Below are 115,343 nucleotides of genomic sequence, written 5' to 3' on the forward strand. Positions count from 1 at the left end.
GCCAATGTTTGGGACTTTTCCGATTATCAAGGTAATCACGTTCTCCATATCGATCATGCCGATCCCCATGGCAGTGATATGGATGATGTCAAGCATAATATCTCAATTCTCCCCGCAATAACATTAGGTCCCTTTCAACTTCCTCTGCCATCACCTGTATGCGGTTTTCTCGTCCCCTCTGCCGTTAAACTCATTCATCCCCAGTTACTTATTGTCCAGTCATTCCCTTCACGCGCTTCACCCGTCTAAAATCCCCCACAGATCAACCCACTGAAATCAAACAAAACACACTGATGCGGCATATATTGCTGTTCGTCATGTATTTGTTTATCTAGAGATTTCTGCTGAGTACTACTGAAGGAGATTTATGACAGTCTATAACAATTTCAAAGATCAGCCAGTATATGAGGAATTGTCTCTATTAAAGATGCTTGAGGCTTTAAGCGACGAAGTGCGGCTAGAGATTGTTCTCAAGCTAGCGGTACATGGAGAAGTATCCCGTAAGTCTTTTGGGTTCACCATGCATAAATCATCACTATCTCACCACGTTAAAGTGTTGAAAGAAGCCAGGATGATTACTTCACGTCGGGTAGGTAAAGATTGGGTTTATAGCCTCCGCACTGAAGACGTGGAGGCACAATTCCCAGGGGTGCTGAAGGCAGTGGTTGTATCATCTCTACGCGATAAGACTTATGTCGTATGACAGTCGCTATTTCACTTGGCTACGGCCATACCGCTATTAGAAAAGCAGGCTATTAAGGTTTATTTTCCTAAATCTCGATTAACAATATTTACATGAGGAATTACATATGAAGATATGTCAGAGCGCAGGATACCTTCAAAAAGGTGCAGTAATTTTGTTGTTATGTTTAGTTTCCTCGCTAGTCGTTTCAACCTCCGTACATGCACTTACAGGTAACCACATTGATCAGTGCTATGACTGTCACGGCAATTCCGGCGATATACGTCCGATTGATGACGCCTACCGGAATATATCCACCGGCGGCTTTGTCGGTAACCATCGCACCCATATCCAGGCTGCGACAACTGATGCAAATACCTGTTCAAAGTGCCATGGCGCCTCACCAACAGTCACGGGGCACCGTGACGGGAAAATCAGCTTTCCCGCCAATATTAACACATCCCGTGTCAACGGTCAGTACAACGGAGGTGTGACGTTTGTCAACCAGACCTCACTTCCTGTTCGCTACTCCTGTTCAAATATAAACTGCCACTTTGAAACCGTTACACCTCAATGGGGCCAGCCGTCTGCCTCCATCTGGTCGACCAGCAAAACAGCCAATGACAATAATGTCAACTGTGCCAACTGCCATCTGGCTACGGGCCTGGCAACCGGCAATCATACCCGACACATTACTGCAGACGGCGGTACCCAGACCGCTTGTGCCAAATGCCATCCGGACTACAATACACTCGCCTCAAGCGCTGCATTTTCACATGCCACCACCGGCAAAGGCCCCATAACCGTGACGTTTGCAGCCGCACCCAACCTGAGCGGCCTTTATACCGGCGGACGCACCGGCAATAATTTTCTGCCAGGCGCCGGAGTGGCCGCAGCAGGCACGTGCAGCGGTATCTATTGCCACAGCTCCGGTAACACCAACAACGCCGGATCCGCTGTAGCCCCCAGTACCTACAAATCGCCTGCCTGGAATGGAACTCCGGTCGGCTGCTCAGCCTGTCATGGTGATGGACTGGCCGGTGGAAAGGCGCATCCGGTGTATGCATCAGGTCCAGCGGCTTCTGCTACGGCCAACAGTCATGTCAAGCACGTTGAGAGCAGCCTCTTCAGCTGCGACTACTGCCATAACACTACCACTACCAACACGACCATTCCGCCGACGACCGTGGTAAACGGCGGTGCTCATCTCAACAAAAGTGACGATGTGGCCTTCAAAACCAACGGCGGTAAAACCGGAACCTACGCAGCAGCTGCCAAGACCTGTTCCAATACCTACTGTCACGGCGCCGCAGCCAGCCCAGCCTGGGGAGCCGCCACCACCTGCACAAGCTGTCACGATGCCACCAACGCAGGCCTTGCGTTGGCTCATGCCAAACACTACAACAGCGCCACGGCCCCGACCGTACTAGTCGGCGGTGTCGACACGCATACAGCAACAACCTACGTCTACTCCTGCCTGGCCTGTCACCCCAGCAACCAGCACTCGACCGGCCCGGCATCAGCAGTAGCCCCGCTGCAGGATGCCGCTGTGACCGGTACAAAGATAACCGCCTATGTCAAGGGCACAGCAGCTGCCGTTGATGGCAAAGGCTTTAACTACACCACCAACGGAACCTGTACGACCGTCTGCCACACCAGAGATGGTGTGACTCCCGGTTCGGCCGTCGCAGCACAGAATTGGGGCACGACCGCTACCGGCACCTGCGGCGTATGCCACAGCAAGGCCGGTGATGCCGCTCCGACCTGGTCGACACCGCATACCAAACATATCAATACCTATGCCGCCAATACGAACATCACCTGCAGCAGCTGCCACAACGGCACGGCCGCCAGCAACACCGCTTTGCAGGTAACAATACAGGCCAGGACCCAGCACCCCAACGCCAATAAAGACCTGGCCATGGATATCTTTGCCGGTGGAACGATATCCGGCGCCCAAGGTGCTCAGCAATGTACCAATACCTACTGCCACAGTCAGGGAACCTCCGTCACGGCCCCGACCCACGCAGCACTTTCATGGAGTGGTGTTACGGTCTGCAATTCCTGTCACACCGGCGGGGCAGCCGGTTCAACCCAGGGGCCAACCTACGCATCCGGCACCCCTAAGGCAAACAGCCACCCCAAACATGCCTATACCTGCGACTTCTGCCATAGTGCGGTTGTCAATGCGGCCGGTACAATCACCACTCCCGCCTTGCATGTCAGCAAGGTCTACAATATTGCCCAAGGGGGCACCGCCACATTCACCGTTGCAGTTAACGGCACCCCCACAGCACCGACCCAGTGCAGCACCATCAGCTGCCATGGCGGCAACAGCGCCACCTGGGGAACCACCCTCAATTGCCAGGACTGCCACGGTAACGGCGCCACCGCATCGGTTGCCGATTTCGGCGCCACCTTCTGGAACAATGGAACGGTCTCCAAGTTCCAGATGACCGGCACCGGTTCCTGGGCCGGCAATGGCCATGGACTTGCGACCGGCACCTACGGCGGTTCCGGCAACCCGGCCGCAAACTTTGCTGTTCAGGCTAAACAGTGCGAGTACTGCCACGATTCAGCCGTCGGACACAACATTTCTACGAATGCCTTCCGGCTTCTGAACTACTCGACCGCATCCTACGGCCGCAATGCACCGTGTCTCGTGTGCCACTCGGCAACCGGTGCCGGTGTTACGGTGAATGCAACCCTGAAGAAACGGACAACCTCCAAGGCGATTGAAGCCGACCACTATGGTACGAAACATACCGGTGCGCTCAATGGCGGCCAGTTCTGCTGGGACTGCCATGATCCCCACGGCACAGGCAACACCAACCAGTACATGGTCCGTTCCAAGCCGGCACAGGTCTCAAACCGGTCAACTGGTGAACCGACCACCCAGACTGCGACCGCAGTCGTCTTCACGCTCTCGGCAACCCCGACCGGTACCGACTACGCCAAGAGCGCAGCACCGTTCAACGGCATCTGCAATGTCTGTCATACCACCACCAGCCACTACACGCAGACAACCGGTGATGCACACAACTCCACGACCCGCTGCACCAGCTGTCACGGTCATGCCGGCTCGACCCACGGTTCGGACGCCTTCAAGCCGTCCGGCGGCCATACCATTCCCTATGACACCCATAAGGCCGATGTCGTAGCAGCTGGCGGGAACAGCTCCTGCCTCGGCTGTCACGCCATGGGAACCGCAACCAGCCCCTATCCGGCGGCAACGGTCGGCAATCCTCCCGACTGCATGAGCTGTCATGTAAAAGCTGCACCGGTACATACCGGAACGGGAGTTGGAGCCAACTGCAGTTCCTGCCATGGTCTGAGTACGGCCACAACAACAAAAATCGGACGCCCGGTCGGCACTGCCTATCCAGACAGACTCGGGTATCATGGTGGAGCACAAGATGCTAATCACGGCACCGCTGCCTGTACCGTGTGTCACAACGGCGCCGGTACGACCAGCGGCAACAATTCCGGTATAAATCATGGTAAAGGCTCAACAGCCGGCCCGGTCAGAAACGGCAAACCGAATGTCGTCGGCCCCATGGTAACCGGCATCACTCCCACCAACAGTGCCAAAGGTGTGGGTACACCTGCCAATGGCACCACCTGTAACCATGGCACCATCAGCAGTGGCTGCTCGGGTGGTGGTACTCAATCCAATGCATGGTAGCGCTGAAACAAATGTGACCATGCTGGTACAGGCCGGGCATTGCCCGGCCTGTACCAGAGCTGTTAGGTCAAAGGTCCCTACCGAGCAGAGATTGACGCCGGGTTCCTGCTGATTATGATACAGTAATGACAGCAGAGAGATCTTTGATTCGGAATTATCACACGGATAACAGTAATGGTGCCTGACTCGTGAATAAATTTAATAGGTTTATCACAGCCCGCCGCATGTCTCTTGGGCTGATCCTGCTTGTTGTCGCCTGCATGTATATCTCGACACTTATCCCGCAGGAGATCGATTCAACACCAGAGCGGGTAGAAATATGGCGGCAAGGACATGCAAGCCTGCTCTGGCTTATTGATGTAATGCAGCTGCACCGGATATATGCCCAACCATGGTTCGCAGCAGCCATCCTGTTTGCCTCCCTGTCAATGGGGGTCTCGTGTTATGACCAGTTGACAGTTGCCGGAAACAAGCTTTATTCAGCCGGCATTGCGGCGGGAGATGAAGTGGCGGCAGCGGCAACAGGCGAGATGTTGCGTTCTGTTGCCGCTGCATTCCGTTATCGTTATCTACAGCCAAAAGCTCCTGATTTTCTGAAATATGTCAGAAATCCGTGGGGGTATTTTGGCAATCTGCTACTGCACACCGGCATGTTTGTGGTGATTACGGTGTCATTATATGTGGCTCTGACCGGTCGGCAGGGGGCTCTCATCCTGGTCGAGGGTGGGCAGCACAATAGCCGGCAGCCATTAACCATCTCCGAGCATGGTTTGATGTCTTCTCCTCTCACCCTTCCGGCAACCATCCGGCTGGACAAGGTCAGGGAGCGGTTTGCAGCGGACGGTCAGCCGACCGCGGTGTTTTCAGATCTCTCTATAACCGATGAATCCGGAAGGGTTGAGTCCCTTACGGCGTCAATCAACAAGCTCCAGCACTACCGCGGCCTGCGCATCTACCATGCGGCGCAATATGGCGATGCATTCACGGTCGAATTTACAGATGAGGCAGGTAACTCCCATACAGAACTCATTATGGTGCAGCATCCGATAGATCTCAATGCTGCCGGTTACAGCGAGGAGTTCGCTGTGGCATGGTCTCCGTACCGGTTTGCGGCAAAATACTTTGCCGACATGGAGCGGAAATCGATGCTCAGTTCCCGTCCCGAGTTTGTTGTCAGAGTACTCAACGGGCAAAAAGAGATTGCCCGGACCAGTTTGACTCCGGGAAGTTGGGGAAACCTGGGTAAATACCGGGTCCGGCTGAATGGTGTTCAAAAATGGTCGAAACTGATCATTGTGGATATTGACGGCATGCCGATCATATTCGCGGGGTTTGCAATTATCATGCTGGGTGGTCTTATACATTACATGGCGCCGCCCCGCGAACTGGTCGCTATCAGACAACCGGACCATTCCTACCGGGTGTATTGGAAGGCACCGAACTTCAAGGAATTTTTCAAAGACGAACGGGACGCCGTCAGGCGTGCGCTGGATAAGGAGTTTTCAGAATGAAGCTGTCACTTGCGATGTACGTGTCACTGACGTGGGCAGTAGTCATTATGTATGTTATGGCAACCGTGGCTAATGCCACCGGAGTGATTTTCAAAAATGAACGGATGGAGTTTCGCAGCTACTGGATAGCTGCGTTGGGACTGCTGCTGCATAGTATTCTCATTGCACTCTGGTGGGTTGAGGTCGGGCATGGTCCCTACATGGCTCCCAATGAGGTCCTTTCATCTGATGCCTGGATGATCGTCGGGTGTTACTTTTTTTTCGCCCGGATATACCCGCGCGTCAGACCGACCAGCATTGCAGCCTTTCCGGCAGCTTTTCTGCTGCTGGCACTGTCCCTGTTTTACAATCCCGGGATTCGCACTCTGCCGGCCACGTTTCGCAGCGTCTGGCTCATCATCCATATCGGTCTCTACAAAATATCCCTGGCCACACTGGTGATCGGCTGCGCCTTTGCGGTCTTCTATCTGCTCAAGAAGCGGTCGGATCAAGGCTGGCTGAGCCGTCTGCCGCCCCTTGAAACACTGGATGTCTACAGTTACCGTTTTGCCGGTTTCGGTTTTATTTTCTGGACCATCGGTATGCTTGCCGGTTCGATCTGGGCATATCAATCTTGGGGGCGTTTCTGGGGCTGGGATCCGACCGAAACCTGGTCACTGATCTCCTGCCTGATGTTTGGTGCCTACCTTCATCTGCGTCGTTTTTTTGGCTGGAAGGAAACCAGGGCTGCGTGGTTTTTTATTGCTTGCTTTTGTATTTCATTGATGACGCTGTTTGTTATGGCTACGTTGAGCGGTTCGATCCATTCGGAGTACTTCAAGTAAATGTATGCAACAGGTGCTGCCACATTTAATGTGCTATCAAATACGTTGAATGAAATTAATTAGTTGAAGATGTTACAGCAATGCACGAAGGCTCTCATTAACTCATCCTGCTTGTATTGAACGAAAGAATCTGGTAAGTTGAAAAAATGTGTGTGTTTGAAAAACATAGTTGCTGCCTGCGTTTTATTACCCTCATGGTCCCTCTGTTTTTGGTATGTGTGGGTACGAGGGTGCCTGATGTATCCCGTCCGCACAAGCCCAAGCCTATTCGGCGGGCGGTTCTGGAAAAGTCTTCTGCCCGCACGTTAGTGCAGTCTGTCGTAAAATTCTCTGCAGACCCTGTTATAGCAAGTCAGCCTCTCCACGTTATTTTTCCTGCTGAAGTGTTCTCCCTTGAAGTACTTCCCGTGTATCTGTCTGTCCCTCAATTGTCGCTGAGCCCATTACCTCCTCGAGCTCCCCCGGTAGCACATTCCGCCGCATAAGTCTTCACCATAAATCCGGATGGTCACGTGTCTCTGAATACGATGCCGTAGTGCGTCTGTGTTCTCTAATCTAAAATTAAAGGAGTATTACCCATGCAAAAACGTGAATCGTTTTATGTTGCTACCGTGTTTCTTGTCGCCGTTTTCATGGCTGCCGGCTGTGCAACACAGGATGTTGTAAAAAAGGATGAAGGTCTTGTACCCCGTGCAGCTGCAAATCAGGTTGATCGCTCAAAATCCAACAGTATTCCGCCGGCTACCCAGACCGCAGCAACACCGGTTTCGCAAACTACTCCGCTGCCAGTTGCCTCCCAGCAGGATCCGGCACTGAAATCCGCATTCCGTGCTCAACTGCAGTCTGTTCTGGAACGAATTTACTTCGACTTTGATTCCGCTAACCTGTCTGAATCCGCCCGTAGTTCTTTGACAAAAAATGCTGCCCTGTTGATGAAAGACCCCACCGCTAAACTCCGGATCGAAGGCAACTGCGATGAACGCGGCTCGGCTGAATACAATCTGGCGCTTGGTGATCGTCGTGCCAAATCTGCCCAGCAGTATCTGGCCACTCTTGGTGTCCAGCCTGAACGTCTTTCAATCGTCAGCTATGGTAAAGAGAAACCTGTCGTTCAAGGCAACGATGAATCAACCCTGGCAAAAAACCGCCGGGACGAGTTCGTTGTCGTATCGCAATGATGTCAGTGTGTCTGGTGTAACTGGTTTAAATATTTGATCTTCCGGTTCCGTTCTTTTCAATCCCCCTAGTGGAATGGGCGCGGAACCGGGAATCAATGCTGAATTTCATGATCTGATCCGGTATCTTTCCAAGGAAGCCGCACTATGAAACGAATTTCAATACCTGTAAGCGCTATGATATTCACCGTGATGTGTTCAACCAGTAACGCTGCCTGTAACTGTGATGATTGGGTGGATCGGGGCGGTTACTGTGTCGACTATGTCAAAGCCAAAGTCCCGACATTTCCGGTACCAAAATCCGTTGCTGAAATTTCGCTTCTCAAGAATAGGGTGCCATCAAAGGTCGAGGAAGGCGATGTAGCCATTTTCGATCTCGGCAGATACTGGCATGTTGCCTATGTTGAGAAGGTACATGCGGATCAGCTGGGTAATGCAACTGCTATTGATGTCAGTGAGATGAATTTTGGCGGTCAATTATCGTTTCAAGATTTCAAGAGCAAATGGAACCCGAAGAAAGCGAGCGAATGGAAACGGGCGCTCTGTTGCGGTGTTACAAAGAAATATGACCTGCTGAGCCAGCGAAAAAACATTGCGATTGATACGGTTGAACAGATCTGGTCTCCCGATTTCGCAGAATTTCAAAAAAGCGACACCATCCTGGATAAAGTCAGGGAGGCCTTCAATCAGTTCATCCAGATCACCGGGAAAGAACTGTGATTACTCAGATTCATGAACGAAATAATGGCTTACGCTCTGTGCAGCGCAAGCCATTACGGTAACTGCAGATGCATTAATACTCTCGCTCAATTACAGGGAAGAAAGTTTCCTGGCCTCATTTGGTGCCATGAATGTTGATACTCTGCGTGTTTGTCTGACCGGATCCATTCCTATCGTTACCCAGCCACCGCTGCGCTTGAATTTTGAGATTTTCTTTGATTCAATCAGTGTATCCAGGATGTTGGGTTTCACAAAATCATGATGATTATCAGTAAAAATAACTTGAATGAGCATAATTAAATCCTTCTTCTTGATTTTTATCTGATAAAAAATCCATGTTGATCTTATTTGCTTAATTATTATTTATTATAATATTGTAATGCAATGAATATGGCAAGACAAAATCACGGGGAGTTATCTAGGCGCTTTGCTCACTATATGTAACGGATAATCGGGGGGGCTCCGTTGACAGCCAGCGCAGCGCAGTAACCACTCAATACCGTGATGTCTTGTATGATCCAGCTGGAGAGCAGGTTGTGTACGATTAGTGCGGAGGATATGTGAGGCTGTAAAGTCACATCAAAACTGTTTGAAGACAGAGAAAAACCGAGCCCGCAGGCTTTAAGATAGGCTTCCTTACGGGTCCAGCAACGGTAAAATGCGCTTCGTTGCAACTGGTCAGGAAGTCCGAACAGTTCGAGCTGTTCGCGTGGAGAGAATGCCAGTCGAGCCATTTCAGGGTAGGGGGTGTCGTCTCGCAGCTGTTCGACATCAATGCCGACTTCACGATCCGCTGCAATTGCCAGAAGAAACAGGCTGCCTGAATGTGACAGGTTGAAGTGCAGGCGGGCGTCGCTGGCAGAGTCAGTGTCCAGATACGGCTTGCCGTGTGCACCCACAGCAACATGCAGTTCTTCCGGCTGAATGCCCACATACCCCCCCAAGATTTCCCGCAACAGGCCGCGACTGGCCAGGAAACGTACTCTTGTATGAGGATCGAGCAGGCGGTCGGCTCTCAATAACTCGTCGGGAGAGACAGACCGTACGATCTCGGCAGCAAGGTCTGCACAGTGGATATGGACTTCGTGTGCCTGCGGCCAAGAGAACAGTCTCACACCCTGTTACCCCGTAACCATTTCCGCAAACGCTCCAACCCCTCATCGATGGAGATCTCCGGCTGGTAGCCGAAATCACGGCGGGCAGCCTCAATGCTAAACCAATGGGCGCTGGCCAGCTCGTGGGCCACGAAACGGGTCATGGGCGGTTCTCCTGACAGACGCAGCAGACCCCACAGGCCTTCGCAGATGCAGCCAATGGTGTAGGCCAGCCCCGGCGGGATGCTGCCTGTGACCGGAGCTATGTCGGCTGCTGCCAGGATGCGGTTGACCATTTCCCACAGGGGCAACGGCTGGCCGTTGCTGATAAAATAGGCCTTGCCGGAGAGGCTGCTGTCCGGGGTTAGGTGGTCGGCTGCCTGCATGTGTGCGTGGGCGGCGTTGTCCACATAGACCGTATCCACCAGACAGGGGCGTGCACCGATCCGGCGCAGTTTTCCGGAGCGGCCTTTGGCCACGATGCGCGGCACCAGGTGGTTATCACCCGGCCCCCAGATCAGGTGCGGGCGCAGCGCTACGGTTGCCAGGGCAGGGGAGGCGGCGGCCAGTACGATCTGTTCGGCCCGGGCCTTGGTTTTGGGGTAGTGGGCCTCATAGCGGAGCGGGTAGGGAATGGATTCATCGCCACCCTCCACATCGCTTCCGTCAAAGACCACGCTGGGGGAACTGGTATAAACCAGTTTTCCGATCCCGTTAACCCGGCAGGCCTCCAGAACATTTTCAGTGCCGGTCACGTTGGCGCTGTAAAAATCGTTGTAACTCCCCCAGATGCCGGCCTTGGCTGCCACATGAAAGATGATGTCACAGCCTTGTGCAGCAGCAACAACAGCCGCTACATCTGCCAGATCGCCCTGAAACTGTTCCACACCCATATCCGCCAGTGCGGGATGCGCCCCGCGGGAGAAACTGCTCACCTGCTCGCCCCGTTCACGCAGCATGCGTACGATTACGCCGCCCAGAAAGCCGCCGCCGCCGGTAACCAGAGCCTTCATGAAAGTTCCCCCTGGGCCCAGACAGCCAGTTTTTCCCGGAAGATCTTGGCGTTATGGCGGATGTCCACCGGAAAGGCAGGGTGGAACAGGATTTCACGAATCTGCTGCGTGTGGGGATAGCGGCTGCCCAGTTCCAGGAGCTCCCTGCGGATCAGTTCCTGTTCGGGTTTTGTGGCCTTTGTTTCCAGCTCCACGCAGAGCACCGGCTGCTGGCTGCCCTTCAGGCCCAGGCCGACCAGCGCCGTGCGGAAGACATTGGGGTGGGTATTGAAAACGCCCTCCACCGGAATGGTATAGATGGTGCCTTTCGATGTCTGTACGCGGTGGGTCTTGCGTCCGCAGAACCAGATCCGGCCGCTGTCATCCAGATAACCGACATCACCCATGCGATGCCAGACTCCTCCCGATGTATCGGGTATCTTGGCCATCCGTGTGGCCTCGGGTCGGTTGAGATACTCTTTACTGACCTGTGGTCCGCGCACGGTGATCTCACCCACTTCCCAGGTGGGCAGTGCCAGCTCATCGCTCCAGATATCGACCGGACCATCGCTGATCGGGATGATGGCCAGGGTGATGCTTTTGACCGGTCGGCCGACACAGACACCATGCCCCTCACCGGTCATGGCACCGGTTTCCCCCAGTACCTCGCGGCTGCCGATGGAGCTGACCGGCAGGGCCTCGGTGGCGCCATAGGGGGTGAAGATCTCACCATCCGTTGGCAACAGGGCGGCAAAACGTTCCAGGACTGCAGCCGGAACCGGAGCCCCGGCGGAGATCACCCGTTTGACCGTTGACAGTTTGATCCGGTGTTTTTCCGCGTAGCGGCCGACCCGATTCAGCAGGGCCGGGGAGCCGAACATGGTGGTGGCGGAATATTCGGCGGCCGGACCCAGGATCTGCCGGGGATCAACGGTCCCGGGTCGGGTGAAATCCATCTGCGGGATCAGGGCGGTCATGCCGAGGGCCGGGGCAAACAGGGCGAACAGGGGAAAGGTGGGAAGATCGATCTCGCCCGGGCGGATATCGTACAGTTCCCGCAGGGCATCGACCTGGGCCGCAAAGGTGCCGTGGCTGTAGACGGCACCCTTGGGCGGTCCGGTGCTGCCGCTGGTGAAGAGGATGGCGGCCGGATCATTGTTCAGCGTATCCGCAGGGACAAAGGGGAGATCACCGATCTCCTGGCTGCGCACTACCGCCAGAGGTATACCGCCCCACATGGAGCCGCCGCCGACGACCACCATGATGCGGATGGTGCTGCGTCCCCAGCCCAGCAGTCGCCGGGCCAGGTGCGCCTTGGGTATGCCGATGAAGGCCACCGGTTCAGCTTCAGCCAGGCAGCCCTTCATGTTGCGGGCCCCGATCCCAGGATCGATAAACACCGGCACGGCTCCGATTTTGAAGAGGGCGAAGGTCAGGGTGAACAGTTCCGGGGAGGGGGGCACCAGCAGGGCGGTCCGCATCCCCCGAACAATGCCAGTGCGCCCCAGGCCACGTGCAATCCGGTCGCTTTCCTGGTCCAGCTCACGGAAGGTCAGGGTGGTTTTTCTTTGCGGGAAGATGATGGCAGGCGTATCCGGCTGTTGCCGGGCCATCTCGGTCAGCGGGCGGGAGATGTTGACGATGTCGGATGGTTTCATGAATCCCGTTCCGGACGGTCAAGAAATGAACTGATCAACGGTACAACCTCCTCACGGGCATCTTCCAGGATATAATGACCGCAGTCCGGGTAGCTGTGGACCTCGGCCCCGGGGAAACGCTGTTGCCACTCGGCCAGGAAATGCCTGTCGAAGACGAAATCCAACTCGCCCCAGCAAACCAGGATCGGCAGCTGGCTGAACTGCCCGATCCCGTCGGCCACGGAGCTGACCAGGTCATAGCCGCGGTCGCCGGGCGCCAGCGGGATATCCTGCACGAAACGGAGGGTGGCGATGCGGTTTCGCCAGGAGTCGTAGGGCAGTTGATACAGTGCACGCAGTTCCGGGTTCATCGGGTTGCGTTTGCAGCCCACAGAGGCAGCTCCACGGCTGAAGGCGTTGAAGCCCCGCACCAGCAGTGTGCCGATAAAACTGTCCCGGCAGATGCGCAGGCCAAGGGGGAATGGTTTGCCTTTCGGCAGGTGGAAGGCGCCGGTATTGAGGATCACCAATCGCTTGATGCGCCCGGGGTGGCGCACGGCATAGGCCATGCCGATCATGCCGCCCCAGTCGTGGACCACCAGGGTGATGTCCTCCCTGATCCCCAACTGCTCCAGCAGCATTTCCAGGTCATCCACCCGGCGGGACAGGGTGTAGTCATAATGGTCGTCACCCGGTTTGTCCGACAGGCCGCAGCCGATGTGGTCCGGGACGATGCAGCGGTAGCGGTCGCGCAGGGCCAGCACCAGGTTGCGGTAATAGAACGACCAGGAGGGGTTGCCGTGCACCATCACCACTGGCGGGCCGCTGCCTTCGTCCAGGTAGTGATACTTCAATCCGCCATCAATGGTGATGTGTTTCCCGGTAAAGGGGTATTCTGTTTTCAGGTTTTCGGTAATGCTCAGAGCTAATCTCCCTAGTACTTTTCTTAACTGATCAGAAACGCAAGATTTGGGCGCTAACGGCGTTGGCACGCAAATCTTGTGTTTCCTTTACCATTCCATCCCCAGCATGAGGCAGTTCAACCCGCTGCCGATACCCAGAAAGGCCACCTTGTCGCCCGCTTCCAGGATGTCGCGCTCATCGGCAATAGCGGCCGTCAGCGGCAGGGATACGGTCCCCATGTTGCCCAGGTATTCATAGGTGGTGAAGTCCTTTTCCGCCGGGATATCGAGGGTCTTGAGGATTGCGCTCTGGTGGGCGGAGCCGACCTGGTGACAGATCACCTGGTCCACATCGGCGGTGCGCCAACCAACCTGCGGCAGGAAGGCTTCCCATGTATTTCGTCCCAGTTCGACACCGTAGTTCATGACATTGACCCCATCGGTGGACATTGACTGAACGTAGCCCCCCTTGCCATCCGGGGTAATACCCCACAGGCAGAGCCGGTGGTGTTCGGGGGCGGTCTGGGTGATGCCGCCCAGCAACTGCCTGCGGGTGGAGCCGGAGAAGGAACCGTCGGTCAGCAGGACAGCCACGGCCCCGGAGCCGCCGGTCAGGGTGGCCAGTGAAGCGGCAAAATGCTGCATGGTCCGCTCTTCCAGCATGCGGGCAATCATGATCTCATTAATCTCGCGGGCACTCTCGCAGGAGACCACCAGGCCGGCCCGGATCTGCCCCAGTTCGATGCGGTTGGCCACATCCAGGATGCCGTTCAGCACCCCGAGGCAGGCGTTGGAGAGGTCGAAGACAGCGGTTTTGCCGCCGATGCCCAACCCATTGGCCACGCGACAGGCGGTCGCAGGTTCAAACTGTTCCCGGCAGACGCCGGCGTAGATCAGGGCTCCAATATCTTCGGAAGTAACACCTGAAGATAGCATCACCTTTCTGGCGGCAGCAATGGCGCCATGGGAGAGCGGATAACCCGGCTCCCACCAGCGCCGCTCCCGAATCCCGGTCAGGGCCTGCAGCTGTCCCGGTGCTATGCGCAGGTATTTGTACAGCGGTTCCAGCCGTGCCTCAAGTTCGGTCGAGGTGACGACAACCGGTGCCAGTTCATAGCCCATGGCCTCTATGGTAACTTTTCGGTACTTCATCGTTGTGACCCCATCCTTACGGTAAAATCATTCATCTGGTAGATCAGTTTGCCGTCCACGGCCAGAAAGCCATCGGCGGTCAGAATACGCTGCTGTTCATCCACGGCAGTGATCCAGGCGCTGACCGTCACCTGTCTGTTTGCCGGCACGACCTGCCCGCGATACAGCCAGCGATGGGTGCGTTCCAGTGCCACGGCAGAGAAAACATCGCCAGTCTGCCAGCCCCAGCGCTCTACGGCGGCGAATTTCACCAGCTGGACAAACGACTCCAGCCCCAGCGATCCAGGTGTAACCGGATCCTCAAAGAAGTGCGCCTTGAAGAACCATTCCCCGGGATCCACATCCTTGACCCCGCGTATATAGCCCAGGCCCTGCGGTCCGCCGTCGTGTACGAACAGCTGTATCCGGTCGATCATGCGCAGCTGCTTCGCCGGGAAGGGTGCTGCCTCGGGATAGGGCAGGCTTCGACTCCGCGCAGCCTCCTCCGTGGTCGGCTGGTACGGTTGTGCATCGCGTATGCCGACCTGGTTGGCCAGGGCGTCTTTGGAGAAGAAACCGAACATGGTATCCCCCGCGTAGAGGATCCCCTGTTGGTCGGCCACGCTGAAGTCGTACTCCTGGATAATCATGCCGCCGCTGGTGGCGACCTTCTTCATGGTCGCGCAGCAGGTCAGGGTCCCGCTGTCGGGAGTTACCGGGCGGTGCTGGACCGCTGTGCCCCCCAGGTTGCGGAAGGATATGTCGCTCGGGCTGGTCAGGGCCGAGCCCACATAGGCGGCCAGCCAGCCGCAGGGCTGCAGGGCCGCTTCCAGCAGCACGCAGAAGGGCATCCTGCCCTGGCGTTCGGCATCAAAGAACCAGGCATCGGGCGGCAGATCGTACTGGGCCTCGACCATGGCCCCGGCAGTCATTTGCCACGGCTCGCCGCGCAGGGAGGTCACCCGGTCCATGAACTGGAAAGGCGGGCCGGGCAGACGGGCGATCTTGCGTTCGCTGTCGAAGACCCGGTAGCGATCGCCGAACCCTTCAGAGGGTTTGCCGTTGCTGTAGGCCAGGATCTGCTGTTTGGTATAGAGGGCCGGCTTGGGACCCTGTATTCCCTCGCCCTCTGGGAGAGGGTTAGGATGAGGGGAGGTTTGATTTTGACGATTCCACATACTTGTCAGCTTTTCTTTTGTCGTCCCGGTCAGGCGGGCCGACATACTCGTGATCTCCACAATCGCTTTGCCGTCGGCGTACATCAGGGCATCGCAGATCACGTACGGTTCCGGACGATAACCGATCTCACGGATCGTTACCTCGTAGGTGACGACCCTGGTCGACTCCAGCACCTGTCCCCGGCAGCAGAGTTTGCTGGCCACACCCGGCAGCGGCTCCCAGACCGAACCGGCAGATTCTGCCACCCACCCCAGGCGCAGCAGGTAAACCCGCAGGGTATGCATGCAGCACTCATACATCAGGGTGCCGGGCATAACCCGGTCATCCACGAAGTGGCAGGTGATGAACCAGTCGTCAGGGTGGATATCGGCCTCGGCCCGAATGATGCCGATGCCGCAGCGCCCGCCGTTGGGATCGATCTCGTTGACGCGGTGCACCAGGCGCATCCGTCCCCCGGGAATGGTCAGGGGGCGGACCAGCGGCAGACCGGCGAACAGGGGACCGAAGCAGCCGGCCAGGTCACCGGCCCGCAGTCGGTCAAGCTGGGCAGTATCGAAACCCTCACACGCCATTGGTACCAGATCCTGCCAATCGGCCGGGCGGATGCCGGCCGTGGGGCGCAGGTCAATTGCCGGCCGCACGATGCCCTTGCCGGCGTCCAGTTCCTGCTGGCTGAAGAAACCGGCACAACCGTCGCGCATGGACAAGAGCGGCTGGCCGCCGACCGTGGCTTCGAAGAAGAAGCGGAACAGCCAGGTGTCCCCCTGGCGGAAGAAGCGTTCGATACGGATGTCGTAATGGATGGTCTCACCCGGACCGGGCAGGCCGCGGTGGAAGGTGACCACGGCGTCCAGCAGGCGGTAGACCGCCAGGCCGCGGGTGATGAAGTCGATCCCCAGGTAGCCGGACAGGAACAGGTCGGCCTGGCCCGCCTCCACGGCGATGCAGGTCGGGATGCAGCCGTTGTCCAGGTACCAGGCATTGGGGTGGATGTCGTGTTCGGTGACAACCCGGCCATGGGTCATGGAACGGGGCTCACCCTCGACAGACATGATTCGGTCAACCAGCATGAGCGGTTCGTCCGGCAGGCGTACACGGGTCGGAAAACCGTCCACCTCGGCAAAGCCGGGACCGAGCATGCGGGCTACGGAGCCGCGTGCAAATTCCAGGCAGAGTGCGCGGTCGAAGGCAACCTGTTTTTGTGGAACAACAGGGGCTGAATCTTTTACCGCTTGGCGAGGTATCGGAAGCGGATCCATTTCAGGAGCGTTCTCACCCAGGGCCTGGCGCAGGGTCATTTCCAGTTCCATGGCCTGGGCCATGGATTGGGTGACCACCTCGCTGAAGTCAAGGAAGGCCTTGTGCGCCCAGATCTGCTCCTGCTGCGCCCGGGCAAATTCACCCAGAAGCGTATCTGAAACGCTTTTCGCACCCTCTCCATCAGCGAGAGGCCTGCCCTGAGCAGAGTCGAAGGTGCCTGGGTGAGGGGCGGGTTCAGGTTTAACAGGTATTTTCGTGGTTGAAACCGCCGGAAGCGGTGGATGAAACGGCATCCCGCCAACAGCAATGCGAAGCAGTGGCGCAGTACTGACTGCGATGGACGGCGCAGGCGGGGCATCGAACAGCGGTGCCAGATCCAGCGGAATCCGCTCGGTAATCAGCTGGCCAAGCATGCGCAGCAGGGTGGAATACGTGTCCTGGCCGGGATAGCAGGCCGAACGGGCCAGGTGGGGTTTCCCCTCCAGGATGCGACCGATCATGCGGCTGCAGGAAGCGCCCGGTCCCATCTCAAGGAACAGCCGAACGCCGTCGTTGTAGGCGGACTCGATGACCTTCGGATAGTCTATGCCGTGCAGTGCCTGGCCGAGGATGGAGTCGGCGGCGCTTTCACGGGTGACCACATACGAACTGCCCTTGACGCCGCTGTAATAGGTGACTCCGCTCGGCGGTGTGGTCGGGAAAAGATGCAGGTCGTGGTACGGAACCGACACGGGCTGTGCAACCGCGCAGTGCACTGTGGTGACCCCCTGCAAGGGGTAAAAGCGGCAGCCGAGGCGGGCAACAAGGGTCTGAACAGCGGCGGCATCACCACCAACCACACATTGGTCGGGGGTGTTGATGATCAGGAGGTAGGCCCGCGGGATGTCGGTCAGCAGCTGGCGCACCTCGCACGCCGGGGCCTCCGCGACCCCGATGCTCCAGTTGACGGTCTCGTCCGCGCCCAGTCCCCAGGTTTGCCGGGCAGCGCGGCACTCGCCGGCCATGTCGTGTGTGAAGAGCGTTGACGCCTGCATGCGGCTGTACATGCCGTCCCGGTCATGCCAGGTGTGCAGGGCGAACAGCCCGGCCGACTCGCCCAGGCTGTAGCCGATGACAGCTGATGGTTGAACGCCGAAGCTGCGCACCAGATCGCTGACCGCGCAGCCGACCGCTACCTGACCGAAAATCACGGCCCGGTGATTGTCGTTGATCTCAGTGGCCGGGGTGCCATTCCAGAACAGTTCCGGTTGAAACTGCTTGCGCAGAAGCAGGTTTTCAGAGTCCTGGGAGCGCAGGATGTTCGGCCAGCGGCTGAAGAGATCCATTCCCATGCCGGGATAATGGTTGCCGGAACCGGGGAAGACGAACGCAACCCGGGCGGCGCTGCCGAGCGGTGTCGGCGCATAGAACAGCCGGTCACGCAGGGCCGGTACGGTATCCGGGAGCAGCCCGTTGGCAGCCAGGGCACGTGCGCCCTGTTCAATCAAGGCCTCAAGCTCGAAACGATTTCGGGCAACCAGGGCCATGGCAAGGGCTTTATCGGCTGATGACTGATACCGGACGCACCACTCCTTTGCCAGCTCGTATAAATCAATTGTCTTATATTCAGAAAGGTTATGGCTTAGCTTGTCAAGTGAAGCTTTAATGTCAGCCGATGTGTCGCCTGCCAGGGCAAACAGAAATTCAGTGTCGCTGCCGAGCGGGGCGGCACGATCCGATGCGATTTCAGATTGCTGAGCTTCCCGCCCTTCGAGCACGACATGACTGCAGGAACCATCGATCCCGCAACTGCTGACTCCGGCACGCCGCGGGCCGTCGGCCCGGTTGCGCAGCCAGTAGCGGGAACCTTGCGGCAGAAACAGCGGTCCGCTTGCGGTTAATTCGGGGCAGGGCTGTTCTATGCCACGGCAGCCGGGGATGATTTCCTGATACAGTGCCAGGCAGGTCCGCACCACAGAGGCCAGGCCGGAGGCCGCGCCGCAGTTGCCGATGTCGCCCTTGACGGAGGATACGGCGCATGAGCGCTCTCCCCTGTCAGCAGCACCAAAGAACGCTGCCAGGGCGATAGCCTCTCTGCGGTCTTCATCAACAGTGCCGCCGGCGCTGGCTTCCAGGTAATCGATCGCTGCCGGAGTGATGCCGGCATCAACATAGGCCCGTTCCAGGGCATGTCCGTAGGCGCTTTCCCCGCCAGGAAGCTGGTCGCCGCCGCTGGAACCTATCCCGCGGATAACGGCATAGATGTGGTCTCCATCGCGCTCTGCGTCAGCCAGGCGTTTGAGAACAACGGCCGTCGCACCTTCGCCGATGATGGTGCCGTCCGCATGCTGGTCAAAGGGGCGGGCCTGTCCGGAGGAGGAAAGGGGGCGCAGGGCATGCTGCCCCAGTACCGCCCGCATGTCACCTGCCAGGTCAACGCTGCCGACCAGCGCCTGCTCCAGCTCTCCTGCCTGCAGCAGGCGGACGGCCGTTTCCAGGGAGCGGACCCCGGAACTCTCCTCGCTGGAAAGGGTAAAGCTCGGCCCTCCGACGCGGAACTCCCGTGCGATCCGGCTGGCAACGACGCTACCCAGAGCACCCATGGTCCGGTTGGCGCTCAGGGCCGGGCCGGTGGCGTCACGCAGCTGCCCGGTCCAGGCGCTCAGTTCTTCTGGTGTCAACTCACGCCCCAACTCTTTGGCCCAGAGCGCGGCCTGTTCTTCCAGAGTCCAGCGCAGGCTGAAGTTGGTGCTGTTCAGATCAAGGGCGATGCCGATGAATACCCCGGTCGCCAGGTTGTCCCGTCGTTCCAGGCCTGCATCCGCCATGGCCGCGGCAGCGCTCTGCAGCATCAGCAGCTGCTGTGGGAGCATATCCTCCAGTTCACGGGGCGGGATGCGAAACTGGTCAGTTGCAATCGCCAGCTCGCTCTGAAAAAAACCTGTGAACGGTGTACGATCGAGTCCCTGATTGTGGAACCAGGCACTATCCTGCGCTCCCCGCCAGCTGACAGGTTTCGTGGGTTGAGCCCCACTGTCTCCGCCCAGCACCCGCTCCTGAAAAGCGCGCAGTCCCTGCCAGGAACCGAAACGGGCATCCATGCCGACGATTGCGATGGGAGCACTATTCCCTCCCCCTTGACGGGGGAGGGTTAGGGTGGGGGTGAAGCCGGCGCTGGCAGAAATTGAAATGTTTGCAACCTCACCCACCCCCCGGCCCCCTCCCGTCAAGGGCGGGGGAGAAGGCGGCAGCCACTCCTCAACCAGCAGATGGGCATTGATGCCGCCGAAGCCGAAGGCGCTGACCGCTGCCCGGCGGGGCGTACTGTCACTGCGGCGCTGCCACGGTTCAGCGGCGCTCAGAACCCGGAACGGGCTTTGAGCCAGAGCCATACCGGGTTGAGCTGTGTTGAAATTGGCTGTGGGGGGCAGGGTTTCCGCCTGCAGGGCCAGCAGAACCTTGGTCAGGGCTGCCCCGCCGGCAGCGGTCAGCAGGTGACCGATGTTGGACTTGACCGATCCGATAACGCAGCGATCTGTGCCGGTTACTGACGAATCGCGCCACAGTTCTTTCAGGCTGGCTACCTCCACGGCATCGCCGACCGGGGTGCCGGTGGCGTGGCACTCGATTAGGTCCACATCCCCCGGATTCCAGCCGGCCCGCTGGTAAGCGCTCCGCATGGCGCGCAACTGCCCTTCGGACATGGGGGCCAGCAGACTGCCGCCGACGTCATTGGCCAGACCGACGCCCTTGATGATGCCGTAGATCCGGTCACCGTGGGCCACTGCGTCTGCGGTTCGCTTGAGCAGGAATAGACCTGCCCCTTCTCCCACCACCAGACCATCGCCGGCTGCATCGAAGGGGGAACAGATGCCGCGTTTCGAGAGGGCCCGTAGCTGTGAAAACCCCATTTGGGTGTAGAGCGGGTCGGGCCGCGAAAGACCGCCGCTCAGCATGGCGTCGGCACGTCCGGACAGGAGTTCGTCGACAGCCAGCTTGATGGCGTACAGCGAGGAGGCGCAGGCGGCGTCAAGGGTGAAGTTACCGCCGCCCAATCCGAGTGCCTGGGCCAGGATCCCGGCCGGCAGTCCGGCTACATATCTGTTGAGCGGGTTGATTGAGGAGCCTTCGCTACTGTGACCGAGGAGCTTTTCCTCGAAGGTTCTGCCCAGCCAGGCGCGGGCCAGCCGGGTGGAGGTTTCACTGGGCAGCGCCAGGTTGCCGATGATGACACCGATGCGCGAACGGTCGAGCTGTGCGGTAATGCCGTCATCAAAGGCGCGCTTTCCGGCGTGGATCAGCAGATGGAATAGCGGGTCCAGACCGGTCAAACGGTCCGGATCAATGGACAGTCCTGAAAGGGTGGAGACAGCAGGGATTTCATCAATAAAGCAGCCGCGTCGCGAATATACCCGGTCCGCTACGCCAATGGCAGGATGAAAGGCCGCATCGGCAGGAATCTGCCAGCGTCCCGCCGGTACATCACGGGTTGCGCTCCGGCCACCCCGGATATTTGACCAGTATCGGTCAAGATCGGGTGCATCCGGGAAGATGCCGCCGATCCCGACAATGGCGACAGTTGGAGGTGATTCTGTCATCAGGCGGCTTCCAGTACAACGCACCCCGGCTGGCTCAGCTGATTACGTCGAAAGGCCCGTTCCAGGGATGGGTCGATAACGCATTCGTAGCCCTCCAGACGGGCAATCAGTTTGCCGCTGGTCCGGTCGAGGAATTCCATATCGGCCGAGGCACTGTGCTCACGTTCGGCTGTCACACGGATGACGATCTGGGCACCGTTTCGGGGAAAACTGTCCTGGAACTGGCGGTAACGTCCCGCAAACGAAGGGAGCGAGCCGGAACCGAAGCGTTCAAAACTCCACAGGATCATGAGCTGGAAGGCACAGTCCAGCACCAGGGGATCGGTGAGCCAGATGTTTCGCAGCGGCTGTTTGACCCACTCTGACGGTGTCGGAGCTGCTTTTACCAGGGCGGAAATCCCTTTTGCGGAACAACCGCTTATCTGTTCGATACCATGCAGGTCAGGACCGTGAAAGAGTCGTTCCTGATCGTATATGGCACCGTTGTTCTGGGCGTACGGGGTGACCGGCAGATCGACGATCGACCGGATCCCTTCCGGCAGCTTCGTGGTCAGGATGATTTCTGCACGAGCGTGCAGGATGAGGCGACCGTCACTGCCGGTGCCGGTCAGTTCCACGGGTACATAGTGCAGCGAGTCCCGTTTTTCAGCCCTGCCTGCCAGCACCTGCAGGGTGCAGGGTGAGGTCTGCACAAAGGTTACACCTTTGCAGATCCGCAGATCGTTGAAACCATGGAAACGGAAGCCCGGATTGCCGTGCAGGGCGCCATGAGCCAGCCATTCCACGATCATGGCCATGGGCAGCACGGCTTTGCCGTCGATGACATGTGAACGGATGAAGGGGAAGTCGTCCACCGTCAGTGTAAGCCTGAAGGCTTCGACCATCGGTTTGGCCACTGCCGGAGCACTTGCCGAGAGTGGTGTCCCTGTTGAATCGGCCAGCACGATTACTTCTATCGGTGCATCCGTTGCAGCTATTTCCCGGGCCAGCAGTTTGCCGCCGGCCGCAAGGCTGATCAGGCCGATGCCTTCACCGCTGAACACCTTTTTAAGTGCGGATGTGACCATGCCGCCGTCCCAGGGTCCCCAGTTAAAGCTGACGATCCGGCACCCGGGGCGTCGCCGCGACTCGGCCTGGGCCAGTTTGTTGAGGACCTCGTTGGCAACCGCGTAATCCACCTGTCCGCTGCGGCCGAAGCGGCCGGTTGTGGAAGCAAACAGGGCGATAAAACGCAGGTCATCGCCCCCCGTGGCAGCCAGCAGGGTGCGCAGTCCCGCAACCTTGGTGCTGTAGACTTGGGCAAACTGCTCGCGGGATTTGTCGTTGATCAGGCGGTCTGCCAGAACCCCCGCCCCGTGGACGATGCCGCGAACGGGGCCATACTCCAGGCGGATCGCTTGCAGCAGCTCATTGACAGCGTCGTTGCTGCGGATGTCAACACTGCGGTACACGGCTTTTCCGCCGACGGCAGCAATATCCGCCAGGGTCGCCAGCAGTTCACGTCCGGCGACAACAGAACGGTAACGCTTTTCAATCTCCTTTGGATGCAATTTTTCCGGGGAGTGATCAAGGATGGCCCGTTTGATTTCACTTTCACTCGTCAGAGTGGTCAGCCACTCCGGTTCGGGCAGCGGCTCCGGACTTCGCCCGAGCAGGACCAGCAGCGGCTGGTAGGTTTCGGCCAGTGCGATGGCCGTGGCAGCGGTAACACCGCGGCCACCACCGGTTACCACCACCACATCCCCCGCTTGCAATGGTGATGCTGTGGAGGTTGTCACAGCAGGGAGATCAGAAAGCTCCAGAGAGATGCGTCCCTCCGCTTTCAAGCCGACTTCAACCGGTCCGGTGCAAAAAAGTTCAACGGCTACGGCACGGGCCGCTGTTGAAGTATCGGGGAAAGTCCCCAGATCGATGGCCTTGCAGCTCACCAGCGGCCATTCACGGGCGGCAGTTTTGGCCAGTCCGGCCAGACCGCCTGAGAGCGGGTCGACAAGAAGCGAGCCGCGTTCAAAGGCAAAGACGCCGTCCAGACGGGAAACCGTGCTGAAAAACGCTCCCTGTTCCTCGGCACTGCTGCGCAGGGCAGGCGCCGCTTTTTTCAGGAGCATGAAGGCGTTCTCCAGGAAGCTGTCATCCGTTCCGGCAGCCGGAGCGACAATCACCAGTCCGGATACGCTGTCCAGCGGCAGGCTGTCCAGGTCTTCATCGACCCTGACCAGGCGCACAGCGCGACCTTCAGTGCTCAGGATTGAACAGAGTTCTCCGGAAAAGGATGATCCGTCATCAGACACCCAGATGATGCCGCTCTCAGCAATCTTTAGCGGTTTCACAGCAGCAGTGAGTACCACCGGAATAACAGTGCTGCGATTGAGACCGGCATCACGCGTTTCAGTTCTAGAGATGGAACGTGCCGGAGAGGTGTCGGGTTGCTGGCGTTTTGCAGCCGGGCTGCCGGATTCAAGAAAGCCGGCGATCTCACCCAGGGTATGCAGGGTGCCCAGGTGCTCCGGTCCGATGACCGGCGATCCAGGCAGCCGTTCCTGCAGTGCTGAGAGGATTTCGACCCGCTTGATGGAGTCGATTCCCAGGTCCGAATCCATGCCCATTTCCAGTTCCAGCATCTCCACCGGGTAGCCGGTCTTCTCGCTGACGACCTGCAGCAGGACCTCTGCCACGTTTGCTGAGGTTCCAGCCGGAGTGATTGTCGCTGCGGCGGGAGCAGACCCGGCGCCAAGAAAGCCGGCGATCTCACCCAAAGTATGCAGGGTGCCCAGGTGCTCCGGACCGATGACCGGCGAACCGGGCAGCCGTTCCTGCAGTGCGGAGAGGATCTCGACCCGCTTGATGGAGTCGATCCCCAGGTCCGAATCCAGGCCCATCTCCAGTTCCAACATATCCACCGGATAACCGGTCTTCTCGCTGACGACCTGCAGCAGGACCTCTGACACATTGTTAACTATACTGGCAGAGGCAGTATTGGCAGTCACGATTGTTGTTGAACCTGCGCCGAGAAAAGCGGCGATCTCCCCCAGGGTATGCAGGGTGCCCAGGTGCTCCGGGCCGATGACCGGCGAACCGGGCAGCCGTTCCTGCAGTGCGGAGAGGATCTCGACCCGCTTGATGGAATCGATCCCCAGGTCAGAGTCCAGGCCCATCTCCAGTTCCAGCATCTCCACCGGGTAGCCGGTCTTCTCGCTGACCACCGCCAGCAGGACCTCTGATACGTTGTCAACTACAGCAACTGCTGCGGTATTGGCAGTTACGGTTGTTGCCGTGCCCGCACCCAGAAATCCGGCGATTTCCCCCAGGGTATGCAGGGTGCCCAGGTGCTCCGGGCCGATGACCGGCGATCCGGGCAGCCGTTCCTGCAGTGCGGAGAGGATCTCGACCCGCTTGATGGAGTCGATCCCCAGGTCAGAATCCAGGCCCATCTCCAGCTCCAGCATCTCCACCGGATAGCCGGTCTTCTCGCTGACGACCGCCAGCAGGACCTCTGTGATCCGGTTTGAATGTGATGCCGGGACTGTCGCTGCAGCAGTCGCACTGGCGGGCGCAGTCGCTGCAGGCCGTGAAACCGGTGCCGACATGGTTGCGGCCGCAGCTGCCGGAACAAAAGGGGCTGCCGGTATCGTCGTCAGCGGTGCAGCACCGCCTTGCAGGATGCGTTGCTGCTGCTCCAGCAGGGTCTGGATGGTCCGGCTGGCGGTCTCCTGCCCTTCAAGGAAGCGGCGGTGGAGACTGGCGGTTTCCTCCTGCATCTTCTGCAGTACGGACATGCCCTCCCGGGTGATCCGAAGTGAATCCGCCAGAAGGTCCCGTGAAGCCGGGGTGGTTGCGGACAAGGTTCCTCTTGATTCGATTGCGGAAGGTGCCGCCGGTGAGGCAGCCCGCTGCGCAGCGGGGGGATTCGGGGCGCGCTTGGACCGCGGTTTGACATAGTTGGCGCCGCAGATCGGAATGGTCATGACCGGTTTTTTGGAAGCGGTCTTTTGCGGTGCCGTAAAGCCCTCGTCCCAGCGGACAAGCTTCACGCCGTGACCGAGAACGGCCAGCTGGGCCAGGCAGCGGGCCAGATCAACCATGCCGGAGCGTTTGCCGCTGGAGGCATCGATCGCCACAACCGTATGCGGAAGGTCTCCCAGGATCGCCTTGACCAGGCCGCTAAGACGCGAACCGGGACCGACTTCAACAAATGTTTTGACACCGGCCGCATGCATAGCCTGAATTTCAGCGACAAATTCCACCGGTTTGGCCAGTTGCCCCGCCAGGATTTCCCTGGCTTTGAGTTCGCTGTCCGGGTATTCGGCAGCTGTGGTGTTGGAAAAGACCGGGATCGTGCTGGAGGGGAGCGCTACATCAGCCAAAGCGGCCAGAAGCGGTGCGGCAGCATCCGCCACCAGGGTACTATGGAATGCGGCGGCTACCGGCAGCTGTGTGCAGGTGAGTTTGCGGGCGCTGCAGGCCGTAACGGCCCGGGCGATTTCGTCGCTCCTGCCGGAAAGGACCGACTGGCTGGGGGCGTTGCAATTGGCAATCACCAGGTCGAGGTTCTCGTCAGCCAGCATACCCTTCACATCTGCCAAGGGTGCTGAAACCGCCAGCATGCTCCCTTTGTCGCCCGCACCGGACGCCATCAGCTGACCTCTCAGACGGGAGAGGGCGTGGAACGAGCTTTCGTCCAAACGGCCGGCGGCACACAGGGCGGTCAGCTCACCGTAGCTGTGACCGGCGGTCGCCTGAGCTGCTATGCCAAACGATTCCAATACCCGCAAGGCACCCAGGCTGACTGCACCAATGGCCGGCTGGGCAACGTTCGTGGCGCGCAGGGCCTCTTCCTGCTGCTGCCTGCTGTCAGGGATGTAGGCTGAGAGCGGATAGATCAGGTCGGTCAGACGGGCGTTGTTCGTTGCGCTGAAACCGCTCTCGGCAGTGCTGATCGTGGCGAGCATTTCAGGGAACGTGCAGGCCAGGTCGCGCAGCATGCCGCTGTACTGGGCCCCTTGACCGGGAAAAATCAGACCGAGTTTGCCCGGGGTCGGGCCGGTGGCATAAAAGGCACCGTCCGGACTGCTCCAGGAGTTTTCGGGTGTTTTGCGCAGCATGGCAATGGCATTGCTGCAGAGCGCCTTCAGGTTGGTCCGGTCCCGTTCCACCACCAGGGCCAGTCGGCAGGGAGCGGCTGCATCAAATGAGGCCCGCAGGGCAGCGGCCTGCGCACGCAACTGCGGCCAGGACTGGTCACAGTCAAGGGAGGCGAGGGCTGTTTCCAGCGTCCCAGCATCCGCACCGCACAAGGTCAGTATCTGGGTGTTGCCATCCCAGTCTGCGCTGCCCGTCGGCCGGTACTCTTCCAGTACGGTATGAAAATTGGAACCGCCGAAACCGAAGGCGCTGACCGCCGCACGACGGGGGGTACCGTTCGGAGAGATCCAGGGGCGCTTCTCAGAGGCCAGGTAGAAGGGGGTACTGCCTTCAGAAACCTCCTTGAGCGGCTTCTGGACCTTGATCGTAGGAGGAATGACCTTGTGGTGCAGGGCCAGAGCCGCCTTGATCAGTCCGGCAGCGCCGGAGGCGGCCTTGGTGTGGCCGATCTGTGATTTGACGGAACCGAGGGCACACCAGGGGGAGTCGGCTGCGCCGTAGATGTCACGCAGGGCCGAAACCTCTACGGCGTCGCCTACTTTCGTGCCGGTGCCGTGGGCCTCAACCAGGCCGATGCTTTGCGGGGTGACGCCGGCGCGCCCGTAGGCATCCAGAATCGCCTTTTTCTGGCCGGAAGCGCTGGGTGTGTAGATCGCTTCTCCCTTGCCGTCACTGGATGACCCCACGCCGCGGATCACGGCGTAGATCCTGTCGTTGTCACGCTCGGCATCGGCCAGGCGCTTGATGACCACCAGGCCGAGACCCTCACCGAGGATGGTGCCGTCACCGGATGCATCGAACGGTTTGGCGTTGCCGGTCGGTGACAGCGCCGGGGTCTTGCTGAAGCACATGTACATGAAGATGTCGTTGAAGGTGTCGATCCCTCCAGTAACGACCATGTCGGATTTGCCGGTAGCCAGCTCCATACTGGCCAGATGGAGCGCACTGAAGGAGCTGGCGCAGGCCGCATCGACAACGCAGTTGGTGCCGCCCAGGTCGTACTGTTTGCTGATCCGGCCGGCCACGACGTTGCCAAGCAGTCCCGGAAAGGAATTTTCCTGCCAGGGTACATAGGAGTCGGAAATGCGCTGTACCACATCTGCAGCGGTCATATCGTCCACACCGGCATCTTTCAGGGCTTCACGCCAATGGGGGTGCCCCAGGCGGGCGCCCAGCGGGATAACCAGTTCCAGGGTGCCGGTGACTCCCAGGATGACACTCACCCGGTTGCGGTCGTAGGCCCGGTCCGGGCCGTATCCGGCATCCCTGAGCGCCTGACCGGCTGTAACCAGTCCGAGGAGCTGGGAGGTATCGATCGCCTCCAGCGTGGCGGGAGGGATATTGAATTCCATAGGGTTGAACGGGATCGAGGAAAGAAATCCGCCCCGCTGGCCGTAGGTCATGTCAGGAGAGGCGGGATCCTGGTGGTGGTAGTCGGCCACGCGCCAATGGGTTGCCGGGATGTCGGTGATTGCGTCAATCCCTTCGCGGATGTTTGCCCAGTAGTCGCTGCTGTTTTCAGCCTGGGGAAAATGGCAGCCGATGCCGATAATTGCCAGCGCTACCCCGTTGGTGGGGATATTCCGATCCGATTCTACCTGTTTCACGAAAGGCACTCCTTGATCTGTATGTACTCAAGCGGTTGTGGAGGGATATCTTCAGGGGAAATATTGATGCCCTGATAGCGGAGCATGTTGCTGCGGGTCAATACGGCCGCGCCAAACAGGATATTCAGGGCAACTGTTGCAACGGTCCGGTGCTCCGGGGTTTCCAGAAAACTGCCGGCCACCCATTCATTGAAGGCGCCCATGGCCGGGCCGCACCAGACCTGGTAGTCGATCCTGCGCGCGGTCTCGCCATCCTTGGCCCAGTGGGCCGCCTGTCCCAGGTACCAGCGGAAGACGAGCGCCATGAGGTGTTTCGGATCGCGCTCAGCACGTTCAACCTGGCGCGGGTCACGGGTCAGGAAATAACTGCGGGTCTGTTGCCAGATCGCTTCCAGGCTGGCCTGGAACAGGGTCTTTTCCAGCTTTTCCCGTTCTGCAGCCGGGATGTCGTCGAGTCCTGCATGGGCACGGTAGATCTCGTAGAGCTTGGCAGCACGCATGGGGAACATGGTGCCGCGCTTCAGGACCTGTACGGTTACCCCCATCTCAAACATGTCGGCAGCCGGGGCCATGCTCACATCTGCCTGGCGGGTTTCGGCCAGCATGCGCCGCACATCGTCCGAGGTCCCGGATTCCACGCAGGCCTGGTTGACCGATCCGGTCATGATATAGGCGGCACCCATGGCAAAAGCGGCCGCCGCCGCAGCCGGAGTGGCAATGCCGCCAGCCAGTCCTGCCCGCAGCTTCAATCCGTAGCCATGTCGGGTCTGCATGCGCAGCGCCAGCGACTGGATGGTCGGAAACAGGGCCAGGGCGGGACGGTTGTCGGTATGTCCGCCGGAATCGGCTTCAGCTGTTATGTCCTGGGCCATCGGGATCCGGGCGGCCAGCTCGGCCTGCTCCTCTGTTATGGCGCCTTCGGCGACCAGTTCCCGCAGGTGTTTTTCCGGGGGAGGGGAGAAAAACCTTTCGGCCAGTTCCTCCCGCGAAACCTTGGCGATAATCCTGTTGGGGGTGCAAATCGTGCCGTCCGGGAGACGGTGGATGCCATGGGTGCGGTAGCGCACCAGGGGCAGGGTCAGAGCCAGAAAGGCCGACGCTTCGATCAGCCTGACACCCTTATTGATGTATAACTGGGCCAAGGCCTTTTCCAGGTCCGGTTCGTGGGGTGAGTGGATCAGATTGAATCCGCAGGGGAAGTCCGATCCGGCCAGCCGATCAACGGCAGCCTCGACTTCGTTGAAAGGCAGGCCGGCGGCACCAAAGAAACCGAGCATCCCGGCACGACCCAGCTCTTCCACCATGGCCACGGAACTGATCCCTTTGGCCATGGAGCCTCCCAGATACGGGTAGCGAATCGCGAGGTCTGTACAGAAGCCGCGGTCACCCAGCTGTTCGCAGATAGCTTTCAGTCCCTCTGCTGATTTGAATGCGTCAGAATGTACTGCCAAAGTTTTCAATGACATCTCTCCAAGAGCTGCACCCAGAAGTTTTGTATACAGTAATTTTCAATAGCCTCAACCGGTTGGTCATGGTCCGACCAAAGAAACGTCTAAAAATATATGAAATGGAATAATAATACAAGAAAATGACATGCTCATGCTTGAATATGCTTAAAAAAATCAGGTTGTATACATTATATACGGACTGAAGTCAATTCTGACATACTGTAAATATCCACTGTGCTTGACGGCAGATAATTATATCTGCTATGTAACAGATCTCACTTAGATCAAAAGGATACAGACCATGCCGTATATCACCATCAATGAAGAGCGTTGCAAGGGCTGTGGACTCTGCACCATCGCCTGTCCGAAGAAACTGGTTGGCATGAGTGAAACCCCCAACAGTCTCGGATTTACCGTGGCAGTATTTTCCGGTCCTGATTCATGCACCGGCTGCGCCCTGTGTGCCGAGATGTGCCCGGACGTGGCAATCGCTGTCTTCAAGGAGCAGAAGCCATGAGCGAAAAACTCTTTGTAAAGGGTAACGAGGCTGTGGCCATGGCCGCCATTGAAGCGGGCGTTCGCTGTTATTTCGGCTATCCCATCACTCCGCAGAGCGATATCCCGGAGTACCTGTCCCGCGAGCTGCCAAAGCATGGCGGCACATTCATTCAGGTGGAGAGCGAGATCGGTGCCATCAATATGGTGCTCGGCGCTTCGGCTGCCGGGGTGCGCGCCATGACCTCATCTTCCGGCCCGGGGATATCGCTTAAGCAGGAGGGCATCTCCTACATGGCGGGTTCCGAGCTGCCGGGTGTGATTGTGGACATCATGCGCCAGGGTCCGGGCCTGGGCGGCATCGACGCCTCCCAGGCCGATTACTGGCAGGCCACCCGCGGAGGCGGCCATGGCGGATACCGCATCATCGTGCTGGCCCCTGCGTCAGTGCAGGAAATGTACGACCTGACCATGCTGGCTTTTGACCTCTCGGACATCTACCGCATACCTGCCATGGTCCTGGCGGATTCGGTCATCGGCCAGATGAAGGAATCAATCTTCGCCAATCCGCGGCCTGTGGTGGAGCTGCCGGCCAAGGGATGGGCGGTGCGCGGCCGCAAAGAAGGGGAACAGCAGAATGTTGTCAAGTCACTGAAACTGGGTGATGGCGAGATGGAGGCCTTTCACTGGGCTATGCACGCCCGCTACAAGGAGCTGGCCGAAAAGGAAAGCCGCTGGGAGGAGCTGCAGACAAACGATGCCGAACTGATTGTGACCGCCTTCGGCTCGACCGCCCGGATCGCACGCACTGCCGTGGCAATGGCCCGCGAGGCGGGTATGAAGGTAGGACTGATGCGTCCCATAACCCTTTTTCCATTTCCCGCCCACGTCTATCTGGCACTCTCGCAGCGCTGCAAGCGCTTCCTGGATATCGAACTGTCCACCGGGCAGATGATCGATGATGTGCGCCTGTCGGTTGCCAGGGATGCGGATGTCGCCTTCTACGGACGCCCGCCGGGAGCCGGGTCACTGCCGACACCGGAAGAGATTTACCAGCAGATCAGAAAGGTGTACCCATGAATCAGGTATTTTCCCGTCCGGACAGTCTCAAGGATGTTCAAACCCATTTCTGCCCCGGCTGTCAGCATGGCGCCATTCACCGCCTGGTGGCAGGTGCGATGGACACGTTCGGCATCCGCGACCGGACCATCGGCATCGCCTCGGTCGGCTGCTCCGTTTTTCTGTACAGCTATTTTGACATAGATGTGATCGAATCACCCCACGGCCGCGCACCGGCCGTGGCCACCGGCGCCAAACGGGCCAGGCCGGACAGCATCGTGTTCACCTACCAGGGGGACGGCGATCTGGCCGCAATCGGCACATCGGAGATTATCCATGCCGCCAACCGCGGTGAGGATATCACGGTCATCTTTGTCAACAACACCACCTACGGTATGACCGGGGGCCAGATGGCCCCGACCACCCTGCCGGGCCAAAAGACCTCCACCTCACCGAACGGTCGCGATATCAGAAATGACGGGTCCCCCTTCAAAATGGCGGAGCTGCTCTCCAATCTGGACGGCGTGGCGTTCTCTGCCAGGGTGGCGGTCAACAGCCCCAAAAACGTGCTCCAGGCAAAAAAGATGATCAACACCGCCTTCCGTTATCAGGTGGAAGGGCGGGGTTTCTCGTTCATTGAGGCCCTTTCGGTCTGTCCGACAAACTGGGGGATGAATCCTCTGCAAGCCAACCAGCGCCTGTCAGACGAGATGATCCCTTATTTCCCGCTCGGGATATATAAAAACAAAGATAATCTGTAGCAACGGAGTGTATCTAATGCGTCATGATGTGTTTATTGCCGGATATGGCGGCCAGGGTGTACTGCTGGCCGGAAACCTGCTGTCGTATGCTGCCATACATGAAGGCATGAATGTTTCTTTTTTCCCGGCCTATGGAGTCGAAAAACGGGGAGGCTCAGCCATGTGCACGATTGTATTTGCGGATGGCGATACCGGTTCACCAGTTGTCGGACATCCCTCCGTATCGGTGCTCCTCAATCAACTCTCATTCGACAAATACGCTGCCAAGGTCAAGCAGGGCGGAATCTGTATTGTCAACTCTTCGCTTATCGATTGTGACGGGCTCGAACTTCCGGGTGTGGAACTGCTCAAAGTGCCGATGAATCAGATCGCCCTCGAACTGGGGGACATGCGCATGCTCAATATGGTGGCGTGCGGGGCCTATGCGGCCAAAACCGGAGCCCTGTCACTGCAATCTTTGGAGCAAGCATTGAAAAAGGCTTTGCCTGAACGGAACCACCGCCTGATCCCAACCAATATCAAGGCCATCAATGCAGGAGTTTCAGCCGCATTGGGCTAAAAAGCCTTGACGACCTCACCTGTATTTTGTTATATACACATTCCGCTTATTGGGGTATCGCCAAACGGTAAGGCAACGGCCTCTGACGCCGTCATCTCTTGGTTCGAATCCAGGTACCCCAGCCAATCATAACCAGCCGTTAATGGCTAGAAAATATTGAGGCCTCATGCTTTTGTACAGTTTCAGTACAGTCAAAGGCATGAGGCTTTTCTTTGTCGTCATTGTGTAAACATTTCTTTGAATTTTTTCCAAGCTTATGGTATGTAATCTAAAATTAATATCAATGATCCTGCATGCGGATAAATAAACAAGGTAAAGGTGACGAATGAAAACATCAGTGAAAAAAATGGGTTTTGCTATCACACTGGCTTTCCTTTTTGGCTCGATTTACCATTCACAAGTATTGGCTGCTGAAACCGGAACCGTCGATGAGGTGAGCGGCAAACCCTGTTATAAGTGTCACGCGAGTAAGGTGACAGCTCCATTCGTTCACAGTGGTCTGTCCGGCAAGGAATGTACCCCCTGTCATACCGCAACCGGCGGCAATCACCAGAGCAATGTCGCTCTTTACGGCGTCAAGGATAAGAGCTCAAAGGTTTGTTATGAGTGCCACGAAAACCAAAGCAACAAAAAAAGCGTTCATCCTCCGATCATGGAAAATGACTGCCTGGGATGTCATGCACCACATGCCTCTAACTTTAAATACCAGTTGGGACTCCCGGTGAATAAACTCTGCTTCAACTGCCATGATCAGTCGCTGGTAACGGACAAGGAAACTCAGAAAAACGGTTTCCGTGATGGCAGTAACAATCTGCATTATCTGCATGCTGGAGAAAAGACTGGCATCCCATGTCTTTCCTGTCATGATATTCATGCAAGTACGCAACTCCATATGATCCGTCCAAAAGGAACCAATGGCAAGGATGCGGTAACGATCACCTACACGGCAACTGATAAAGGCGGCAATTGTACGGTCAGTTGTCATGATGCGTTGAGTTACGAGAGAAAATAACCGTTCAGGATTACTTCATGTCAGGTATAAATACGTACATGTGAGGTATAGTTTAACGTTGCTCTGACCGGCTACTCCATCACGGAGTAGCCGGTTTTTTGATACAAGAGCTTGATGTTCTCCCGATTCAACCTGATGCCAAAGATAGTGTTCAAACGATAAAGCTTGACAATTCATCATGAATTAGGATTATTGATAGATCAATGTGTAATAAAACGTTCAACATATCAGTTCTGCTGATTCTGCAGATATGTCTGCTGACGCTTATCGCTACTCCCGCCTGCGCTGATATCTACCGCTATGAGGATGATGAGGGCATTATTCATTTCACGGACGCCCCAACAGACAGGCGCTTCAAGGTTTTCATGCGTGATCTGAAAAAAGACAAACAGCTTCGCACAAAGCTGCAGTTATCAAAATCCGTAAATCCAGCAGAGTACGATCAGATTATTGCGTCGTGTGCCACAAAATACGGTGTTAATCCCTCGCTGATCAAGGCAGTGATTCACGCAGAATCAGGCTACAATCCCAATGCAGTATCCCGTAAAGGTGCCAGTGGACTAATGCAGCTCATGCCGAGTACCGCCCGATCTTTAAAGGTCAGCAACAGCTTTGATCCAAAAGACAATGTGGAAGGCGGGGTCAAGTATCTGCGATTTCTTCTGGATACCTTTAGAGGTGATGTCTCTCTGGCTGTTGCTGCCTATAATGCCGGCCTGAACAACGTAGCCAAGTATGGCGGCATTCCGCCGTACAATGAAACCCGGACCTATGTGAATCGGGTACTCTCCTATATGCAATCCTATCAGGCCAACTGAATAATGTCCTCCAAAACGGCCTCACCGATCCTCAATTTGCCCAACATCCTCACAATGACGAGGATTGCCGCGATTCCCTTGCTGGCAGTTATTCTGTTGTCTCCATCGAAATCATCAGGTTTCTGGGCGGCAGTGGTTTTTTCACTGGCATCCATAACTGACTGGCTTGACGGATATCTTGCCCGCCGAATGGGCATTGTTACCGTTTTCGGAAAATTCCTCGATCCGATAGCAGACAAGCTGATCGTCATGGCAGCCTTGATCATGATCCTGCCTTACGGTCACGTGCCGGCCTGGATGGTGTTGGTCATTCTGGGGCGTGAGATTATTATTACAGGTTTGCGAGGTATTGCTTCAAGTGAAGGGATCGTTATCCAGGCCAGTGATCTGGGGAAATTCAAGACAATTTTTCAGTTGGTAGCTATTATCGGACTTCTCCTGCATTACGACTATAACTGGTTCTTCGGGATTGAACACCAGTTGCTGCAGGTGAACATGCACAATACGGGCATGTTTTTTCTTTGGATAGCCACTCTGTTGACCGTCTGGTCCGGGGTAGATTATCTGGCAAGATTTATCAGGATTATTGCACGCTGACCGGATTACCTGTTTGTCTTGTTCAGGATAATTTCAAACTTCTCGCCACCCTGGCTGAACCGCACCCGATCCTTCTGTATATCCTCAACCGTTACCCCCTCAATCAGAGCACCGCTTGATACCGTGATGCCATTGATCACTGCAAGATTTTCGCTGCCGCCATCCTGAAATGCAATCCCGTTAATTGTAAGGACCGGTCTGGAGACAACACCCTTCGGAGTTGGAGACGGTGCTGTTACAGGTTTTGCATCAATTTCAGGCGCTAGTTTCGCTGGTTTTGCTGGCTGTTTTGCGTTTGATGCTTTTGCTGGATCCATGGGTAAATGGTCCTGTAAACCAGAGAGGGCTGTGGCCTTTGGAGACAAGCGTGGCGATGCGCTTGTAGGGGATAGTACTGGCGGGGTAATCACTCTGTTTTGTGGCTGACTGTCTGACGTTGTTCGAGAAAGGGTTGACTGCCGTGCAGCCTCGTCGCTTACCGAGCGTTTCATATAGACATATGTTGCTGCGCTGCCGCATACAAACAACGCTATCGCAATAAGAGCTACCGTAGTGCGTGATAACCTGGCTGACGAACCGTCCTGCAGGATCTTATCATCTATCCTTTGATGGTTCGGCTTGCTCAGCGATCTGTCATTTTCCAGTTTTTTCAAAGCCTTCAGTATTGAACTCATAGGTTTCCCTCGTCAGCAAGGGATGGGATTTTGTGGGATGTATCGTATCGGGTGAGGGCCGCCACGGTCAGTTCACCCAAGGCTTCATCAATTGCTATTCCCATCGATTGCTGAAAACGCCGTACTGCTGTGACGGTAGCATTGGAGTAGATACCGTTTACGGCCCCCTGATAGTAGCCGGCCTGCTTCAATAGCAGCTGCAATGCTCTCACTTCGAAGCGTTTTTCACCATATACAAGCGTATCAGGTATCTGTCCATGGTTTAGCCAGACAAGATAAAACGTTCCACTGGCAACAGACGCAAAATCATCCTTTGAAATTGTGCTGCTGTCAAAAAGGGTAGGGGATACGGACAGAAGATTGTTATGTGCAGAAGTTACGGCATAACAGTATGCTCCCAGATCACCGGTCACATCTGTCACAACAATAAAAGGCAGGTCGAAGCGGATCACATTGTCAAGTGATCCGGTAACCAGTGTTACCCGCAGGTTACGTTTAAACGCTAACCGTCGAAACAGATCAGGGATATCCAGGCGTTTGGACATTTCGTTAATCGGCCGCACATTCCAGCGGTCGGCCAATGTGTTAAAAACCTGTAAATGGGTATCATGCTGATCGTAGGACAGGATTTCCTGTTCCAGCTTTGTATTCCGGGACAAAGCGGCTTTGGGAACAGTATTGGCTGAGACAGTCGAAACGACGGGCGCAGGGGTACTCCTTGTCAGGGATTGCGGCAGCCATCTCAGATCAGTTCCCGCCAGGTTTACGGCGGCAATAACACATGCAATAATTCCGGCAATCGCAATGGCTAACTTTTTTGCCTGCGAATGATGAATCACTTCCCACATTCCACGGATAACAGTTGCTGATGTTATGTAGCGCCGTTCGTTGCCGTATGCGATCAGCAGAGCCCGGTCGCAGAGGATGTTGATCATGCGGGGAACCCCGCGGGTAGCGATATAGATCCATTTGATGGCAAAATTACTGAATGATACACCACCGGTTTCACCGGCTACTTCCATACGTTGCCTGATGTACGAACGGGTCTCGTGCATGCTCATTGCACGCAGTTTGTAACGAACGGCTATCCGCTGGTTCAGTTGTCGCAAATCCGGACGGCCCAGCAGTAATTCCAATTCCGGCTGTCCTGCCAGTATTATCTGGATAAGCTTGTCATTTTCTGTTTCAAGGTTGGAAATCAGCCGGATCTGTTCCAGCACCTCCGGCTGCAGGTTTTGAGCCTCATCAATCACCAGAACAACTGTCCTGCCTTCATTCGTTTCAAACAGCAGGAAGCGGTTGAGATCGGCCAGCAATTCGTTGGCATATTGGCTATGAGAGACTATTCCGAACTCGGAATTGATACTGCGCAAAAGCTCGACACCGCTCAGGCATGGACTGAAAATCAGGGCTGTACGATAGCTCTCATCCTGGAGCTGCCCCAATAGTGTGCGCAATACGGTTGTCTTGCCGGTTCCTACCTCACCGGTCAGCTCGATAAAGCCATAATGATTATTTATACCGTAGAGAAGGTGGGCAAAGGCCTCTTTATGATTCTTGCTGAGAAAAATGAAGCGGGGATTGGGGGTAAGGGTAAACGGTTTTTCATTGAATCCGAAATATTTCGTGTACATAAAATGATACCATGAGCGATTCAATTAAAAAGTATTTTGCAGTTGTATTATTCATACATTCAGATTATTTTCAAGTAAAATCAAATATATCCGGCTTGCAGGGACTGCTGGCACCTGCAACATGGCAGACGAGATAATACTTAATGCAACAGATAAACTATATTGACGCAACTTGCTGTAAAACAGGAAATGTATTTACCTTATCCGGAGAGCAGAAAACCGTCGCATCGCTATACCCCTTCAAGGTATCCGGACATTATGCCGGCTTGATCAGAACACCGGGCGATGCAATCTGGCAGCAGTGTATTCCGGATGCACGAGAGTTGGCAGATGATGCTCAGGATGCAGACCCGCTGGCGGAGGTCCTCCTTAGCCCTGTGCCGGGTTTGATCCATCGCTATCCGGACAGGGTGGTATTACTCGTTTCGAACCGCTGCCCGGTATATTGCCGTTTCTGTATGCGCAAACGTATTGTGGGCGGCGGGACGGATCTTCCTCCCGATCCGGTTGCAATCGAAAAAGCGCTGGATTACATCCGGTCACATCCGGCGATTCAGGACGTAGTCCTTTCCGGGGGCGATCCGCTCATGCTTGATGATGCGTCGCTGCATATGATTTTGAGCCAATTGCGCTCCATACAGCATGTAAAAATCATCAGGATTGGGACCCGTATTCCGGTAACCTTCCCGGAACGTATAACGACAGAACTCTGCAGCATGCTGCAACGTTTTCATCCCCTTTACATCAATACCCACTTTAACCACCCAGCCGAAATAACTGCTGCATCCGCCGCAGCCTGTGGATTATTGGCGGATGCCGGTATTCCATTGGGAAACCAGACGGTTTTGCTTCGTGGCATAAACGACGATATTTCAGTTATGCGCGACTTGATGCTTGGATTGCTTCAGCTGCGGGTCAGGCCCTACTATATCCATCAGATGGATCTGATAAAGGGTACGGCACATTTCCGGACACCGGTCTCGCAAGGGCTGGAAATCATGCGTGGGCTGCGTGGTCATATCTCGGGCATGGCTGTACCACACTATGTGATCGATCTGCCGAATGGAAAAGGAAAGGTGGCTTTGATACCTGACACTGTTGAGAGGGAAGGGGACCTGCTTATCCTGACAACCTACCAGGGGGAAAGGATCGCTTATCGCGACCTCACAGTTGTTCTGGGGTAAACGCGATAACATCATCGATTCTGTTCGTATCAGCAAGCAGCATCACAAGACGGTCCACGCCGAGAGCAATCCCCGCAGACGGGGACATCATTGCCAATTCATGCAGGAATGGTTCGGGGAGCGGCAGCGGCGCAGAGCCTGATTGTGCCCGCTTCAGATTTGCATGTATGAAACGGCTTCTCTGTTCAACCGGATCATTCAGCTCACTAAAACCATTGGCCAATTCCATGCCACCGGCGTACAGCTCAAAACGCTCTGCAACGGATGGGTCACCGGTTTTGGGGCGTGCCAGAGCCGCCATTTCTATCGGGTAATCCATCAGTATGATAGGCTTGTTCTGAAAAAGAGCAGGCTCAATGTGTGTGACCATCTGTTCGTCAAAACTCCCATTCAAAACCGCATCCTCCATGCTGATATCACAAAACATCTCGAATGCCTTGCGGACAGCAATCGTTGAAACTCCCTCATTCAGTACTATAGGCTTTGTGTTGTAACTAATTGATTGTGAATGACAACAAGCATTTGCCACATGGAGTAGCAATTCTTCACAATCCTTCATAAGGTCAACATAGCTGCTGTTTGCGCGGTACCACTCCAGCATCGTGAATTCCGGCAGATGCTTGCTGCCGCGCTCACCACTGCGCCAGCAGCGACATACCTGATATATTTTGTCATGACCACGGCAGAGCAGGCGCTTCATGCAAATTTCCGGTGAGGTGTGCAGATACAATTCACCGGTCGGAAAGGGATCGATGTACTCTTCAGGGGCATTGGCGGGTATGCGAAGCGGGGTTTCAACCTCGATAAATCCACGGATATCAAAAAATGCCCGAATTGATTTGATTACATTAGCCCGAAACTGCAGGCTGTTATGACGATTATTCATACGTGTATCACCAGACCCCATAAACAAAAAAAGAAAGGCGAGTCATCAGACTCGCCTTGAGATGCCGCACATTACTTTGAAATTAACCTTTAACGCGAGTTGAGTACTCTCCGTTACGCGTGTCTATGGTAATCAATTCGCCTTCCTCTATAAACGGAGGAACCCGGAGGACGTAACCGGTTTCCAGGGTAGCGGGTTTGGAATCATTGCCACTGGTATCACCCTTGGCCCAAGGATCAGTCTGTTTCACGCGCAGATTGACGAAATTGGGGAGCGTTACGCCGATAGCCTTTTCACCATAGAGAAGCACATCGACCTTGCAGTTTTCCAGCAGGTAGTTTTTGGCATCACCCATTGCATCTTCCTCCATGACCACCTGCTCGTAAGTCTGCTGGTCCATGAAGGTGTAGTGAGTGCCTTCCTTGTACAGGTATTCCATCTGGCGGTCTTCGAGGCTGGCTGGCTCGAAAGACTCGCCGGAACGATAGGTTCTGTCGAGAATGGTGCCGTTGATCATATTGCGCATTTTGGTACGATAAAGCGCCTGACCCTTGCCCGGTTTCACAAAGTCAAAGGCAATCACCAGGTAGGGATCACCGTCAAGAGTGAGTTTCAGCCCTTTTTTCAAATCAGCAACACTGTACATTGGTTCCTCGCAAAATGTGATTTATTAAACAAGACAAGCCCATCAATGGAGACGGGCCTGGATCGTTCTCTATGGTTATAAAAGGTTATTTGGCGCGATAGGTAATGCGGCCACGACTTAAATCATACGGTGAAAGCTCAACGGTAACCTTATCGCCGGGCAGAATCTTGATGAAATATTTGCGCATCTTGCCTGATATATGTGCCAGCACCACGTGGTCATTTTCCAGCCTGACACGAAACATGGCATTAGGAAGTGGCTCAACAACTGTTCCCTCAACTTCAATCGCTTCTTCTTTGCTCATGCAGAAAGGCGCTCCTCATTACGTTGTTTGTTTGAACTGAAATACATTACTGATAGTTGTTAGAAATTGCAAGTTTAATTCAATGCACCCGATTCCATAAAATCAAAAACGCCCATAAGCTATATTATGTAAAGTACACCTTTGATTCACAGAATGTGGTGCGTGATCCCATTTCAAAACGTTCTCCTGTCGATCACCCGATCCGCTTTGCCGTCATGACGCGGAATGCTGTTTGGTTCAACCAGCTTTACGGTGACGCCGACTCCCAAAACAGAATCTATTCTTTTCTCAACGCTCTCTAGAAAAGCCCGCTGTTTTTTCATCTCATCGAAGAAAATATTTTCAGTGACCTCGATACAGACCTCCAGGACATCCAGAGAACCCTTGCGATCAACTATCAGCTGGTAATGAGGCTGGCACCCTTCTATGGCAACCAGAACCTCTTCGATCTGCGATGGAAAGACATTGACGCCCTTGATGATCAGCATGTCATCGCTGCGACCCATGGTTTTCTTCATTCTGACCAGGGTGCGTCCGCAGTCACAGGTGCTGTATTCAAGGCTGGTAATATCCCGCGTCCGGTAGCGGATCATTGGAAAAGCTTCCTTGCTGATTGTTGTCAGCACCAGTTCACCGACGCTTCCCGGCGGTAAGACCTGGCAGGTTTCAGGGTCGATGATTTCAGGGATAAATGCATCTTCCGAAATATGCATGCCGCACTTGAACGGGCATTCACCGGCAACACCCGGTCCAATGATCTCCGACAAGCCGTAATTATCCGTGGCACTTATTGATAAACGCGACTCGATCTCCCTGCGCATGGCCTCTGACCAGGGCTCACCGCCAAACAACCCGACTTTAAGCGAGAGTGTTTTGGGATCGATGCCCAGTTTTTCGATGCGATCGGCAATCGTGATGGCATAACTGGGCGTACTGACCAGAACCGTCGATTTGTAGTCCTGCATGATCAGAATCTGCTTTTCCGTATTGCCGCCGCTCATGGGAATGACAGCCGCACCGATAGTCTCCGAGCCGTAATGCAGCCCAAAGGCGCCGGTAAACATGCCATAACCGAAGGCAATCTGCACCACATCGTCATGGGTTACACCCGCAGACGTCATGAATCTGGCTACCAGGTTGGACCAGGTCTTCAGGTCGTTCTTGGTATATCCCACAACCGTCGGCTTGCCGGTGGTGCCGGATGATGAGTGAATGCGAACGATTTCACGCAGAGGTACGGCAAACATTCCATAAGGATAGTTGACGCGCAGGTCCTCCTTGGTGGTAAACGGCAGTTTTGAAAGATCGGCCAGTGATGTTATATCTTCAGGAACGATCCCCTGCTGATTAAATTTGGTGCGGTAGCAGGTAACGTTTTTATAGGCACGGTTGAGGGTTGCCTGCAGGCGCTCAAGCTGAAGCTGTTCAAGTTCTTCACGGGGCATGCATTCATGCTGTTGGTCCCATATTGCAGTCTGCATCTCAACCTCATCAAATGGATTATTCAAATGTCAGTGCCGTTTCTACGAGCTGCTGGACTTTGTCAATCGCTTCTTCAATCGGCAGCAACAGGACTTCGCCGGTAGCACGTATTTTGACTTCCACCTTTCCTTCCGCCAGCCCCTTGCTTCCCACCACAACCCGCAGAGGAATGCCGATCAGGTCATTATCCTTGAATTTGATGCCCGGTCGTTCGTCGCGGTCATCAAAAAGGACATCAATGCCCGATTTTTCAAGTTTGAAATAGATTTCCTCCGCCTCGGCCATCACGCCTTTATCCTTGGTGTTGAGGGCTACAACCGAACAATGGAACGGCGCAATCGGCAGCGGGAATATTATGCCGTTTTCGTCATGGTTCTGTTCGATGGCCGCTGCTATGGTGCGGCCGATGCCGATGCCGTAGCAGCCCATGAAAATCACCTGTTCCTTGCCGTCGGCATCCAGGTAGGTTGCATTAAGAGACTTGGAATACTTGGTCCCGAGCTTAAAGACATGGCCAACCTCGATGCCGCGCCACATCTCCAGCTTGCCCTGCTCGCAGCGCGGACAAGGGTCTCCGGCAACCACATTGCGCAGATCGACAAAACGTTCAATAACAAAGTCACGTCCGGGGTTGGCATTCTGGAAATGCATATCGCGTTCATTGGCACCCACCACGACGTTGGACATACCCTGCACCGTTATATCTGCAATAACAGTCAGCGGCTGTTTCAGTCCCATCGGGCCGAGAAATCCGACCGGAGAACCGGTCAGCTGCATGACCTGCTCTTCAGAGGCCATAGTGACTTCATCCCAGCCCATGTGGTTCTTCAGCTTGATCTCGTTAAGTTCATGATCACCCCGCAGGAGCACCATCACCGGCTGTTCCTTTTCGGAGCAGTACACAAGGGTCTTGATAGTACGGGTCGAGTCCAGGTTGAGGAAACCGGCCACTTCGCTAATGGTCTTCATGCCCGGCGTGCTGGTCTTTTGCAACTGCAGCAGATCACTACCAGCAACAGTCTGGACAGGACGTGACTCGGCTTTTTCAACGTTAGCCGCATACCGGCAGGCATCACAGGATACGATGGCATCTTCTCCCGAATCGGCCAGCACCATGAATTCGTGGGAAGACGAACCGCCGATGCTGCCGGTATCCGCCTCTACCGCGCGAAAGTTCAAGCCGCAGCGTTCGAAGATACGCATGTAGGCCTGATACATCTTGTCATAGGAAAGATCCGCCGCACTGCTGTCCACATCAAAGGAGTAGGCATCCTTCATGATAAACTCGCGGCCGCGCATCAGGCCGAAACGGGGACGGATCTCGTCACGGAACTTGGTCTGGATCTGGTAGAAATTGATCGGCATCTGGCGATAGCTCTTGATCTCGCGTCGCACCATGTCGGTGATGACCTCTTCATGGGTGGGTCCCATGCAGAACTCATTTTCCTTACGGTCCTTGAAGCGCAGCAGTTCCTTGCCGTAAAACTGCCAGCGACCGGATTCCTGCCACAGTTCAGCCGGCTGTACACTCGGCATGAGCATCTCAATAGCATCGGCCTTGTTCATCTCTTCGCGGACGATGTTCTCGAATTTGCGGATCGAGCGCAGGCCAAGCGGCAGATAGTTGTAGATGCCGGCAGCCAGTTTGCGGATCATGCCGGCGCGGAGCATCAGTTGGTGCGAGATGACTTCGGCGTCGGAGGGGGTTTCTTTGAGCGTTGGTATGAAATAGCGTGAATAAAGCATTATCACCTCAAGGGATTGTAAATAATATGGCTATCGTCGGACTGAATGGAGCAATCTCACTATGAAAATTACAGTTTCATTATTTCTTCCAGCAGGGCATCGGCCAACTGATCCTCAGGTACCTTGCGGACTATCTCGCCATGACGGAAGAGCAGCCCCTCCCCTTTTCCGCCGGCAATACCCACATCCGCTTCCCTGGCTTCACCTGGTCCATTGACCGCACAGCCCATGACAGCCACGGTTATCCGTTTGTCAACTCCCTGCAGCCGCCGCTCCACTTCTTCGGCAACCTTGATCAGATTGATCTGGCAACGCCCACAGGTGGGACATGACACAAAATTGACACCCCGCTGGCGCAACCCCAGGCTTTTGAGGATCTCGTACCCTACCCTGACTTCATCCAGCGGGTCACCAGTCAGCGACACGCGCAGGGTATCACCAATGCCGTCGGCCAGCAGGATACCCAGTCCCACGGAGGATTTGATGGTGCCTGAAAAGATGGTCCCGGCCTCAGTAATACCGATATGTAGAGGGTAATCGACCTTCTGTGATAAGAGCCGATAGGCGGAGACGGTCTTCATGACATCTGATGCCTTGAGGGAGATCTTTATTTCCTCGTATCCCAGATCCTCAAGAATCCGGACATGCCCCAGTGCGGATTCCACCATGGCCTCGGCCGTAGGATGGCCGTATTTTTCAAGCAGCTCTTTTTCCAGTGAGCCGGCATTGACGCCGATCCGGATCGGGACCTTGCGTTCGGCGGCACTCTTGACCACCTCGGCGACCTTCCAGGTATCTCCAATGTTGCCGGGATTGAGCCGCAGTCCATCGATGCTCCCCTCCAGAACCTGAAGCGCCAGTTTATAGTCAAAGTGGATATCAGCGATGACCGGAATCGGGCTTTCATGCTTGATCTGTCCAAGGGCTACGGCAGCATCCATGTCGGGCACCGCACAACGGATGATTTCACAGCCCCCCTCCGCCAGCCCGCGAATCTGAGCCAGGGTGGCGGACACATCTCTCGAATCCGTGGAGCACATCGACTGCACTGCGCAGGGAGCATCTCCGCCAACGAGTACGGAGCCTATCTTTAATTGTCGGGTCAGTTTTTTCATAGCGAAACATACTAGACAAGTGCAGAGAAAAAATCAAGGATTGTGGGCAGTCAACGCCATTGAAATGATTTGTACGATACAGAAGCAATGCTCAGAGCTGAGAGCTTATGCACGACAAACAAACAGAGGCGGAAGATTTCTCTCCCGCCTCTGTTCACAGATCTACTGATGAAATTTAGATATCGTAGTAGAGTTCGAATTCGAGTGGTACCGGACGCATGCGGACCGGATTGACTTCGGCTTCGGTTTTGTACTCGATCCATTTCTCGATAACGTCTGGTGTGAATACGTCACCTTTGAGCAGGAATTCGTGATCGTCCTTGAGGCACTGGAGTGCCTCTTCCAGGCTGCCCGGTGCGGACGGAATATCCTTGAGTTCTTCCGGAGAAAGTCCGTAGATATCCTTGTCCAGCGGCTGGCCGGGATCGATTTTGTTCTCGACGCCGTCAAGGCCTGCCATCAGCATGGCGGCGAAAGCCAGGTAACCGTTGCAGGATGGATCGGGCGTACGGTATTCAACCCGCTTGGCTTTCGGATTGGTGGACATCATCGGAATACGCAGCGCAGCGGAGCGGTTACGGCTGGAGTAAGCCATATTAACCGGTGCCTCAAAACCGGGCACCAGACGCTTGTAAGAGTTGGTGGTCGGGTTGGTGATGGCACAGAGTGCTTTGGCGTGTTTGATGATACCGCCGATGTACCAGAGAGCCATCTGGGAGAGACCGCCGTATTTGTCACCGGCAAACAGGTTCTGGCCGTCTTTCCAGATGGACTGGTGGCAGTGCATGCCGGAGCCGTTGTCGCCGTAGAGTGGTTTTGGCATGAAGGTTACGGTCTTGCCATTGCGATAGGCAACATTCTTGATGACATATTTGAACCATTGCAGCTGGTCAGCCATATCAACAAGCGAAGAAAAGCGCATGTCGATTTCAGCCTGGCCGCCGGTAGCAACTTCGTGGTGCTGGCACTCAACGCGGATGCCGACCTTCTGAAGTTCGAGAACCATTTCGTTACGCAGGTCATTCTGTGAGTCAACCGGTGAACAGGGGAAGTAACCTTCCTTGTGGCGCGGCTTGTAACCCAGGTTAGGAAACTCTTCGCGGCCGGTATTCCAGGCGCCTTCGGAAGAATCCACTGCATAAAAGGACTGGTTGGCGCTGGAGTCATAACGCACATCGTCAAAGATGAAAAACTCGGCCTCAGGGCCGAAAAATGCTGTATCGCCGATACCGGTTGATTTCAGGTACATTTCTGCTTTTTTGGCAATGTTGCGTGGGTCGCGGGTATAATCTTCCTTGGTGATCGGATCGAAGATATCGCAGATCAGTGACAGGGTCGGTACCGCCACAAAAGGATCCATCTTGGCGGAAGTCGGATCAGGAAGAAGAATCATGTCAGAGGCATGAATCGGCTGCCAGCCACGAATAGACGAACCGTCAAAACCCTGTCCCTCTTCAAAGGTGTCCTCACTAAACTCGCTCATGGGGACAGAGACATGCTGCCAGGTACCAACAAAGTCCATGAATTTGTAATCGACCATCAGTGCGCCGTTTTCTTTGGCGAATTCTACTACTTGTTTCGGGTTCATCAAAAGTCTCCTTTCAGGTGGTATTAAAATGGGCTTCTAACCCTGATAAACTGAATATATTGTTGACAACGCTATACTCTGTAAAAGCTGCAAAACCATCTGATTTACATACTAAAGAGCGTCTTCTCCGGTTTCACCGGTTCTGATTCTTATTACTGCTTCTACTTGTGTAACAAATATCTTGCCATCACCAATTCGTCCGGTCTTGGCTGATTTTTCAATCGCCTCTACAACCTGCGGGAGAATCGCATCCGACACTATTATTTCGAGTTTGATCTTTGGGATAAAATCGACAACATATTCCGCACCGCGGTACAGTTCGGTATGACCTTTCTGCCGGCCAAACCCTTTAACCTCACTGACGGTGATACCCTGGACTCCAATTTCATTGAGGGCTTCTTTCACCTCATCCAGCTTGAATGGCTTGATAATTGCTTCGACTTTTTTCACACCGGTATCCTCCCTTTCTGAAAATGAGCGGTAATTATAAGGGTTATCAATTAAATTGCAAGAGGTAAGCGGCGCAGAGATGCCGACTTATTTTGCAAACGGGCTTCACTCGCAGAATCCGTGGGAAGCCTTTTGCTCAGGCAGGTTCCCAACCATTTGGTATAACGCCACTTTAATGGTCTAATCCAATTCATACACAGTTTTTCGATGACAAAAAAGGAGCCCTAATCAGGAGGCTCCTTTTTAGGTAAAATAGTAAAGATTCAGGGATTACAAAATGAAAAGCATTTCCCCATAGGTTGGCAGTGGCCAGTATTTGGCAGCAATAATTTTTTCAAGAGCATCAGCATCGGCACGCAGTTCAAGCATTTTAGTAAATACCTTTCCCCTGAACGCAACGGCCTGTTTTTCAATGTCGAAAATATTCAGTGCGCTTTCAAGGGCTTTCTCCAGCGCTTTAACATTACTGTTCGCTGAGGCAAGCCTGGCGGAGAGCTCTTCCAGCAATTCTTTCTGAGTCGAGACGTTCAGCTTTCCGGATACGGCTGCAACAGCAGAGATAGATGTTGCTACCGTTGTTGCGTATTCGATGGCTGCAGGGATGATGCTGTGGTTGGCCATATCGATCATGGTCAGGGCTTCAATATTCAGGGTCTTGACATATTGCTCGACCATGATTTCATAACGCGCATGAAGTTCTTTATCGGAAAAAACTTTGTGAGCACCAAACAGCTCTACGGCATCTTTGCTTACCAGCTCTTTAAGAGCCTCGGGAGTGTTAGGAATATTCGGCAGGCCGCGTTTTTTTGCTTCCTTGACCCACTCGTCTGAGTAGTTGTTGCCATTAAACACAACGCGCTTATGTTTCTTGGCGGTTTCCTGCAGCAGTTTCTCAAGGTCGGCGTCAAAGTTTTTAGATTTTTCAAGCTTATCGGCAAAACCCTTCAGGGCCTCGGCAATGATGGTATTGATGATAATGTTGGGGCCCGAGATGGAGAAGGAGGAACCGAGCATCCTGAATTCAAACTTGTTACCGGTAAAAGCGAACGGTGAGGTTCTGTTTCTGTCGGTGGCGTCCTTGGGCAGTGCGGGAAGTGTAGTGACACCGATCTTCATATCAGCGCTCTTGGAGGATGATTTTACCCCGCCAGCCACGATCTGGTCGAGGATATCGGCAAGTTGTTCGCCAAGGAAAACCGAGATAATGGCAGGTGGTGCCTCGTTGGCGCCCAGACGGTGGTCATTGCCGGCATTGGCGCAGGAGCAGCGCAGGAGTCCGGCATAGGTATCCACGGCCTTGATGGTTGCCATCAGGAAGGTCAGGAACTGGGCGTTTTCATGGGGGGTATGACCCGGCTCAAGCAGATTCTGGCCGTCATTTGAGCTCATGGACCAGTTGTTGTGCTTGCCGGAGCCGTTTACACCCGCAAAGGGTTTTTCGTGCAGCAGGCATACCAGATCATGTCTGATGGCAACCCGCTTCAGAACATCCATAACCATCTGATTATGGTCAGTGGCAATGTTTGTGTTCTCAAAAATCGGGGCCAGCTCAAACTGTCCGGGTGCTACTTCATTGTGCTGGGTTTTTGCGGTAACGCCCAGTTTCCAGAGCTCTTCATTTACTTCCTTCATGTACGCCAGCACTCTTTCTTTGATAGTGCCGAAATAGTGATCTTCCAGTTCCTGACCTTTTGAGGACATGGCGCCGAAAAGCGTTCTGCCGGCCATCATCAGGTCAGGTCTTTTCAGGAAAAAAGACTTGTCCACCAGGAAGTATTCCTGCTCAGCGCCGACAGTCGAGGTAACCCTGCTGACCTCTGTATTTCCGAACAACCTAAGAACACGCACGGCCTGTGTAGAAAGCGCTTCCATGGAGCGAAGCAGCGGGGTCTTTTTATCCAGGGCCTCACCGGTGTATGAGCAGAAGGCGGTCGGGATGCAGAGCGTTATGACATCAGCTTCTTCTCTCAGAAATGCTGGAGAGGTGCAATCCCACGCTGTATAGCCCCTGGCTTCAAAGGTAGCTCGCAGGCCACCGCTGGGAAAGGAGGAAGCATCCGGTTCGCCCTTGACCAGCTCTTTTCCGGAGAACTCCATCAAAGCGCCATGCTCATTTGGCGAAAGGAAGGAGTCATGCTTTTCAGCAGTAATGCCGGTCATAGGTTGGAACCAGTGGGTAAAATGAGTAGCGCCTCTTTCAACAGCCCACTCTTTCATTGCCGTAGCGACAACATCTGCGATTGTAGGATCCAGTGGCAGACCTTCGTCTATGGTTTTCTTCAGGTTTTTAAAAACAGCTTTCGGCAGCCTTTCTCTCATAACTGTTTGGTTAAACACATTTTTACCAAAAATCTCCATCGGTACAGCCTCCTTTTTAGGCAGTGTTGATCAAAATATAAGCAAAGAATTTATCCGTAAGACGCGTGGGTTTAATTAGTTACGGAACTATTGCGTTGTATTTCTGAATAATGAGCAAGATGAGTGCCAAATCTTTTGGGGGGTGGGAGACAGCGGATTGTTGCCGGGTATGGTAAATTCGTCTTGGACTTACGCGACGAAAAAAAACGCAAAGGGCTTACCAATTATATACTTGTAAAACGAGACCGGAATTCCGGCTTGTTGCCTCATCAGCAAAACTTTTGTGTAGATGGGTAGCACTTACTGCCTATACCGCGGGCACATGGCCAGTTTTTTTGCACAATATTGAAACGGCTGCATGGTTACATGTTCAGTTCTTTCAACTCTTTTATGATTTCAACCTGGCGCTGGTTTATGTAATAGGAAATCTGTTGCTGGGAATGTTTTTCCGGATGAAATTCAAGAATACAGTCGAACGGTGCGCTGTCACCGGAGACCTTGACAACCGTAGCAGACATGCCCACTTCGACAATGTCTCCGCTTGAGATATCGGGCAGCTTGAGGAACAGGTTGAGCTCTAGACCGGGAACGATGCGTTCCCGTGACATAATGTGCATGGCTGCACCACTAAGAGAAATATCCTTGATGTTACCCTTGGTAATATCGGCGTCAAAGATCATATCTGCTTCAATCGGTTTGTCGAGCAAAACGCGAACAAACCTGCGCATATCGGAACGGATCTTTGCATATTCAAAATTGCAGAGGATGACCTTTTTTTTGAGTGCATTAATATAAAATGCTTCGCCAAGGATGTCCTCTTTAAACGGGCTTTCTGGGTGCGAATAGATGAGGGCCTTGCGGTTCATGTGAATAACTTTTGCCTGGTATTCGTGCAATTCGAATTCGGCCATTTCGTTCTCAACATTTAATAATGTAGCATCGTACGAAACGGGGATTTCCTTGTAATAATTGAGAAACGAAAAACGCTTTCCCACCATCCCCTTAAAAAACTGGACAATGACCAGCGAATCTTCATGCGGGGTGCCGCGAACGACTTTATCAGAATATTGAGGCATTACAGATTCCTCGAAGGATGATTGAATTGCAAAAATGGGACAGATACGGTAAAGTAAACGATCGAATTAGGTTTTTTAACAGAAATACATTCGAACGACAAGCACTAAAGAGACTATTCATGCATAAAATATCACCATACAAACAGACAGTAAAGCAATCCACGTCAGGCGTATTTTGTATGTTTCTGTTGCTGGCACTGCCTGTTTCAGGTCATGCGGATATTTACCGGTTTGTTACCGTGGATGGAGTTGAAAGCTTCACTGATGCCCCCATGCAGAAGGATGCCAAGATCGTCATCAGAGAGTCCTCTAAAAAGGCACCCAAACACCAGAAAAAGGTAAAAGCAGAGAAACACCACGACATTTCTCTGAACGAAATTGTTGAAAAGACCGTCAGTGCATCATTCACCCCTTCCGATCTTTCCCCCCCCGGCTCCTTTGAGCCGAAACTGCCCGCTGTGGGAGGGGTCATCACCTCCGCAGTCGGTATGCGGATCGACCCCATCGACGGGAAACTGCGCCATCACAACGGGATTGACATCGCAATACCGGAAGGTACTCCTGTCATGCCGGCTGCTCCCGGAGTTGTAGTTTATAGTGGGCTGCGCCCAGGTTATGGATATACGGTTCTCGTCGAACACGCTAACGGCATGATCAGCCTGTATGGTCACAATAGCCGCCTGGAGGCGGTGCCGGGTCTGGCTGTTGACCGGGATACCATTATCGCTTATTCCGGCAATACCGGACGTTCGACCGGCCCTCATCTGCATTTTGAGGTCTGGCAGGCAGGTACGAATGTTACTCCCGCCTTTATGCCCGGCAGCACCATGCAACTGCCTAAAACCCGCTTGGCCGCAGCCAGGGCCAAAGTCAGTTTCCGCAAGGAACTCCTTGACGACGGCTCCGTTCTTTTTACCAATATCCCTTCCTCTGTCCCCTGATGCATGATCAAATCAACAAATACATCACCAAGCTGATTGCGGACCGCTCTGCAAACCCTGACCTGACAGCATTTGCCGCTCAGGATGACGTCATGATCAGCGGTGGCGACCCATCTCTGGCGAACATTGCATCAGATACCTTAACCAGGCTCAACTGCCTGGCACTCTGCGCAGCACAGCCTGCCCTGCCCTTTGCAGACTTCCTGCTTCGTCGGGCTGCTGCCGACGAGCACGAAGTCATACCGCGCGACACCGAAACCCGCACCTTTCTGCACGACATCCCCTTTGTCCGCAGATCCGAATTGGGGGATGATCCCGCTGCTGTCATTGCGGGATTTCTGGGCAGCCGCAAAGGCATTGTGGTAGAGGGAGTCGGCATTATTGCCAGCGGGAGCCTGACCGTTGAACAGGCCTACATCAACTGGTCATCGGTCTTCCACTCCACGTTCATAAAATATCTTGAGGATGTTCTTCAGGATGGTTTCAGGCTGCCGGGAGAGGCCGATGCCTTTGCCCGTTTCCGTACCGGGTGGCTGCAGCCGCTGAGCGCCGATAACCTGGAATTCAGGCAGGGGCCGATAGCGGTCAGGACCGACATTCTGGATGAAATAACCCGGGTCGGTTCCTATACCGTACAACGCGGCCTGGTGGATTCTTTTTTCGGCAATATCTCTTATTCGAATGGCGACCTGATTTACATATCCCAGACAGCATCCAGTCTCGATGAACTGGCCGGGTGCATCGATCCGGTGCCGTTTGAAAACAGCTCCACCGTCGGCATCACCGCTTCCAGCGAACTGGTAGCCCATCGCCGTGTTTTTGAAGTCACCGGCTGTCGCGCCATACTGCACGGACATCCCCGTTTTGCCGTTGTCATGAGCATGATGTGCGAGGAAAAGGCGAACTGCCCGATCACGGACTGCTGGAAGGATTGTTCGAAGGTACGGATGCTGGGGGGGACACCGGTGGTGGCCGGCGAGATCGGTGCCGGCGGCATCGCCCGGAACCTCCCCCCGGTCATCGGAGAGACGGGGTGCGCAATCGTGTATGGTCACGGGGTGTTTACCATCGGCAGGACCGATTTCCGACAAGCCTTTCAGTCATTGGTGGATGTGGAAAACTGGTGCCGGGCGGAGTACTTCAGAAGGTTTGACGAGCGCTGGCCCCTCCAGTCCCCCACACTTTAGTACACGTCAGTTTGTCACGACCGATCTTCCCGGATGAAACTTCCCTCCAGGTTCACCAGATATAATCCCGTGCAATATCCCGTTTATCCTTGCCTGAGAGGATGTGCAGTATCCGCAGCTGCTTGAGCTTGTGGGGAGAAAGCGATCCGAGCGGGATGTAGACGATCTTGCGGTCACGGCGGGCGGCCATCTGTTTGAAGATGCTGCGGGGCGGCCGGGCGGCCGCATACACCACATGTTTCTCGATGGAGTAGTCCAGGGCTGCCATCAGCAGCACCTCACCCCGGTTTGCCGCCATCCTGTAATCAGGGTCATGCCAGACATCCATCATGCGCCGCGGCGGGTAGGCCAGCATGAATCCGCCGTACTCGCAGCGGCAGATCCCCGGCCCGACGATGTTTTCAGCCGGATCGGTGGCATAAAAGGCCATATCCGACTCCTGCTCGTGTTCTCCCAGCCAGGTCATGCAATAGGGATAGCGCTCACGTTTGCGATCCTCATCAAAGATCACCACCAGACATCCCACCCCACCCTTGGCACGCTGCTGTTCCCGGACGTAAATCGACCCTTCATGGATATTGCGCAGTGTTTCGCGCATGTCAATTCCGTCCAGGAGCGAACTGCTGAACCTCTCCGTACGGGTCAGCTCCTCGGAGAGCTGCAGGCACCCTTTGCGCTTGAGGAATCGGCCGTACTCCTCCACGGCAATATCCTCTGCCGGATAGGAGCAGATCGAGGGATCGTCAAAGCCCTCCAGCCACTCGCCAGGCCGGGCCTCACGCTTGCGCCCCAGCAGCCCCAGCTTTGAGAGCCCCTTGCTGCGCTTCTGGCGCGGTCGGAAGCGGATGCGGCGGCTGTTGCCCCAGATCTCTTCCGGAGAGATGCTGATCGTGGCCAGATCGCTGGTCTCCGTCTGCCAGGGGTAGCAGGTGGCCAGACGACAAAAGGCATAGGCGAAGTTGTCGTCGATACAGCCGCGTGCCGCTGCCAGAAGCTGGAAGAGGTCCGGCAGCAGCATGTCCCCCTGCAGGGCGTAGTTGCGGGCGAAGCGGAAAAAGGCCCGCTTCTGCCAGAGATGCAGGCTCTCGCCGGTTTCCTGGCGGTAATGGCGGGCCGCCTCGCTGAAGAGCCGGTAGATCAGGCGCTGGCGGTCCGGAAAGGTACCTTCGCGACCGAGGTGACGCGCAGAGCGGCGGATGGCGTTCTCCATGAGCTGTTCTTCGGACAGCTGCTGTTTGCCGCCGTTGATCAGCTCCAGGGCGTGAAAACGCTTGCGCAGCCCGTTGCCGCTCTCTTCCGGCTCCTCGGGCAGCGGGCCGCGCCGCACCTCGTAGACTGCAGACAAAAATGGAAACTCGGCCAGAATCTCGCGGCAGGAATCAGGATGCAGATTGAATACATTGACGCCCTCACGCCGGACCCGCTCAAGGGGTGCAGCCTGCGGCAAGGCATACAGTCCCTTGATCGAATCCAGATGAGCCATGCCGCAGACGAACAGGATCTTCTTGAATTGGCGGGATAATCCTTGCAGGCGGTATGCCATGCCCTGCTCGCGCCGCTGGTCCTCTTGGCAGGCGGCCTGTCTGGAGCCGGCTGCTCTGTATGCGCGGAAATACGCCTCCAGGCCGATGCGACAGATACTGTAGGAATCGGGGAACTGCTCACGGTGACTAGGGTAGCCGTCCGTATCCACATCGATAAAATGCAGGGGAATTCCCTGCTCCAGAGCCTGACGGGCCGCCTCCACCAGGGGATCGGCCGGCTCCACCAGCAGATAGACCGTTCCTGCCGCTTCCAGTCCGGCCTTTTTCCCACTGACAGCCTGGTAGCTGATCACCGAGATCTGCGGCAAACGGCGCAGCGCCCTCAGAAAAGGCGCCTCCAGAGTGGGGGGCAGCTCGATGGCTACGGCATCGGGGTGGACGTGAGAAAAGGCCATGCGCACCAGCTGGGCGAACTCCATACGGTAATGGAGCACCGGCAGGGCATGCACCGCACCGAATCGTTCAAGATACAGGCGTTTGGGCATGGTCAGTCCAGGTACGACAGGGCTTCATTCCCCAGGATCCGCGTCACGGCCAGGCGCAACAGATCCCGGGGCTGTGAACTGCCGGCTGCGGCCATCTTGAGGGCGTACCGGGCGATGTTGATGCCGTCCCGGACGGAATAGAGCTCATCCGCAGCATGGGCGCGCTGGAGAAACGTTACCACGTACGTAAGGATGTCGCTTTCGGCAAAGGGAAGGTTTTCCCGGAGAATGACCAGCTCCTCGTCGGCCTCTGGGAAATCGATGTAGATCTGGGGCTGCAGGCGGGAATGGATGTATTCCGGGATCTCGAAGGTGGAGGAGTCCTCGTTCATGGTGACGACGATGCGGAACTCCCGCTGGGCCGGGATGCGCAGGCCGGTAATGATCGACTCCACATAGCGGCGGTCATCCAGAAGCGGCGCCAGAGAGGCCCAGGCCTTCTCGCTCATGCGGCTGCCTTCATCCAAGATCAGCACCCCGCCGACCAGCATGGCCGAGACCAGCGACGAGGCGGCGTACTGGATCCGGCCATCCGGCCCGATGGTCGGTGTGATGATCAGATCCTCGGGGCGGGTGTCCATGGTGGCCTGATACAGGTAGACCGGCCGCTCCAGGCGTTTGGCTGCGGCATAGGCCAGGGTCGTTTTCCCGACCCCCGGTTTGCCGATCAGTCGCGGGTTGAAGGGAATGTCCCGCTCATCGATGACCATCCAGGCCGCCAGCAGCTGCGTCAGCAGCTCTTCCTGGCCGACCCACTGCAGATTGAGCTCCACCGGCCTGGCCAGGGAAAGAGTGATACCGTCAAGGGTAATCTGATTCATCATCAATAGCTCCATATGCTGTACTGCAAGGTGAGTTCGTTTGATATATTACAAGATGAATTGCTGAACGTCTTCGGTGCAGACAAGATTTTCGAGGGTATCCAGCAGATGCGGGGCAAACAGGGCTTTCATCTGATTGCGCATCAGCTGCAGGGCAATATGGGCAGGCATGGTATTGTTGCCGTGATTGTCAGTCGTAAGGGTGCAATAGACATCGGCAACCCCGGTAATCTGGGCACTGCGCGGAATGTCCCTGCTCTCCAGTCCCAGGGGATAGCCGCTGCCGTTGCAGCGCTCATGGTGGAGCCGCACGATCGAAAGCGAAACCGGAGAAAGCGCCCCCTTGTCCCGCAGAAACTCATAGCCCTGTTCAGGGTGGCGTTTCAGAATCTCAATTTCAGCCTCGTTCAGTTTTCCGTTCTTATTGAGGATCTCCTGCGGGACAAAGGTCTTGCCGAAGTCATGAAGAATCGCTCCGGTTCCGACATCCAGCATCTCGTCACGGGACAAGGAATAGGCCTCGGAGTGCATCAGCAGCGTCAGGGAGGTCACCTGCAACGAATGTACAAAGGTGTGATAGTTGTGCGACATAACCGTTTCCAGGGAGCTGATCGCGTCCGGATTGATTGAGAGATACAGCATCAGGTTTTCTATGAGACGCTTGGTGCGCTTCAGGTCAGTGGTTTTATCCGGATTGTTGAAAATATCATCCACATAGTTAATAGATGTCTGGTAGATCATCTTCCCCTTGGCCCTAGCATTCAGGATATCGCTGTTGAGCAGCCGCTCGGCGCTTGCCTCCATATAGCTGGTGATGACATCCATGTCATCCTTGGACACAAAAACAAACTCGACCCCATGTTTGGAAAGACGCTCATGGTCATGATCGCTGAAATCCCGGCCATGGTTCTTGTAGAGCACATAGTTGCCGCCGGTTCTGATATACAGGGCAACATCGGGAAAGATAACCGGCTCGATACTTTCCAGACTGATCGGGACAAAGGTTTCTTTGGCTTCCATTTAGCTAAACTCCGTAGTAACTGGTTGTTTTTAGTTCACCACTATCTTCAGTCTACACCATACCACTGCATAATCAACGTTGTTGATCCTCTGGTTCCAATAAAGAATAAGAGATTTCACATGTTATACAGAAAGAACACTTGTTATTTGATCGCCATATGATTAGCCTGCATTCTATGTCAGCTAATATGAAAACCTTGTCTCCATTAAAGCGTTACCATCTCGTCACCCTCGGCATCCTGCTGATCGGTTTTGGCAGTGCCGCAGCCATCTATCTGACGGCTGACGACATTCCTGACAACCCTTTTGCTGAATTTGAGCAGTCAAAGCGTTTTTCGTACGAGGTACAGAGAATGGGCGGAAAAATGGCATTAGTTGCCAATGATGCCAGTGCCTGGCTGTCTTCTTTGTGGCATGGTCAACAACTCGCCTACACGGTTGCTGTCATAACAATTTTACTTGCCGCGGTATACTATATTGTTGCCGGCGGTGTTAATACAACAGATCAATCAGACAGGGCGCATGACGACGATATTTTACGATAACAATCGGCAACATTCCATCCTAGAGACATACCAATCAGAATTACACGCAATCTGATCTCTTTGGAGCCTTGCAAAGACTCATCTTGCTGCTATAAAGTTACGATAAAGAGGGCTCGTTGCAGACCACTGGGTATCTATTCACGAGGAGTGATCATGTCGGTTCTTATTGAGGCTCATTCGATTATTGTTCGATGCGAAACAATTCAGCGCAAGTATCCGGGTGGTTGGGAGCAATTCGTCACCGATGTACCGAACCGGACCTTGTGTTCGGATGGCGAGATTGCCAGGGTTGCTTTTATGTCGCCGTCAGATGCAGACGCGTACATCAGCCATCTGGTGAGTTGCGGCCTGCAGTTCTGTGGCAATGGTCCGGCAGCAGACATAGCCACGGCGTTTCAACTGAGCGGCCTGAAAACACCCTGCGACTGGCTGGAGTCCGGTCGGATTCACCTGGATTTCAATGGCGCGTCCGTAGCCAGTTGCAGATTGCTGGATGGGCATTGCCTGCAACTTGCGACCCCGGCCTGTTGGAAGTACGAAGGCTCCCTCAGTCAAACCTACGGGTTTTTTTCAGCCGGGACGGACAATATGGGAATTACATTCCTGCGACATGCGGATGGGGTGGACGTGTACTACGATAGTCTTGCAGAAAAGGAGGTTTTTGTCGGCCGGACGGGTGAATAAAATTGATGCACACCACAACAGCCCGATACGGATTGACTCAAATTGATACATGCTGTATATACGGCGTGAGGGAATCACTTCAGTCACCATCGGGGTCTTGCCGATGACGGCAGCGCAGCATGCCTTCGAAGCACCGACACCCTAAGACACCTGATGTCTCAGCATGACGCAGCATGATACAAATAAACAGCACCTGGAGTATTCGTATGCCACCCAAGAACACCCCTGACCGCACGCAGAAAAAAAACAATCAGAAAATCAGTGACAGCAATATTATGGACAATGCTCCACTGTTTGCCGGGCTCGATGATTTTGTATTGATTCAGGCAGAGAAAAAGGAAACGAAAACAGCGCCGGCGGGTAAGAAAAAAGAAAAGAAAAGCCCGCTAAAAAAGGCAGCAAAGACAAAAAAATCAAAATCAACGGAATCCAAGTCGCAACCTGTCACGAAGGCCCCCAAAAAGGCTGTGGCGCTTGACCCGGACGCCGTACTGTTGTCCGTTGCCGAGACGTGCGTACTGCTTAAAATCTCCCGGGCGACCCTGATCAGGATGGACAAATCCGGTCTGCTCCCCGGCCGGATCAAGATGGGTGGATCGGTACGGTTTCACCGTGAAACCGTCGTAAACTGGCTGCAAAGCCTGATTTCGACACACCCTGCTGCTTCTGCTCCCTGACCCCCCTTACAAAAACCTGCCTTCAGTCCAATCTAGCCGGGTGTGTGTTCTCGGTTTCACCCAGCATGGATTTCAATTTCTGACGATATGCCGACACACTGATCTGGGCAGTTGTGTACTGTGCCAGTGCATCAAGATAATGAAGAGAAGGAGATGAAGCGAGTTTCGATCCGAAATCAGCGTAGATGAATGCTACGACACTGTTTGCGCGGATAAAGGGGAACAGCAGCACTTCCGGGCTGTCCGGCCTGCCGATCAGCCGGTACAGCTGATGCGGCCACGTCGAATCGCTATGGAAGCCGTAATACAGCTCACCGGTTTTAACAATATCTTCAAAAATCTCCTGATCATCAAGCGGCACACTCAGGTTGGAAAGCGCTACCACTCCCTCACCTTTCGCCCCCTTGACCCCGAAAGACTGCTCCGCTACAAGTTCGGTTTCTGTCACCAAAAAAACAACGGCACGTTCAAACACTTCGATCAGGTAGGTAAGCGTGGCAACCGTGATCTCCGTGCGGGTCCTGCAGCTGCGCAGCGTGGTGATGCAGGTGAAAAAACGCTGGTCATCGCTGTTGCGGTACTCCGCAGACAGGGTGCGAAGAAAAGCCCCGAAACCGGAGCAGAACTCAAGGGCCTGCTGGGCGGCTGATTCTTTTGAACATTCCTTGCAGGGGCGCGGAATAATCGAGCGGATTCCCAGGCTGAGTGCCTGCAGGGCCTGCGTGTGCCAGAACCGGGAACAGGCTGCCAGTACGACCGAGGCCTGCGGGTACTGCTGCAGTTCCCGGCAGATCCTGATGGTATCCTGCTCGCCATCCGCATGGGGGACATCAAGAATTATAACCAGATGGAGCGTCTGACACATCAGCAGCCTGATGTTGATATCCAGCGAGACGATGTTATCGGTCGAAACCACATACACAGCCTCCTGGTAACAGATCGACCGGACCATTGTCGACAGCAGCTGTGACTGTGTAATCACAATCACCGCAATGTTCGGGGGCGCCGTCAAAACCGCCTCTTGCGGTGCGGAACCCGCCAGCAGCGATAACAGCTGTCGTTTCTGCTCTTTGGCTGCCGTCGGGAACTCTTCAATTATCAGCTTCTTGACCGCATCCACCTCGCGGTAGCTTTGATCACTGCTGCGCTGGATCATGTTCCGCTGTTCTTCCAGCAGATGCTGAAGTACTGAAGGACCATCGTCCTGAGCGCGTCCATCCGATGAAATAACCGGCGCCTTGCTGCCGGGCTGTTCCGCATCCAGGTCCAGGTTGTTGACGCCGGCAATGCTCAGGATCTCATCCATGGAACCATCCCGCACCTTTTCATCAAAGATGCGCAACGATTCCATCAGGATCCCCTGGGCGTTCAGCAGGATTCTCTGGGGGAATTTTGTGCGGGAAAAATGGTAGCCGCCGGCATGGCCGTTACTGGCAATATCCAGGGTAAAGTGCCCCTCTTTCCAGGTCAGCACCTCAACCACCGTCATCTCGATCAATGCTTCGATGCCGTTATAGGCCGCGGTTTCGTCAACCATGTTCTGTTCGAGCAGGGTGATGACAAGCGGCTTGCGGTCATCACCGGCACTCTCCTGGATAGCCAGTGCCTGGGCCAGCTGATCCTCTGTGATGGCGCCGGCACTGACCAGGACCTGCCCGACCCGCACCCGGCTATTGAGGAAATTGGCGCTGACCAGGTCCCCGTCATGAAACACCAGCTGGCTCTCCCCTTTTTCGCTGGAGAGCCGCAGTACGCCCGATTTCCGGGAGCCGTGCAGCAGCTGGATGACATCGATTATGGGAAAATGCTCCAGATCGCCTTTAAGTGACATGGATCCCTTTCTTCACCAGATACTTCATCAAGGTTTTGGTGCTCCCCGCAAACCGCGGGCCACTTCGAACAGCGCAATGCCGCCGGCCACCGAGGCATTCAGCGAACCGACGCCGCCATACTGGGGGATGGACATGACCACGTCACTCTGTTTGCGCACCAGCGGGCGGATCCCCTCCCCTTCGCTGCCGATCACCAGCACAACGTTGCCGGAAAAGTCCAGGCCATAAACCGATTGTTTGGCTTCGCCGGCCAGGGCATAGATCCAGTAGCCGGATTTCTTGAGGGTTTCGAGGGTTTGGGCAATATTGGTAACCATGGCAACCGGGATCGTCTCCGCGGCGCCGGCCGAGGCCTTTTCAGCTGCAGCGGTGATGGCGCAGGCACGGTCCTTGGGGATGATGACGCCATTGGCCCCGGCACAGGCCGCCGAGCGGATCAGGGCCCCCAGGTTGTGCGGATCCAGGATGCCGTCCAGCACCAGCAGGAAGCCTGGCGCACCGGATTGGGCAACCGCTGCCAGCAGGTCATCGAGCTCGGCATAGCGGAACGGTTCGACCTCCAGGGCAATCCCCTGGTGATGGGACGAGGCACACATCTTGGTCAGATCGTTTTTATCGCGGCGATGTACCGCCACACCGCGATCTTCAGCCAGCTTGATGATCTTTTCCACGCGGTGGTCGGTAGCGCTGATCTGCACATACAGATTGAAGGCCCCCCGGGTACCCTGCAGGGATTCCTTGACCGGATTAACGCCGAATATCAGTTCACCCTTCATAGGCACCCTCCCACGATCTCATCGGCAATCATATCGGCTGCAGCGGCGGGATCAGAGGCCTTGGCAATCGGTCTTCCGATCACCAGGTAATCGGCCCCGGCACGTACCGCTTCGGCCGGGGTCATGATGCGCTTCTGGTCGTCGGCCGATGCAAAGGTCGGACGCACACCGGGGGTGACGATCAGGAAGTCCGGTCCGCAGGCCGCGCGGATCATCTCTATTTCCAGGGGCGAGGCCACGACGCCATCCATGCCGGCATCCTGGGCCAGTTTGGCCAGACGTACGACCATATCCTGCACCGGATGTTCGATACCGACACCCCGCAGGGTTTCAGCGGTGGATGAGGTCAGGATCGTCACCGCCAGCAGGCGCGGACGGGCATCACCGAACTCCTTGCGAACGGCCGTGGCGGCGGTTTCCATCATTTCGCCGCCACCCAGGGCGTGCAGGTTGGTCAGCTGCACACCGAGCCGGGCCGCTTCCAGCATGGCCTTGGCCACGGTGTTGGGGATGTCGTGGTATTTCAGGTCGAGGAAGACCTGTCCGCCATGGCGCTGCACGGTCTTGACCGCCTCGGGACCGCAGGAGGTAAACAGCTCCTTGCCGACCTTGAACATGCCGACCTTTCCGGCCAGCATTCCGGCATAGCGGTCTATCTCGGCCAGCCCGTTCACATCCAGGGCGAAAATGATTTTGTTTCTGGCTTCATCGCGTGTCATTTGATTCCTTTCTATTCAAACCATCCTGGTATCGTGGTGAGGTCTTTGACATCCGTAGAGGCATAACGCCCTCTCTCGCTCTCTTGTTTAGCATGCTGGTAAAGATACAGTCAAACCCAAATAGGGTAAACAGAACCACACCGCTCCACGGCGATCACTGTGATACAGCATGACACCTCGTGACACCGAATTTCCTGGCTGCCACAGGGGATTCGGAATCCGCTTCATCAGTTTTTCGTCCACCCAGGCATTCAACCTAAAAACGGCACGTAACCATAGATACATAGAATGAACACGGGATAAAACCTAAAGATTCTAACAAATAGTCCTTCACCTTTTTGGTTTACAATCTGTTGCTTTTAATTATCTGATTTATCTGTGTTTATCCAATTCATCCCAGTTTCAAATGCTTGTTATAGGTTCATATCTTGATACATCAATGTACCAGAATCATTCTGATAAGTCGCTTGAATTGCTATAAGTTCCTCCCCCTTCAAGGGGGAGGTTAGGAGGGGGATGAGGATTGTCTATTATCTGAAAGAGCTCGAATCAAGCAGGGTCTGAGGGGGGATATGCCAGGGAATGGGCGTAAGGGTCGGGAATCAATTCGACTTAGGGTTTTCCTCCACCTGTTATTTCTGGAGGATTCATTCCGGTTTTGTGCCGATTTTAACGCATTCCCCGATGGAACCTTTTGCACAGATACTTTTGTCAATCCAGATGGCGCCATCAAGAACAGCCTTATCAAGTTTCGCGGCGGTCAGGGCCGACTGGTAGAAGCTTGCCATTTTCAGGTTTGCTCCGGTCATGTCAACCCGTTCAAGGTTAGATCCCATCATGTTGGCGCGCTCGAGATTGGCGCCTCTCATATCTGCGCCTTGCAGGCTACAATCACTCAGGTCCAATCCGACAAGGTTGAGTCCGCTCAGATTTCTGCCGGCAAGGTTGCGTGTGGTCCTCAAAATTTCAGCGATCTGTTTGAAGGACAGCTTTTCGCCTGGTTTCGGTTCATACAAGGTTGCTTTTTTTGTGTCAGGCAGGGGTGTTGCCAAAGCATCGGGAGTTGTAACTACAGTCCCCAGATCAGGGTTGGCGTAGCCCTCCTGGGCCAGGGTTGGCGATGGTGTTGGAAATGCACCAAAACTCGCCAGAAACAGACATGTTTTAAAGAATACTCCCCATTTTATTGTCATGTAATGCCTCCTTTTGGGTAACCAACGGGGCTGAGGCACCAGCGGCTTGACCGCTGTTGCCGATGGTTAGATGACATCACAAGGGCTCGTGGGTAAGTTGCCGCCATAACGTACCATCGGAGATGACATCAGTTTGCCAAGTTTTCGAGCAATTACGCCAAGTCCAGCATCATCAATTACTTTCAGTGAAGATAGATCAATCTCCTCTACCACTGTCGGCCATAATTTTATAAGCTCACTTGACGAAAATATTTCATCGATAAATTTAAAGCCTGTTACCCGCACTGCTATCACATGCAACAGTAAGGGGCCAACAAGGAAGCTTATTGTCTGCGTATTTCTTTGAATGTCAGGCGGCAAAGTTGGGTCTGGGCCAAGTATTGATAATGATAATGTGCCTGAATGGCGGAGGTAGGCAGCCTTAGTTTCTGAAGAGTGAACACCCAGGAAGACACTAAAATATTCAGGAATCTCATGATCCGTGTAGACCCGGTACCTATCAACGCTTGGCGTAAGTGCAGTGTGTCCTTCTGCATGCTCGCCAACTATTGACTTCACTGTTGCCCAAAGTGATAGGTCATTTATTTCTTCTTTGTTTAATACGTAGCTTTTACCAGTGATCACCGCTGCAATTATCGGTTTTACCTTCGTTTCAAGGTAGCTCATCCATCCATTGTTGCAACCCTTACAGACGACTCTTATCTTTTTAGTTATGACTTTCCCTTGCCTTTCGGTTCTTTTTTGTAGCTGTAACGGAGTCTTTGCTTCGCTTTCATGAAGTTCCGATATGTAACGATCTGCAGGACCATTTGGGAAATGCTTACTCAGCCACTCTGGCCAAAAATGTTCCTTAGACATCTCTCCTTTCTTGCCGCAAAATATGCATGTCCGTGGTTTTTTCATTTTTGGCATCACTTGATACTGTTGTTATGAATATAACGTCGTGGTGGCGCACCAGCGCGTCAGAGTCTGTGTGCCGCCGCCTGGTTGATCTACAGGACTTTGTTGCCAATTCTGTCCCAGCGAATAGCACTCTTTTCTCGGTCCCATGACCAATAAATATTTTTCACTGTACCTTTCACTTTGTCTTTTGGCACAAAGCCCCAGAAGCGGCTATCGTAGCTTCTATCACGGTTATCTCCCATTGTGAAATATGATCCAGGAGGAACTACTTTAGGCTCAAGGTTATCTCTAGGATTGACTGTTGCCGGTATTGTGTTGGATTCTTTGTGAGCAATATAAGGCTCTTGCAATTGTTTGCCGTTTACAAAAAGGTTCTTGTCCTTAATTTCAATAGTATCCCCTTCTATTGCTACAACTCGTTTAACAAAATCCTTTGTAGGATCTTCAGGGTATTCAAATACAATTATTTCGCCTTGTTTTGGATTTTTGGCTGATTTGCTTTTATCTACTAGGATGTGATCACCTATCAGCAGTGTAGGTTCCATACTACCAGCAGGGATTTTGAATGCCTGAAATATGTAGGTCCTTACAATCAATGAAGAGGAAACATTCAATGTGCGTATTCCGGATGAATCCGACCGCGATTCCGGCGGGATGCCGACCGCCGTTCCGATTTGATGCCGACCGGTATTCCGTTAGGAATCCGACCGCTGTTCCGGAGCAATCCGACCGGTTGTTTGTGATGTAGTCGCGAGGTAACTCAACAGGTATCCTTTCCTCATTCTATTTGAGGGGGAAACGATGCCACAAGAGAGAGTTACCATGCGAAAAATCCGAGAGATACTCCGTTTAGCCTGGTCATGTAACCAGAGTAGGCAATCAATTGCCACCGCTTGCTGTATCGGCAAGACGACCGTCACCGATACCCTCTGTAGAGCTTCAGCCGCCAATCTTTCCTGGCCCTTACCATTTGCCCTGGATGATGAGGGACTGGAGACACTTCTTTACCCAATCAATCCCGGTTCATCTCACCGTAAATGCATCCCGCCAGACTGGCATGCCCTGAACGCTGAATTTGTTACTCATAAAAACCTCACGCTCATGCTTCTATGGCAAGAGTACAAAGAGCAAAACCCTTCTGGCTATCAGTATTCCCAGTTCTGCGAACTGTTCCGCAAATGGAAGAAGAAACTCGACCTTTCCATGCGCCAGGAACACCGGGCAGGCGAAAAGATGTTCGTTGACTACTGCGGGCAAACTATACCGATTGTCGATGCATCAACCGGAGAGATTCGGGATGCCCAGGTATTTGTGGCGGTGATGGGTGCCAGCAACTACACCTACGCCGAGGCAACATGGTCACAGTCACTTCCTGACTGGACCGGGTCACACGCCAGAACATTTACCTTCCTTGGCTGTCTGCCAAAAACCATTGTTCCCGACAACTTGCTTTCTGCTGTTAGCAAAACCTGCCGTTACGAGCCTGACATAAATCCAACCTACGCTGCCATGGCCGCCCACTATGGTGTCGCTGTCATTCCAGCCCGTGTCAGAAAACCAAAAGACAAATCAAAAGCCGAAGTCGGGGTTCAGATCGTCCAGCGCTTCATCCTTGCCGGATTACGCAAACGAACCTTCTTCAGTCTGGCTGAGGCAAATGCCGCAATCAAAGAGCGCCTTGCTCTCCTAAACAATCGTCCCTTCAGGAAATTGCCGGGCACCCGCACGAGTAGTTTCCAAGAATTGGATCGGCCGGCAATGCTGCCGTTACCTGACAGCCATTATCAATATTCCCAGTTCAAGAAGGTTCGACTGAACATAAACTATCACTTTGAGCTGGACGATCACTTTTACAGCGCCCCTCACCGCCTTGTACGGGAACAACTGGAGATCCGCTATACCGAGACAACAGTCGAATGCTTCCATAAGGGAAACCGCGTGACATCCCATCCCAAGTCATCAGTAAAGGGAGGATATACGACCATCCCGGAGCATATGCCGAGGTCTCACCGGGTGTACGCTGAATGGACACCGGAGCGTTTGATCTCCTGGGCTGCCGGCACCGGCAAGGCTACAGCCCAGGTTGTGTCAGCCATTCTCTCAAGAAAACTGATTCCGGAGCATGGCTTCAATTCCTGTCTGGGCATAATTTCTCTGGGAAAACGCTTTAGCAAAGAGCGGTTGGAAGCTGCCTGCGAGCGGGCGCTGTACATCAAAGGCGTCAACTACAAAAGCATAAAGTCGATACTCGATAACAACCTGGACAAAAAACCATTACCCGCACAGCTACAATTACTTTCCGTTGCCCACGAGAATATCAGAGGCACGGACTACTACAATGATGAGAGGAAACCGCATGCTGACACAACCGACTATCGAGAAGTTGTACTCCATGAAGCTAGCCGCAATGGCTAAAGCCTTTGCAGACCAGATGCACTGCCCGGACATGGCACAGCTCACCTTCGAGGAGCGTTTCGGCCTGATCGTGGATTACCAGATGACTGATTTGGAGAACCGGCGAATGCAAAACCGGCTCAAAAATGCAAAACTCCGCCTTGCTGCCTCTATTGAGGACTTGGACTTCAGACAGGGGCGAGGCATGGATCGTTCAACCGTTATGTCACTTGCCGGAAACCAGTGGGTGAAGAGTCGTCACAACATACTTGTCACCGGCCCGACCGGAGCTGGCAAGAGCTATCTGGCCTGTGCACTGGCACAAAAGGCCTGCCGTGATGGCCACTCTGTTCTCTACCAGAGGATCCCGCGACTTCTTCAGGACATTGCGGTATCCAGGCATGACGGACGATACAGCAAACTCATTGCGCCAATAGTCAAGTGCGAGGTGCTGATCCTGGATGATTTCCTCATCTCTCCCATGACTCGGGAAGAACAACGGGAGCTTCTGGAGATCGTTGAGGACCGCTATGACCGGAAGGCGTGTGTCATTACCAGCCAGTTACCGGTAAAGGCTTGGCATGATGGTATGCAAGATCCTACTTTGGCTGATGCCATTCTGGATAGGCTGGTACACAACGCCTACAAGCTTGAACTGAAGGGTGAATCTATGAGAAGGAAAAAGCAATAATATGCCTGGAAAAAGTTGACGAAACCTTTTTTTGTGATAGTATCTTTATAAGAATTATTCTTAAATAGACTGGTAACAAACCCATTATGTCAGACACTGAAGAAAACCTCCTTATAAAGTTCAAGCGCACCTGCCGGGACGCAGGGATACGGTTCACGAATCAGCGCTTTGTAATATATCGTGAGTTAGCTTTGTCAACGGACCATCCAACTGCGGAAGCACTTTACCAGAGGCTACACGAAGCCTTTCCGTCAATGTCACTGGACACCGTCTACCGGACGCTTGCAACTTTTGAGCAGCATGGATTCGCAAAAAAAGTTGATACCGTTCACAGCCTTGCCCGGTTTGAGGTAGCCCGCTATCAACACCATCACCTGATTTGCAGAACATGCAGCAAGATAATTGATTTCATCTGGCAAGAGGTCGATACCGCTCCTCTACCCGAGAACATTGACGACTGGGGTCGGATTGATACCAGAAACGTCGTAATCTACGGTGTCTGTAAGGATTGTTTGAATGAGTAACTGTAACATTATGTTTCAACAACAGTGAAAGGAGAACGGAGATGAGTACAGACAGCAAATGCCCGGTCACGGGCAGAAGCAGCAAACAGGTTGCCGGAGGTGGCACCTCGAACCGGGACTGGTGGCCGAACCAGTTGAACCTCAGGATTCTTCATCAGAACTCCACAATGATTAACCCGATGGGCGAGGAGTTTAACTACACTGCAGAATTTAAAAAACTTGATCTGGAGGCGCTTAAAAAGGACCTCTATGCACTGATGACCGACTCGCAGGAGTGGTGGCCTGCTGATTACGGTCACTACGGGGGGCTTTTCATCCGTATGGCGTGGCACAGCGCAGGCACCTACCGCACCGGCGATGGCCGCGGCGGCGCATCCTCCGGTTCGCAGCGTTTTGCACCGCTCAACAGTTGGCCGGACAACGTCAACCTCGACAAGGCACGCCGTTTGCTTTGGCCGATCAAGCAGAAATATGGCAAAAAAATCTCTTGGGCTGACCTGATGATTCTGACCGGCAACTGTGCTCTGGAGTCGATGGGCTTTAAAACATTTGGCTTCGGTGGCGGACGTGAAGATGTCTGGGAGCCCGAAGAAGACATTTATTGGGGGTCAGAGGATACGTGGCTTGGAGACAAGCGCTACGCCAGTGACCGGAAACTCGAGACTCCTCTTGCCGCTGTACAAATGGGGCTGATCTATGTGAACCCGGAAGGGCCGAACGGCAACCCGGATCCGGTGGCATCGGGGCGTGACGTTCGAGAAACCTTTGCACGCATGGCCATGAACGACGAAGAGACAGTTGCACTTATCGCCGGAGGTCACACCTTTGGCAAGTGTCACGGTGCCGGACCTGCAACGCATGTGGGTCCTGAACCAGAAGGAGCCCCCATCGAAGAGCAGGGGCTCGGCTGGATCAGTAACTTTGGAAGCGGCAAAGGCGGCGATACTATCAGCAGCGGTATCGAGGGTGCCTGGAAGCCGAACCCTATCAAGTGGGACATGGGCTATCTGAATGTGCTGTTCAAATACGAGTGGGAACTGGTCAAGAGTCCAGCCGGCGCGAACCAGTGGCTGGCCAAGGACGTGGCCGATGAGGATATGGTAGATGACGCACACGACCCCTCAAAGAAGCACCGGCCGATGATGACCACAGCAGATCTCTCGCTTCGCTTTGACCCGATCTATGAACCGATTGCGCGGAACTACCAGCAGAACCCTGATCAATTCGCGGATGCCTTCGCCAGGGCGTGGTTCAAACTGACCCACCGCGACATGGGCCCCCGCTCGCGCTACCTCGGCCCGGAGGTTCCGGCGGAGGAACTGATCTGGCAAGACCCTGTTCCCGCTGCCACTCACAATTTGATTGATGAGCGGGATATTGCCAACCTCAAGGGCAAAGTTCTCGCTTCGGGACTGTCCATTTATCAACTGGTATCGACGGCCTGGGCATCAGCATCCACGTTCCGCGGCTCCGACAAGCGTGGCGGGGCGAACGGAGCGCGTTTGCGCCTCGCTCCGCAGAAGGACTGGGAAGTCAATCAACCCGCCCAACTGGGAACAGTGCTGCAGATCCTCGAAGGAATCCAGAATGTGTTCAACAATGAGCAGTCAGGCGGGAAGATGGTTTCACTCGCCGACCTGATTGTTCTTGGGGGATGCGCAGGCGTCGAGCAAGCGGCGAAGAATGCCGGCTACGCTGTGACCGTTCCTTTTGCGCCGGGGCGCACGGATGCACTTCAGGAGCAAACCGACATAGAGTCGTTTGCCGTACTCGAGCCGACTGCAGATGGATTCCGTAACTACCTCAAAACCAAATATGCCGTATCGGCAGAGGAACTGTTGATTGATCGGGCACAATTGCTGACGCTGACTGCTCCAGAGATGACGGTACTCATTGGCGGTTTGCGCGTATTAAATACCAATTTCGGACAGTCCCGACACGGACTTTTCACCAAGCAACCAGAAACGCTCAATAATGACTTCTTCGTGAATCTGCTTGATATGGGCACCACGTGGAAGGCGGCTTCGGATGCCGACGACCTGTTCGAGGGACGTGATCGCGCAACTGGTGAACTCAAATGGACCGGCACCCGTGTTGACCTCATCTTTGGTTCAAACTCCCAACTCAGGGCTTTGGCAGAAGTTTATGGATGTCAGGACTCTCAGGAAAAGTTCCTGAACGATTTTGTGGCAGCTTGGGACAAAGTAATGAACCTTGACCGTTTCGACCTTGTCTGATCGCACATAAGCGTCTCAAGGGGTTTGTTGGCACTCAAGAATACTTCAACCTGATCATGCGCGCCATGAAGGAATAAAATTACCGGAGGAATACCACATGCCAGAAATCAAAGGAACCAAAACAGAGAAAAATCTTATGGAGGCTTTTGCCGGGGAATCACAGGCTCGAAACAAGTATACGTACTTTGCTTCAGTAGCCAAAAAGGAAGGGTATGAAAAAATTGCGGAATATTTTTTAGAAACTGCTGATAATGAGAAAGAGCACGCCAAACTGCACTTTAAATACCTTAACGGTATTGGCTCAACAATAGACAACTTGAAAGCAGCGGCAGCGGGAGAATTTGAGGAACATACAGAAATGTATCCGCGCATGGCCAAGGAAGCCAAGGAAGAGGGCTTTAACGACATTTCCTATGTTTTTGAGGCTATCGGCAAGATCGAAAAAGCGCACAAGGAGCGCTACCTCAAACTGCTGGAAGAGGTTGAAACCGGAGAATTCTTCGTGAAGGGTGAAACTGCCAGATGGAAATGCCGCAACTGCGGTCACATTCATGAAAGCAAGGAAGCGTTAAAAATGTGCCCAGTCTGCAAGCATCCGCAGGCATATTTTGAGCTGATTGAAGATCACTATTAATGCTCATGAAGCGATATGGTTTGACATGGTTGAATCAAATATGATTTGGTGCAAAGAGATGTGGTTATTTTGAGAAAGAGCTCCCCTCTGGATAGTGGGGAGCTCACATAAATTGTGACAAAACAATAAACGCCTCGCGATATTACTACCAACTTGTCGGCATCAGTGGTTCGCTGGTCGGCATCAGACCGGAACACCGGTCGGCATCACGTCAGTTTCTTTGGTCGGATTCACCGGAATACGCACAATGTAACCACCAGCAAGTAGATTCCAATATAAGAGTATATTTTATTATATTTCTTGGGTAGATATTGATGATGTGATTTTGCTATTTTAAAAGCATCGATGAATACATATACGTAATAGACCGTCCCTAGCAACGCATAAGCAATAAAAAATGGCCGAATAAACCTACCATGAAGACACAGGATCATGCTTGGTAGTAGCAATACCGGGAGGAAGTAAATTATTAGTGCCTTCCTGATTTCACCATTGTAAATATGACCGAGTCCCGGTTGGATTATACTTAACAATCCAGCGATCCAAGGTTTTCTTGGTTTGTTATCCATTTTTGCTCCTTTAGTTCAACATCGTGGGCGGTGAGCGGGTCTCACCGCTCCACCGACCTGGTTGTACGTCTGCAGTGTTTACTAACTGGCGGCGACCTTTTCATACTTCACGCCTAACTCATTGCAGAACGCCTTCACTTGGTCTTCTGTTACCTCTGGAGATACAGAGATTGGATCAAATGGCGCGTCAAACCATTCCAATAGCTGCCTTCCCCTCTGCGATACGGCAATATGTGTTGCAATTTCTGGCTCGGCATGGCAAGCAGCCAAGTCCTGAAGTATTTTCAGACTATTCTTAGTTATTGGAAGATATTGTCCGTACGCAAACTCTATGCGTGGTATCCGGTCTGGATTTGGCAGCGCGTATTCATGGAAAAAGCTCTGCAGTGCTTCGTCTGAATGCCCATCTCCGAGACAAAGGATAGATCCCTCAGGCACGACCTGTAGCAGTGCGCCGAAAAAGGCAACAAAATCCTTCGGTCGATAAACCTTCCAATGAGGGCCGTCTAGCAGAAGTTTTACGTTCATTTTTTCCTTCCGTACAACGGTTTGGCAGAACAGCAGCGGTTTTTGGCCGCTGCATCTGTCTGGTTGAACACTGATTTCTAGTGCACTATCTCAACTGTAGTCCCATCAGGAACTACTCGCCAAATCTCCTCAATTTCTGGATTCGTCACAGCAATGCAGCCGAGTGTCCAGTCTCGTTTTGTCTGAAGTTTCCCGATAAATCCAATGCTATTCGGTAGTCCGTGAATCATGATGTCACCGCCAGGAGATACGCTTCTTGCTTTTGCTTGAGCTGTGTCCTCCGCGTTTGGATAGGAAACATGCAACGCTCGATGATAACTGCTTTTGAGTTTTCTTCTGTCGATTGAATAAACTCCTTCAGGAGTTCGTCCATCTCCCTCTTCGGTCTTCTTCCCTAAGGGCTCTTTACCAAGTGAGATTTCGTAGGTTTTCAGTGGTGTGTTTTTGTTTAGCAGCGTCAACCGGCGCTTACTTTTCTCAATGAGCACTTTGTCAGCAGTTACATTTGCAAGTAAAGGGTTGTCGATTCGTTTGGCCTTTATGGAAAGGATAGCGATCAATCCGATGACAATGGCTATGGCGATGAAAATCAGTTTTTTCATTTATCTTCTTTTCTGTTCAACTCATTATTGAGCAGTTAGCATGTACAATCTATCCGTATATGGTCATCGGCTATCTACATGTATACAGATACCGCATCATCTCTTGTTATCAAATCCATCTATATCTATATACTTTTCCAGTTCAAAAATTCCGCGAGATCAAGTCTTGAAATGTCAGTTTATCGCAATTACCAACAAAAAAGCCGCTAAACCGGCATTTATCGCGGTTTAGCGGCTATAAAATATAGTCTGATTGTCCCATCCATTTTCATCTCCAGCACATAACATATTCCCGTATACAGGATAATGCGCTCACCTTACTCCTCCCCCACCCGCCTGTCAAAGAAAACCCCTACAAATACCGTACAATAAAACCGACACACATTTCACCGCAGAGGACGCAGAGTAACGCAGAGGAAAACCAACAACAAGGTAAAACAATAACTAATAAATGGGAAGAAACCAGAAACAAGAGAGATGCTGGAAAGCATATAATTTATTAATAAAATATACTTTATTTCAAGACTCTGGTCTTACCCTCAAGTTTTTGACTTCCTCTGCGAACCTCAGCGTCCTCTGCGGTGAGAAAGATTTACAGACTTGTCATACCGCAGAAGTCGTAGGGTAACGCAGAGGAAAAACAAAAACAGGGGAAAGACAAAAACAGGAACTATGAGAGGACAGAACAATGGTAAACTTTTTACGTTTTAAACTATTCAAATTTTGGTTTAACCCTCATGATTTTGACTTCCTCTGCGTTACCCTGCGTACTCTGCGGTGAGAAAAGATTCACAGGTTATTGGCGATCCGCTTAATACCGTCTCTCATGTGCAGTTCATTGAAATTTAAAAGTAATCCAAGCTTCTTCCCGCTCAATTTCAGGTACGTTATCAACTGAGCCTCATGGATGGGCACAACCTTTTCAACCGCCTTAAGTTCTATTACAACGACATCTTCCACAAGCAGGTCAATCCGGTAACCAGCATCGATTGCGACACCGTCATATTGTACTGGCAACAGAACCTGGCTCGCTATTTTCAGACCTTTTTTCATCAATTCGTATTTCAGGCAGGCTTCGTAAGCGCTTTCCAGCAGCCCCGGTCCGAGTGCAGAATGAACTTTCAAGGCTGCATCAACAATCTCTCCGCTGATCTCATTTATCGTCAAATCTGTGTACCTCCTTGACAGGTATCGACTAATGAAACAGGACACAAAAAAGGGAGCTTAACGCTCCCAGATTTCTTTCTTATCCTTGCCTAGATACGCCCGTTTGACCTCGGCGTTTTCCATCAACTCATCGGCCGGTCCTTCCAGGATGACCTTGCCGGTCTCCAGTACATAGCCCCGGTCCGCCAGCTTCAGGGCCGCCTTGGCATTCTGCTCCACCAGCAGGATGGTGGTGCCCTGCTCCTGGCGAAGTTGATTCAACACCCGGAAGATCTCCTGCACCACTAGCGGCGCCAGACCCATGGAGGGTTCGTCCAGCAGCAGCAGTTTCGGATTGGCCATCAGTGCCCGGCCGATGGCCAGCATCTGCTGTTCGCCCCCCGACATGGTGCCGGCCAGCTGCTTGCGGCGCTCCAGCAAACGGGGAAACAGGCTGAAAACCTGCTCCATATCCTTGTGGATGGACGTTTTGCTTTCCCGGTTGCGGTAGCGCAGATAAGCGCCCAGATCCAGATTGTCCTCGACCGACAAGGGCTTGAACACCTGGCGCCCTTCGGGCACCTGGGAGATGCCGAGCTTGACGATCCGGTCCGGCGGAAGCATTGTCACCTGTTCCTTGTTGAAGAGGACCTCGCCGGCAGAGGCCGGGGTCACACCGGAGATGGTGTTCAGGATGGTGGTCTTGCCGGCTCCGTTGGCACCGATCAAGGTGACGATCTCCCCTTCAGCCAGATGCAGGGAGACGTTCTTGAGGGCGTGGACCTTACCGTAGTAGGTATTGATGTTCTTAAGTCGCAGCATCAGTCATCATCCCCCAGATAGGCCGCGATAACTTCATGGTTTTCCTGGATCTCGCGCGGCGTGCCTTCGGCCAGCTTGCGCCCGAGATTGAGCACCACGATCCGGTCGCAGATGTCCATCACCAGCTCCATGTCATGTTCCACCAGTACCACCGTGATCCCCAGATCGCGGATACGCTGGATCAATTGTGCCAGCCCGACGGTCTCATGGCTGTTGAGGCCGGCTGCCGGTTCATCCATCAGGATAATCGACGGTTCAACCGCCAGGGCCCGGGCGATCTCCAGCAGGCGCCCCTTGCCGAAGGGAAGATTCGCGGCCGTCACATCCGCCAGATCGGTGATGCCGGTGAACTCCAGCCATTTTTGTGCGCCGGCACGGATGCGGGTCTCTTCCTTGCGGCTCCAGGGCATGCGCAGGGAACAGGCCAAAAGCCCGCTGGAGCTGCGGGTGTGCAGGCCTACCATGACGTTTTCCAGCACCGTCATGCCGCCAAACAACTCGATATTCTGAAAGGTGCGCACCATGCCGAGCCGGGCCAGCTTTTCGGGGGGCAGACCGGTCACATCCGAGTCATTCAGGGTGACGCGCCCGGCGGTCTGGGTGTAGATGCCGCTGATGATGTTAAAGAGTGTCGTCTTGCCGGCGCCATTGGGTCCGATCACACCGGTAATATCACCTTTGCGGATAGAGAAGGAGACATCCTCCAGGGCCGTGACGCCGCCGAATATCTGGGTGATGCCCGAGAGCTCAAGCATGCCTGGTCCCTCCCTTTTTCAGTAAGCGCCTGAAAAGATCGGGCACGCCCCGCACCAGACCGCCCGGCATGAACATGACCATCATCATCAGCAGGCCGCCGTAGATGATGATATCGTAGTCCTGGGCCGCCCGCAGGAATTCGGGCAACAGCGTCAACAGGGCAGCTCCCAGAAAGGATCCGTAGATGCTTCCCAGTCCGCCGATGACCACCATGGTCAGCAGCTCTACCGAGAAATTGAATCCAAAGGAGGCCGGCGACACAAAGGTCATGGTGTGGGCATACAGACTGCCAGCCACCGATGAAATCATTGCCGACAGGGCAAAGATCTGTACCTTGAGCAGACGGGCATTGACTCCCAGCACCTGCGCAGCGACTTCCGAATCGTGCACGGCCCGCAGAGCACGTCCGACCCGGGAGTTGGCCAGGTTCAAGGTCAGCAGAACCAGGCCGAGGGTAAAGCCCCAGATCAGGTAATAGTTTTTCAGGTCGCTGTCGAAAGCAAATGTGCCGACGGAGATATTGGGAATACCGGACAAACCGGAGGGGCCGCCGGTCAATCCGATGGTCTCGTTGAAGACGATGTACATGATGATCCCCATACCCAGGGTGGCCATGGCCAGGTAATGCCCCTTGAGCTTGAGGATCGGGAAACCGATCATAAAGGCCAGTGTCCCCACAACGACAGCCGCCAGCGGCATGGCCAGCCACGGATTCCAGCCATAGGTTGCGGTAAGTATGCCGGAGAGATAGGCGCCCAGACCGAAGAACCCGGCATGGCCGAGAGAAATCTGGCCGGCATACCCCAGCAGAAGATTGAGACCGATGGCCAGCATGGTGTGAATGCCGACAAACACCAGCACATTCATCAGATAGCCGCCGCTGAAGGCCAGCGGCGCCGCCAGCACCATAACGGCAAATGCCAGAAATTTGATCATGTCACGATTCATCGGCTAGACCCTCTCACTCTGGGCCTTGCCGAACAGCCCCTGCGGGCGGATAAACAGGATCAGGAGCAGGATGATGAAGGCGATGGCGTCCTTGTAACCGGATGAAATCAGGCCGGCCCCCAAAGACTCCAGAACCCCCAGGATCAGGCCGCCGATCACGGTCGCGACTCCGCTGCTCATACCGCCGATGATGGCGGCGCAGAAGCCCTTCAGTCCGAGCATGACACCGACATCATAAGCGGTCATGGTCAGGGGGGCGACGATGATACCGGCAACCGCCCCCATGGCCGAACTGATGATGAACGAGAACAGCACCATGCGGCGGACATCGATCCCCACCAGCCCGGCGGCCCGGCGGTTGTAGGAACAGGCGCGCATGGCCTTGCCGCTGATGGTGTGGTAAAAATAGAATTTGTTGGCCGCTATGATCAGCAGGGTAATCCCCAGAATCCAGAGGTGCTGGGGCAGGATCGTGGCGCCGCCGATAGCAATCGGCGCTTCACCGGAAAAGGGGGGGATGGCATGGGTGTCCTTGCCCCACATCAGCATGGAGAGACCACGGATCAGGATGCTGCCGCCGATCGTAATGATGACCAGGTTGATGGGGGTCGGCAGACGCAGCGGACGGATGGCCAGGCGTTCGAACAGGATGCCGGCCACCGTTGAAACCGCGATGGCACAGGGGATGGCGGCCCACAGCGGCAGCTTGAGGGTTTCCAGGAACAGGAGCGTCAGCATGCCGCCCAGCATGACGAATTCGCCCTGGGCAAAGTTGATGATACCTGTGGCGTTATAGATGATCGAAAAACCGATGCCGATCAAGGCATAGATCGCACCGGTTGACAGGCCTGAGAGGGAATACTGGAGAAGCTGATCGAACTGCATTGTGCCTCATTTTAAATGTAGGGGCGAAGCACATGCATCATCTGCTTCGCCCGATTCTAGAATGTCCTCAAAAGACGGGCGAAGCAGAAAAAAATGCTTCACCCCTACAAAAATTATTTCAGGATAACCCAGTCCTTGTTCTTGATTTCCACCAGCACAAAGGCATCTTTACCGAGACCGGCATGATCCTGGGCGTTATAGGTAAATGTCCCGCCGATGCCGCAGAAGTTCCTGGTTTTCTCGAGCTGGTCGCGAATTGCCGCTGGAGTTTCGGCGCCGTGCTCAACGGCATTTCTCAGCAGCATGACCGCATCCCAGGCATGTCCTCCGAAATGATCACCCTCGGCCTTGTAATGTTTCTGGTAATCCTTCACGAACGACACGAGGGATTTTTTCTGCGACTCGGAATTCGGCAGCAGATCACAGACCAGAACCTTTCCGGACGGCAGGCGCACCCCTTCAGCAGCATCACCGGCCAGATCAATGAACTTTTTGGACGATACGCCGTGGCTCATGTACAGCGGCAGCTTGAGACCGAGCTGTTTGGCGTTCTTGGCGATCACGGCCGGTCCCGGGTTGGTGCCCCACACGATCAGGGCCTGGGCATGTGAACCGCGGATCTTGGTCAGCTGTGAGGTCATGTCAGTATCCTTGGGTCCGTAGGTATCATCGGAAACGATGGAGATTCCAAACTTGGCGGCCTGCGCCTTAAGCTGCTCGCGCCCCGATGCGCCGAAACCGTCAGATACCGTCAGGATCGCAACTTTACTTTGTTTGGATCTCTGCAGATATTCAAAGATCTTCCCTACAGCCAGGGCATCATTCTGGGCGGTCTTGAAGACCCACTTCTTGACCGGGTCGGTGATTTTGCTGCCGGCTGAGCAGGAAATCAGCGGGATATGCTCCTTCTCGACCACCGGAATAACAGCCATGGTTTCGCCGGTAGTACTGGGGCCGATAATGGCAACAACCTTGTCATCCTTGATCAGCTTGGTTGCCAGTTGCACCGCCTTGGTGGCATCACCGGCGGTATCATACACCACCAGCTCAAGCTTACGTCCCTTGACACCGCCGGCTGCGTTGATTTCATCAATCACCATCTTGGCGCTGTTGCGTTCCGGCTCACCGAGAAAGGCGGCCGGGCCGGTGACCGCAAACAGGGCACCGATCTTGATGGGAGCAGCCGCACATACTGTTGACGCAAATATCAGGGTACAAAGCATTGCTATGGCAGATAAAAATCGAACACGCATGTAGTGAACCTCCGAATAATTTTGATTATTACTTGATCAACACCCAGTCACCCTTCGATACCTTGACCATTTCAAAGGCAGAGAGATCGAGGCCATTATGGTCCTTGGGCGTCATGGTGCAAATACCGGAAACACAGACCAGTTTCTGTGACTTCTCGATACCGTTCCTGATCTGCTCGGGAGTTGTGCCTGATTTCCTGATCGCACTGGAGACGAGCAGGAAAGCGTCATAGGCATAGCCTCCAAAAGTGGAAGCCTCGACTCCATAGGCCTTTTTATATGCCTGATCATATTCCTTGAGCAGTTTGTACTGCGGATCGTTCTTTGGCAGTACGTCATAGATTGCAAGCTTGCCGGCCGGCAGCATGACGCCTTCCGCAGCTTCGGTTCCCGCCAGTTCAATGAATTTCTTGGAAGCAACGCCGTGGCTCATATAGAGCGGGGTCTTAATGCCAAGCTGCTTGACATTTTTGGTAATCACCGCCGGTCCGGGATTAGTGCCCCAGCAGATGATGGCATCCGGCTTGATACCGCGGATTTTAGTCAGCTGGGAGGTCATGTCGGTATCTTTGGGGCCGTAGACTTCATCGGCTACGATGGTGAAACCTTTTTGCGCAGCAATCGCCTTGAGCTGTTCACGACCCGATGCACCAAATCCGTCCGTGACAGTCAGGAGGGCGATGGTCTTCTGCTTCTTGCTGGTCATGTAGTTGAGAATCTTTTCGGCGGCTATATGGTCGTTTGCCGGAGTTTTGAAAACCCAGTGTTTGACCGGATCGATGATCTTGATTCCGGCAGCGCAGGAGATCAGGGGGATCTTCTCTTTTTCCGCAATCGGGATAACGGCCATGGATTCACCGGTCGTGCTCGGTCCAATGATGACCGACACCTTGTCGTCCTTGATCAGTTTAGTCGCCAGCTGTACCGCCTTGGTAGCATCCCCGCCAGTATCATAGATGACCGCTTCCAGCTTGACACCGTTGATGCCCCCCTTGCTGTTGGCTTCTTTGACCAGCAATTCCAGGGTTTTCTTTTCCGGTTCTCCCAGAAAAGAAGCCGGACCGGTAACCGAAAACAGTCCGCCGATCTTGATGGTGCCGGCTGCAAAGCATGCCGAGGCTGTCAGGAGACCGATACATACCGCACTGCACACCGCAATAACACGTTTCATCATACTGTTACCTCCCCAAGGTGACTGCTACAAACTGTAAAGTCGTTCGCCTTCAAGAATATTGAAACCACCGCCTTTGAGCGATTCAATGGCCTTGTCGGTATCATCAAAACGGAAGATGATCACCGCATTGCCGCCGCAGCGCTCAACAAAGGCGTACATATACTCAACATTGATCTGGTCCGTATCCAGGGACTGCAGAATGCGTGACAGGCCGCCGGGTCGATCAGGCACCTCCACTGCAACCACCTCGGTCTTGTTGACCGTAAAACCTTTCTCCTTCAGTACGGACTTGGCCTTCTCAACGTCATCGACAATCAGGCGCAGGATACCGAAATCCGACGTATCAGCCAGGGACAGAGCCCGGATATTGATGCCCGCATCCCCGAGAATGCGGGTGATCTCCGCCAGGCGGCCTGATTTGTTTTCGATAAAAATGGATATCTGTTCGACTTTCATAACGAACCTCCCAGTCACGTTTCCATCCCCTCTTGCGGGAGGGGGGAAATTATAATTTACGATTATCGATGACGCGCTTGGCCTTGCCTTCGCTGCGCTGGATGGTCTTGGGCTCGACCAGTTTGGCGCTGCAGGTGACCCCCAGCATATCCTTGATCTCTTTTTCAATCCGTTTGGCCAGCTTCTGCAGTACCTTGACCTCATCGGAGAAGAGCCGTTCATCAACCTCGACCTGAACTTCCAGGGTATCCAGGTTCCCGATCCGATCAACAACCAGCAGATAGTGCGGCTCAACCCCTTCAATCCCGACCAGGATCGCCTCGATCTGGGATGGGAAGACATTGACGCCCCGGATGATGAGCATATCGTCGGACCGGCCGCTCATGCGGGTGATACGGGCATGGGTACGACCACAGATACAGGGCTCGTAGGTCAGGCTGGTAATGTCGCGGGTGCGGTAGCGGATCAGCGGGATGCCCTGCTTGGTGATGGTGGTGATGACCAGTTCGCCCCGCTCGCCTTCCGCCAGCCGTTGACCGGTCTCGGGATTGATGATCTCGGGAATGAAATGATCCTCCCAGATGTGCAGACCCTTTTTGGCCTCGATGCACTCGATGGCGACACCCGGCCCCATGATCTCGGACAGGCCGTAGATATCGATAGCCGCCAGGTTGAGCTTGCCCTCGATTTCGCTGCGCATGGCCTCGGACCATGGTTCTGCGCCGAAGATGCCGACCCTGAGCTTGAGTTTCCTGAAATCAACCCCTTCCGCTTTGGCCTCTTCGGCCATGAACAGCGAATAGGATGGGGTACAGGTCAGCACCGTAGAACCGAAGTCCTGCATGATCATGATCTGGCGCTTGGTATTGCCGCCGGAGATGGGAATGACCGATGCGCCCAGGCGCTCGGCACCGTAGTGAGCCCCCAGACCGCCGGTGAACAGGCCGTACCCGTAGGCGTTATGGATGATATCGCCCTTGTGGGCGCCCGCCGATACAAAGGAGCGGGCCATCAGTTCGGACCAGATCTCGATGTCCCTGTGGGTATAGCCGACGACGGTCGGTTTTCCGGTCGTGCCGCTGGAGGCGTGGATACGGACGATCTCCTCCATCGGGGCCGCAAAGAGACCGTAGGGATAGGAGTCACGCATATTCTGCTTGGTGGTGAACGGCAGCCGCTGCAGGTCATCCAGTGATTTCACATCAGCGGGCCTGATGCCGGCGCTGTCCAGCGCGGACTTGTAAAACGGTACATTGGCATAGACCCGCTCAAGAACGGTCTGAAGCCGTTTCAGCTGCAGGGCTTCCAATGCCTGACGGGGAAGGGTTTCGAATTCTTCATTGAAAAACATACGCGCGCTACCTCGGAGATTTTATAAACAACAGTTGCCCGTGCCGCCGGCATCCGGCTGTTCTTCAACCAATGCGTCGGTAAAACATTCACCGGTATAGCCGTTGACCACAATATCCAGATGACCGTCATTAGGGCAGAAGAGCAGCCCATGAACAGGTACATCCTTTGGAATCAATGGATTATGCCTGATAATCTTAACCACACGTTCAATGTTTTCGACCGGGTGTGCAAAGATGCCCAGCCACTGTTTCAGATCAGGTACATGGATATCGATCACATCCGGTGAGATGCCGCGACTGACCATGTCCTGCTTGACCGAATCGGCATCGATCTTGGCCATACCGCAGTCCCGGTGGCCGATAACAAAGATCTCCTCCACACCCAGCATGAAGACGCCGGCCACCAGACTACGGATAACCGCACCGGACATGGGGTCAACTATCGTATTGCCTGCGTTCTTGATGACCTTGGCCTCACCCCGTTTGAGCCCCATGGCCGGTTCAAGAAAATCGACCAGACGGGTATCCATGCAGGTAAAGATGGCAATCTGCTTCTTCGGAGATTTGGTCAGCGGCGGAAACGCGTTAGGCCGTACAAAACTCCGGTTGGCAGCGATGACTGAATCAAGCTTGGTCATACTACAGCTCCCTGCCCTGCTGGAATGCACGTCTGTTAACAGCCAGCGCCTTGGGCGGCACCATCTTTTCCAGCGCCTTCAGCCAGAATTCTTCGGCAATGTCGAGCCGTCTGGATACCGCACCCAGCAAAACCGTGTTGGCTGCCCGGACATTTCCGGCATCGGCGGCAATCTTCTGACCGTCAACCAGCAGGAAATCGGGGAAACGGGCTTTAATCCGCTCCACCAACCCTTCAGGATAGGTATCCTGCCCCATCAGCACCGATGGGGGGGATATCTGCAGATCATTGGCCACCACGGTGCCCCCCTGCTTGAGTAACGGCAGTGAACGGGCGGTTTCCATCAGTTCGAAGCCGAACAGGATGTCCCCCTCCCCTTCAGGCACGATGGGGGAAAACACCTCAGTGCCGAAACGGACATGGGACACCACGCTTCCGCCCCGCTGGGACATGCCGTGGATCTCGCTCTTTTTTACGTCAAAACCGGCCAGCATGGCCGCTTCAGAAAGGATCTCGGACGCCAGCAGAATTCCCTGACCGCCAACGCCTACAAGAAGGATATTCGTAATCTCTTGGCTCATGGTTTACTCCCGATTGCGTCAAACGTGCATAACTGGCGGCAGACATCACAGCCGGTACAGAGCAGCGGGTCGATAAACGCTTTCCCTTTTTTGCTGCCGTCTGCTGCCGGTCTCCATTCAATCGCCGGACAGCCGATCTTCAGGCAGGCGCGGCAACCGGTGCAGGTGTCAGAATCGACGGCATAGACCGGACCCTTGCTAAAGACATCGTCGCGCTTGATCAATACGCACGGTTTGTTGGTAATGATCACGGACGGTTCGGGACGATCCATCTCTTCCGAGATGACCCGCCTGGTTTCTTCCAGATCGAGCGGGTTGATAACTCGGATATGCTTGACACCCAGCGCCTTGCAGAGCAGCGGAATCTGCACCGCATTGGTCGGCTGGTCCATCAGGGTAAAGCCGGAGGCCGGATTATCCTGACGGCCGGTCATGGCGGTGATGCTGTTATCAAGGATGATCACCGTAGCCGGGGCGTTGTTGTAGACCATATCCATGAGGCCGTTGATCCCGGTATGCAGGAAGGTGGAGTCGCCGATGACGGCCACAACCTTTTTCTTCTCCTCGGCAGAGACAACCTTGGTCACGCCGGTGGCCATGCCGATGGAGGCGCCCATGCAGACACAGGTATCCATGGCAGAGAGCGGCGGCATGAAGCCGAGCGTGTAGCAGCCGATATCGCCGGTTACATAGGCTTTCAGCTGGTTCAGCGTATAGAACACGCCGCGGTGCGGACAGCCGGGGCACATGTTGGGCGGCCGGCCGGGGAGCTTTTCTGCGGCGGATTCGGATACCTGGGGAATCTTTAACGCAGTGCGGAGACGCCCGGGGGTCAGTTCGCCGCACAGGGAGATGATGTCCTTGCCGATGGCCGGAATCCCCATCGCTTTGACCTGATCTTCAATGAAGGGATCAAGTTCTTCAATGACATAGAGCGTATCAACCTTGGCGGCAAACGCGCGGATCAGGTCGTGCGGCAGCGGATGCACCATGCCGAGCTTCAGGGTCGAGGCATTAGGCAGCACCTCGCGGACATATTGGTAACAGATACCGGCGGTGATGATGCCGATGGATGTATCGCGCAGTTCCATACGGTTGAGCGGCATGGCTGCCGCAGCTTTGGAGAGCTTTACCAGGCTCTGCTCCACCAGGGGATGGCGAACCTTGGCGTTGCCCGGCAGCATGACCAGCTTGGCCGGATTTTTTTCCAGCTTCGGCACCGGCAGACCGGTGGTCCGTTCCCCCAGTGCGACGACTGACTTGCCGTGGGAGATGCGGGTGCTGCTGCGCAGCATGACCGGGGTATCGTACTGTTCCGACAGTTCGAACGCCAGGCGGGTAAACTCCTTGCACTCCTGGGAATCGGCAGGCTCCAGCATGGGAACCTTGGCAGCCCTGGCGTAATTGCGGCTGTCCTGCTCGTTCTGGGAGGAGTGCATCTCCGGGTCGTCGGCCACCACCAGCACCAGGCCGCCGCGCACACCGGTGTAGGCCAGCGTAAAGAGCGGGTCTGCCGCAACATTGAGGCCGACGTGCTTCATGGTGCAGAGCGCCCGACCGCCGCCAAAGGAGGCACCGATAGCAACCTCCAGCGCCACCTTCTCATTGGGGGCCCAGGAGGAATTGATCTCTTTGTAGGAAAGTGTGTTTTCGAGGATTTCGGTGGAAGGGGTACCCGGGTAGGCACTGGCAACCAGGCAGCCCGCCTCGTATGCACCGCGCGCTATGGCTTCATTGCCGGAAAGGATTTCTTTCATTGAGATTGTTCCTGCCCTGAATGGAATAAGTAAATAGAAAAGTTCCGGCACTTTAACAAAACGCGGGAACGATTGCAATTTGTTTGAAATCCCCACTCTCTTTCAGTTTTATTGATTGCCGGCAGTTAACGGATTCAACATTTCAACTTCCTTCGACTTCGCTCAGGACGGGCGTGAAAGGCAATGCCCCCCTCTCCTTCGTTTCGCCATCCCAACAACCCTCCTTCGCACGTTACTGGACCGTAAGAGACCCTTCATGGCTCAGTACCATGAATATACTGTTCTTCCCCGTATACTGGAGCTCAATGGCATCATACTGCCCCCCGCTGATTGAACCCGTAATTCCCGTTGTTGTGCGCCCATCGGATGTGTATACGCTACTGTCGTAATCCACGGCCACCAGCTTTGTCCCATCAGAGGATGAGGCCACAGAGACCCAATTTCTATTTGTATCGTGAGCTGTCCAGGTTGCACCGCCGATGGAGGTGTAAATCCGCCCCCCTCCATCCGCAGCCACGAGCTTCATACCGTCTGAGGATGAGGCCACAGACGTCCAATTTCTGTTTATATCGCTAGCCGACCAGGTCGCACCTGAATTACTTGATGTGTAGATCTGACCGCCACTTGCCGCAGCAACAAGCTTTGTACCGTCTGAAGATGAGGCCACGGATGACCAAGATCTGTTTGAATCAAAGAGGTGCGGAGACCAGTAGTCACTTGATTCTAAGTATGTGTAAATATAGCCGCTATCTTGGGCAGCGACGAGCTTTGTCCCGTCAGAGGAGGATGCCACAGAGTTCCAATAACCGATTGGCACGTAAGGAGTCCAGGTTACACCCGAATTCGTGGACGTGTAAATATAGCCGTCATTTTCGGCGGCTACAAGCTTTGTCCCGTCAGAGGAAGAGGCTACAGAAATCCAGCGTCTGTTTGATTCTCGAGGCGTCCACGTTACTCCAGAATCGATGGAGGTATAAATCTGTCCATTCCATACACAGGCAATGAGTTTAGTTCCGTCTGCGGACGAGGCGACTGATCTCCAATCTCTGAATGCCCCGTGTCCCGTCCAGTTCACGCCGGAATTGTTGGATGTGAAAATATAATTTTGATTTAAGACCACGAGTCTTATCCCGTCCGCGGATGAGGCCACTGCGGTCGGTTGAAAACCGAAGTCAACAAGGCGCGCGGTCCAGAAGGTGCCGGGAAGGTCTTTCAAAACAACTGATTGCCCGGCATTCTGGGCGATCTTCCAGCCGCTTGGCCCGATGCCGGACACTCGAACGACATCGCCGATTGCAGGCGCAGCGGGAAGGGTGATCGTGACCGGGGAGCCGCTGTTTGCCATATATCCGGTGTTGGATACTGCCTGCACTGATGCGCCGGTGACATCCACCCAGGTGAAGCCTGAGCCAGCCGGGCCTGGTATGCCCTGCGGACCGGTAGCGCCGATTTCTCCCGGTATACCCTGCGGGCCGACCAGAGACACACCGGGAGTCGGCCAGATACCTGATGCCTTGGGGCCAAAAAGGACCGTTGATTTGGTGTTGATGTAAAAGTCGCCATCGACACCGTATTGTTCAATGGGATTGCCTGGGCCGTTCAGAATGGTTTTGAGACCTGACGGTGCGGCGTTCTGCTGAACAGAACCATCGGGGAAAACGATACCTTTGGCAGTCGGTGAAAAATCCAGATAACCGTTCTCAATCTTCAGGTCTCCGGCCGGAACCCTGACTCCTTCTCCAAAAGCAACTGTAAAGGCCAGCAACAGAGTACTGCAGCAAAGTACAGCTAGGCATAAAGCCGATGTTACAAGTTTTCCAGCCATGTGATCATCCTCCGATCATGTCTGATTCTGATTCATTCTAATCTTCCGTCTGATCGTCACCCTTTCTACCACCAACCGGCCGCTCCTGATCTTCAGACTCGTTACGTAGCGCCTGCTGCGTAACGCAATGGCACGACTAGCTCCTGCTTGGCGTTACTGCATGCGGGAGCTTGCAAGGCCGGTGCATTACCAGGCTGGTGCTTGGTAACAAGAGTGAACTTTCGGAGGTTTTTTCGCCCAATATTTCATCCTACCTGATCGTCACCCGCTCCACCGCCAACCGGCCGCTCCGGATCTTCAGCGGTCCCTGCACCGAGGTCACGCCGGTGATGGCAGCGTCGCTGTACGCATCGCCGTACCCGCCCTTGAGGGTAATGGTCTTGGCCGAGATTCGCCCCAGCGCCAGACCTCCCAGCTCCTGGAAGAAATAGGTCTGAGCCCGGATCTCACCCCCGTCTATGGCGTTGTCATAGGCATCCTGGATGCTGGCATAGTCGGAGGCCGGCATCAGCTTTGCCTTGTAGTTGAGGCCAAAGGTGGCTGTCACGGCTTTGTTGGTATCCATATAAAACTTTGCTGAGGTGCTGTCCCCTCTGTAACCGGCAAAGAGTGACTTCCAGTCGGGGGCCTCGCCGAGTGTAACCAGCCAGCTCTGAAAAAAGCTGCCGCTGCAACCGCTGCCGGTAGAGTTGCAAGAGATTCCGGCGGGTGTGCTGTGAACCGAACCGCCACCGCTGCCAGCCAGCGCCACCGAGAGCGTCAGGGCATTGATGCGAACATTATAAGCGGGCACGTCCCCTCTGAAATGCAGCCACCCCAGGTTTTCGGCCCAGGCGTAGCCGTCGAAAGCGCCGCTGGCAAGGTCAATTGTGACACCACCTTCGGTAGGTCTGAAGTTGATCCAGCCGGCGGTTTCGCTCCAGGCAAAACCGGAGAGTGCTCCTTCCCTCAGGTTGACTCCCCAGTCCGTGTTGTTGCTGTTTTTGTAGGTGGAAGCACGCCCATCGATAGAGCTCCCCAGCTTGATCCAGCCAAAGTTCTCGGCCCAGGCAAAACCTTCCAGGTGGTCTTCGTAGACAGTGGCACCACCGTCGGTGGCAGCCAGGTTGTTCCAGCCGCTGGTCTCGGACCAGGCAAAATTGTATTTCGGGTTGATGTTGCCGGTTGCGCTGATAATGCCCGATGCGCCTGCCGCAACTGGCAGCGCCAGACAGCAGAACAGGGCCAGGGTTGTTACGGTAGAGAGTATGCACATGAGTAGTACCTCGCGTTGTTAGTGGCAGGTCGCCGTTAAAAGCATCATTCCTGCGTAGTGCAGCATGACTAAACTAAAAGAATCAATGTCAAACCCTCAATCACTGTCCACCGCGCACGAGACGAACATAGACGGTGCTGAGACCCTTACTTTGGCTCCCGTATTCACCTGTGTTGAAATTTACATACCACGCCTGGCTGGCGCTACCGGCGTAGGGCGATCCCGACCAGAACACCGCCGAAGGTGTATTCGGAAAAATATTCTCATTGATGGCCGGGGTGTAGCATTGGCGTTCTATGATGGAGCCGAGTTCCTTGGAATGGGGGAGACGCCAGTTGCTCTTGCCGGCGAAGGTGCTGCTATACCCGGCCTGCAGGGCCAGCTGCCAAGTATAACTCATCGCAGCTGTTCCGTTACAGGTCGTACCGTTCCAGATCTGCCCTTCGCTGCAACGCTTCCAGGTCAGAGTGGTTACGATGTCGGTCACGGTACCGTCGCCGTTATCGACAAAGCGGCTGTCCGGGGTGGTGGCGGGAACACCGGCGGTGCAGGTCGCAGATGTGGTCATTGGGGTGAATACGACCGCCGCCAGGAGCGATACGGTGATAAAAGCGTATTTCATGATTTGCCTCCATTAGTTACATCTCGTTTAAGAAATTTTGTCGGCAATATTCAAGAGTATATGCCTGTTAGCGGGGTAAACGTAGAACGTAATGAACCATGGTTCTCCCGCAAACAACCGAAAAGATCAAATCACTGTCCGCTACGCACGAGGCGAACGTACCTGGAGTTGACCTTACCGCCGTAGTTGACATATCCATTAAGGAAGTTAACGCTCCACACGGAGCTCGAATCTCCGGCATAGGTCGAACCCGACCAGTAGTTAGAGTAATACGTATAGGGGAACCAGGACGTTGTGAAGGCCGGGCTTACCCTGCCAAGATTGACAATCGAGAACAGCTCCTCCACCGTCGGCATCCGCCAGTCACTGAAGCTGCACAAACCGGCGGCATTGACCGCTGCGATGAAAGCCTCCGTATTGCATCCCGCCACCAAGGTGCCGCCACAGTCCAACCCGCCTGCTATACCAGCATAGCCGCCGTTGGTAGCAGGATTGGAGTTGTACCACAAATAAGTCCACGCATAAGAATGCAGTCCGCTGTCGTTGGTCTTGTTTTCCCAGGTGAGCCCGGTGACACCATCCTGTACACACCCCCACGAAACGGCGCCGCTGCCTAGTCGGGCGCCGGTGGCGACGTCCAGTTTGGTAAAAACAAACCCGCTGCGGGATGTATCGACATCCTGGCGGGGAAACCCGTACGGCGGTGCAATCAGGCCATTGGTGGAGGAATCGCTCCAGGTAGTTATGCCGGTAGCGTTAACGGGGTTGGTCGATGAATACGATCCGCTCACACCAAAGATGGTCGCGCCGCTTTTTATGTTGCCGGAAACCAGATTGGTATCACCGGCAACCGCTCCCAAACCGTTATGATACCCGGCGACAATCGTCTGGGCGGACGTACCGGGGATGATGATGGATGCGCCGATATTCGGCAGAACCCCGCTGATCCCCACTGCGGCAGAATTCGAGAAGGTCGTACCGGTGAGGACGCTTCCCGCTACGGCACTCCCGGTTGCCTGAATGACTGAACCGCTGACGCCGAAGATGACGCTTCCTGACTTAATGTTGACGGCAGCAAGGTTGCTGTCGTCAGCCGAGGCAGTTTTACCACCGGTATAGAGTGCATCCGGGATGGAGATAATCAGAGACCCGTTTGCACCGGTAATGTTGCCGCCTGCGGCAGGTGGAACCGATGTCCCCGTCTGAAGTCCCCACGCGCCTCCTGCACGCAACCCCCAGAATGTTTTACCGGAAAGCACGTCACCGACCTCAGCGCCGTGGACAGTATCAGCCACCGGCAGTTTGCCTTGAATCTCGACCAGGCTTCTGCCACTGCCCTTAGTCGGACCATATGCAGGCTCTACGAATCTATCATAGGCAGAACCGGCCACACCGGTATCAAGTTGGTTATAGATGTCGGTGGTGGTCGGCATGTTGCTACCCTTTTCCGGAGGACCGGGGGGATCCAGTTTGCCGGCCAGGGCCGACGTTGCTGAAAGCAGCAGGGCAGCTGTCACAATCAGTGTACCAACTCTTCCATTCATGGTTATTCTGTTCATATCGGTATCCTCTAATCAGTGTTTCACATTGCACAATGCTAAATCACTGTCCGCCACGCACGAGGCGAACTCTGCAACTGGCTGTCTTAGGTATGTACTCCTCGTAATCTCCAGCGACGAAATTGAATGACCACGCCTTGGAAGGATCACCGGCATATGTAGAGCTAGACCAGGCGTCCGGCAGAACTGTTTCCGGAAAAATATTCTGATTGATGGCCGGGTTGTGGCATTGACGTTCAACGATGGAGGCGAGTTCCTTGAAATTGGGGAGACGCCAGTCGCTCTTGCCGGCAAAGGTGCTGCTGTATCCGGCTTGCAAGGCCTGTTGCCAGGTATAGAGACCAGCAGTTCCGCTACAGTACGTACCGTTCCAGATCAGCCCTTCGCTGCAGCGCTTCCAGATGAGAGTGGTCAGGGTGTCGGTCACGGTACCGTCGCCATTATCGACAAAACGGCTGGTCGGGGTTGTGGCGGGAAGGTAGGGGTAGCAGGTTGCAGATGCGGTCATTGAGGTGCATACGACCCATGTCAGGAGAGTTACGGTGATGAATGCGTATTTCATGGTGAGTCTCCTCTTGTGATTGTTCGATGTGTCGATAGTGAGATGATCATAACGATCCATGGTTTACCCACATAACACCTGAAAAAGATCACATCACGGTCCTCCACGCACGAGTCGAACGGAGGCGGCTGTACTCGGATAGGCATAGCGTTCATAGCCATAGCGGAAATCGACATACCACACGGAGGCAGCAGCGGCCATAACCAAATCCGTCCAGTAGAAAGATTGTGTATTGGGGAACCAGGTCGTTGTGATGGCCGGATTAACCCTGTCAAGATTGACAATCGAAAAGAGCTCCGCCACAGTCGGCATTCGCCAATCCTTGAAGCCGCACCAGCCGGAAGAATTGACCGCTGCGACAAATTTTTCCGTATCGCATCCCGCTACAATGCCGCTGCAGGTTAATCCACCAGCCGTACCTGCTGGGCCGCCATTGGGTGCTGCATGGGAGTTGTACCAGGTATAGGTCCAGGCATAATGGTGCAGCCCGCTGTCGGTGGTCTTGTTTTCCCAGGTGAGCCCGGTGACACCATCCTGCACGCACCCCCACGAAATGTCGCCACTGCCGAGGGGAGCACCGGTAGCAGCGTCCAGTTTGGTAAAAATGAACCCGCTGCGGGAAGTATCGACATCCTGGCGGGGAAACCCGGACGGCGGCGATGTCAGGCCATTGTAGTAGGTATCGCTCCAAGTGGTTATGCCGGTGGCGTTAATGGGGTTGGACGGAGCGATGGGTCCACTCACACCGAAGATAGATGTACCGCTTTTGATGTTGCCGGAAACCAGGTTGGCATCCCCGGCAACCGTTCCCGAACCGTTATGATACCCGGCGACAATCGTCTGGGCGTACGTGCCGGGGATGATGCTGACCGCGCCGTTATTCGGCATTGTGCCGCTGATCCCCGCTGCGCCGGTATTCGAGAAGGTCGCACCGGTGAGGACGTTTCCCGCTACGGCACTCCCGGTGGACTGAATGACCGAGCCGCTTACGCCGAAGATGACGCTTCCAGACTTAATGTTGCCGGCGGTAAGGTTGCTGTCACCAACAGTAGCGGTTTTACCGCCGGAATAGAGTGCGTCAGGGATGGTGATAATCAGAGACCCGTTTGCACCGGTCAGGTTGCCACCTGCGACAGGCGGAACAGATGTCCCCGTCTGCAGTCCCCACGTGCCTCCTGTTTGTAACCCCCAGAAGGTCTTGCCGGAAAGCACGTCCTCGACTACTGCGCCATTTTTATTATCCGCCAGCGGCAGTTTGCCTTGAATCTCGGCCAGGGTTTTGCCGGTGCCTTCTGTTGGACCGTAAGTCGGCTCAACAAATCCACCAAAGGCAGAAGCGGCCACACCGGTATCCAGCTGGTTATAGATGTCGACGGAGGTCGGCATGTTGCTCCCCTTGTTCGGGGGGCCGGGGGCGTCTAGTTCTCCTGCCAGGACCGTTACTGATGCGAGCAGCTGGGCTACTGCAACAATCATCATGCCCAATATCCCTTCCATGGAGGCTCTATTCATATCCCTACCCTCCTCTGATGTTGCAGTTCATATATTAATATTGTCCAGTTATTGACTCTGTTGAGTATTCTGCGCTCCCGATAAGTGCTATCCAGGATATTAAGAAACGCCCCTTGGTTCTGGTGCAGAGAGCGCCGGAGTTATCTATCTCCAGCACGATGAAGTCGAGGTTGGTAAGGCAGGCATTGGCACAGGTGGCCCGGATTGTGCCGTTGTCGGATATGGTGCATACTCTGCTGTTGCGTGTGGCGCGGGAGGTTTGCTGTAGTTTAATTAATATACCGCTGTTTTAGTGTGGTTTGCAAGCTGATTGGCGTGCAATTGCAGGTTAGTGTTCCGTTATCTCTTACCGGTTGACATCGTTACATTTACGGATACTATGTCCCTATGTCAGCCGCATTATCATTCAGGGATGTCAGCTATCCCGGTTTCTTCGAAGGGTTTACCTGTGAGATTGAATCAGGCTGCTCAGCCCTGGTCGTCACAGCGGGTGAAGCCGAAAGCCGTTTGCTGACGCGACTCATCACCGGCCTGTCCTATCCCTCACACGGTTCAGTTCTTGTTGACAGCCGGGAGATCACCGGGCTTACAAAGGACGAGCTCCATGCACTTCGAAAGCAGACCAGCATCGTTCCCTCACATGGCGGCTTGATTTCCAATCTGAAGGTCTGGGAAAATATCACCCTTCCATTGATCTATCACGCCGGCGGGGTAACTCCCGATGAAGAGCAGACCGCTCTAGCACACCTCACAACCCTGGGGTATGCAGGGAAATTGATGGCATTGCCGGCGCACCTTTCCCCCCATGACAGGCGGATGATTGCCCTTGTCAGGGCGCTGATGGTGGAGCCGCGCATCATCATGTACAGCAACTGCTTTGAAAATATGCCCGCTGCCCAGATCGCAACGGTTGCACGCCTGACAGCGGAATTCCATACGACCCGCGAGGACAGGATTTCGCTCTACCTGGCCTCTTCCGCTGACCTGGCCGCTGAACTGACCGTTGACAAAATTATTGCTGTGCATGAAAACGCCGAGATCGTTTCGAGGAACGCATGATACGTGAAGAGGATCCCAGATTTAAACATCTGGAACGGAAAATCGGTATTTTTGTCGCAATCGCACTGCTGAGTGTTGTGGCAGCCGCCGTACTGTTCGGGCTGCAGAAGGATTTCTTTACCAAGAAGTATAACCTGCGCTTTACGGTCGACCGTGGAACCGGGTTTACCAAGGGCATGTCGGTGAAGCTGTCCGGATTCCGCATCGGCAGGGTAACCTCCATAGCGCTGAACGAACAGGCCATGGTCGATATCGTCATTGAAATCGATAAAACCTATCAGACCTGGATCAGGAGCGACTCCACGGTCAAGCTGGTCAAGGAGGGACTGGTTGGGGACAATATCGTCGATGTCTCGGTCGGTTCTCCCGACAAGCCCGAATTGAAACATGCCGATGCGATCATGTATATCAAGACCAAAGGGCTGGATGAGCTGGCAGATGAAATTGCCCAGAAGGTCAAACCGGTGCTGATCGAAATCCGGGACATCATCGGTTATATCAATGACCCGGAAGGAGATCTGAAAAAGTCAGTCCGCAATATAGAACTGCTCACCCGCAATCTGGATGGTACCCGGCAAAAGGCAGATACCCTGCTGGTCTCAGCCACCGGCAACATAAACCTGGTTTCCGGCAAAGCGACCAGCATGCTTGATACCACCTCGAAAAAAGTTGACAGCATTGACCTGGCCCCCATCCTCAGCCGCGTCAACAGCACACTGGAGCAGATCGACAAAAAACTGCCGCCATTGCTTGATAAAGCCGATGCAACCATGCAGAATGTAAATAAGATATCCCAGGAAACCCGGCTGCTCTCTGAAAGAACATTTCCCAAGATTCCGGGTATTGCCGCCCAGCTTGAAGATGTCATGTTCAGTACCGACCGCCTGATCAACTCCCTGCAAAACACCTGGCTGCTGCGGGACAGCTCTGCTCCGGCCGGTCGTCAGGAATTCATCCGGGGTGACAGTTATGAATAACCCACGACGTTACCTGTGGATGGCGGCGGCACTCATGCCCCTGCTGGCCGGCTGTTTTGGCGGGAAAGCAACGGTTGTTCGTGCGGAAAGCCAGCAACGTGCTGAAACAGCGCTTACCCGCGGTGTCCGCGCCCAGCAGAAGGGCAATTTCCCGGAAGCTGACAGGTTGCTGGCGGAAGCCCTTTCCATCAGTTCGTCAATAGAGGACTATCCCCTGCGGACAACGGCACTGATCAACCTTGCCCGCCTCCATCGTCTGCAGCATGACCTGCCGGATGCGGAACTGTACCTGGATCAGGCCCTGGTTCTGGTTCGATCTGTTCCCCGGCTTTTGGCCGAAACAGCACATGAAAAGGCCTTGCTGGAACTGGCGAAGGGGAATCCTTCCAAGGCCCTGGAGTGGGCACAACAATCGATTGCCGCCGAGCAGGGAAATGCAGTGGGCAGCCGCCATAATCTGGCAGCCCGGATTCAGTTGGAGCTGGGCGATTGTACGGCTGCGGATTCACTTGCCCGTACCGCGCTGGGGGAAAACAGGGCCGCCCAACAGGCGGAAGAAGAGGCCAACTCCCTGAGGATCATGGGGATTGCTGCACGACATGAGAAAAGGTATGCCGAGGGGGAGCGGTTGCTGCAGGAGGCTTTGGCGATTGATAAGCGCATCGGAAGAAGCAGCAAGATTGCTGCTGATCTTGAGGAGCTGGCTACCGGCACCCGGAGCGCCGGCAATCTGAAACAAGCGGCAGAGTATCTGGAACGTGCCTATACGGTCAATTCAGCCGCCGGACGGATGCCGCAGGCAATAGCAAATCAGGAGCTGCTGGCAGAAATCTACGACCTGCAGGGAGAGACCTCCAAGGCTGCCGCTGCCAGAGAGACAGCCATCAAACTCTCATTGCAGGTCAAACCTCAGCAACCGCACGGGTCATCTGAGACAATCAATCCTTCCAGCAGGCCGTAATCACTCACTTTCAGCGAAGAGAAGCCGAAACGCTCCATGGTATGAATCGTTATGAGCATACCGGCGATAATCAGGTCTTCCCGCCCCTTTTCCAATCCGGGTATCGCAACCCGCTCCTCCAGCGAAAGGGGCAGCAGCATCGAGTAGATGGTTCTGATCTCGTCCAGCGTAAGCAGGGAATTATTTACCTTGCGATAATCATAGCTGTCCATTTTCATATGAATAGCCGCCAGGGTTGTGGCGGTCCCGGCTGTGCCGACCAGCACCGTTTGCTCGGGACGAACAACGCTGCCCGACTGCTCGATGTCACTGGCCAGCAGGTCCAGTTCCTTGTCGATTTTTACCCGCATGTCAGCGGGAGAGGCTTTCCCTTCCGTCAAACGCACCACACCCATTGGCAGGCTCCTGATGAAGCCGGCTTTGCCTTTATGGGCCAGGGTATATTCCGTGCTGCCCCCCCCGACATCAAAGACCAGCAGGTTGTCATGCTGTTGGTCAAGACCTGCAATAACGCCGGCCAGGGTCAAGGCACCCTCCTGTTCGCCATCGATAACCATGAGCCTGATGCCTGTTACATGCTGCATTGATTCGATAAATACGCTGCCATTGATCGCATCCCTGACCGCGCTGGTGGCAACAGCCCGTACACACGTAACGTCATAGTTTTTCAGTATCTCGGAAAAACGGACCAGGCACCCGGAACCGCGCTGCATGGCCTCTGCAGACAAACCATGTTCACGGCTGAAGCCGCCCCCCATACGGACAATCTCACGCTCAAGGCGGACATGCTTGAAGCTTCCATCGGCATGTTTTTCAGCCACAAGCAGACGGGCTGTATTGGTACCGAAGTCAATTGCCGCAACCAGACTGCTACTCATTCGATCTCCTCACCTGCATCCCCAGTACATTCCAGCATAACTCGGCAATGCTGTTGCATGCCGATGCCATGTCGTTGAAGAGCATCATTGCCTGAGGTGCACAGGCTCCGGAGCTGATTCTGTCAAAATGATCCTGTTTGACACGATCAAAACAGCTACGGGTGGTGCGCTTGACCTGATGAAGGGCGTCTTCTCCAATCGGCAGGCCGCTTCTGACGGCATCTTCCGTGGCATTCATCACGTCGCCGACAGCGGCGAGCATGGTTTTCAGGTCATCCATCGCGGCATCTGAAAAAATGACACCGGCATTCTTGCGGGTAACGATGATATTCAGCACACTTTCACAGCGATCACCGATATGTTCAAGGGCGGCGACCGTTTGCAGGAGTACGGGAATTTCATAATTGATTTCAGGATTCTTCGTGGAGCGGGAAAGCAGCGCGAGAAAGGCGGTGATCTCGTGATTCAGGGAATCCAGGACTTTTTCATGCTGGCGGATGGTTTCTGCCCGGCGTGCATCAAACTCAAAGACAATTTCCCGGACATCGGCATACATGAATGACGTTACCGACATCATTCGAACAATCTCTTTGCGGGCCTGCTCAATCGCAATGGTGGGGGTATTGATAATCCGCACATCCAGATATCCTGCGCAGGACTGGGCAGAATCAGCTCCGCTGCCGTTCGCTCCCTCGGATGAAGCCAGCATGCGGGAGACCGGCCCGCTCAATGCAACAGCGCATAAGGCGGCACACAGACTGGCAGAAGTATATACCCAGGAAAGCTGGTAAATAAGGCCAGTGCCATGGCTGTTGCCGGCTGATGCCAATCCGGGCAGAATCGTATCTGCAAGCAGCGGAGAGATGATAACGAAAAGGAGGGTCACACAGGTCGTAATCAGCAGGAATATCAATGCAATTCGTCGCGAAATATAGGTGCCGCCCACCGATGCCAGATACCCCATAGAAGCAACACCGACCAGACCGCCGGCCACCATTGATCCCGATACGGTTTCACTGACCTGGTGATTCTGCATGAGCGAGGCAATGATGGATATAAATGAAGGGGCCGATTGAACCAGGAATGAGACCAGTGCGCCGAACAGTGCTGCCATGGGTTCAATGCGGTAGGATATCCCGTTAAACACCTCGTACAGCGGATGGTGGTTTATTGGCCGGTAGCTCCCTTCCAGCAGAGTCAGCCCAAGGAACAGCAGACCTATCCCCAGCAGCAGATCTCCGGCATTGGCATAGCGACGTTGACGGGCAAAAAACTTGAGCAGGACACCGGAGAATATCAGGGGGGTTGCGATCAGACTGTACGGGATGATATGAAAATGAAGACTCAGGGATGCCCCAATCAGCACACCACCCAGGACACTCATCGCCTGAAAGGTGTTCAGGACGCCGCCGTTTACCAATCCGATGGTGAATACAACCGCAGCGCTGCCTGAATTAACGGTCATGGACATAGCCATGCCAAACAGAAGCGAATAAAGGCGGTTTGAGGTAAATATGGAAAAAATGCGCCGGATACGGACATCGGCAACCGTGCGGATACCGTCTGACATCAGACGCATACCAAGCAGGAACAGGCCGATACCACCAAGGGCGCCTTCGATCAAACTGAGAGGCATTTGCAGCTCCGGCAATTAGTTACATAAGAAAAAAGCTACTTTATGCTTTATTACAGCAGAAAACAACGTCATTAACGATCTGTTCCTGTTTACCAGGGGCAGATGTCTGTAAGGGGCGGGAACATACAGGGCTGACAATCAGGCTTACCCGAGAATTCTTTCCTTCAGTTCTTTACCAACCTTGAAGAATGGCAGTTTCTTCGGTTCGACCGTTATCGGTTCACCGGTTTTGGGGTTTCTGCCGGTATAGGTGCCATAGTCCTTGACCACAAAACTGCCAAGGCCGCGGATTTCTATCCGGTCACCCGCTGTCAAGGCCTCAGTCATTGAGGAAAAAACGAGGTTTACGATCTCTTCGGCACGTTTGATGGAAATTTCCTTGGAAATTGACAACTGCTCGATCAGTTCGGATTTGTTCATTACGATTCCTCCTGAAATAGGCAAAACAGACTGTAACTCAGTGCTGACATTTCCCCAGATACCGTTTGAAAATGTGTGCTGCTTCCGGCTGCCGGTTGCATGCGATCAATATTTCATGCAGTTTTTCCGCTGCCGAGCGGGCCAACGGGGTCTCAAGCAAACCGCCATACAGCCTGATGGCGCCCTCAATATCCCCGGAGAGTTCGAACACCTCGCCCCGCATCATCAGTGCCTGACCGGTAAAGATATCAGCTGCGATCATGCTGTCAATCTGCCTGGCCGCATCCTCCAGACGATGTTCGTCAAGATATACCAGGGCCAACCCGAGCTGTGGGAGGGGGTTATGTTCATTCTCCCTGATGGATTCAAGCATACATGCTTCGGATTCACTGATATTACCGAGCCGATGCAGTATCTTGCCCTTTTCATAACAGTAAATGTCACGCTGGGAACCGTTAAACCATGCTTCAAGCAGCTCGAGAGCCTCTTCATGCCGGTCATGGCTGGCAGCGATGTACATGTATGCAAATTCTTCTCCCAAATGTGAATAACGTTCATACATCTCTGCCGGAAGCTGCTGAATGAGCAGTTCATAGTGTATCAGCGGGTCAAGGTCCGGATCGGTATTATCCGCAACTCCGTGGGTATCCCCAGAAATGTGAGAACAGGATGAACAGGAAGAAGGTGAAGCTAATATCTCTGGATCATTAGTTTTTTTAACTACGCTGAGCAGCAGAAGTTCCGCCTTTTCCCGTATGTTTGTATCATGTGTCAGCGTTTTTGCCAGCTCCAGGTGTTCCACGGCCTTGTCAACCGCTCCAAGTTTAATGGCATGTCCGGCCTCGTCAATATTCAGCAGCGCCAGTGAACGATTCGCTTCATCGATCTTTGCACCGATGGTCGTGAGGAGATCATCGTAGCCGGTCTTTCCCTGACAGCAGTCCCGTCCTGACTCATAGGCGAGCCGCGCCTCATAAAAACTGTCCGCAGCCAAAAGAGCATCACCTTTCGTCACGTAATCCTCAGGGCAGCGAACAAATAATTTTTTCAGAAAATTCATACAATTCCTCGTCTAAAGTTTATTGAGCAGGGTAACGCTCTCGATATGGTAGGTCTGGGGGAACATGTCAACCGGTACGCACTCCTTGACGACATAACCGCTATCGGCCAGCATGCCGCAGTCCCGGGCCAATGTACTGGGGTCGCAGGAAATATAGATAATCGCAGCAGGCTTCAGTCGACATATTTCCGGAATTGCCTCAGCGGCACCGCTGCGGGGGGGATCAAGAATGACCGTGTCGAAACGACGGCCGCTCTCCGCCAGCAGCCTGGTGCCGCTGGCGGCATCGGCGCAGATGAAGGCGGCATTGGATATACAGTTTATTCGACAATTGTCCTGTGCTGCAGAGATTGACCCGGCGAATTCCTCGATGCCGGTAACCTGTGCAACAAGTCCGGCAATGGGCAGCGAGAAGTTGCCATTGCCGCAGTACAGGTCAAGGACCTGTTCCGTGCCGCGAAAATCGGCCAGGCGCCTGACAATTTCGAGCATGGTGTTATTCTGTTCACGATTGATCTGGGCAAACCCGCCCGACTGATAGGAGAGACGGCAGGTCCTTGCACCTGTCGCCAGATCCGGCAGGGAGTAGGTCAGCACATCATCGCCATAGATCTTCAGCAGGGAGTCCCTGCGTTCAAGTTTCAGGAACATCCCGGTCAGAGGCAGCAGCTCTTCACGATGATTATTGAAAAAGGCCGTCACAGCAGCAGTGTCCCGGCCGCTGTAGGTGACCACCGCAATCACCCCCTGCTCTGCACAGTCGATACTGATCTTCGGTATTGAGCGCGTATCGGGAAATGCTGCCAGAACCGGGCGGAGACAAGTCAACGCTTCATTGATGACCGGCATGGCGACCGGACATCCCTGGCCGACATCATCAACCGTGTGGGAAGCGCTGCGGTAAAAACCGAGCTTCAGGCCGCTCCCGGACCCATGCAGCTTGAACTGCACCCGGCTGCGGTATCCGTACTGCATCCGGGATGGCTGCGTGGGAGTGACGTATTCCGCTCCTACCCGGGCCCCGCGCCACATGGTTTCCGCCAGGATCTGCTGTTTTGCCGCAAGCTGCTGCTCATACGCGATATGCTGCCACGAACAGCCGCCGCAGGTTCCGAACAGCGGACAGGGAGGCATGGTCCGGAGCGGTGAAGGTGTGATCAGATCGACAATCCGGGCCAGGAGATAGGAACGCTTTTCGGAGGTGACCGCAAGGCGTACCTCGTCGCCGGGGCAGCTGAATGGCACAAAGCAGACCTTGCCATTGATGCGGCAGACACCATTACCGCCGAAGGCGAGTTTGTCTATGGTTGCTCGCATGTCCATCACGAGCGGTACCCGGGGGAGATCGGTACGGACTTCAGTTTTTTGAGGTATTCACTGCGCACAAAATTGGCGGCAAAATCTGCCCGCTGCAGGTACGGCAGGACGTTGGCATCAAAGGCAGCCACCAGCTGCTGTCGTACGGTCTCAAGCTCCCCATCGGGCACCGCCATCTTTTCCAGTGTCCGTTTGAAGGTCACGATCTGCCCCAGTCGCGTAACAGCATCCTCGTACACTGCTGCAGCTGCAAACGAATCGGCGTTCACCGGGACATCGGCACAAACCTGTATCCGGACGTGGTAATAACCGCCGAAATAATGACGGGTGCAATCCGTGACAGTAGCCGTAACTCCGCCCCCGAGGGTACAGACCTTGATCAGTTTATCAACGCTCAAACGTGCATCCTTTCAAGATCCTGAACCAGGTTCAGCAACGCATCAACCACCATTTTTTCCAGTCGGGCACCCTTGTCAGCAGTCGCCTTGCCAGGATCACCCCAGACACCACCGGGCCAATAGCGCCGCTTGTCGCGCACCAGGATACCGGGCGGAAACGCCGGGAATTCGCAGGGTGCCGTTCCCTTGACCAGGTGGGGATGGGAATGAAGGATGCGCGAAGTCTCGATTTCTCCTGCATGGGCATCACCGGCAGTTTCTATCAGCCCCCGGCCCTGCTCCTTGGCCAGGTCAAATTCGGTAACCACTGCAACAGAGATATCGTCAAAGCGGGCAATCAGTTCTTCGCCGGCATCCTGCAGCGCCATCCGGTGCGCGCCGCCGGCATGGCCGGTCAGAGCAACAAAATTACGCAGCCCGTGCCCCCGCAGCGAGGTCACGACATCCATAAACAGGGCCTTCAACGTGCCGGTCGAGATGGACACCGTACCGGGGTGACAGGCCGTGGAACGGCAATTACCATAATGGACAGGTGGCGCGACAAACAGGGGGGCCTGCAGCGCAGCCTTTTTGCAGACCGCGTAGGCCTCCAGGGTATCGGTGGAGAGCGGCAGATGGGAACCATGCTCCTCCACGGAACCGAAGGGTATCAGCACGGTGCGGGTGCGGGCAAGACCGGCCTCGAACTCTGTCATGGTCATTTCTTCGATGATCACAGCGCCCCCAGCATCAGGTGCATCTGGGGAATGACCCTGACATCCGGCAGCCGCGTAGAAGCCGCCTCCTGGAGCCGCAGCAGATGCGCTACAGTGATGCCGATCCTTCCGTCAGAGCCTGACAACGGCTGCAGGAACAGCGGCGTTGCAGGATCCACGTCTGTAATGATGTCGCAGGCCTGCTGAATCTCGTCGAGGCCGGATTCATCGCTGACAACGATCTTGACCGAAGCCCTGTGACCGGCAGCGACACGCAGGAAATCCCGGTGCAGCTCCCACAGGTGTTCCGTACATCCCGATGTGGAGGGGAGTTTCATATCCATGCTCACATAATCCAGATGCTGTATGACCTGTTCCAGGGCGATGTGCATGGTGCCGTTGGTTTCAAGATGGATCGGCAGCAGCGGTCGCAGGCGGGAAAACCATTCGACCAGGCTGTCTGCATACAACAGGGGCTCTCCGCCGGTGACGCTGATCGAATGATGTGCCCCTGGCAGGCGTTGGCACCACTCAGATACGATGTCGATGGCCTGCTGAAGCGCAAGAGGCTGCGGCACGCTGGTAAAGACGGCTGATCCTGGGGCGGTCTCAATGCGGCAGGAATCCGTTCTGGCATGGTTTGTATCGCAGTAGCTGCAGTCCAGATTGCACTCCGCCAAGCGGATAAACAGTTGTCGCCTGCCGGCAAGAAGCCCTTCTCCCTGGATTGAAGAAAATATCTCGCTGATGTAGACCGGGCTACTCATAATAACAGGCAGAGGCGTTGTCGGATTCCCATACGGCAACCGATTCAACCTTGATGACCTCATTGTTGAGCCGCTCACCGATCCTCTCGTACAGATAGCGGGCAATGTGCTCGGATGAAGGCGAAATCGTATTGAAGGCCGGGTTGTCATTCAGGTATTTATGGTCCAGTTCCTGAATTACCACGCCTGCTTCGCGTTTCAGCACCTTGAAATCGATGCCCAGGCCGGCCTTGTCCAGTTCCTTGGCGGTCACGGTCAGGTCAACCTTCCAGTTGTGGCCGTGGAGATTCTCGCAATCCCCCTGATAGTTCATGAGATTGTGAGCTGCGGCAAAGCTTGTGCGGATGGTCAGTTTATACATAATGCTACTCCCGTATATAAAAATTGATGCTGCATGCTGGTGCTAAATAGTACACAAAAACCTCTGCAACCACAAGCAACGTAACAGTTCGTAACTCCCACCTGCCCCTCTTGTTCTTTAGATGTGGGCCACCTCCACCAGCAATGCACCGTTCCGCGTCACTTTATGTAAGGGGAGGACAAGCGGGGTTATTTAGTGCTGCTTACTCATCCCCGGAATCAAGACCGAATTTGGCCAGGCGGTAGCGGAACGAGCGGAACGACATGCCCAGCAGGTCGGCAGCCTTCTTTTTGGCGCCACCGGTCCTGTCCAGCGCCTTCAGCAGATATTTTTTCTCCAGTTCCTCCAGCAGGGGTTCCAGTGCCATACCGCCGTCGGGGATGATCACCTCGCTGCCAAGGCAGGCGGTGCGCGCTGCCCGCACCTGCTCCGGAAGGCTACTTTCGGAAATAATCTGCCGGTCAAGGATCAGGCTGCGCTCGACAGTATTTTCAAGTTCACGGATATTACCGGGAAAGGGGTAGTTCATCAGCAGCTTGAGGGCTCCCGGGGTAATCGTTTCACCGGTATGCCCACGGTCGCAGTACTTCTGAAAAAAGTAATCCACCAGCAGGGGGATATCCTCGATCCTGTCACGCAGAGGCGGCATGGTAATCTGAACCACGTTGATGCGATAATAAAGGTCCTCGCGGAAACCGCCACCGGCAACCTGTTCCTGCAATTCCCGGTTGGATGCGGTCAGTACGCGTACATCGGTTTTTCTGATAACCGAGTCCCCCACCCTTCTGAACTCACGCTCCTGCAGCACCCGCAGGAGCTTGGTCTGCAGCAGCAGCGGCAGTTCACCGATCTCGTCCAGAAAGAGGGTACCGCCATCGGCCTGCTCGAACAGGCCGGGCCGGTCGGCAACAGCCCCTGTAAAGGCCCCTTTCTTATGGCCAAACAGCTCGCTTTCAATCAAGGTCTCGGGGATGGCCCCGCAGTTGACCGCCACAAACGGTTTGTTGCGGCGGGCGCTGCTCGAATGAATGGCACGGGCGGCCAGCTCCTTGCCGGTGCCGCTTTCGCCCAGTATCAGAACACTGCTGAGGCTGCCGGCCACCTTCTGAATCATGGTGAAGAGTTCACGCATGCGAACGCTCTTGCCGATGATGCCGCAGAAACCGTCCCTGGCGTGCGCATCCTTTTTCAGCAGCGTATTTTCCTGTTTCAGATCGCGCTTTTCCAGGGCATTGCGGATCAGCGCCCTGATTTCATCGTTATTAAACGGTTTGGTAAAATAGTGGAAGGCCCCCAGCTTGATGGCATCAACAGCCTGCTCGGCAGTCGCAAAGGCGGTAATCATCAGTACCGGCACCTCGGGCGCCAGCTTCTTGATCCGGGCCAGCAAATCGATCCCGTTCATGCCGGGCATCTGGATATCTGATATTACCAGGTCGAAAAGCGATGTTTCAAAAAGCTGCAGGGCATCCTCGCCGTTTTTTGCCTCCACGGCCTCGTATCCCTCCCGTTCCAGCAGGATACACAGCATCTCGCGCATACTGCGTTCATCGTCAACAACCAGGATCCTGGTTTTCATGATCTGCTCCCTCCCTTTGCCACGAAACACATTACCCTATCCTCCTCAATCCATCGGCAATTTTTATAGTGGTTGCCCGCCAGGTGGGAAAAATCGCCGCTATGATGCCGACCAGAAGTGAAAAGAGTATATCCAGATAAATGGTTGAACGCTCCACATTGAACACCGGAAAAAACGTGCCCATCATGTTCCCGAACATGTGCGCCACTGGAAAGGTCAGCAATATCCCCACGGTACAACCGGTCATGGTGATAAAAAGGGACTCCCCAAAGATCATCCCGGCAATGTGGTGACTGCGAAAACCCATGGCCTTGAAAATGGCATACTCGCCGATCCTCTCACGAGCTGTCATCGCCATGGTATTTGCCACAACCGCCAGAATAATGATGATCACCACATAGGACACAATCCGGATGGCAATCACGATCGCTTCCGTCATGGAGACAAAACTGAGTTGGAAGGCCTTTTCCGTCTCAGTCAGGGTTTCAGCCAGCGAATTCCTGAAGAGGGCATCCACTGCCAGCGACGTTTCTGCGGCGGTTTGAGGTGATTTCAGGCCGATGATCACGACTCCGATCTGGTCGGCCCGACGTGGAACGGTTTTACGCAGCGTTTCATTCAGATAGTCCCAATGGAAGAAGAATTGACTCTCATCGGTTGATTTTTCGGCGCCGCTGTAAATGCCGCGCAGGGTAAATTCCCAGTTTCCGGGAAAGATCGTGCCCTTGAGCGTGATGGTATCACCGACCTTCCAGCCGAAACGTTCGGCCAGTTTACGGCCGACAACACACCCCTTGCGGTCGGATACAAATAGCTTTCTTTGATCGGCCGGCAGAACGAACTCCGGATACAGATCCAGATAGCTGTTCGGCTCGATGGCAAAGTTGGGGAAAAAGTTTTTTTCAGAGATATAGATACCGCCAAACCAGTTGGCGTAGGAAACACCCTTGATCCCGTCAACATGCCTGATGCGCTCCAGATACGAAACAGGCAGGGAAAACACGAGCGAGATGGCATTGCGTGAAACCAATCGCGTAGCAGAAGAGGCATTCACACCGGCGTACCAGGCGCTGATGACGGTACTCAGCAGTCCAAACGCCAGAATTGCGATGGTGATCCCCAGAAACGTCAACAGGGTTCGCAGCCGGTGGCGAAACGCATTTCGGGAGAGGATCTTAAGGAACGGCATTGACCATCATACCTTTTTCCAGATGCCGGATGATATGGGCCTTTTCGGCGGCACGGGGATCATGGGTAACCATGATGATGGTTTTGTTGAACTCTCTGTTCAGCCGCCCCATCAGATTGAGGATTTCACCGGCCGAGACCCGGTCAAGGTCCCCGGTAGGTTCGTCGGCCACCAGAATGGCGGGGTCGGACACAATGGCCCGGGCAATGGCAACCCGCTGCTGCTGGCCTCCCGACAGTTGGGAAGGATAATGGTCGATACGGTCTTCCAGGTTGACAACGGACAAGGCCGCCTGGACATGCTCACGCCGCTCCCGACGGGGCAGGTTTGTCAGGAGCAGCGGCAGCTCGACATTCTCAAACGCGGTCAACACCGGGATCAGGTTATAGAACTGAAAGATAAAACCGACGTGAGTGGCCCGCCAGCCTGCCAATTCGGACTCATCCAGACCAACGATATCCACTCCATCGATCACAATGGAGCCGGCGTCCACCGAGTCGATTCCGGCTATCAGGTTGAGCAGCGTACTCTTGCCTGACCCGGACGGCCCCATCAGCGCCAGGAACTCGCCTTTTTCGATCTCCAGGGAGATATCCTCAAGCACCCGCACGATCTGGCCGCCGCGTTGATACGATTTGGCGACCCCCTGCAAAACTACAATATTTTTCTGTTCCTGGCTGATTCCCATAAACGACCTTACTTATTATCAGGCAAAGAGATTTTAGAGCCATTCTTCAGCTTATCAAGCGGCTTCAGGACCAGTTTGTCACCTGATTTGACACCGCTGACCTCGACCAGATCACCCAGGCGCGCCCCCCTGGCAACCGGAACAAACACTACGTGGTCACCCTTCACCAGGTAGACCCCTTCAGCGCCGCCGGACTTCACTATCACCGCCGGATTAACGGCGATGCGCGGCTGCTGGTCGCCCTTGCCGATCTCACGCTCCAGGAATGCGACCTTGGCGCTCATCTCGGGCAGAATGCGGTTATCGGTATCGATAAAACGTATTTTCACCATCACCGAGGCCTTGGCGCGATCCGCGGTAGGGACGACCATGTGAACGCTGCCGCGGAAACGTGACCCCGGAATCGCATCCAGCATAATCTCGCAGGGTTGCCCTTTTTTCACCTGTGACAGATTGGACTCGGAGACATCGGCCTCAACCTGCAGCGACGTCAGGTCGGCGATCGTCACAACCGCAGCCTTGGCATTGGCGGCCGCGCCCAGCGGGGTGATGATATCACCGACATCCGCATTTTTTGTCAGTACAACCGCATCAAACGGCGCACGGATCAAGCTGTACTCCAGGTTCACACCGGCACCCCGCAGTGACGCACCGGATCCCTGCACACCCGCCTCTGCGGCCTTGACTGCTGCCGCAGATCGTTTGAAGCGGGCTTCGGCGGCATCAAATTCGGCCTTTGAAACGATACCCTGCTTTAACAGTTCCCGCTGTCGTTTGTATGATTGCTCGGCATCGGCCAGTTCGGCCCGGACCTGTTCCAGCGAGGCCCTGGAGGTCTGCAGACCGGCCTCCCCTTGTTGCACTATTGCTTTGAGATCCTGGTTCTCCAGGCGGGCAATCACCTGTCCCGACTTCACCAGGCTCCCCTCCTCGACCCCGATCCACTCCAGTCGGCCGGTGGTCTTGGAGGCAACCGCTGACTTGCGCTGGGCCACAACATAGCCGCTGGCGTTCAACAGGGTAAACGACTGGGTTGGATAGACCTGGCTGACAATGGTTGTTTCGACCGTAATGGCCCGCGAGCGAATCATAAAGAAACCGGCAACCACACAGAGAACAGTTGCGGCTATCAGGATGCTGCGCAGACGACCCTTGCCCTTCTTGGCCGAGGCCTGCTGTGTCCGCTGTATGGTCAGCCTGTCAAGTGATTCAGATGACATGGGGAGTCTCCGTACTGCATGTTGTTTGCATCCTTCATACCATTATTGAGCTGCAATGTGAAGCCCTGCAACAGATCGCATTTTTTTCCGCTCCGTCTGTATTTTTGGGATTTTATGTGGTATACACTCTGGGAACGTGCGGAGATGATCATTCTCCAACCATATCCATTCCAAGTAAGGGGGCAGTAAATGAGTGAAATTGTCGATGTCTATGCCAGAGAGATCCTTGATTCCCGCGGTAATCCTACCCTGGAGGTAGAGGTATATCTAGAGTCCGGCGCTTTCGGCCGTGCAGCGGTTCCGTCCGGCGCTTCCACCGGTGAGCGTGAAGCATTGGAGTTGCGTGATGGCGACAAATCCCGCTATCTCGGCAAGGGCGTACTCAAGGCTGTCGACAACGTGAACAACGAATTGGCCGATGAAATCATCGGTATGGATGCCGATGACCAGGTCGGAATCGACCAGAAGATGATTGAGCTGGACGGCACCGAATACAAAAGCAAATACGGCGCCAACGCCATCCTGGGGATTTCTCTGGCAGTGGCCAAGGCTGCAGCCGAAGAAGCCGGCCTGCCGCTCTATAAATACATCGGCGGTGCCAACGCCCGCGAACTGCCCCTGCCGATGATGAATATCATCAACGGCGGCGCCCATGCCGACAACAACGTCGATATCCAGGAATTCATGATCATGCCGGCCGGCGCCGCGAACTTCAAGGAAGCGCTGCGTATGGGCGCCGAGATCTTCCACGCCCTCAAAGGCGTACTCAAGGGCAAGGGCTACAACACCGCCGTCGGCGATGAGGGCGGCTTTGCCCCCAATCTGAAATCCAACGAAGAGGCCCTGGAAGTCATCATGGAGGCCATCGTCAAGGCCGGTTACAAGCCGGGTACGGATGTGTTGCTGGCGCTGGATGTGGCCTCGTCCGAACTGTTCAAGGATGGCAAATACACCCTGGAAAACGAAACCCAGAAAATAAAGACCCCGGTCGAACTGGTGGATTTCTACGAAAACCTGGTCAACAAGTACCCGATCATCTCCATCGAGGACGGCATGGCCGAAAACGACTGGGACGGCTGGAAACTGCTGACCGAGCGCCTCGGCAAGCGCATCCAGATCGTGGGCGACGACCTGTTCGTCACCAACCCCAAGATCCTCAAGGAAGGCATCCAGAAAGGCATCGCCAACTCGATCCTGATCAAGCTCAACCAGATCGGCACCCTGACCGAGACCCTGGAGGCCATTGAAATGGCCAAACGGGCCGGCTACACCACGGTCATCTCGCACCGTTCGGGCGAGACCGAGGACACCACCCTGGCCGACCTGGCCGTGGCGGTCAATGCCGGACAGATCAAGACCGGCTCACTATGCCGCACCGACCGCGTCGCCAAATACAACCAGCTGCTGCGTATTGAGGATGAGCTGGACAGTACGGCGGTCTTCAAGGGACATGATGTGTTCTACAACGTGAAGAAATAGATCGTAAGGTCTTGATTAAAAAAGAAAGGCGGGGGCAACCCCGCCTTTCTTCGTTCCCGGCATCCATACCTTACGGATTACAGCCAATGTTTTGGATAAGAACGGTGATATACAACATTATTCGTAAAGATTGCAGTTACCAGAAGTATCAGGGCCCCAGCCAAAACCGGCAGCAAGATGTATTCCGGACCAACTGCGCCCTGAATACCGATCAAGGCTGTTGCCCCTCCAGGGGGATGGGTTGTGTGGGTCACGTTCATCACAAAAATTGCCAACCCGACACCAAGTGCCATAGTAAATGGTGACGACCCGCAGGTTGCTACGATAACAACTGCCACGGTGGCGGAAACAAGGTGCCCCCCTACAAGGTTGCGCGGCTGGGCCAGCGGCGATTCAGTTGCACCAAAGAGCAAGACCGCCGAAGCCCCAAACGATCCGATCAACAAAGGGTAGCCGACGAGCGTAGTTACCTCGCAAATTGCCAGTATTCCAAGCGTGGCACTGAGAAAGCTCCAGACAGCATAACGTAGAGACATTATTGGACGCGGCCCCCATACGGGAGCCTTGCAGCGCCTCGGAAATCCGGATATTCTTCCTAGTATCGACAAAATATTACTCCAATCTTTCGGAGAGAGCCAACAGCATCATTCCATTGCCGATACAGTCCAACGTCCCACATCCATGTTCAACGTATCCCATGTCCTGGATGCAATATCTTTGATGCAGGTCAATATGCAGCATGTATTCAGCGCGGGGTGGGATGGCAGCCAAGAGGTAATTCGGAGGATTCATGTCAGGCGGGGCTGGTGCCAGACGGACGTACCTGTCCTGATTATTGATCGCTTTGTTCGTTTTTTCTTCCCTTGATATGTTGTGCCTGTGCAAACACTTCAACCTGTCACAGTTCTGCCGCCTTCGGGAAGAGGATGTTGTTCTCCAGGTGAACATGTTTGTGGAGGTCATCCTCGAACTCCTTGAGCTTCCGATAGGTAAGCATGAAGGTCGTGCAGACACGACCCGGTATGGCGTAATCCTTTGAAAGGTGACGAATCGCGTGGACTGCGTCGCCGATCTCTTCATGTTCACGATGAAGCCTGACCAGAGACACCCGGATTGTTTCCCGATCCTTCTCATCGGGGGTATTACCAGATATTCTGGCCGCGTCGACCCGTTTGATTGCCGGGAAAAAGACCTCCTCCTCTTCCTTCAGGTGGTCCGCCATATCGGACGCAATCTTGTCAAAGATGGCAGCGATCCGGATTACTTCTGGATGGTGGGCGCCATGAACATCGGCAATCTTGCGGCTATAAGCGGCAATTTGCTCGTCATTTTCCTTGAGATACTGGTGATGGGTATTGACGATATAGTCGGCCAGAAACGGCAGTGCCCAGGATGAATAATTCTGACTCCGTTCGGCCGGTTCATCCTGAACCGCCTCCAGTTCGCTCGATATCCTTGCCAGGTCGAGTCCTTTTTCCTCGCAAACTGCCTGGAGAGTTATCTTGCCGCCGCAGCAAAAATCGATACCGTTGTTTTCAAAGACCCTGGCTGTACGGAAATCGGCAGCGACAATCTCACCGATGGTTTTGTTGCCTGTCGTTGTTTCTTGCATATGTTTCTCCTCAGGTGGAACAGTGTGGTACGACACCTTCAATCTCGAAGCAGATTCTTCAAGCATCATGGTGCCGCTATATTTCGGGTAGCGAGAACCGTTTCGTAAGGATTCTCAGTGAGAGCCGGTTATGCCGTTATTATACCGCAATGCCAGGTACCGGTATATCCAGTCTTGATACTGCATTTCGGAACTCGACGTGAGTCCGTGTACCCTCGTTTCGTACAGTTAAACAAAATACCGTGCCGGTTACTCGGTGGAAACTTTCACGGCCACGGGATCGCCCGACAGCTCGGCACGGACCCGCTCCCGCTCACGGTCAATCTGCTCATCGGTGGCCCCAAGTTTGCGCAACATATGTTCGGTCATGTTGAGCGCAATCTCCCCCTCGCCCGAAAAGACTGCATCTGCTCCAGCCCGACGCAGTGCAGGGATATCCCGGAGATACGCCGTACGGGCAATAATGCGAAGCCTTGGATTGAGGCCCCGTGAAACCCGGATAAGCTCCTCAGCTCCCTGCATGCCCGCAGAGGTAAGTATAAGGGCAACAGCACTCTCTACTCCGGCTGTCTTCAATGTTTCCTGAAGCGAGGCATCCCCGTAGATGGCTGCGATACCCTCTGCTTGGAGGTGACGGATGGTCTGAAGGTTCATCTCCACCACAACCGGGTCGATCTCGTTTTCGACAAGCAGGCGCGCCAGCGTCGAGCCCGTCGGTCCATACCCCACCACGATCGCCCGGTCCCGGGAAACCGGCATGTCGCTGAGGGTAATTTCTGTTCCCTGGAGATGGCGTGGTTTCGAACGGTTTTCAAGCATCTGCCACAGACGGGTGTGCTTGACCCGCTTTTCCAGGGGGTCGATGAGCAGGTAAAGGAGCGGATTGAGGCTGATTGAGATTATCGACGCGGCAATGAGCGTATTGGCCTGGCTCTCACCCAGGACTCCCAGGCTCCTGCCGACTGTGGCCAGGATGAACGAAAATTCCCCGATCTGGGCCAGGGCCACGGCAACGGAAAGTGCAACTCGAGGCGCATATCCGAGAACCAGGACGATTATCAGCGCCGCCAGCGGTTTCCCCAACAGGATTATGACGAGGGTGATCAGCACCAGGCCCGGCGACTTCATCAGGTGGGCCGGGTCGAAAAGCATCCCCACCGAGACGAAGAAGAGGACCGCGAAGGCGTCCCGCATGGGCAGCGCTTCTGAAGCGGCCCGGAAACTGAAATCCGATTGCTTCACCACCATGCCGGCCAGAAATGCACCCAGCGCCATGGAGACCCCGAACACCTTGGCGGAACCGACAGCAATCCCCAGGGCGAGAACCAGGACCGTGAGGGTGAAGAGTTCCCGTGAGCGGGTGGCAGCAACGTGTTCCAGCAGCCAGGGGATAAGGCGTCCGCCAACAAAAAAAGTCAGTGCGACGAGGATGGCGATCTTTACCAGGGAGAGGCCGATGGCCAAGGGAAGGCTTGCTGATCCGGCTGTCCCGGCACCGAACAATACGGGAAGGATCACCAGCAGGAAGACCGTGAACAGGTCTTCGACCACAAGCCAGCCCACGGCTATGTGGCCGGTGGGGGTATGGAGTTCGTTGTTGTCCACCAGCACCCGCAGAAGCACGACCGTGCTTGCCACCGACACGGCAAATCCGAAGACGATCCCCGCAGACCAACTCCACCCCAGCCATCGTGCGACAATGCAACTCAGCAGTGTGGCTACGGCACTCTGACAGACGGCCCCCGGTATGGCCACACGCCGCACAGCCAGAAGTTCCTTGGCATGAAACTGCAGACCGACACCGAACATGAGCAGGATAACGCCGATTTCGGCAAACTGCTCTGCCGTAGCGTTATCGGCAACAAAACCGGGTGTATGACCTCCGACCGCAATGCCTGCCAAAAGATAACCGACAATCGGAGACAGGCCCAGACGGTGCGTCAGATACCCGAAGATCAGCGCCGCCGTTAACCCACCTGTCAATGTCATAATAAGATCAAGTTCGTGCATATGCTTCCAATCTCTCCTATTGGTTAATCAGGCTAGTGCCACTGGTTCAGAGCGGTGACAACTGGCAGAATGACACGGGCTCCTTCAATGACGGCGTAAAGCGGGTTGCCGACAATTCTGACACAGATGCCGGTGCGTTCCTCCAGCCGCTCACGGATGCCGGGGATCAGTGCCCCGCCGCCGCTCAAACAGATGCCGCTGTCGATGATCTCGCACCCCAGGCTGTGGGTTAAATCCCGTAAAAAAGAATCGATAGTCGCCAGTACCTCTTCCATAACCGGCTCCACTGCGGCGACCGGATGCGCACTCGCGCTGAGGCTGTTGGAAGCGGATACGGCAACGCCATGGGAGCGAAGGATCACTTCGGCCTCGCTATCGCTGATGCCTGCAGTGCCGTTTCGCTCTGCTGACAGCACAATCTCCCGGCGCATCCTGGCGCAGCCGACTCTGACGGCACAGGTCTCCAGGATCTTGCTGGATTGAATGATCGCGCAATCGGACACCCCTTCACCGATGTCAATCACCATCTGGGCGTAGGGGGATGAGACGTCGACCCCGGCACCGACAGCTGCAGCAAGCGGCTCGGGAATGACGACCACCGATGAAGCCCCGGCCTTGACAATGGACTCGATCAGCAATTCACGCTCGCTGCTCTTCACGTCGCTGGGTGCGCAGGCCAGGACACGAGGTCCGACAACGCCGAACAGCCGCACTTGAGACAGTAAGGGCTTCAGGAATGCAACAGCCGCATCACCGTCAACGACCACACCTCCGCGGAGCGCACGCTTGACGATCGTTTCCGAGGGGTGCTCGATCAGTCTGTGCATGCCGATTGCCACACGTGTATGTGCCGTGCCGACATCCAGGGCAACGTCCTGTCTCCAGAGCTTGTGGGGGGATAGGAATGACATGCCAGATCCTCATCAAACTTCCTCAACGCAGTTACACGCAACACTCGTTCGATATGCCATTATCAGGCAAGAGCGACTCGAATATCTTGCAATTGTAACTTGATGTACCAGAACAACAAAGATATTCGTTGCTCCTCAACACACTAATTTAATGGGGTTAAGTATGTTATGCGGGTGGAGCTCTGGCGGAACTGACTACTACAGAGACTGAGATAAATGAATGGGACTCGTACGGGGGACGTGAAATGTGAGCGGCCGGATCTTTGAACTGATGTTCGTTGCTAGAGAAATCAAAAAACTGTGCAGCCTTGGCAACCTTGAAATGGATTGATTGCAGCAGGTTTTTAACTACAGCACCGGTTGAATGAGCAGCCTTTTGCGAGGTTGAGAGCCTTGGTTCCTGTGTGTTGGAAAGATCAGGTAAACGTATCCCTTGGATAATAAAAAAAATTGCCGCCAGCAAGACGAGTGGCAACGAAAATTTCCTGTTTGTGGAATACAACCCGAACATTTTCATTTCTTCAACCTATACAAAATCAGTACCGGAGGCAAGGACTACGTATATTATTTTGTTGCAAGCTGAGCGGCCAGAGCGCGGATATGCCGGTTGTCGGTCCCGCAGCAGCCGCCCAGGATCTTTAAGCCCAATTCCCTGTGCAAGACGGCAACGGATTGGCCGAAATCCAGCGGATCCTCCTCCACCAGATCGCTGCTGTCGTTGAGGTCTTCCGGGCTGAGCGCGGCGGTATTGGCCAGCAGGCCGATGATCCGCTGCCGGACCAGGGGGGATGAATTGACTGCGTGCCAAAGCGCGGACCGGGCAAAGGAGGCGTGGGTGCAGTTGATCATATAGGCCAGGGGGGGTGGCGTTACGGCGGCATCGATAGCGGCAATGGCATCCTTCAGCGGCGTTCCATCCAGCAGTGTCCCTTCCGGGCGGACAACGAAACTGATCATGTACGGCAAACCGGTGGCGGCCAGGGCCAGGGCCAGTCCGGTTGCCTCGCTGAGGGCCGGCAGCGTGGCAGCCAGCAGGAAATCGACCCCCGCTTCAGCCAGCTTCCCGGCCTGCCAGGCATGGAACTCCTGCGCCTCGTTGGCAGCCAGCGCCTCAGCCGGGTTGTAGGCATCTCCGCGGCAGCTCATCAGGCCACAGATGACGACCTGCTCCCCGCATTCACCGCAGCTTCGCCGCAAGTTATCCAGAAACCTGACATTGTCACCGTTCACATCGACTCCGGCCAGACCGGCTGCTGCAATCCGTTCCCGGCTCGCCCGCCAGGTCGGGGTGGACATGAGCAACGGCAGGTCGAACTCGCGGCCGATATCCAGGTATTGCCGGCAGATGGTCTCCAGAGCCACGCGTTTGGCGTCATCATAGATAAAGGCCGAATTGACCAGAAAGGGGTCGAGTTCCAGGTTGCTGTTGCGCCGCAGGCGTTCGATGACCGCCCCTTCACCGAGGATGCAGGGGGTATTTTCAAGAAAATACACGAAAGAGGAAGGGTTCATGTGTGTGGTGACCTTTTCAAATTGTAACGTGCACTATCGGAACAAGTTGTAGCGGCTGAAAAGTCTTTACGCTTCAGCCAGTGCTCTCAGACTGCACACGGTTCTCCAATTGCGATCCGTCATCGCAACGCCGAGCGCTTTCTCAACACCTGCCGCGAGCCTGGATCGCCCTACCCCTTCAGGCGCATGCAGATAGAACACATTACCAATCAGTTTGAAGCGTTCACTCGCCTTGCGAAGGCTGTCGAGTTTTTTCAGGTCGGGATTTTGGGGCGTGGCAACAAGAAAGCCCAGATGCAAACCGCTGGGGTCGGCCTCTGCCTCGGGGAAGGGGTTATTCGCCATAGCCCTGTATAGTGCGTCGAGATCAAGAACAAGGACACAGGGTTCGAATCCGCGGCGTTTTGCAACCTCAGAGGCGATCTGTGTGGAGAGTTGCAGAGGGCGCGTTTCTGAGCTCTGGAATACGGCATTTCCGCTTTGGATATACGTTCTGACTTTGCGCAAGCCGATGTCTTCAAGAAGAGCAACCAGCTCTTTCATCGACAATGAGTTTTTTCCTCCAACGTTGATGCCCCTGAAAAAGGCGATGTATGTTTTCATTCGATCACCATTTGTGGTGTGGTTCCGTGAATGCACAACGGTGAAGGAGAACACTGGTGGTTTCAGGCCGGTGCTTCTGCCTGGTTGAGCCCTCACTCTTTACCATTGTCTCGTTTCAATGACTGACTCCACTGCCTTCCTATTGATAAAGATTTGTTTTTATGCGCTCGCCTTGGTCTCGAATATCATAATTGAGAAAATCGGCTAAGTTTTTTGCAAAGGCATCCCGTTTTTTCTCATCTTTAGCTATGCAAAACCCCAGTCCCTTTAGTCCCTGAAGTTCAACATGATAAAAGAAACATGCACCACCAGTTTCACCACCTGTACTCCATTTCTTGTATGTCAACAAGACTCCTTTTTCTGGGAGTTGGATCTCCATATCACGCTGTATATGGAGAAACTGAAAAGATTTAATTGCTTTGCCTAGTGACGGGATGAAGGCCTTTTGTTGTTTCGTCATTCCAAACAGCACAGCGAGAATGGCAAGTGGCGGACAAAATGCAAATGCAAAAATGAAATAGATTCCATGCTGGCGAAGTGCAAAGTAGATAAGAACAAGACAAGGTATGCCAAATAGGAGCCCAAAAACGATTCGGGGGCCACTGAGCCTTGATTTTATGACGAAAGACGATGAACCCTCTTTGCTAATCTCACTCAGGCTCAGATCCAGATCGCTGTTATATAGAAGGTCTTCAAAATATTTGGTCATTGTTCGCTCTCAGTCTCCGTATTTTACTGCCCGAAGCGGCGAGAAGCCGGTAAACGTGCTTTTGTCGTTCATGTTGTTTCTCCCCACTGTCGAATATATCTCCAAGCGCTACATCCTGTTGATCAAGCGCCCGAACTCTCCCACCTGCTGCCAATCAGTGAATTCTATCACAGCCTTGGGATCGGTCGGTCCCTTGGTCATCCACATGATCATCCTGATCATCAGACGGTCCAACGCTCCATAGCTGGGGTAATCGATCTTGCCGGCAAAGACCGCCAGCTCCCGGGGACGCCAGGCGATCCGCTTGAGGAACTTCTGCAGGTAGGGATTTGCTTCCGGGCGGCTCTTTTCCGGCTTGCGTGCCACCACATTGACCGAGAAGAAGGCATTCGGTTTGTTGTCGAGCAGTGCCTTGTTCCTGTCGATGAATACGGCCACCAGCGGATTGTGCTTGCCGTAACGAATACTGGCACCGATGACGATCTTGTCGAACGGGCGCAGATCGATGTTGGAACAGTCCGTAATGGAGCGGAGCGTTACCTGGCTCCCTTCACCTTCGATCACACCCTGCAGCCGGCGACAGATCTTTTCGGTCTGGCCGTCGGTGGTTGAGTAGATTATGAGTATTCGTGCCATGGTTCCCGCCAGTTTGATAAATATTCTAATATATAAGCTTATTATATG

100 protein-coding genes, 1 tRNA gene and 1 pseudogene (1 of these 102 running past the window's edge) are annotated in these 115,343 nt (G+C 54.7%); 29 read left to right on the forward strand and 73 right to left on the reverse strand.

Annotated features, from left to right (window positions below):
* On the reverse strand, positions 1-96 hold the 5' portion of the coding sequence (locus ACOCF6_RS22050; RefSeq protein ID WP_482462481.1) for a hypothetical protein. Its footprint begins 36 nt before the window's first position; 96 of the gene's 132 nt are visible here — the first part of the coding sequence; it begins with the start codon at positions 94-96; its stop codon lies beyond the left edge, outside the window.
* A 271-nt stretch (positions 97-367) separates the two neighbouring features.
* On the opposite strand from ACOCF6_RS22050, the gene ACOCF6_RS22055 reads away from it, so the two are divergent.
* The 6 genes from ACOCF6_RS22055 to ACOCF6_RS22080 all read left to right on the forward strand — a co-directional run bounded on the left by ACOCF6_RS22055 (position 368) and on the right by ACOCF6_RS22080 (position 8,597).
* Positions 368-703, forward strand: coding sequence for an ArsR/SmtB family transcription factor (locus ACOCF6_RS22055; RefSeq protein ID WP_482462482.1), 336 nt, complete (start codon positions 368-370; stop codon positions 701-703).
* 154 nt (positions 704-857) lie between these two features.
* On the forward strand, positions 858-4,367 hold the full coding sequence (locus tag ACOCF6_RS22060) for a CxxxxCH/CxxCH domain c-type cytochrome (protein WP_482462483.1): 3,510 nt from the start codon (positions 858-860) through the stop codon (positions 4,365-4,367).
* Positions 4,368-4,555: 188 nt separating this feature from the next.
* Complete coding sequence (locus ACOCF6_RS22065) at positions 4,556-5,878, forward strand: cytochrome c biogenesis ResB family protein (protein ID WP_482462484.1); 1,323 nt, start codon at positions 4,556-4,558, stop codon at positions 5,876-5,878.
* Complete coding sequence (locus ACOCF6_RS22070; RefSeq protein ID WP_482462485.1) at positions 5,875-6,702, forward strand: cytochrome c biogenesis protein; 828 nt, start codon at positions 5,875-5,877, stop codon at positions 6,700-6,702. The genes ACOCF6_RS22065 and ACOCF6_RS22070 overlap by 4 nt, the downstream gene beginning before the upstream one ends.
* A 578-nt stretch (positions 6,703-7,280) precedes the next feature.
* Positions 7,281-7,880, forward strand: coding sequence for a peptidoglycan-associated lipoprotein Pal (gene pal / locus ACOCF6_RS22075; RefSeq protein ID WP_482462486.1), 600 nt, complete (start codon positions 7,281-7,283; stop codon positions 7,878-7,880).
* 144 nt (positions 7,881-8,024) lie between these two features.
* Positions 8,025-8,597 carry a hypothetical protein gene (locus ACOCF6_RS22080; protein WP_482462487.1) on the forward strand — a complete coding sequence of 191 codons (573 nt, stop codon included), beginning with the start codon at positions 8,025-8,027 and terminating at the stop codon, positions 8,595-8,597.
* Positions 8,598-8,687: 90 nt separating this feature from the next.
* On the opposite strand, the gene ACOCF6_RS22085 is transcribed toward ACOCF6_RS22080, so the two are convergent.
* The 9 genes from ACOCF6_RS22085 to ACOCF6_RS22125 all read right to left on the reverse strand — a co-directional run bounded on the left by ACOCF6_RS22085 (position 8,688) and on the right by ACOCF6_RS22125 (position 29,578).
* Positions 8,688-8,891, reverse strand: coding sequence for a GSU3473 family protein (locus ACOCF6_RS22085; protein WP_482462488.1), 204 nt, complete (start codon positions 8,889-8,891; stop codon positions 8,688-8,690).
* A 140-nt stretch (positions 8,892-9,031) separates the two neighbouring features.
* On the reverse strand, positions 9,032-9,712 hold the full coding sequence (locus tag ACOCF6_RS22090) for a 4'-phosphopantetheinyl transferase family protein (RefSeq protein ID WP_482462489.1): 681 nt from the start codon (positions 9,710-9,712) through the stop codon (positions 9,032-9,034).
* Positions 9,709-10,704, reverse strand: coding sequence for an NAD-dependent epimerase/dehydratase family protein (locus ACOCF6_RS22095; protein ID WP_482462490.1), 996 nt, complete (start codon positions 10,702-10,704; stop codon positions 9,709-9,711). The genes ACOCF6_RS22090 and ACOCF6_RS22095 overlap by 4 nt, the downstream gene beginning before the upstream one ends.
* Positions 10,701-12,341: a fatty acid CoA ligase family protein gene (locus tag ACOCF6_RS22100; RefSeq protein WP_482462491.1), complete on the reverse strand. Its 1,641-nt coding sequence runs from the start codon at positions 12,339-12,341 to the stop codon at positions 10,701-10,703. Before ACOCF6_RS22100 ends, ACOCF6_RS22095 begins: the two co-directional genes overlap by 4 nt.
* Complete coding sequence (locus tag ACOCF6_RS22105) at positions 12,338-13,312, reverse strand: alpha/beta fold hydrolase (RefSeq protein ID WP_482462492.1); 975 nt, start codon at positions 13,310-13,312, stop codon at positions 12,338-12,340. The genes ACOCF6_RS22100 and ACOCF6_RS22105 overlap by 4 nt, the downstream gene beginning before the upstream one ends.
* 18 nt (positions 13,313-13,330) lie before the next feature.
* Positions 13,331-14,374: a 3-oxoacyl-ACP synthase III gene (locus ACOCF6_RS22110; protein ID WP_482462493.1), complete on the reverse strand. Its 1,044-nt coding sequence runs from the start codon at positions 14,372-14,374 to the stop codon at positions 13,331-13,333.
* Positions 14,371-21,369: a beta-ketoacyl synthase N-terminal-like domain-containing protein gene (locus ACOCF6_RS22115; RefSeq protein WP_482462494.1), complete on the reverse strand. Its 6,999-nt coding sequence runs from the start codon at positions 21,367-21,369 to the stop codon at positions 14,371-14,373. The genes ACOCF6_RS22110 and ACOCF6_RS22115 overlap by 4 nt, the downstream gene beginning before the upstream one ends.
* The gene (locus ACOCF6_RS22120; RefSeq protein ID WP_482462495.1) at positions 21,369-28,118 is read right to left on the reverse strand and encodes an SDR family NAD(P)-dependent oxidoreductase; all 6,750 of its coding nucleotides are present in this window, start codon (positions 28,116-28,118) and stop codon (positions 21,369-21,371) included. The genes ACOCF6_RS22115 and ACOCF6_RS22120 overlap by 1 nt, the downstream gene beginning before the upstream one ends.
* Positions 28,115-29,578 carry a PfaD family polyunsaturated fatty acid/polyketide biosynthesis protein gene (locus tag ACOCF6_RS22125; protein ID WP_482462496.1) on the reverse strand — a complete coding sequence of 488 codons (1,464 nt, stop codon included), beginning with the start codon at positions 29,576-29,578 and terminating at the stop codon, positions 28,115-28,117. The genes ACOCF6_RS22120 and ACOCF6_RS22125 overlap by 4 nt, the downstream gene beginning before the upstream one ends.
* A gap of 289 nt (positions 29,579-29,867) precedes the next feature.
* On the opposite strand from ACOCF6_RS22125, the gene ACOCF6_RS22130 reads away from it, so the two are divergent.
* The 8 genes from ACOCF6_RS22130 to pgsA all read left to right on the forward strand — a co-directional run bounded on the left by ACOCF6_RS22130 (position 29,868) and on the right by pgsA (position 34,867).
* A complete protein-coding gene (locus ACOCF6_RS22130; protein ID WP_482462497.1) occupies positions 29,868-30,083 on the forward strand; it encodes a 4Fe-4S binding protein in 216 nt (71 codons plus the stop codon).
* Complete coding sequence (locus tag ACOCF6_RS22135; RefSeq protein WP_482462498.1) at positions 30,080-31,141, forward strand: 3-methyl-2-oxobutanoate dehydrogenase subunit VorB; 1,062 nt, start codon at positions 30,080-30,082, stop codon at positions 31,139-31,141. Before ACOCF6_RS22130 ends, ACOCF6_RS22135 begins: the two co-directional genes overlap by 4 nt.
* A complete protein-coding gene (locus ACOCF6_RS22140) occupies positions 31,138-31,881 on the forward strand; it encodes a thiamine pyrophosphate-dependent enzyme (RefSeq protein ID WP_482462499.1) in 744 nt (247 codons plus the stop codon). The genes ACOCF6_RS22135 and ACOCF6_RS22140 overlap by 4 nt, the downstream gene beginning before the upstream one ends.
* Before the next feature lie 16 nt (positions 31,882-31,897).
* Positions 31,898-32,440 carry a 2-oxoacid:acceptor oxidoreductase family protein gene (locus ACOCF6_RS22145; protein WP_482462500.1) on the forward strand — a complete coding sequence of 181 codons (543 nt, stop codon included), beginning with the start codon at positions 31,898-31,900 and terminating at the stop codon, positions 32,438-32,440.
* Positions 32,441-32,490: 50 nt separating this feature from the next.
* Positions 32,491-32,565: transfer RNA gene (locus tag ACOCF6_RS22150), tRNA-Gln, on the forward strand.
* Positions 32,566-32,765: 200 nt separating this feature from the next.
* Complete coding sequence (locus ACOCF6_RS22155) at positions 32,766-33,452, forward strand: cytochrome c3 family protein (protein WP_482462501.1); 687 nt, start codon at positions 32,766-32,768, stop codon at positions 33,450-33,452.
* A 203-nt stretch (positions 33,453-33,655) separates the two neighbouring features.
* Positions 33,656-34,270, forward strand: a complete 615-nt coding sequence (locus ACOCF6_RS22160) for a lytic transglycosylase domain-containing protein (protein ID WP_482462502.1) — start codon at positions 33,656-33,658, stop codon at positions 34,268-34,270.
* Between the two features lie 3 nt (positions 34,271-34,273).
* Positions 34,274-34,867 carry a CDP-diacylglycerol--glycerol-3-phosphate 3-phosphatidyltransferase gene (gene pgsA, locus ACOCF6_RS22165; protein WP_482462503.1) on the forward strand — a complete coding sequence of 198 codons (594 nt, stop codon included), beginning with the start codon at positions 34,274-34,276 and terminating at the stop codon, positions 34,865-34,867.
* A gap of 5 nt (positions 34,868-34,872) precedes the next feature.
* Here the strand turns inward: pgsA and ACOCF6_RS22170 are convergent, their stop codons facing one another.
* Both ACOCF6_RS22170 and ACOCF6_RS22175 read right to left on the reverse strand, forming a co-directional pair.
* Positions 34,873-35,541 (reverse strand): hypothetical protein, encoded by a 669-nt coding sequence (locus tag ACOCF6_RS22170; RefSeq protein ID WP_482462504.1) that lies wholly within the window; start codon positions 35,539-35,541, stop codon positions 34,873-34,875.
* Entirely contained in the window at positions 35,538-37,175 is a 1,638-nt protein-coding gene (locus tag ACOCF6_RS22175) for an AAA family ATPase (RefSeq protein ID WP_482462505.1), read from the reverse strand. Before ACOCF6_RS22175 ends, ACOCF6_RS22170 begins: the two co-directional genes overlap by 4 nt.
* Positions 37,176-37,318: 143 nt before the next feature.
* Here ACOCF6_RS22175 and ACOCF6_RS22180 point away from each other — a divergent pair, with 143 nt between their 5' ends.
* A complete protein-coding gene (locus ACOCF6_RS22180; protein ID WP_482462506.1) occupies positions 37,319-38,359 on the forward strand; it encodes a KamA family radical SAM protein in 1,041 nt (346 codons plus the stop codon).
* Here the strand turns inward: ACOCF6_RS22180 and epmA are convergent.
* The 10 genes from epmA to ACOCF6_RS22230 all read right to left on the reverse strand — a co-directional run bounded on the left by epmA (position 38,340) and on the right by ACOCF6_RS22230 (position 50,010).
* Positions 38,340-39,266, reverse strand: coding sequence for an EF-P lysine aminoacylase EpmA (epmA, locus tag ACOCF6_RS22185; RefSeq protein WP_482462507.1), 927 nt, complete (start codon positions 39,264-39,266; stop codon positions 38,340-38,342). The genes ACOCF6_RS22180 and epmA overlap by 20 nt on opposite strands.
* Positions 39,267-39,327: 61 nt before the next feature.
* Positions 39,328-39,891 carry an elongation factor P gene (efp, locus tag ACOCF6_RS22190; protein WP_482462508.1) on the reverse strand — a complete coding sequence of 188 codons (564 nt, stop codon included), beginning with the start codon at positions 39,889-39,891 and terminating at the stop codon, positions 39,328-39,330.
* 85 nt (positions 39,892-39,976) lie between these two features.
* On the reverse strand, positions 39,977-40,195 hold the full coding sequence (gene infA / locus ACOCF6_RS22195; RefSeq protein ID WP_482462509.1) for a translation initiation factor IF-1: 219 nt from the start codon (positions 40,193-40,195) through the stop codon (positions 39,977-39,979).
* Positions 40,196-40,368: 173 nt separating this feature from the next.
* Positions 40,369-41,676, reverse strand: a complete 1,308-nt coding sequence (locus ACOCF6_RS22200) for a phenylacetate--CoA ligase family protein (protein WP_482462510.1) — start codon at positions 41,674-41,676, stop codon at positions 40,369-40,371.
* Between the two features lie 19 nt (positions 41,677-41,695).
* Complete coding sequence (locus tag ACOCF6_RS22205) at positions 41,696-43,423, reverse strand: proline--tRNA ligase (protein WP_482462511.1); 1,728 nt, start codon at positions 43,421-43,423, stop codon at positions 41,696-41,698.
* Positions 43,424-43,491: 68 nt separating this feature from the next.
* On the reverse strand, positions 43,492-44,538 hold the full coding sequence (gene ispG / locus ACOCF6_RS22210) for a flavodoxin-dependent (E)-4-hydroxy-3-methylbut-2-enyl-diphosphate synthase (RefSeq protein WP_482462512.1): 1,047 nt from the start codon (positions 44,536-44,538) through the stop codon (positions 43,492-43,494).
* A 175-nt stretch (positions 44,539-44,713) separates the two neighbouring features.
* On the reverse strand, positions 44,714-46,126 hold the full coding sequence (gene glnA / locus ACOCF6_RS22215) for a type I glutamate--ammonia ligase (RefSeq protein WP_482462513.1): 1,413 nt from the start codon (positions 46,124-46,126) through the stop codon (positions 44,714-44,716).
* A gap of 111 nt (positions 46,127-46,237) precedes the next feature.
* A complete protein-coding gene (locus ACOCF6_RS22220; protein ID WP_482462514.1) occupies positions 46,238-46,576 on the reverse strand; it encodes a P-II family nitrogen regulator in 339 nt (112 codons plus the stop codon).
* 270 nt (positions 46,577-46,846) lie between these two features.
* The gene (locus ACOCF6_RS22225) at positions 46,847-48,934 is read right to left on the reverse strand and encodes a glutamine synthetase III family protein (RefSeq protein WP_482462515.1); all 2,088 of its coding nucleotides are present in this window, start codon (positions 48,932-48,934) and stop codon (positions 46,847-46,849) included.
* A gap of 362 nt (positions 48,935-49,296) precedes the next feature.
* Positions 49,297-50,010 carry a PilZ domain-containing protein gene (locus tag ACOCF6_RS22230; protein ID WP_482462516.1) on the reverse strand — a complete coding sequence of 238 codons (714 nt, stop codon included), beginning with the start codon at positions 50,008-50,010 and terminating at the stop codon, positions 49,297-49,299.
* 179 nt (positions 50,011-50,189) lie between these two features.
* Here ACOCF6_RS22230 and ACOCF6_RS22235 point away from each other — a divergent pair, with 179 nt between their 5' ends.
* Both ACOCF6_RS22235 and ACOCF6_RS22240 read left to right on the forward strand, forming a co-directional pair.
* Positions 50,190-50,951: a peptidoglycan DD-metalloendopeptidase family protein gene (locus tag ACOCF6_RS22235; RefSeq protein ID WP_482462517.1), complete on the forward strand. Its 762-nt coding sequence runs from the start codon at positions 50,190-50,192 to the stop codon at positions 50,949-50,951.
* Positions 50,951-52,138 (forward strand): class II aldolase/adducin family protein, encoded by a 1,188-nt coding sequence (locus ACOCF6_RS22240; protein ID WP_482462518.1) that lies wholly within the window; start codon positions 50,951-50,953, stop codon positions 52,136-52,138. Before ACOCF6_RS22235 ends, ACOCF6_RS22240 begins: the two co-directional genes overlap by 1 nt.
* Positions 52,139-52,190: 52 nt before the next feature.
* Here the strand turns inward: ACOCF6_RS22240 and ACOCF6_RS22245 are convergent, their stop codons facing one another.
* Genes ACOCF6_RS22245 through ACOCF6_RS22255 form a run of 3 tightly spaced genes read right to left on the reverse strand, consistent with a single transcriptional unit; the run spans position 52,191 to position 56,008 of the window.
* A complete protein-coding gene (locus tag ACOCF6_RS22245; RefSeq protein ID WP_482462519.1) occupies positions 52,191-54,167 on the reverse strand; it encodes a TraB/GumN family protein in 1,977 nt (658 codons plus the stop codon).
* A gap of 2 nt (positions 54,168-54,169) precedes the next feature.
* A complete protein-coding gene (locus ACOCF6_RS22250; RefSeq protein WP_482463420.1) occupies positions 54,170-54,988 on the reverse strand; it encodes an AAA family ATPase in 819 nt (272 codons plus the stop codon).
* Positions 54,989-55,036: 48 nt separating this feature from the next.
* Entirely contained in the window at positions 55,037-56,008 is a 972-nt protein-coding gene (locus ACOCF6_RS22255; RefSeq protein ID WP_482462520.1) for an HD-GYP domain-containing protein, read from the reverse strand.
* Positions 56,009-56,196: 188 nt separating this feature from the next.
* On the opposite strand from ACOCF6_RS22255, the gene ACOCF6_RS22260 reads away from it, so the two are divergent.
* The 3 genes from ACOCF6_RS22260 to ACOCF6_RS22270 all read left to right on the forward strand — a co-directional run bounded on the left by ACOCF6_RS22260 (position 56,197) and on the right by ACOCF6_RS22270 (position 57,914).
* Positions 56,197-56,553 carry a hypothetical protein gene (locus ACOCF6_RS22260; RefSeq protein WP_482462521.1) on the forward strand — a complete coding sequence of 119 codons (357 nt, stop codon included), beginning with the start codon at positions 56,197-56,199 and terminating at the stop codon, positions 56,551-56,553.
* A 153-nt stretch (positions 56,554-56,706) separates the two neighbouring features.
* A complete protein-coding gene (locus ACOCF6_RS22265; protein ID WP_482462522.1) occupies positions 56,707-57,237 on the forward strand; it encodes a hypothetical protein in 531 nt (176 codons plus the stop codon).
* A 206-nt stretch (positions 57,238-57,443) separates the two neighbouring features.
* Positions 57,444-57,914 (forward strand): helix-turn-helix transcriptional regulator, encoded by a 471-nt coding sequence (locus ACOCF6_RS22270; RefSeq protein WP_482462523.1) that lies wholly within the window; start codon positions 57,444-57,446, stop codon positions 57,912-57,914.
* A 22-nt stretch (positions 57,915-57,936) separates the two neighbouring features.
* Here ACOCF6_RS22270 and ACOCF6_RS22275 read toward each other — a convergent pair whose 3' ends face one another.
* The 6 genes from ACOCF6_RS22275 to lepB all read right to left on the reverse strand — a co-directional run bounded on the left by ACOCF6_RS22275 (position 57,937) and on the right by lepB (position 63,951).
* Positions 57,937-59,745, reverse strand: coding sequence for a DUF4388 domain-containing protein (locus tag ACOCF6_RS22275; protein ID WP_482462524.1), 1,809 nt, complete (start codon positions 59,743-59,745; stop codon positions 57,937-57,939).
* 27 nt (positions 59,746-59,772) lie between these two features.
* Positions 59,773-60,522, reverse strand: a complete 750-nt coding sequence (gene rlmB, locus ACOCF6_RS22280; protein ID WP_482462525.1) for a 23S rRNA (guanosine(2251)-2'-O)-methyltransferase RlmB — start codon at positions 60,520-60,522, stop codon at positions 59,773-59,775.
* Positions 60,519-61,241 carry an orotidine-5'-phosphate decarboxylase gene (gene pyrF / locus ACOCF6_RS22285; protein ID WP_482462526.1) on the reverse strand — a complete coding sequence of 241 codons (723 nt, stop codon included), beginning with the start codon at positions 61,239-61,241 and terminating at the stop codon, positions 60,519-60,521. Before pyrF ends, rlmB begins: the two co-directional genes overlap by 4 nt.
* Positions 61,242-61,888: 647 nt before the next feature.
* Positions 61,889-62,434, reverse strand: coding sequence for a pentapeptide repeat-containing protein (locus ACOCF6_RS22290; protein WP_482462527.1), 546 nt, complete (start codon positions 62,432-62,434; stop codon positions 61,889-61,891).
* A gap of 66 nt (positions 62,435-62,500) precedes the next feature.
* Positions 62,501-63,292, reverse strand: coding sequence for a hypothetical protein (locus ACOCF6_RS22295; protein WP_482462528.1), 792 nt, complete (start codon positions 63,290-63,292; stop codon positions 62,501-62,503).
* Positions 63,293-63,426: 134 nt separating this feature from the next.
* Positions 63,427-63,951: a signal peptidase I gene (gene lepB, locus ACOCF6_RS22300; RefSeq protein ID WP_482462529.1), complete on the reverse strand. Its 525-nt coding sequence runs from the start codon at positions 63,949-63,951 to the stop codon at positions 63,427-63,429.
* Positions 63,952-64,159: 208 nt separating this feature from the next.
* Between lepB and istA the strand changes: the two are divergent.
* From istA to rbr, 5 genes and pseudogenes are all read left to right on the forward strand, one after another.
* Positions 64,160-65,677: pseudogene (gene istA / locus ACOCF6_RS22305) on the forward strand (IS21 family transposase); the annotation flags it as partial.
* A gap of 16 nt (positions 65,678-65,693) precedes the next feature.
* Positions 65,694-66,422, forward strand: coding sequence for an IS21-like element helper ATPase IstB (gene istB, locus ACOCF6_RS22310; protein ID WP_482458387.1), 729 nt, complete (start codon positions 65,694-65,696; stop codon positions 66,420-66,422).
* An 86-nt stretch (positions 66,423-66,508) separates the two neighbouring features.
* Positions 66,509-66,946, forward strand: coding sequence for a Fur family transcriptional regulator (locus ACOCF6_RS22315; RefSeq protein ID WP_482458388.1), 438 nt, complete (start codon positions 66,509-66,511; stop codon positions 66,944-66,946).
* Between the two features lie 41 nt (positions 66,947-66,987).
* A complete protein-coding gene (katG, locus tag ACOCF6_RS22320; protein ID WP_482458389.1) occupies positions 66,988-69,183 on the forward strand; it encodes a catalase/peroxidase HPI in 2,196 nt (731 codons plus the stop codon).
* 97 nt (positions 69,184-69,280) lie between these two features.
* Positions 69,281-69,817 carry a rubrerythrin gene (gene rbr, locus ACOCF6_RS22325; RefSeq protein WP_482458390.1) on the forward strand — a complete coding sequence of 179 codons (537 nt, stop codon included), beginning with the start codon at positions 69,281-69,283 and terminating at the stop codon, positions 69,815-69,817.
* A 650-nt stretch (positions 69,818-70,467) separates the two neighbouring features.
* Here rbr and ACOCF6_RS22330 read toward each other — a convergent pair.
* The 20 genes from ACOCF6_RS22330 to ACOCF6_RS22425 form a co-directional block, all read right to left on the reverse strand.
* Positions 70,468-70,914, reverse strand: a complete 447-nt coding sequence (locus tag ACOCF6_RS22330; RefSeq protein WP_482462530.1) for a hypothetical protein — start codon at positions 70,912-70,914, stop codon at positions 70,468-70,470.
* A gap of 77 nt (positions 70,915-70,991) precedes the next feature.
* Positions 70,992-71,516 (reverse strand): L,D-transpeptidase family protein, encoded by a 525-nt coding sequence (locus ACOCF6_RS22335; protein WP_482462531.1) that lies wholly within the window; start codon positions 71,514-71,516, stop codon positions 70,992-70,994.
* Positions 71,517-72,305: 789 nt separating this feature from the next.
* Entirely contained in the window at positions 72,306-72,683 is a 378-nt protein-coding gene (locus ACOCF6_RS22340) for a GxxExxY protein (protein ID WP_482462532.1), read from the reverse strand.
* Between the two features lie 57 nt (positions 72,684-72,740).
* Complete coding sequence (locus tag ACOCF6_RS22345) at positions 72,741-73,484, reverse strand: ABC transporter ATP-binding protein (RefSeq protein ID WP_482462533.1); 744 nt, start codon at positions 73,482-73,484, stop codon at positions 72,741-72,743.
* Positions 73,484-74,239 carry an ABC transporter ATP-binding protein gene (locus tag ACOCF6_RS22350; protein WP_482462534.1) on the reverse strand — a complete coding sequence of 252 codons (756 nt, stop codon included), beginning with the start codon at positions 74,237-74,239 and terminating at the stop codon, positions 73,484-73,486. Before ACOCF6_RS22350 ends, ACOCF6_RS22345 begins: the two co-directional genes overlap by 1 nt.
* Positions 74,232-75,188, reverse strand: coding sequence for a branched-chain amino acid ABC transporter permease (locus ACOCF6_RS22355; protein ID WP_482462535.1), 957 nt, complete (start codon positions 75,186-75,188; stop codon positions 74,232-74,234). Before ACOCF6_RS22355 ends, ACOCF6_RS22350 begins: the two co-directional genes overlap by 8 nt.
* A gap of 3 nt (positions 75,189-75,191) precedes the next feature.
* Positions 75,192-76,073 (reverse strand): branched-chain amino acid ABC transporter permease, encoded by an 882-nt coding sequence (locus tag ACOCF6_RS22360; RefSeq protein ID WP_482462536.1) that lies wholly within the window; start codon positions 76,071-76,073, stop codon positions 75,192-75,194.
* Between the two features lie 113 nt (positions 76,074-76,186).
* Positions 76,187-77,296 carry an ABC transporter substrate-binding protein gene (locus tag ACOCF6_RS22365; RefSeq protein ID WP_482463422.1) on the reverse strand — a complete coding sequence of 370 codons (1,110 nt, stop codon included), beginning with the start codon at positions 77,294-77,296 and terminating at the stop codon, positions 76,187-76,189.
* A 58-nt stretch (positions 77,297-77,354) separates the two neighbouring features.
* On the reverse strand, positions 77,355-78,497 hold the full coding sequence (locus ACOCF6_RS22370) for an ABC transporter substrate-binding protein (RefSeq protein ID WP_482463424.1): 1,143 nt from the start codon (positions 78,495-78,497) through the stop codon (positions 77,355-77,357).
* Between the two features lie 27 nt (positions 78,498-78,524).
* On the reverse strand, positions 78,525-78,956 hold the full coding sequence (locus tag ACOCF6_RS22375; protein WP_482462537.1) for an ACT domain-containing protein: 432 nt from the start codon (positions 78,954-78,956) through the stop codon (positions 78,525-78,527).
* A gap of 49 nt (positions 78,957-79,005) precedes the next feature.
* Positions 79,006-80,307: a phenylacetate--CoA ligase family protein gene (locus ACOCF6_RS22380; RefSeq protein WP_482462538.1), complete on the reverse strand. Its 1,302-nt coding sequence runs from the start codon at positions 80,305-80,307 to the stop codon at positions 79,006-79,008.
* Between the two features lie 21 nt (positions 80,308-80,328).
* On the reverse strand, positions 80,329-80,946 hold the full coding sequence (locus tag ACOCF6_RS22385) for a beta-class carbonic anhydrase (RefSeq protein ID WP_482462539.1): 618 nt from the start codon (positions 80,944-80,946) through the stop codon (positions 80,329-80,331).
* Between the two features lies 1 nt (position 80,947).
* Positions 80,948-81,526 carry an indolepyruvate oxidoreductase subunit beta gene (locus ACOCF6_RS22390; RefSeq protein WP_482462540.1) on the reverse strand — a complete coding sequence of 193 codons (579 nt, stop codon included), beginning with the start codon at positions 81,524-81,526 and terminating at the stop codon, positions 80,948-80,950.
* Positions 81,523-83,283 (reverse strand): indolepyruvate ferredoxin oxidoreductase subunit alpha, encoded by a 1,761-nt coding sequence (gene iorA, locus ACOCF6_RS22395; RefSeq protein ID WP_482462541.1) that lies wholly within the window; start codon positions 83,281-83,283, stop codon positions 81,523-81,525. The genes ACOCF6_RS22390 and iorA overlap by 4 nt, the downstream gene beginning before the upstream one ends.
* Before the next feature lie 232 nt (positions 83,284-83,515).
* Positions 83,516-85,108: a hypothetical protein gene (locus ACOCF6_RS22400; protein WP_482462542.1), complete on the reverse strand. Its 1,593-nt coding sequence runs from the start codon at positions 85,106-85,108 to the stop codon at positions 83,516-83,518.
* 250 nt (positions 85,109-85,358) lie between these two features.
* Entirely contained in the window at positions 85,359-86,363 is a 1,005-nt protein-coding gene (locus ACOCF6_RS22405; RefSeq protein ID WP_482462543.1) for a hypothetical protein, read from the reverse strand.
* A gap of 100 nt (positions 86,364-86,463) precedes the next feature.
* A complete protein-coding gene (locus ACOCF6_RS22410; RefSeq protein WP_482462544.1) occupies positions 86,464-86,985 on the reverse strand; it encodes an Lcl C-terminal domain-containing protein in 522 nt (173 codons plus the stop codon).
* Between the two features lie 131 nt (positions 86,986-87,116).
* Positions 87,117-88,544, reverse strand: a complete 1,428-nt coding sequence (locus ACOCF6_RS22415) for an Lcl C-terminal domain-containing protein (RefSeq protein WP_482462545.1) — start codon at positions 88,542-88,544, stop codon at positions 87,117-87,119.
* Positions 88,545-88,587: 43 nt separating this feature from the next.
* Positions 88,588-89,106, reverse strand: coding sequence for an Lcl C-terminal domain-containing protein (locus ACOCF6_RS22420; protein ID WP_482462546.1), 519 nt, complete (start codon positions 89,104-89,106; stop codon positions 88,588-88,590).
* A 93-nt stretch (positions 89,107-89,199) separates the two neighbouring features.
* On the reverse strand, positions 89,200-90,618 hold the full coding sequence (locus ACOCF6_RS22425) for an Lcl C-terminal domain-containing protein (RefSeq protein ID WP_482462547.1): 1,419 nt from the start codon (positions 90,616-90,618) through the stop codon (positions 89,200-89,202).
* A gap of 387 nt (positions 90,619-91,005) precedes the next feature.
* On the opposite strand from ACOCF6_RS22425, the gene ACOCF6_RS22430 reads away from it, so the two are divergent.
* Genes ACOCF6_RS22430 through ACOCF6_RS22440 form a run of 3 tightly spaced genes read left to right on the forward strand, consistent with a single transcriptional unit; the run spans position 91,006 to position 93,615 of the window.
* The gene (locus tag ACOCF6_RS22430) at positions 91,006-91,677 is read left to right on the forward strand and encodes an ATP-binding cassette domain-containing protein (protein ID WP_482462548.1); all 672 of its coding nucleotides are present in this window, start codon (positions 91,006-91,008) and stop codon (positions 91,675-91,677) included.
* The gene (locus ACOCF6_RS22435; RefSeq protein WP_482462549.1) at positions 91,674-92,654 is read left to right on the forward strand and encodes an MlaD family protein; all 981 of its coding nucleotides are present in this window, start codon (positions 91,674-91,676) and stop codon (positions 92,652-92,654) included. The genes ACOCF6_RS22430 and ACOCF6_RS22435 overlap by 4 nt, the downstream gene beginning before the upstream one ends.
* Positions 92,647-93,615, forward strand: coding sequence for a tetratricopeptide repeat protein (locus ACOCF6_RS22440; protein ID WP_482462550.1), 969 nt, complete (start codon positions 92,647-92,649; stop codon positions 93,613-93,615). The genes ACOCF6_RS22435 and ACOCF6_RS22440 overlap by 8 nt, the downstream gene beginning before the upstream one ends.
* Here ACOCF6_RS22440 and ACOCF6_RS22445 read toward each other — a convergent pair.
* The 13 genes from ACOCF6_RS22445 to ACOCF6_RS22505 form a co-directional block, all read right to left on the reverse strand.
* Positions 93,564-94,493: a Ppx/GppA phosphatase family protein gene (locus ACOCF6_RS22445; protein ID WP_482462551.1), complete on the reverse strand. Its 930-nt coding sequence runs from the start codon at positions 94,491-94,493 to the stop codon at positions 93,564-93,566. The genes ACOCF6_RS22440 and ACOCF6_RS22445 overlap by 52 nt on opposite strands.
* Complete coding sequence (locus tag ACOCF6_RS22450; RefSeq protein WP_482462552.1) at positions 94,486-96,129, reverse strand: Na/Pi cotransporter family protein; 1,644 nt, start codon at positions 96,127-96,129, stop codon at positions 94,486-94,488. The genes ACOCF6_RS22445 and ACOCF6_RS22450 overlap by 8 nt, the downstream gene beginning before the upstream one ends.
* 144 nt (positions 96,130-96,273) lie before the next feature.
* The gene (locus tag ACOCF6_RS22455; RefSeq protein ID WP_482462553.1) at positions 96,274-96,549 is read right to left on the reverse strand and encodes an HU family DNA-binding protein; all 276 of its coding nucleotides are present in this window, start codon (positions 96,547-96,549) and stop codon (positions 96,274-96,276) included.
* Positions 96,550-96,586: 37 nt separating this feature from the next.
* A complete protein-coding gene (locus ACOCF6_RS22460; protein WP_482462554.1) occupies positions 96,587-97,609 on the reverse strand; it encodes a tetratricopeptide repeat protein in 1,023 nt (340 codons plus the stop codon).
* A gap of 12 nt (positions 97,610-97,621) precedes the next feature.
* Complete coding sequence (rlmD, locus tag ACOCF6_RS22465; protein ID WP_482462555.1) at positions 97,622-98,926, reverse strand: 23S rRNA (uracil(1939)-C(5))-methyltransferase RlmD; 1,305 nt, start codon at positions 98,924-98,926, stop codon at positions 97,622-97,624.
* A 5-nt stretch (positions 98,927-98,931) separates the two neighbouring features.
* Positions 98,932-99,324 carry a hypothetical protein gene (locus ACOCF6_RS22470; RefSeq protein ID WP_482462556.1) on the reverse strand — a complete coding sequence of 131 codons (393 nt, stop codon included), beginning with the start codon at positions 99,322-99,324 and terminating at the stop codon, positions 98,932-98,934.
* Entirely contained in the window at positions 99,321-100,040 is a 720-nt protein-coding gene (locus tag ACOCF6_RS22475) for a creatininase family protein (protein WP_482462557.1), read from the reverse strand. Before ACOCF6_RS22475 ends, ACOCF6_RS22470 begins: the two co-directional genes overlap by 4 nt.
* Positions 100,037-100,786: a 7-carboxy-7-deazaguanine synthase QueE gene (locus tag ACOCF6_RS22480; protein ID WP_482462558.1), complete on the reverse strand. Its 750-nt coding sequence runs from the start codon at positions 100,784-100,786 to the stop codon at positions 100,037-100,039. The genes ACOCF6_RS22475 and ACOCF6_RS22480 overlap by 4 nt, the downstream gene beginning before the upstream one ends.
* Complete coding sequence (queD, locus tag ACOCF6_RS22485; RefSeq protein ID WP_482462559.1) at positions 100,779-101,147, reverse strand: 6-carboxytetrahydropterin synthase QueD; 369 nt, start codon at positions 101,145-101,147, stop codon at positions 100,779-100,781. The genes ACOCF6_RS22480 and queD overlap by 8 nt, the downstream gene beginning before the upstream one ends.
* A 202-nt stretch (positions 101,148-101,349) precedes the next feature.
* A complete protein-coding gene (locus ACOCF6_RS22490; protein ID WP_482462560.1) occupies positions 101,350-102,726 on the reverse strand; it encodes a sigma-54-dependent transcriptional regulator in 1,377 nt (458 codons plus the stop codon).
* A 31-nt stretch (positions 102,727-102,757) separates the two neighbouring features.
* On the reverse strand, positions 102,758-103,915 hold the full coding sequence (locus tag ACOCF6_RS22495; RefSeq protein ID WP_482462561.1) for an ABC transporter permease: 1,158 nt from the start codon (positions 103,913-103,915) through the stop codon (positions 102,758-102,760).
* Positions 103,902-104,603: an ABC transporter ATP-binding protein gene (locus tag ACOCF6_RS22500; RefSeq protein ID WP_482462562.1), complete on the reverse strand. Its 702-nt coding sequence runs from the start codon at positions 104,601-104,603 to the stop codon at positions 103,902-103,904. Before ACOCF6_RS22500 ends, ACOCF6_RS22495 begins: the two co-directional genes overlap by 14 nt.
* 8 nt (positions 104,604-104,611) lie before the next feature.
* Entirely contained in the window at positions 104,612-105,823 is a 1,212-nt protein-coding gene (locus ACOCF6_RS22505; RefSeq protein ID WP_482462563.1) for an efflux RND transporter periplasmic adaptor subunit, read from the reverse strand.
* Positions 105,824-106,012: 189 nt separating this feature from the next.
* Between ACOCF6_RS22505 and eno the strand changes: the two genes are divergently transcribed.
* On the forward strand, positions 106,013-107,302 hold the full coding sequence (gene eno / locus ACOCF6_RS22510; RefSeq protein WP_482462564.1) for a phosphopyruvate hydratase: 1,290 nt from the start codon (positions 106,013-106,015) through the stop codon (positions 107,300-107,302).
* A gap of 77 nt (positions 107,303-107,379) precedes the next feature.
* Here eno and ACOCF6_RS22515 read toward each other — a convergent pair whose 3' ends face one another.
* From ACOCF6_RS22515 to hemG, 9 genes are all read right to left on the reverse strand, one after another.
* Positions 107,380-107,838, reverse strand: a complete 459-nt coding sequence (locus ACOCF6_RS22515) for an HPP family protein (RefSeq protein ID WP_482462565.1) — start codon at positions 107,836-107,838, stop codon at positions 107,380-107,382.
* A 362-nt stretch (positions 107,839-108,200) separates the two neighbouring features.
* Positions 108,201-108,914 carry an iron-sulfur cluster repair di-iron protein gene (gene ric / locus ACOCF6_RS22520; protein WP_482462566.1) on the reverse strand — a complete coding sequence of 238 codons (714 nt, stop codon included), beginning with the start codon at positions 108,912-108,914 and terminating at the stop codon, positions 108,201-108,203.
* Between the two features lie 249 nt (positions 108,915-109,163).
* Positions 109,164-110,924, reverse strand: coding sequence for a cation:proton antiporter (locus ACOCF6_RS22525; RefSeq protein ID WP_482462567.1), 1,761 nt, complete (start codon positions 110,922-110,924; stop codon positions 109,164-109,166).
* 32 nt (positions 110,925-110,956) lie between these two features.
* A complete protein-coding gene (locus ACOCF6_RS22530; protein ID WP_482462568.1) occupies positions 110,957-111,835 on the reverse strand; it encodes a rod shape-determining protein in 879 nt (292 codons plus the stop codon).
* A gap of 166 nt (positions 111,836-112,001) precedes the next feature.
* Positions 112,002-112,352, reverse strand: coding sequence for a hypothetical protein (locus ACOCF6_RS22535; RefSeq protein WP_482462569.1), 351 nt, complete (start codon positions 112,350-112,352; stop codon positions 112,002-112,004).
* 47 nt (positions 112,353-112,399) lie between these two features.
* Positions 112,400-113,347: a homocysteine S-methyltransferase family protein gene (locus tag ACOCF6_RS22540; protein ID WP_482462570.1), complete on the reverse strand. Its 948-nt coding sequence runs from the start codon at positions 113,345-113,347 to the stop codon at positions 112,400-112,402.
* A gap of 66 nt (positions 113,348-113,413) precedes the next feature.
* On the reverse strand, positions 113,414-113,950 hold the full coding sequence (locus ACOCF6_RS22545) for a DUF1697 domain-containing protein (RefSeq protein WP_482462571.1): 537 nt from the start codon (positions 113,948-113,950) through the stop codon (positions 113,414-113,416).
* A gap of 139 nt (positions 113,951-114,089) precedes the next feature.
* Positions 114,090-114,659 (reverse strand): hypothetical protein, encoded by a 570-nt coding sequence (locus ACOCF6_RS22550; RefSeq protein ID WP_482462572.1) that lies wholly within the window; start codon positions 114,657-114,659, stop codon positions 114,090-114,092.
* Positions 114,660-114,767: 108 nt separating this feature from the next.
* A complete protein-coding gene (gene hemG, locus ACOCF6_RS22555; protein WP_482462573.1) occupies positions 114,768-115,295 on the reverse strand; it encodes a menaquinone-dependent protoporphyrinogen IX dehydrogenase in 528 nt (175 codons plus the stop codon).
* Positions 115,296-115,343 lie beyond the last annotated feature (48 nt).

The sequence above is a fragment of the Geobacter psychrophilus genome (assembly GCF_056821595.1).

Bases quoted from the DNA above. Each gene is read 5' to 3' on its own strand.
- ACOCF6_RS22055 (WP_482462482.1), top strand. From the start codon at position 368: ATGACAGTCTATAACAATTTCAAAGATCAGCCAGTATATGAGGAATTG.
- ACOCF6_RS22070 (WP_482462485.1), top strand. From the start codon at position 5,875: ATGAAGCTGTCACTTGCGATGTACGTGTCACTGACGTGGGCAGTAGTC.
- pal (WP_482462486.1), top strand. From the start codon at position 7,281: ATGCAAAAACGTGAATCGTTTTATGTTGCTACCGTGTTTCTTGTCGCC.
- ACOCF6_RS22080 (WP_482462487.1), top strand. From the start codon at position 8,025: ATGAAACGAATTTCAATACCTGTAAGCGCTATGATATTCACCGTGATG.
- ACOCF6_RS22085 (WP_482462488.1), bottom strand. From the start codon at position 8,891: ATGCTCATTCAAGTTATTTTTACTGATAATCATCATGATTTTGTGAAA.
- ACOCF6_RS22095 (WP_482462490.1), bottom strand. From the start codon at position 10,704: ATGAAGGCTCTGGTTACCGGCGGCGGCGGCTTTCTGGGCGGCGTAATC.
- ACOCF6_RS22100 (WP_482462491.1), bottom strand. From the start codon at position 12,341: ATGAAACCATCCGACATCGTCAACATCTCCCGCCCGCTGACCGAGATG.
- ACOCF6_RS22110 (WP_482462493.1), bottom strand. From the start codon at position 14,374: ATGAAGTACCGAAAAGTTACCATAGAGGCCATGGGCTATGAACTGGCA.
- ACOCF6_RS22115 (WP_482462494.1), bottom strand. From the start codon at position 21,369: ATGACAGAATCACCTCCAACTGTCGCCATTGTCGGGATCGGCGGCATC.
- ACOCF6_RS22130 (WP_482462497.1), top strand. From the start codon at position 29,868: ATGCCGTATATCACCATCAATGAAGAGCGTTGCAAGGGCTGTGGACTC.
- ACOCF6_RS22135 (WP_482462498.1), top strand. From the start codon at position 30,080: ATGAGCGAAAAACTCTTTGTAAAGGGTAACGAGGCTGTGGCCATGGCC.
- ACOCF6_RS22140 (WP_482462499.1), top strand. From the start codon at position 31,138: ATGAATCAGGTATTTTCCCGTCCGGACAGTCTCAAGGATGTTCAAACC.
- ACOCF6_RS22145 (WP_482462500.1), top strand. From the start codon at position 31,898: ATGCGTCATGATGTGTTTATTGCCGGATATGGCGGCCAGGGTGTACTG.
- ACOCF6_RS22155 (WP_482462501.1), top strand. From the start codon at position 32,766: ATGAAAACATCAGTGAAAAAAATGGGTTTTGCTATCACACTGGCTTTC.
- ACOCF6_RS22160 (WP_482462502.1), top strand. From the start codon at position 33,656: ATGTGTAATAAAACGTTCAACATATCAGTTCTGCTGATTCTGCAGATA.
- pgsA (WP_482462503.1), top strand. From the start codon at position 34,274: ATGTCCTCCAAAACGGCCTCACCGATCCTCAATTTGCCCAACATCCTC.
- ACOCF6_RS22170 (WP_482462504.1), bottom strand. From the start codon at position 35,541: ATGAGTTCAATACTGAAGGCTTTGAAAAAACTGGAAAATGACAGATCG.
- ACOCF6_RS22175 (WP_482462505.1), bottom strand. From the start codon at position 37,175: ATGTACACGAAATATTTCGGATTCAATGAAAAACCGTTTACCCTTACC.
- ACOCF6_RS22180 (WP_482462506.1), top strand. From the start codon at position 37,319: ATGCAACAGATAAACTATATTGACGCAACTTGCTGTAAAACAGGAAAT.
- epmA (WP_482462507.1), bottom strand. From the start codon at position 39,266: ATGGGGTCTGGTGATACACGTATGAATAATCGTCATAACAGCCTGCAG.
- efp (WP_482462508.1), bottom strand. From the start codon at position 39,891: ATGTACAGTGTTGCTGATTTGAAAAAAGGGCTGAAACTCACTCTTGAC.
- infA (WP_482462509.1), bottom strand. From the start codon at position 40,195: ATGAGCAAAGAAGAAGCGATTGAAGTTGAGGGAACAGTTGTTGAGCCA.
- ACOCF6_RS22200 (WP_482462510.1), bottom strand. From the start codon at position 41,676: ATGCAGACTGCAATATGGGACCAACAGCATGAATGCATGCCCCGTGAA.
- ACOCF6_RS22205 (WP_482462511.1), bottom strand. From the start codon at position 43,423: ATGCTTTATTCACGCTATTTCATACCAACGCTCAAAGAAACCCCCTCC.
- ispG (WP_482462512.1), bottom strand. From the start codon at position 44,538: ATGAAAAAACTGACCCGACAATTAAAGATAGGCTCCGTACTCGTTGGC.
- glnA (WP_482462513.1), bottom strand. From the start codon at position 46,126: ATGAACCCGAAACAAGTAGTAGAATTCGCCAAAGAAAACGGCGCACTG.
- ACOCF6_RS22225 (WP_482462515.1), bottom strand. From the start codon at position 48,934: ATGGAGATTTTTGGTAAAAATGTGTTTAACCAAACAGTTATGAGAGAA.
- ACOCF6_RS22230 (WP_482462516.1), bottom strand. From the start codon at position 50,010: ATGCCTCAATATTCTGATAAAGTCGTTCGCGGCACCCCGCATGAAGAT.
- ACOCF6_RS22235 (WP_482462517.1), top strand. From the start codon at position 50,190: ATGTTTCTGTTGCTGGCACTGCCTGTTTCAGGTCATGCGGATATTTAC.
- ACOCF6_RS22240 (WP_482462518.1), top strand. From the start codon at position 50,951: ATGCATGATCAAATCAACAAATACATCACCAAGCTGATTGCGGACCGC.
- ACOCF6_RS22245 (WP_482462519.1), bottom strand. From the start codon at position 54,167: ATGCCCAAACGCCTGTATCTTGAACGATTCGGTGCGGTGCATGCCCTG.
- ACOCF6_RS22250 (WP_482463420.1), bottom strand. From the start codon at position 54,988: ATGAATCAGATTACCCTTGACGGTATCACTCTTTCCCTGGCCAGGCCG.
- ACOCF6_RS22255 (WP_482462520.1), bottom strand. From the start codon at position 56,008: ATGGAAGCCAAAGAAACCTTTGTCCCGATCAGTCTGGAAAGTATCGAG.
- ACOCF6_RS22260 (WP_482462521.1), top strand. From the start codon at position 56,197: ATGAAAACCTTGTCTCCATTAAAGCGTTACCATCTCGTCACCCTCGGC.
- ACOCF6_RS22265 (WP_482462522.1), top strand. From the start codon at position 56,707: ATGTCGGTTCTTATTGAGGCTCATTCGATTATTGTTCGATGCGAAACA.
- ACOCF6_RS22270 (WP_482462523.1), top strand. From the start codon at position 57,444: ATGCCACCCAAGAACACCCCTGACCGCACGCAGAAAAAAAACAATCAG.
- ACOCF6_RS22275 (WP_482462524.1), bottom strand. From the start codon at position 59,745: ATGTCACTTAAAGGCGATCTGGAGCATTTTCCCATAATCGATGTCATC.
- rlmB (WP_482462525.1), bottom strand. From the start codon at position 60,522: ATGAAGGGTGAACTGATATTCGGCGTTAATCCGGTCAAGGAATCCCTG.
- pyrF (WP_482462526.1), bottom strand. From the start codon at position 61,241: ATGACACGCGATGAAGCCAGAAACAAAATCATTTTCGCCCTGGATGTG.
- ACOCF6_RS22290 (WP_482462527.1), bottom strand. From the start codon at position 62,434: ATGACAATAAAATGGGGAGTATTCTTTAAAACATGTCTGTTTCTGGCG.
- ACOCF6_RS22295 (WP_482462528.1), bottom strand. From the start codon at position 63,292: ATGTCTAAGGAACATTTTTGGCCAGAGTGGCTGAGTAAGCATTTCCCA.
- istB (WP_482458387.1), top strand. From the start codon at position 65,694: ATGCTGACACAACCGACTATCGAGAAGTTGTACTCCATGAAGCTAGCC.
- ACOCF6_RS22315 (WP_482458388.1), top strand. From the start codon at position 66,509: ATGTCAGACACTGAAGAAAACCTCCTTATAAAGTTCAAGCGCACCTGC.
- katG (WP_482458389.1), top strand. From the start codon at position 66,988: ATGAGTACAGACAGCAAATGCCCGGTCACGGGCAGAAGCAGCAAACAG.
- rbr (WP_482458390.1), top strand. From the start codon at position 69,281: ATGCCAGAAATCAAAGGAACCAAAACAGAGAAAAATCTTATGGAGGCT.
- ACOCF6_RS22330 (WP_482462530.1), bottom strand. From the start codon at position 70,914: ATGAACGTAAAACTTCTGCTAGACGGCCCTCATTGGAAGGTTTATCGA.
- ACOCF6_RS22335 (WP_482462531.1), bottom strand. From the start codon at position 71,516: ATGAAAAAACTGATTTTCATCGCCATAGCCATTGTCATCGGATTGATC.
- ACOCF6_RS22345 (WP_482462533.1), bottom strand. From the start codon at position 73,484: ATGCTGCGACTTAAGAACATCAATACCTACTACGGTAAGGTCCACGCC.
- ACOCF6_RS22350 (WP_482462534.1), bottom strand. From the start codon at position 74,239: ATGCTTGAGCTCTCGGGCATCACCCAGATATTCGGCGGCGTCACGGCC.
- ACOCF6_RS22355 (WP_482462535.1), bottom strand. From the start codon at position 75,188: ATGAATCGTGACATGATCAAATTTCTGGCATTTGCCGTTATGGTGCTG.
- ACOCF6_RS22360 (WP_482462536.1), bottom strand. From the start codon at position 76,073: ATGCAGTTCGATCAGCTTCTCCAGTATTCCCTCTCAGGCCTGTCAACC.
- ACOCF6_RS22365 (WP_482463422.1), bottom strand. From the start codon at position 77,296: ATGCTTTGTACCCTGATATTTGCGTCAACAGTATGTGCGGCTGCTCCC.
- ACOCF6_RS22370 (WP_482463424.1), bottom strand. From the start codon at position 78,497: ATGAAACGTGTTATTGCGGTGTGCAGTGCGGTATGTATCGGTCTCCTG.
- ACOCF6_RS22375 (WP_482462537.1), bottom strand. From the start codon at position 78,956: ATGAAAGTCGAACAGATATCCATTTTTATCGAAAACAAATCAGGCCGC.
- ACOCF6_RS22380 (WP_482462538.1), bottom strand. From the start codon at position 80,307: ATGTTTTTCAATGAAGAATTCGAAACCCTTCCCCGTCAGGCATTGGAA.
- ACOCF6_RS22385 (WP_482462539.1), bottom strand. From the start codon at position 80,946: ATGACCAAGCTTGATTCAGTCATCGCTGCCAACCGGAGTTTTGTACGG.
- ACOCF6_RS22390 (WP_482462540.1), bottom strand. From the start codon at position 81,526: ATGAGCCAAGAGATTACGAATATCCTTCTTGTAGGCGTTGGCGGTCAG.
- iorA (WP_482462541.1), bottom strand. From the start codon at position 83,283: ATGAAAGAAATCCTTTCCGGCAATGAAGCCATAGCGCGCGGTGCATAC.
- ACOCF6_RS22400 (WP_482462542.1), bottom strand. From the start codon at position 85,108: ATGGCTGGAAAACTTGTAACATCGGCTTTATGCCTAGCTGTACTTTGC.
- ACOCF6_RS22405 (WP_482462543.1), bottom strand. From the start codon at position 86,363: ATGTGCATACTCTCTACCGTAACAACCCTGGCCCTGTTCTGCTGTCTG.
- ACOCF6_RS22410 (WP_482462544.1), bottom strand. From the start codon at position 86,985: ATGAAATACGCTTTTATCACCGTATCGCTCCTGGCGGCGGTCGTATTC.
- ACOCF6_RS22415 (WP_482462545.1), bottom strand. From the start codon at position 88,544: ATGAACAGAATAACCATGAATGGAAGAGTTGGTACACTGATTGTGACA.
- ACOCF6_RS22420 (WP_482462546.1), bottom strand. From the start codon at position 89,106: ATGAAATACGCATTCATCACCGTAACTCTCCTGACATGGGTCGTATGC.
- ACOCF6_RS22425 (WP_482462547.1), bottom strand. From the start codon at position 90,618: ATGAATAGAGCCTCCATGGAAGGGATATTGGGCATGATGATTGTTGCA.
- ACOCF6_RS22430 (WP_482462548.1), top strand. From the start codon at position 91,006: ATGTCAGCCGCATTATCATTCAGGGATGTCAGCTATCCCGGTTTCTTC.
- ACOCF6_RS22435 (WP_482462549.1), top strand. From the start codon at position 91,674: ATGATACGTGAAGAGGATCCCAGATTTAAACATCTGGAACGGAAAATC.
- ACOCF6_RS22440 (WP_482462550.1), top strand. From the start codon at position 92,647: ATGAATAACCCACGACGTTACCTGTGGATGGCGGCGGCACTCATGCCC.
- ACOCF6_RS22445 (WP_482462551.1), bottom strand. From the start codon at position 94,493: ATGAGTAGCAGTCTGGTTGCGGCAATTGACTTCGGTACCAATACAGCC.
- ACOCF6_RS22450 (WP_482462552.1), bottom strand. From the start codon at position 96,129: ATGCCTCTCAGTTTGATCGAAGGCGCCCTTGGTGGTATCGGCCTGTTC.
- ACOCF6_RS22455 (WP_482462553.1), bottom strand. From the start codon at position 96,549: ATGAACAAATCCGAACTGATCGAGCAGTTGTCAATTTCCAAGGAAATT.
- ACOCF6_RS22460 (WP_482462554.1), bottom strand. From the start codon at position 97,609: ATGAATTTTCTGAAAAAATTATTTGTTCGCTGCCCTGAGGATTACGTG.
- rlmD (WP_482462555.1), bottom strand. From the start codon at position 98,926: ATGCGAGCAACCATAGACAAACTCGCCTTCGGCGGTAATGGTGTCTGC.
- ACOCF6_RS22480 (WP_482462558.1), bottom strand. From the start codon at position 100,786: ATGAGTAGCCCGGTCTACATCAGCGAGATATTTTCTTCAATCCAGGGA.
- queD (WP_482462559.1), bottom strand. From the start codon at position 101,147: ATGTATAAACTGACCATCCGCACAAGCTTTGCCGCAGCTCACAATCTC.
- ACOCF6_RS22490 (WP_482462560.1), bottom strand. From the start codon at position 102,726: ATGAAAACCAGGATCCTGGTTGTTGACGATGAACGCAGTATGCGCGAG.
- ACOCF6_RS22495 (WP_482462561.1), bottom strand. From the start codon at position 103,915: ATGCCGTTCCTTAAGATCCTCTCCCGAAATGCGTTTCGCCACCGGCTG.
- ACOCF6_RS22500 (WP_482462562.1), bottom strand. From the start codon at position 104,603: ATGGGAATCAGCCAGGAACAGAAAAATATTGTAGTTTTGCAGGGGGTC.
- ACOCF6_RS22505 (WP_482462563.1), bottom strand. From the start codon at position 105,823: ATGTCATCTGAATCACTTGACAGGCTGACCATACAGCGGACACAGCAG.
- eno (WP_482462564.1), top strand. From the start codon at position 106,013: ATGAGTGAAATTGTCGATGTCTATGCCAGAGAGATCCTTGATTCCCGC.
- ACOCF6_RS22515 (WP_482462565.1), bottom strand. From the start codon at position 107,838: ATGTCTCTACGTTATGCTGTCTGGAGCTTTCTCAGTGCCACGCTTGGA.
- ric (WP_482462566.1), bottom strand. From the start codon at position 108,914: ATGCAAGAAACAACGACAGGCAACAAAACCATCGGTGAGATTGTCGCT.
- ACOCF6_RS22525 (WP_482462567.1), bottom strand. From the start codon at position 110,924: ATGCACGAACTTGATCTTATTATGACATTGACAGGTGGGTTAACGGCG.
- ACOCF6_RS22530 (WP_482462568.1), bottom strand. From the start codon at position 111,835: ATGTCATTCCTATCCCCCCACAAGCTCTGGAGACAGGACGTTGCCCTG.
- ACOCF6_RS22535 (WP_482462569.1), bottom strand. From the start codon at position 112,352: ATGAAAATGTTCGGGTTGTATTCCACAAACAGGAAATTTTCGTTGCCA.
- ACOCF6_RS22540 (WP_482462570.1), bottom strand. From the start codon at position 113,347: ATGAACCCTTCCTCTTTCGTGTATTTTCTTGAAAATACCCCCTGCATC.
- ACOCF6_RS22545 (WP_482462571.1), bottom strand. From the start codon at position 113,950: ATGAAAACATACATCGCCTTTTTCAGGGGCATCAACGTTGGAGGAAAA.
- ACOCF6_RS22550 (WP_482462572.1), bottom strand. From the start codon at position 114,659: ATGACCAAATATTTTGAAGACCTTCTATATAACAGCGATCTGGATCTG.
- hemG (WP_482462573.1), bottom strand. From the start codon at position 115,295: ATGGCACGAATACTCATAATCTACTCAACCACCGACGGCCAGACCGAA.